We start from the raw sequence: 115,343 nt of genomic DNA on the forward strand, positions 1-115,343 counted from the left end.
CTCCGGGGCTTTTATTATTGATGCGTTGTTTATTGTGGCGTGGGTAGTGTTGAAGGATGCCTTCCAGACCAATGTGCCGTGTTATCGGCCAGGCTCGCTGCCACATCAAAAAAATCTTGTCTCAGCGGATTGATAAACCAGTCTTTTCTTCTCTGCCTGGCTTAACCAATGGATAAATTTCACGCCCGCGTATTGCAAATTAAATCACCAGTTCTATAATTGAGTGAGTGGTCAGTCATTTAATGATGGCCACAACACTCACAACAGACAGCCGCCAGGCCACGCGCCGCGCTTATCAACCGAGGATACAAAGATGACGTCTAAAACTGAAAAGTGGTTTATTACCGGAGCTTCCGGTGGCCTGGGCCTGGCGCTGACCCGTCGCGTGCTGGAGGCGGGCAATACCGTCGTGGCCGCGGTACGTAATCCTGCCGCTTTGGCCGAGCTGCAGCAGCAGTTTGCCGGGCAGCTCACCGTTGAAAAACTGGACGTGACCGACTATGCCAGCCTGCCTGCCATCGCTCAAAAGCACGGCGATAGCGACGTCATCGTCAATAACGCCGGCGGGGCGATTATCGGGGCGATGGAAGAGTTCACCGGGCAGGAAATCGAGCATCAGTTTGCCCTGAATCTGCTTTCCCCGGTGCACATCACCCGCGCATTCCTGCCTGCGTTACGTGCTAAAAAACAAGGTCGTCTGATCTATATCACCAGCATGGGCGGCCGTGTTGCCTTCCCCGGTGGGGCCTTCTACCATGCGGCAAAATATGGCCTGGAAGGGTTTGCCGAAAGCACGGCGCAGGAAGTGGCGGAGTTCAATATCAAGGTGCAAATCATTGAGCCCGGTTCGATCAAAACTAACTTCCAGGCGAACGTGCGCTGGACCGAAGAGTCCGACGCCTACAAAAATGGCACCGTGGGCCAGCTGCGCCGCTGGATTGCCGAGCATGGTGAAGAGAGCAACGCCGGTGACCCTCAGAAAATGGCCGATGCTATTTATACGCTGAGCCAGCAGGCCGAACCGCCGCTGAGAACCGTGCTGGGTGCCGATGCTTTCCAGATCCTCAAAGGCAGCTATGAGAAGAGCCTGCAGTCGCTGGAGGAGCAAAAAGCGGTGTCTGTCTCGGTGGTGATTGAAGGCAAAACCGGATTTATTCCTGAGTAATGTTTTCAGCCCCCGCCGGGTGTGAATGCGGGGGCAAAGCTCAAACCCTGGCGGCGAAATCTATTACACTGTGCGGAGATTTTATTAACCCCGGAGACGTTGGAATGGCAAGACCCCTAAGCCCGCAAAAACAGGCGGCACTTCTGGATGCAGCGGTAGAAATTGTTGCGCAGAGCGGTCTGTCGGCTACAACGGCCAGCATTGCAAAACGGGCGGGGGTGGCGGTTGGCACGCTGTTTACCTACTTCCCCACCAAAGAGCAGTTGCTAAACGAAGTCTATTTAATGCTGAAGCAGGATATGTCCGACCTGCTGGTGACCGGCTACCCAAAAGATGCCGACTTCCGCACGCAAATGGCGCACATCTGGCGAGGTTATACGGAATGGTCGCTGAAAAATCCTCAGGGCAAACAGGTGCTCAGGCTGCTGACGGTGTCGGATCTGCTGACGCCGGAAACGCTCGCCAGCACGCCAGAGGCGCTGAATCAGGCGGATAAAATGTTTGATGAGGCGATAAAGCAGTCGCTGTTTGTCACCGACAGTAAAACGTTTATCTACGCCATTATTCAAAATATTTCCGATGCCACCAGCGAGCAAATCGCCAGGCATCCGGCAGATAAAGAGACATTGTTGCAGCTTGGCTTTCGCATGATGTGGAACGCGATTGCGGCTTAACTCATCAAGTTTCCAGGAAAGAGCCATGAAAATTGTGATTGTAGGTTCCGGCGGTATGGTCGGGCAGGGCGTGCTGCTGGCAAGCCTGGCGGCAAAAGACGTCAGCGACATTATCCTGCTCGTCAGGAAGCAGCCTGAAGGTGAGCATGACTCCCGCATCCACTATGTGGTGAACGGCGATCTGATGGATTTCGATGCTGCCGACCCTCTGTTCAGCGACGTTGATGCGTGTTTCTTCTGCGCTGGGATCAGCTCCTCTGGCGTCAGTGAAGCGGTGTACAGACGTATGACCTACGACATGACGCTGCAGGTTGCAGAGCAGCTGAAATCCCAAAGCCCGCAGATGAAGTTTGTTTATGTCTCCGGCGCGGGTGCAGACAGCAGCGGAAAGAGTTCGCAGATGTGGGCTCGCGTGCGGGGAGAAGTGGAAAACAAATTGCTGGCGCTGTTCCCGGGCAACGCTGCCATTTTCCGTCCGGCGTTTATTCTGCCGACGCCGGAAGTGCAGTCCCGTACTCCTGCATACCGGGCTTTATATACCGTCATTGCCCCAGTGATGCGCCTTATCAGCGCCACCACCGGGAAGCGCTTTTTGTCGATTATCGACATCGGCAACGCGATGCTGAACATCACGCGTTTTGGCGTGAATAAAACCATCATGGCGAAGCCGGACATAGTGGCCTGCGCCGACCGCCGCAGCTAAGCCGGACTTTCGGCCGCTTTTCTGCGGCGGGTACTGAGTAACACTAGCGGGACGGCGATGATGTACACCACAATCACCGACAGCCAGATAGCGCCCGGCCACGCTTTCTGCACCACAAAGTAGAAGCTTGAAAACCCCAGCGGAGCAATGATAGACGCCAGGCTGACCGCCGAAGCCAGAATGCCCTGCAGTTGCCCCTGGCTGGCTTCATCCACCTTGCGGGTGGCTAACGCCTGCAGGGCAGGAGCCCCAACGCCGCCCAGCGCGAACAGCGGCATAATCACAAATACCTGCCAGCCCTGCTGCACAAAGGCCAGCATCGCCAGCGCAATACACGAGCTAAAGATGCCAAACAGCACCGCGCCACGCTCGCCCAGCCAGCGGGTAATCGGGCCGGGAAGCAACGCCTGCGTGAGCGTCTGGCAAATACCGTAAGCGCCCAGAGAAAGCCCAATCCACAGGCCGTTCCAGCCGAAGGTATCAGACCCCCAGAGCGCCCAGCAGGTGCCGTACACTTCGCCCGTCGCGCTGAGAATAAAAAAGACCATCGCAATTGGGATAAGCCCTTTCAGGGTGAAAATCCGGCGTAGGGGCTGCAAGGGGTTAAGCACCGCAAAACTAAATCGTTGACGTTCCGGCGTGCGGGATTCTGGCAGCATAAACAGCGCCATCAGCAGGTTACAGGTGTTCAGTACCGCCGCGGCGATAAACGGCAGCCGTACCCAGTAATCGCCGAGCAGGCCGCCCAGCACCGGGCCGATGATAAATCCGGCGCCAAACATGGCGTTAAACAGCCCGAAGCGGCGGGCGCGTTTATCCGCCGGCGTGACGTCGGTGATGTAAGCCATCGCCACCGAGACGTTGGCGCTGGTGAGTCCGGCAATGGCCCGGCCCAACAGCAACATCCACAGATGAGGCGCAAAGGCCATAATCAGGTAGTTCACGGCGGCCCCTGCAAGGGACACCAGCAACACCGGTCGACGACCATAGTTGTCGCTCAACGCGCCCAGCAGCGGGGCAAAGATAAACTGCATCAGGGCATACAGCGCGGTCATGATGCCTATCCAGTGGGCAATATCCGACGTATGCGTTACCTCTTCCAGCAGGCGCGGCAGAATGGGAAACACCAGGCCGATGCCGACGGCATCGAGGCAAATGGCGGAGAAAATAACAACCAGCGCTTTGTTCATGTTTACCTGTACTAAGTACCAATATATACTCGGTACATAATCATCCATTCATCAGGATTCTGTCAATGTCTCTCGATCGCCGTACGCTTAACCGTCTCGCCACCCGCCAAAAAATTTCTAACGTCGCAACCCGGCTGTTTCTGGAAAAGGGCTTTGAGCAGGTGACGATTGATGAGATTGCCGCGGCGGCAAAAGTGGGGCGGATGACGGTGTTTAACCACTTCCCGCGTAAAGAAGACATGTTCTTTGATCGTGAAGAAGAGGGGCTGGAGATGCTGCGTACTGCTCTGAATGAGGGCGATAAAAACGCTGGCCCGCTGGAAGCGCTGCGTCGTTTTGCCCATCAGCTTGTCGTGCAGAATAGCCCGGTGGTGGCCTTCTCCGTCGCGGGGCAGGGGTTTGTCTCGACGATTGAAAACAGCGCGGCGCTTAAGGCCCGGGCCAGAGAGATACGAGACGAGTTTACCCAGGTGCTTGCCGAAGAGCTGGCCGCTGGCGCTGGCCTTGAAAAGCATGACGCACAAACCCAGCTGGCGGCAGCGCTGGTGCTGGCGACCTGGAGTGCGGCGCTGATTCAGGCGCACCGAACCTTTGGCCAAACGCTGGACAACGCAGCCGCTGAAGCCGTGTTTCTTGAGATGATCGACAGAGGAATCGCTGGCGTTATCGCGGCGATGAGCGGCACGGTTTACGGCAAAAAATAACGCCATCAGGGCGTTGCCGGGCTGAGGGAATTTCAGTAGATTTATCGTTTTCGGAGTTAGAAAAATGTCCGTCACCGATGCTCTTATCGCCTTTACGCTTGCCGCCACGCTGCTCACGCTGACTCCCGGCCTTGATACCGCACTTATCCTGCGAACCGCTGCCGCCGAAGGTGGCAAAAAAGCCCTTCATGCCGCGCTCGGTATCGACGTGGGCTGTTTTGTCTGGGGGGCTTTGGTTGCCTTTGGGCTTGGCGCTTTGTTAGCGGTGTCTGAACTTGCCTACAGCTTGCTGAAGTGGTGCGGTGCGGCGTATTTATGCTGGCTGGGTATTCAGCTGCTTTTGCGTCCTCGCCAGAGCTTTAGCCTTGCTGCCGGGGAGCCAACGCGTGCCAATAACTGGTTTCTTCGCGGGATGCTGGGCAACGTGCTTAACCCGAAAATGGGCGTCTTTTACGTCTCCTTCCTGCCGCAGTTTATTCCCTCCGGTCACTCCCCTATCCTCTGGACTTTTCTGCTGGTTTCCATTCACGTCGTGCTCGGCACGCTATGGTCACTGACCCTGATTCTTGCCACGCGCTATGCCTCGGGCGTGCTCAAAAAACCAGGGGTCGTGATGTGGATGGATCGCGTCACCGGCTGCGTGTTTCTGCTGTTTGCCGCGAAGCTGGCAATTAGCCGACGCTAAGCCTATTTCGCCGTCAGCATGCCCGGCGTTTGCCCGGTCATGCTGCGGTAAAAGTAGATAAAGGCGCTGTCGCTTGAAAAGCCAAGCTCTCCGGCCACGGCGGTAATTGGCGCGTGGCTTGCCAGCATTTCCACGGCTTTCATTAAGCGCCACTGCTGCCGCCATTGCTGCCAGGAGAGGCCAGTTTCCCGGCGGAAAATACGGCCAATGGTGCGCTCGCTCGCACCGGTCACGGCGGCCAGTTCGTTGAGTCGTGGCGGTAGCGTGTCACCCGCCAGGTGTCGCAGGCGTTTATCCTGCGGGAAGCGTAGCGTCATCGGCTCTTCCCTTGCTGCCTGTAGCTCTGTTACGCACAAGGCGGCCATGTGCATCGGCGCGCCTTGTTCCCAATTTGTTGCCCACGGGCTGGCCGAGATCCTTTCCAGCAGTTCATTGAGCAACGGCGTGACGTTGAGCACCAGCGCGTTGGCTGGCAGCGTGGGGTAACGCTCCGTGTTAAACCAGATTGAGCGGTAGGCCACGCTACTTTTCATTTCGGCGCGGTGGCTCACGCCTCCCGGCAGCCAGGCGACTTTTCCCGGCGGCAGTAAAGAGAGCATCCGGCCTTCATCCAGCGTGAGCTTTACGCAGCCTTCCCGGGTAAACAGCAGTTGCCCCATACGGTGCCGATGCAGCCCGGAATCATGATCCCCAAGTTCAGCCTGCACGCCAATCACGCTGTTATCCAGCGTATCAGGGTTAAATTCCGCGTCCGCGCTTAGCCAGCTCATAATGTCCGATTTCCGCTATTAAATGTCCTGATGTTTATAATGGTGCATTCGCCGTTTTCCTACAATAGCGCCTCTTTTAATGGAGGACGCAGGGTGAACATACACCGTGGAATAGCGCTATTAACCGCGCTGCTGATGTTTCCGCAGATTGTGGAAACCCTTTATAGCCCGGCGCTGACCGATATCGCCCGGCATTTTTCTGTTACCGCCCAGGATGCGGGCTGGACGCTCTCGCTGTACTTTTTTGGCTTTGCCGCAGGCGTGCTGTTTTGGGGGCGAATGTGTGACCTTTTAGGCCGCAAACCGGCGCTGCTGCTTGGGCTGCTGTGCTATGCGGCAGGCGCGGCGGCGGCCCTGATGACTTCGCATTTTATGCTGCTGTTGGCGGCTCGGATGCTGGCGGCCTTTGGCGCGGCCACCGGCTCCGTGGTGACCCAGACGGTTTTACGCGACCGTTTTAGCGGCGGCGAGCTGGCGCGGATATTTTCTTTTATGGGCATTGCGCTGGCCGTGAGCCCGGCCCTGGGCCTCTGGCTGGGCGGCATTATTGTCTCCGCCGCAGGCTACGAGGGGGTATTTTACCTGCTGTTCGGGTTGGCCGTTATTCTGCTGACCTGGAGTGCGCGACAGCTTGAGGAAACGAGGCCGTCGCAGCACGCCCGACATGCTTTTGGCGCGGTTGTGCAACGTATGCTGAAAGACCCGGAAATCTGGCGGGCAACCGGGCTGGTGGCGTTGTTCAATATCAGCCTTTTCAGCTACTACAGCCTGGCGCCGTTTCTGTTCCAGTCCTTAGGCTTTGGGCCCGCCGCTTTTGGGCTGACGGGCGGCGTGCTGGCGCTGGGTTCTCTGGTGGGGGCACAGCTTAATCATATTCTGATGAAACGGAGTCTGAATGCCAAAGCGTTGCTGAATTTAGCCAGTGGCATAGGTCTGGCGGGAAGTGTTGGCGTCTGGGGATTGATGCACAGCATCTGGTTTTTGGCACCGATGTTTCTGGTTATGGTCGCGTTCTCGATGGCTATTCCGGTGGTGCTTAGCACCGCGCTTGGCGCTTATACCTATTGCCGGGGGACGGCCGGGGCGCTGTTCGGCTTCGCCTATTACCTGTTGATTGGCAGCGGGCTGATGGTATCCGGCTGGGGCCAGCAGCTTGGGATTACGCTGGTGGTTTGCGCCGTGGGGATTGTGCTTGTGGGGTGGAGGTATAGGGGGAGTTAACGCTGCCCGATTGCCTCTTAGTCGGAGATAGTCACGATTATGTAAAACCAGCTTAGATTCCGTTCACCCATCTATCTATTTCCCATGCACATTCAGAGCACGGTGAATGTGTCAGGTGGTATTACGCCATCCCCCGAACAGCCCCGGCGCCCGGCGAGCTCATCGCCGCTGAAGCGGTAAACCGACCCTCACCCCGGCCCTCTCCCAGAGGGAGAGGGGGAAAACAGCCAACGTGGAACATTTTTTATTCCCTCTCCCTGGAAGGGAGAGGGGGAAAACAGCCAACGTGGAACATTTTTTATTCCCTCTCCCTTCCAGGGAGAGGGTTAGGGTGTGGGTAGGAAGCGACGTTGTGGTTTAAATCGGCGCCGAAGAGAAAGCGAGGCCCGGTCCGGTGGCTGCATATAAGACAGACCTGGTAGTGAACGGAACCTTAGCCGATCCAACACAGACCATAACCGATTCAACACAATCCGTATTCGCTGCTACAGCAACCCACCCAGATTCACGTACTTAGTCTCCAGGTACTCTTCCAGCCCGCAGTCGGAGCCTTCGCGGCCGAGGCCGGACTCCTTCACGCCGCCGAAAGGTGCCACTTCCGTGGAGATAATCCCTTCGTTTACGCCGACCATACCGCTTTCTAACTGCCGCGTGACGCGGAAGGCGCGAGCCAGATCGCGGGTGTAGAGATAGGCCGCAAGGCCGAACGGCGTGGCGTTGGCGCGTTCGATAGCCTCCAGTTCATCGCTAAAGCGGAAGCAGGCCGCCAGCGGGCCGAAAGTTTCCTCGCGCGCCAGCAGCATGGCTTCGGTGGCATCCGCCAGCACGGTTGGCTGGAAGAACGATGCGCCGAGAGCGTGACGTTCGCCGCCGCACAGCAGGCGTGCTCCGTGCTGCAAAGCGTCCTTCACGTGGGCTTCCACTTTTTCAACCGCTTTCTGGTGAATCAGCGGCCCCTGCTGGGCTCCCGGCGTCATGCCCGGCGCAACTTTCAGCGCTTGCGCGGCGGCGGCGAGTTTCTCAACAAACTGCTCATACACGCCGTCCTGGACGTAGAAGCGGTTGACGCACACGCAGGTTTGCCCGCTGTTGCGGAACTTAGCGGCCATGGCGCCTTCCACGGCGGCATCAATGTCCGCATCGTCAAAGACGATAAAAGGTGCGTTGCCGCCCAGCTCCAGCGACAGTTTTTTCACGGTATCCGCCGCCTGGCGCATCAGCAATTTGCCGGTTGGCGTGGAGCCGGTGAAAGAGATTTTACGCACCGTCGGGCTTGCCATCAGCGTGCTGCCGATAGCCACCGTGTCGCCAGTCACGGCATTGATTACGCCCGCCGGGACACCAGCCTGTTCTGCCAGCACGATAAGCGCGAAGGCGGAGAGCGGCGTTTCGTTTGCTGGCTTAATTACGGCGGTACAGCCAGCCGCCAACGCAGGGCCGAGCTTGCGGGTCAGCATCGCCAGCGGGAAGTTCCACGGGGTGATGGCCGCCACGACGCCAACCGGCTCTTTGAAGGTGAGGATTTGGTTTCCGGCCTTCGGCGACGGGATGGTTTTGCCGTTGGCACGTTTGGCTTCTTCGGCAAACCATTCGATAAAGCTTGCGGCATAGGCCACTTCGCCTTTGGCTTCCGCCAGCACTTTGCCCTGTTCGGTCACCATCAGTTCCGCCAGTTCGGCCTGATGCTCCATGATCAGCGCGAACCAGCGCTGGAGGATCTGCGAGCGGGCTTTGGCCGTTAGCGCTCGCCACGCGGGCAGGGCGGCATGGGCTGCGGCAATCGCCGACTCGGTCTCTTTTGCTCCGGCGTTTGCCACCTGGGCAACAACTTCATCGGTTGCCGGGTTTAAAACAGCGTAGCGCTCGGCGGCATCCCGCCATTCACCGTTGCAGTACCAGCCGGTTCGAACCAGGGCGTCAAAGTTGCTCATGCGATATTCCTTGTCGTTACGTTGTCGATAAACAAGCCGCGTGCGGTACGGCCTTCTCGCGCGATGCGTTTGCCTGCGGTGTAGTCATTGATGACGTCGCACGGCGTGTAGTTGCGCTCCAGCTCGTAGCGCTCGTCTTCAGCGAGCGGGGTGCCGAGTGCGGCAATCGCGCTGTCAATTTGCTGCACGGAATCCGCGCCAACCAGCATGCAGTCCACACCGGGATGGTTCAGAACCCAGGCCTGCGCGATTTGCGCCGGAGGCAGGCCGCGCAGCTGGGCCACGTGGCTCACGGACTGGGCGACATTGCGGGAGGTGGCATCCGCATACATTTCCTGGGTGAAGAAGTCGGTCTGGTTGCGCACGGAGGTAAAGTCGCAGCTCAGCAGGCCGCGGGCGAGCGGGCTGAACACCGAAACGCCGAGCCCCTGGTCGCGGCAGAAGGGGATCATTTCCCGCTCTTCTTCGCGGTAGGCGCAGTTCAGCTGTAGCTGCATGTTGATTGGTTTTGCGTAGCCGTTGCGCTCGCAGCACCAGAGGATTTTCGCCAGTTGCCAGGTGTACATGGTGGAGACGCCGACGTAGCGCGCTTTGCCGCTGCGCACGATGTCGTTCATTGCCGCCCAGGTCTCTTCAATAGGCGTGTTCACGTCGAAGTAGTGCAGCATGTAAATATCGACGTAGTCGGTGCCGAGGCGCTTCAGGCTGCCGTCAATGCTCTCCATAATGTGCTTGCGTGAATGCCCCTGGTTATTAAAGCCGGTGCCGATCGGGTAGCCCACTTTGGTGGTGAGGACCAGGTCGTCGCGGCGGGCAATACGTTTTAACACGTTGCCGACCACTTCTTCCCCGGCACCGCTGGAGTAGAAGTCGGCGAGGTCGATAAAGTTGATGCCGGACTCCAGCGCGTGGCGGATCAGCGGCTCGCTTTGTGATTCGTCAAAAATCCACGGCTTCCACTGTTTGCTGCCCATGTTCATGGTGCCGAGGCACAGGCGAGAGACTTTCAGGCCGCTGTGGCCCAGGTTGACGTATTCCATTTCGCCTCCTCAGGCTTTTGGGGTGTAGAAAGGGTTGCCGAGCTGCGGCAGGGCGTCAGCAATCTGGCTGCGCTGCGGCAATTTGCCCATCGCTGCGCGAATGGCCTGGCGGCAGGCGTTGTAGTTATTGTGGTAAACCTCGTCGATGTCGTTACAGCCTGGGTTCACCCAGTTGGCGGTGACGATGCACCATTCGTCTTCTGCTTCCGCTGGCAGCGTGCCGTCCAGCAGCGCTTCGGTTACCGCTTTGGCGATGGCGGCCTGGGACGCGCCCCAGGTGGCATTGCCGTGCAGCTCGCCGCTGATTTCCGCTTTGTTGACGTACAGCGTCATCGGCTTGGCCGGGACGTTAGGCTTAATCACCACCATAAACGGGCAGTGGCCCTGGCTTGGTGAGGCGAGGCTGCTGGAAAACGCCTGGCCGACGACGCCGCTGCGCGGGCCAATCATGATGTTGATGTGCGAGGCGTTAACGCCGTTACCTTCAAACCCTTCTCCGATATACATTTCCACGAGACTTCTCCTGTTAAGCGTGAGCGTTATTTAGCCGGTTCAGCGGCGGCATTGCCGTGGCGCTGGGCCGGGTCGTGAGCGGCATCGACAAGGGTTAGCCCTTTGGTTTCAGGCGCCCAGGCGAGAGAGACAACGGCACCGATGACGAGCACCAGTGCCAGCATGCCGGTGGTGGCCTGCATGCCGTAATTCAGAATGGCCAGCGGCAGCAAGCCGGTGCCGATGGCAGAGCCCAGGCGGCTCATAGAGGTGGCAAAACCCACGCCCATCGAACGCACTTCCGTTGGGAAGCTTTCGGCCGGGAAGACGCCCACCAGATTGCTGACCGCCGACATCACCAGCGTGAAGGCGGCAAAAAACAGAATTAACCAGCCGGACTGGCTCACCGGGATGACGCTGAGCATCACCAGGCAGGCGGCGAGGAACACGAAGGAACCGATCAGGAAACCACGGCGTGAGCACACTACGGTCAGCAGGATCCCGGTCAGCGCGCCGACGATCAGCAGGCCGTTCAGCAGCAGGTCGGTGGTGAAGTTATTGTTCAGCCCCATCACCTGCAAAATCGACGGCAGGAAGGTGTAGATGGCGAAGTAAGGGATAACCAGGCAGACGAAAAACAGGCTGTTAAAGGCGGTGCGGCGACGGTATTTCGGGCCGAACAGCGACATAAAACGTTGCTTTGAGGCGACCGGGGCTTCATCTACCAGCAGCACGTTAGGGCCGAAGTATTTATGGACGATAGCCATCGCCTGTTCTCGTCGTCCTTTACCCATCAGCCAGCGTGGAGATTCCGGCGTGCCGATGCGCATCAGCAGAATAAGCAGGGCAGGCAGCGCCGAAGAGGAAAGCAGCCAGCGCCAGGCATCCGGGCCAAGCGCCGTTAAGAAATGCCCGGCGAAGCCTGCGGCCACGTAGCCGAAGGTCCAGATCACGCTGAATGAGCCGAGCAGCACGCCGCGATGTTTACGCGGGGAGAACTCCGCCAGCATGGTGTGGCCGACGGAGAAATCGCCGCCGAGGCCGATACCGACCATTACCCGCAAGAAGAACAACTGTTCTGGCGTGGTCGCGAAGAACTGCAGCGCCGAGGCGAGCGTGATAACGACGAAGCTGAAGCAGAAGATCTTCTGGCGACCAACGTAATCGGAGATCCAGCCGAGCACCAGGCTGCCGAGAAACAGGCCGATCAGCGCCGAACTGCCGAGCATCCCTTCCCAAAAGGGGGTCAGCCCCATTTGCGGCTTGATCTGGGCCAGCGCGAAGCCGATCACGCCCAGCACGTAGCCGTCGGTGAAGTGCGCGCCGAAGGTGAGGCCGGCGATTTTGATATGGAAACGGTTTAACGGCACGTCATCCATACGGGTGTACTGTTGTGTCAGGTGGGACATAACGCATCCTCCTGTGAGGGGATTTTTGTAGGGTATTTGTATTTTTTATGTTTCAAGTGCGTTAACAATGTGGCAGCAAAGTGCGCCGACAGGCGAGTGCGTTTTAGTCATACCCCCAGGCGAAAAACGCATGTGATCGCCCTCCTGTTTTACAGAAATAGGGGCGGCGGGGGATGGTGTTTCAGGGCAGGTTAATAACATATTATTAACATGACTGGCGCTTGCCCGTGGATAACGACAATAATGAGAAAACTCCCGTCACTCAGTATGTTAAGAGTCTTTGAAGAGACCTGCCGGACGCTTAGCTTTAGCAAGGCGGCCCAGGCGCTGTGCATCACCCAGAGCGCCGCCAGTCGGCAAATCAAACTGCTGGAAGAGTTTCTCGGCAAGCTGCTGTTTGTGCGTACCCACAGCGGGCTGGAGCTGACCCAGGACGCGATGCTGCTGTTGCCCGTGGTGCGCCAGTCGCTGGATATTCTGGAAGAAGGGGTATGCCACGTTCAGCTGCGTAACCCTTTACAGCACCTGCGCCTGCAGGTGGCGCCGACCTTTGCCACGCGCTGGCTGGCACCAAGGCTGGTGGCGCTTCGCCAGCGTAACGGCCAGCTACAAATTGCCCTTATCAGCGAAACCCGGCAGAAATACAGCGATTTTGACTGCGCTATCCGCTTTGGCACACGTAAGGAAAGCGAAGGGCGAGGGCAGTGGCTGTGCCATGAAAAACTGCTGCTGGTTGCCAGCCCGCTGCTGATGATTGACGGCGTTTTCCCGCCACTGGCCTCGCAGCCGCAGCTGCATATTCTTAACGGCGATATCCGGCTGGATAACTGGTCGCGCTGGCTCGCTGCGACGGGAGAAAACGACAGCCTGCTTTCCGGCGGGCTGGAGTTCAGCACCGAAGATCAGGTGATCAACGCCTGCGTGACCGGCGCGGGCTATGCGGTGCTGGATCGGATGATGATCCGCAACGAGCTGCGTGGGGGATTACTGGTGCCGCTGGCCGAGCTGGAGCTTGAAAGCGGCAACGGCTACTGGCTGGAGATCCCGCAGGGGAAGCTTGATCTGCCGCGGGTCGGCTATTTTTGTGACTGGGTTCAGGCGGAGGTCACCCGTTTCTGGGATGAGGAAGATCCGGTAGTGCCGGGTGCGCCTGTCATACCTGACGCGCTGGCCGTCGGGTAAGTAGAAGCCTCCTGATGGAGGCTTTTTTCTTGCCGGGATACGGGTTATAACCGGAGGAAACGACATAAGGGGATGGCGATGAAAACGATTGGGCTGCTGGGCGGCATGAGCTGGGAGTCGACGATTCCCTACTACCGGTTAATCAATGAAGGGATCAAGCAGCGTCTGGGTGGGCTGCATTCGGCCAAAATCGTGCTGCACAGCGTCGATTTTCACGAGATAGAGGCCTGCCAGTCCTCCGGTGAGTGGGACAAGGCCGGTGAGATGCTGGCCGAGGCGGCGCTTGGGCTGCAAAAGGCCGGCGCAGAAGGCATTGTGCTGTGCACCAACACCATGCATAAAGTGGCGGAACACATTGAGTCCCGCTGCGCGCTGCCGTTTCTGCATATCGCCGACGCAACCGGGCGAGTGATTGCGGCGCACGGGGTAAGCCAGGTCGCTCTGCTGGGCACGCGCTATACCATGGAGCAGGATTTTTATCGTGGCCGCCTGCAGGCGCAGTTCGGCATCCACTCTATTATTCCGGACGCATCCCAGCGCCAGCGTATTAATCAGATAATCTTTGATGAGCTTTGCCTCGGGGTGATTAACCCGGACTCGAAGCGCTACTATCAGCAGGTTATTCAGGAGCTGCAGGCGCTCGGCGCAGAAGGGGTTATTTTCGGCTGTACCGAAATTGGCCTGCTGCTCGGCCAGCAGGATTGCCCGCTGCCGGTGTTTGATACCGCCGCGATCCACGCCGCCGATGCAGTTCTCTTTATGTGCGGTGAGGAATAAGCATTTTTCTTTTTCTATCAATAAATTAAATATTACTTCTGCTTTACCCCCACGCCGTGCCGGGTCATGCCCGGCCGCTTATGTGTTATAAATTTGTTATGTAGCGCACATTATTCTAAAAAGCTGCTCCTCTGAAAACCTCACACTACAGGCGATTGCGCCCAGCAATGGCTTTTCATCATGTCTGCAACCGGAGTTATACAATGCCTGTTTCCTTACTGGCGCTGGCGATGAGTGCGTTTGCCATCGGCACGACGGAGTTCGTGATTATGGGGCTGCTGCCCGAAGTGGCGGGGGATCTTCAGGTCTCCATTCCCGTCGCCGGCTGGCTTATCAGCGGCTATGCGCTGGGGGTTGCCATCGGCGCACCAATCATGGCTTTGCTCACCGCTCGCTTGCCGCGCAAGCTGTCGTTAACTTTGCTGATGGTGATTTTCATCGTCGGTAACCTGCTGTGCGCCCTTGCGCTTAGCTACAACTTCCTGATGCTGGCGCGCGTTATTACGGCGCTGTGCCACGGGGCGTTCTTCGGGATTGGTGCCGTCGTGGCGGCAAGCCTCGTACCGGCCGGGCGCAAGGCGTCTGCGGTGGCGCTGATGTTCACCGGCTTAACGCTGGCGAACGTGCTTGGCGTGCCGATTGGCACCTGGTTCGGGCAGCTTTACGGCTGGCGCGCGACCTTCTGGGGCGTGGCCGTTATCGGGGTGATTGCCTTCCTCGCGCTGGTGGTCAGCCTGCCGTCGCAGAAGGATGAAGAAGCTACCGACCTGAAAAGCGAAATCAAGGCGCTGGCGCACGGCAAACTTTGGCTGTCCCTCAGCATGACGGTGTTCTTCTCCGCCGCGATGTTTGCGCTGTTCAGCTATGTGGCGCCGATGCTGCTGCAGGTTACCGGGATCACGCCGAGGGGCGTGAGCTGGACGCTGTTCCTGATTGGCGCGGGGCTGACGGTGGGTAACATCCTGGGCGGGCGGCTGGCGGACTGGCGCGTGTCGTTCAGCCTGATTCTTAGTTTTAGCCTGATTGCCGTCTTCTCGCTGCTGTTCCGCTGGACCAGCCACGGCGCATGGCTCGCGGAAATCACGCTGTTCCTGTGGGCGATGGCGGCGTTCGCCACCGTGCCTGCGCTGCAAATCAACGTGGTGCTGCACGGTAAAGAGGCGCCGAACCTGGTTTCCACGCTCAATATCGCCGCCTTTAACGTGGGCAATGCGCTGGGTGCCTGGGTTGGCGGGACGGTGATTGAACGTGGTTATGGCCTGACGGCGGTACCGGTGGCCGCCGCCGGATTGGCGGTTGTCGGGCTGATTATTTGCCTGATTAACTTCAGCAACGGCTCCGGTCACCAGCAGCCGGTAACAGAGCAATAAGCTAGCGGTTGAGCAGCGCGTTTAGCGGGTCACTGTACAGATGCATACTGCGCTGTAGGTGGTCGCTGAACGCGCTGACCAGCGCAGAAGTCGGGCGGTGTAGAGGCCGAATCAGGCTGACGGTAAAAGGCACCGCCACGCTGAATCTGCGCACCACCACGCCCCGCTCGTGGTAATCCAGCGCGGTTAACGGATTGACGACAGACACGCCAGCACCCGCCTGAACCATCGCGCAGACGGAGGCGGCGCTGTGGGTTTCAACCACCATCCTTCTCTTTACGTCATGTTCCTGAAACAGCGAGTCCAGCAGCTGGCGATAGCTGTCGGTGCGCGACAGGCTGATGTAATTCTCCCCGGCAAAATCCTGCGGCGTTAGCTCCGCTTTCCCGGCCAGCCTGTGCCCGGCGGGCAGCACGCAGACTTCGTTCAGGGTTAACAGCGTCTGGCGTTCTGTTCCGGCGGGCGTGCTGACGTTCTCCGTTAGCCCCAGGTCATGGCGCTGGGCGGAAAGCCACTCTTCCAGCAGCGGCGATTCCTGCGGCACGATGTTCAGGCTGAGATCCGGGTAGCGGGCAAGAAACGGCTGTATCAGGCGCGGTAAAAACGATTGTGAAAAGACCGGCAGGCAGGCAATAGACAGCTCGCCCTGGCGGAATTCACGCAGGCTTTCCGCTGCATTAATAATGCGGTCCAGCCCGTACCAGGATCGCTGAACCTCTTCAAACAGCCGTAGCCCCTGCACCGTGGGGTAAAGCCTGCCACGGCTGCGCTCGAATAGCTGCAGGCCGATGAGCTTTTCAAAGCGCGCCAGCTCCCGGCTGACCGTGGGCTGGGAGGTGCGCAGCAGCCCGGCGGCCTCTGTGAGGTTGCCGGCGGTCATCACGGCGTGAAATATTTCGATGTGGCGCAGGTTGATGGCTGGCATGTTTTTTTGTCCGCTGGCGTTGTTTTACCCTCACCCCGGCCCTCTCCCTGGAAGGGCGAGGGGGAAAACCTGGTCTGCATGAGGGGGAGGGGGATGAATTGTCCCCTCTCCCCTCTGGGGAGAGGGTTAGGGTGAGGGGATAATTTCTAAACCATATCATATTTGAATAGACTTGCTCGAAAACGATATTTTTTATCACTCACGCTCTGTGGCGTAATAGAGGGAAATGACAGTTACCCGGAGTTCACCATGCCTCGCTCGCTGCACGACACCACCACCGCGCTGAATGCGCAAAACCTGCTGACCCTGCCCGCCGAATTCGGCTGCCCGGTATGGGTTTATGACGCTGAAATTATTCGCCAGCAGATTGCTCAGCTGCGCCAGTTTGATGTGATTCGTTTCGCCCAGAAGGCGTGTTCGAATATTCACATCCTAAAGCTGATGCGTGAGCAGGGCGTGAAGGTGGATTCGGTGTCGCAGGGGGAAATCGAGCGTGCGCTGGCGGCGGGCTATAAGCCGCTGGAAAATCCGGACGATATCGTTTTTACCGCCGACGTGATTGATAACGCCACGCTGGCGCTGGTGGCAGAGCAGAAAATCCCGGTCAATATCGGGTCCGTGGATATGCTGCACCAGCTCGGTGAAGTGTCGCCGGGCCACCGAGTCTGGCTGCGCATTAACCCGGGCTTCGGCCACGGTCACAGCCAAAAAACCAACACCGGCGGCGAAAACAGCAAGCACGGTATCTGGCTGAGCGATATGCCCAAAGCGCTGGAAGCAATGCAGCGCTACGGCATCCACCTGGTCGGTATTCATATGCATATTGGCTCAGGCGTGGACTATGGCCACCTCGAGCAGGTGTGCGGCGCGATGGTGCAGCAGGTGATCGACTTCGGGCAGGATCTTGAGGCGATTTCAGCGGGCGGCGGGCTGTCTATTCCTTACCGTGAAGGCGAGGAAACGATCGACACCGATCATTACTACGGCCTGTGGAATGCCGCGCGCGAGAAAATTGCTGCTCATCTGGGGCACCCGGTGAAGCTGGAGATCGAACCCGGGCGTTTCCTGGTGGCTGAAGCCGGGGTGCTGGTTTCGCAGGTGCGCGCGGTGAAAGATATGGGATCCCGTCACTTTGTGCTGATCGACGCCGGTTTTAACGATCTTATGCGTCCTTCTATGTACGGCAGCTACCACCATATTTCCGCCCTGGCGGGAGATGGTCGCGATCTTGCCTCACTGCAACCGAGAGAAACCGTGGTGGCAGGGCCGCTGTGTGAGTCCGGGGATGTGTTTACCCAGCAGGAAGGCGGCAAGGTTGAAACGCGCCTGCTGCCGCCGGTAAAACCGGGTGACTACCTGGTGCTACACGACACCGGCGCGTACGGGGCTTCTATGTCGTCCAACTACAATAGTCGCCCGCTGCTGCCGGAAGTGCTGTTTGATAACGGCAGCGCGCGCCTGATTCGCCGCCGCCAGACTATTCAGGAGCTGCTGGCGCTCGAGCTACTTTGAGATCTTTCTTCCGGCCTCGAACCAGGGGCCGGGTGCAACGGAATCTCTCAGCACCAGGGTACCTACAAACGGCGGGATTGGCTCTAACGGCTCGCCGCTTGAGAGCTTAATGGCCCGATCGATGGCGGTAATAATCATGTTGTCGATGGGCAGATAGACGGATGACAGCGCCGGCTCCAGCCATTGCGCGCTTGGCGCGTCATCAAAACCAAACAGCGAGATATCCTGCGGAATGCGAATCCCGGCCTGGTGCAGCGCTTTGGATGCGCCCAGCGCCATATCGTCGTTGCAGGAGAACAGGGCGCTGAAGGTTACGCCGCTGGCCAGCAATTCCTGGCACAAATGGTGCCCTTCTGTCATGGTCGAATCCCCGTATTTCACCCGGTTTTCATCCCACGCAATCCCATGTTTTTGCAGCGCTTTGCGGTAGCCCATCAGGCGCGCTTTGCCGGTTGGCGTGGAGATAGGCACGGTTATGCAGGCTATCTCTCTGTGCCCCTGCTGAATCAGATATTCGGTGGCCTGAAAGGCGGCATCCTGCTGTTCGAAGAAGACGCAGCGTTCACGTGCCAGGGTGACATCGCGGTTGATCACCACCAGCGGTACCTGGATGGCGTTCATCAGCGACATTAGCGCCCGCTCGCTCATAAAACGGGTGTAGAGAACGATAGCGTCACAGTGCCTGTCCGCCAGCATTTGCACGGCGTCCAGCTCTTTTTCAGGCGTGTCGTGCCCGTCGGTGACGATCAGCTGTTTGCCGTAGAATTCCGTGCGGCGTGAAGCCTGCTGCAGAAGGCGGCCAAAGTAAAAACCATCAAAAGTGGAGACAACCAGCCCGATGCTGTTACTGCTGCGGTTGGCGAGCGAACGTGCCAGAAAATTAGGCTTATAGCCCAGCTCTTCCATGGCCTTAAACACCTGTTCGCGGGTGCTTGCTTTAACCTGTCCGGTGCCGTTTAACACGCGAGATACCGTCGCTTTGGAAACCCCTGCGCGTAACGAGACATCTAACATTGTTACCATTGTTTCCTTCCCGATCTGGACGCTGTCGCGATTTTACAGCAGTTTATCACAGGAGTTTGGCGCGCAAGCGGCGTTGCCGTTTGGCCGTGCAAATTGTCGTACCAGATCACGCTTTAGCTATTTTCGTTCGGGGACACGACCGAGTGACGACGCACCAGCGTCGGGCTGAACATGTGGGTAATTTCCGGTAGCGGCTGGTTTTCGGCCAGCGCCAGTGCGAGTTCCGCCGCCTGAGTTGCCATGGTTACAATCGGGTAGCGAACCGTGGTCAGCTTCGGGCGCACGTAGCGTGAAATCAGCACGTCATCAAAGCCAATCAGCGAAATCTCGCCTGGAACATCAATCCCGTTGTCGTTCAGCACGCCCATTGCCCCTGCGGCCATTGAGTCGTTGTAGCAGGCCACGGCGGTGAAGTTTTTGCCACGCCCCAGCAGCTCCGTCAGGGCCTGTTCGCCGCCGCTTTCATCGGGTTCGCCAAAGGTCACCAGGCGTTCGTTAATCGGAATATTGTGTTCACGTAGCGCGTCGTAGTAGCCCTGCAGGCGATCTTCTGCGTCGGAAATCTGGTGGTTTGAGCAGATATAGCCGATGCGGGTGTGGCCCTGCTGAATTAAATGACGGGTGGCAAGCCAGGCACCGTAGCGGTCATCCAGCGCAACGCAGCGCTGTTCGAACCCTGGCACGATGCGGTTGATCAGTACCATGCCGGGGATCTGCTTCATCAGGGAGATAAGCTCTTCGTCCGGGAGCTTTTTGGCGTGAACGACCAGCGCCGCGCTGCGGTGACGAATAAGCTGCTCGATGGCCTGGCGCTCTTTTTGTTCGCTGTGGTAGCCGTTGCCGATCAGCAGGAAGTTGCCGGTGCGGTAGGCGACCTGTTCAACGGCTTTCACCATGGCACCAAAAAAGGGATCGGAAACGTCGCCGACGATCAACCCAATGGTTTCAGTGGCCTGCTGAGCCAGCGCCCGGGCGTTAGCATTAGGATGATAGTTTAGCGCTTCCATGGCGCTGTTCACCGCCTGCTTTGAGGCTTCGCTGGCTTTTGGAGAGTGGTTAATAACGCGTGATACCGTGGCGACAGAGACACCAGCTAGCCGAGCTACATCCTTAATTGTCGCCATCAAATACCTTCCTGTTAGGGGTAATCGTTTACACAGCGTTTAGTGTTACGGAAAACCCTTGTGACTGCAAGGCAACAACTGACGAATGCCTCGCAAACTGGAACAAAATCAAGGCGAAAGCGTGTAACGGTTACACCTGTCTCAACGAGCTGCCTCTTTTTAGTGCATCTTGCGGATTTTTAAACGTTTCTGCCCAAATTTTTGCTTACATTTTGCAGTCGGCTGTTGCGATTTCAGCGTAGCTAAAATGAAGGCGTCGCTGCTACATTTGTTGTCCCAGAGGTATTGATAGGTGAAGTCAGCGACTAATTGCTGATCCTATGAATTACACCAACCTGCGCGGATGCGCAGGTTTTTTTTTGCCTGAATCCCGCCGCCTGTAACAAGAATCGAGAATTTAAACACCTGGTTGCACTTGGGCTCATTCCCTTGCTTTTTGCCGCTGGTTTCACCGCCAGTGGCGCGAGACAATTCAGATCCCAGAGGTATTGATTGGTGAGAATTCCTGGTACTCTGCTGAGTACAATTCTTTTGCACCAACCTGCGCAGATGCGCAGGTTTTTTTTTGCCATTTTTTGAGCCCCCTCCCGCACTTAACGCATCTGGTGTACTCTTCGACTCTACACTTAACGCTTGCCGACAGACGACAAAGAGAGTCGCTATGCTTTTTGCTTTTTTCCGCGCGCTATTCCGCATTCTGTTCCGGGTAACCCTTTCCGGCGATCCGCAGGTTCTTCATTTACAGCGGGTGCTTATTGTTCCAAACCACGTGTCGTTTCTGGATGGGATCCTCGTCGCGCTGTTTCTGCCGGTGCGCCCGGTGTTTGCGGTCTACTCTTCGATCAGCGAGCAGTGGTTTATGCGCTGGCTCAAGCCGCTGATTGACTTTGTGCCCCTTGACCCGACCAAGCCGATGTCGATTAAGCACCTTGTTCGCCTGGTGGAGCAGGGCCGTCCGGTAGTGATTTTCCCGGAAGGACGTATCAGCCTGACCGGCTCGTTGATGAAAATCTACGACGGAGCCGGGTTTGTGGCGGCAAAAGCCCAGGCAACGGTTGTCCCTTTACGTATCGACGGCGCGGAGCTGACCTTCTTTAGTCGCCTGAAAGGGTTGGTAAAACGTCGGGCTTTCCCACGTATTAGCCTGCATTTGTTGCCGCCAACCGCCATTGCAATGCCGGAAGCGCCACGGGCAAGGGATCGCCGCAAAATGGCCGGCGAGATGCTGCATCAGATAATGATGGAAGCGCGAATGGCGGTACGTCCGCGCGAGACGCTTTTTGAGGCTCTGCTGGCGGCAAAAGATCGCTATGGTTCACGCAAAAACTGCATTGAAGACATTAACTTTAAGCCAGATACCTACCGTTCACTGCTGACTAAAACTCTGTTTGTGGGCCGAATCCTCGATAAATACAGCGAGCAGGGCGAAACTATTGGTTTAATGCTGCCGAATGCGGCTATCAGCGCGGCGGTAATTTTTGGCGCTTCTTCACGCGGCCGTATTCCGGCGATGATGAACTACACGGCCGGCGTAAAAGGGCTGACCAGCGCGATTACCGCAGCGCAAATCAAAACTGTCTTCACCTCTCGCCAGTTCCTGGAGAAGGGCAAACTTTGGCACCTGCCGGAACAGCTGACGCAGGTGCGCTGGGTGTATCTGGAAGATCTGAAATCTACGGTCACCACGAAGGACAAAGTTTGGATCTTTGCCCATCTGCTTGCGCCGCGCCTGGCGCAGGTGAAACAGCAGCCGGAAGACGCGGCGATGGTGCTGTTTACCTCCGGCTCGGAGGGCAACCCGAAAGGCGTGGTGCACAGCCATAAGAGCCTGCTGGCCAACGTCGAGCAGATTCGCACCATCGCTGACTTTACCGCTGACGATCGCTTTATGTCCGCGCTGCCGCTGTTCCACTCTTTTGGGCTAACGGTGGGGTTGTTCACGCCGTTGCTGACCGGCGCGGAAGTGTTCCTCTATCCAAGCCCGCTGCACTATCGCGTGGTGCCTGAACTTATCTATGACCGTAACTGTACGGTCGTGTTTGGCACCTCGACGTTCCTCGGTAACTATGCGCGCTTTGCCAATCCTTATGATTTCTTCCGCCTGCGCTATGTGGTCGCCGGGGCAGAAAAACTGCAGGAAAGCACCAAACAGCTGTGGCAGGACAAGTTTGGCCTGCGCGTTCTGGAAGGCTACGGCGTGACCGAATGCGCGCCGGTGGTTTCTATTAACGTGCCGATGGCGGCGAAGCCGGGGACGGTGGGGCGTATTCTCCCGGCGATGGACGCTCGCCTGCTGGCGGTGCCCGGCATTGAGCAGGGCGGAAGGCTGCAGCTCAAGGGGCCAAACATCATGAACGGCTATCTGCGCGTTGAAAATCCAGGCGTGCTGGAGCGGCCAGAAGCCGAGAACAGTCTCGGCGAAATGGAGCCAGGCTGGTACGACACCGGCGATATCGTGACCTTTGATGAGCAGGGCTACTGCGTGATTCAGGGGCGTGCGAAACGCTTTGCCAAAATCGCCGGGGAGATGGTATCACTTGAGATGGTTGAGCAGATGGCGATCGGTATTTCGCCTGACAAACTGCATGCCACGGTGGTTAAGCACGATACGGCCAAAGGCGAAGCGTTGGTGATGTTTACCACCGACAGCGAGCTTAACCGCGAAAAACTTCTGCGCTATGCGCGTGAGCACGGCGTGCCCGAGCTGGCGGTGCCGCGCGATATTCGCTTCCTCAAACAGCTGCCGGTGCTGGGCAGCGGAAAACCAGATTTTGTCACCCTGAAAGCACAGGTTGATGAAGCGGAGAAGGCCCATGGCTGAACAGGCTGGCAATAGCGGTTCTTTGTGGTCCCGGGGCATGATGGCGGTGACCGCGGCGCAGTTTTTATCGGCCTTTGGCGACAATGCGCTGCTGTTTGCGACGCTCGCAGTGCTCAAGCAGCAGTTCTACCCGGACTGGAGCCAGCCGGTGCTCCAGATGGTGTTTGTGGGCGCCTACATCCTGTTTGCACCTTTTGTGGGGCAGGTGGCCGACAGCTTTGCCAAAGGGCGAGTGATGCTGCTGGCCAACAGCATGAAGCTTGTCGGCGCGGCGGTGATTGCGGTGGGGCTGAATCCTTTTGTCGGCTACACGCTCGTAGGCATTGGCGCGGCGGCCTATTCCCCGGCTAAATACGGCATTCTCGGCGAGTTAACGACCGGGGACAGGCTGGTGAAAGCCAACGGCCTGATGGAGTCCTCTACCATTGCCGCTATCCTGCTTGGGTCGGTGGCCGGTGGGGTGCTGGCGGACTGGAACCTGACGGCGGCGCTGGTGGTCTGTGCGCTGGTTTACGGCGGGGCGGTGATAGCCAACGTCTTTATCCCTAAACTTGCCGCGGCGCGTCCCGGTCAGTCCTGGCGCTTTAAGCCGATGACCCACAGCTTCTTTTTCGCCTGCCGCAGCCTGTGGCGCAGCGGGGAAACGCGATTCTCGCTGGTGGGTACCAGCCTGTTCTGGGGGGCGGGCGTGACGCTGCGCTTCCTGCTGGTGCTGTGGGTGCCGGTTGCATTGGGGATCACGGATAACGCCACGCCTACCTACCTGAATGCGATGGTTGCGGTCGGGATTGTGGTGGGGGCCGGGGCCGCAGCGAAGCTGGTGACGCTCGAAACCGTTGCCCGCTGCATGCCTGCCGGAATATTGATAGGCGTCGGAGTGCTTATTTTTGCTCTCCAGCACGCTCTGCTTCCATCCTATGCCTTACTGGTGCTGATAGGCCTGCTGGGTGGTTTCTTTGTGGTGCCGCTTAACGCGCTGCTCCAGGAACGCGGCAAGCACACCGTTGGCGCGGGCAACGCGATCGCCGTGCAGAATCTGGGCGAAAATACCGCCATGCTTTTGATGCTCGGTCTGTTCTCGCTGGCGGTGAAAACCGGGGCGTCGATTGTTGGGATTGGGATCTGGTTTGGTGCGGTGTTTGCGCTGGCGATTAGCGCGCTTTGGCTGTGGCAAATCAAGCAGAAATAGCAGTAAGGCCCTCTTTTGGAGGGCCGAACTTTCTTACGGAGCCGGATAAGTATAAATCCGATGCGCCGCTTCAATCTCCTCAATCACCTCTTCACCTAGCGTCAGATTCAGGCTTTCAAGGTTGGTCTTAAGCTGTTCCATCGTGGTGGCGCCGAGCAGCGTGCTGGCGACAAACGGCTGACGGCGAACGAAGGCCAGCGCCATCTGCGCCGGATCCAGATTATGGCGTTTCGCTATCTCGACGTAGGCCGCAACGGCTTTCTGTGACTGTTCGCTGCTGTAGCGAGTAAAACGGCTAAAGAGCGTGTTGCGGGCGCCAGCCGGTTTTGCCCCGTTCAGGTATTTGCCCGACAGTACGCCAAAGGCGAGGCAAGAATACGCGAGCAGCTCCACGCCCTCGTGCTGGCTTATTTCAGACAGGCCAACCTCAAAGCTACGGTTTAACAGGCTGTACGGGTTTTGAATCGTGACGATGCGCGGCAGATCGTGTCTCTCAGCAAGCTGCAGGTAGCGCATCACGCCCCAGGCCGTTTCGTTCGAGACGCCGATATAGCGAATCTTCCCGGCACGCTGGCACTCCGTAAGCGCTTCGAGCGTTTCCAGCAGCGTTACCGGCAGCGACGTTGTGTCGTTCCAGGTGTAGCCGAGCTTGCCGAACATGTTGGTCTGGCGCTGCGGCCAGTGAACCTGGTAAAGATCCAGATAATCGGTTTGCAGGCGCTTGAGGCTGGCGTCCAGCGCTTCACGAATGTTTTTGCGGTCGAGGATCTGGTTAGGGCGGATGCCCGCGTCGTTATTACGGGCCGGGCCGCTAACTTTAGAGGCGATAACCAGCTTTTCGCGGTTGCCGCGCGCTTTCAGCCAGCTTCCTACATAGCTTTCCGTTAAGCCCTGAGTTTCCGGGCGCGGGGGCACCGGGTACATTTCCGCGACATCAATCAGATTCACGCCCTGACTGACGGCATAGTCGAGCTGCTGGTGGGCATCGGCCTCGCTGTTTTGTTCACCAAAGGTCATGGTTCCCAGCCCCAGCGTGCTGACTTCAAGTGAACTGTGGGGGATACGGTGATAGTGCATAGCCGGCTTCCTGTTGTTCTTTTGATACGTCAGGCATCGTTACCCGACAAAAGGTCTATAAACATGGCAGAGGCCGAGGCAAAGCGAAAGAGGGGAGGCAAGAAAAGTCACCAGGCCAGCCGGTGGGCTGACCCTGAGATTAGCGCTCGATAATCTGGGAAACGTCGTTGCGGTTGATCTGCATTTCGTTACCCTGCTGGTCGCGATAACTGACCAGACCGGTGTCTTCATCAACCTTAGGTTTACCTTCGGTCAAAATCATTCGTCCATCTTTGGTTGCCATCACATAGTCACTGCTGCAGCCTGAAACGGCAAAGGCAAGACCAATGGCGGAGATTGCTACTGCCCATTTAGTCATCGTTGTGTTCCTCGTCAGGAAGGGATCCCGTTAATAAGTCTAGTAATAACCTGATGAACAGGGGAAGGAAAGCAGCAAATTCTTATTAGGGCGAGGGAAATGTAACATTCTCCGGCGTGTACTGACATAAACCTGGATTGCCTTTCCCTACCGCAGCGCTTAGAGCGTGAAGTGCCGTGCGAGCAGCGCAGCCGTAAAGTTCTTCTTCAAATAAAAGCCGCGTGGCAGCGTGAGAATAGGCGCACCATCGGCGCCGATGGCCTCGGTTAATGCCCGGCTGTTGGCGGCTTTGGGCCTCAGCTGCAGCACTTCGCCGTGGCGGGCGGTAATACGCTCGACCTGGCCCAGCACAATCAAGTCCATCAGCTCTTCCCAGTCCAGACGCAGCTGCCGCTCTTCTTCTTCTGAGGGACTCCAGAGCAGAGGAGAGCCAACGTGCCGCTCGGCGAGTGGAATTTGCCTTTCACCTTCCACCGGGATCCACAGCACGCGCTTGAGCTTGTGCCGCACGTGGCTGGTTTCCCAGACAACGCCGCTATTACCGGTTAGTGGCGCGACGCACACAAAAGTGGTTTCCAGCGGGCGGCCAAGGCTATCCACCGGGATCGTTTTAAGCTCGATGCCGAGATTAGCAAAGTCCTGCTCGGGCTTGCTGCCCGCGCTGGCGCCCAGCCACAGCTCCAGCAAAACGCCAATCCAGCCTTTGTCTCTTTTCAGGTCTTTCGGCGTCTGTAGCCCGGCGCAGGCCGACAGTTCTCCCAGGGTATAACCGGCTACCTGCTGGGCCTGCTGGAGCAGTTCGGCTTCACTCTTTGGGGGCGTAATTAGGGGACGTATCGGTTGCATAGCTCGTTGATGTTTTTTGGTTAAAAAATGAACGCACTTTGTTCACAGCGAAAGTTTAGTTTAGTCGTCTGAGGATAAGATTAACAATATTCTGATTTATAATGATTTTTTTAAGTCAGCCGTTTCGCTGTGGCGGCATGAAAAAAGCTTTTCCAAATCTGGTCACTGGCAATGAACAGGATCTTACACCATGTTATCCACAGAAAAATGGGATAACTGGGAAAAAGCTCGACTACTGGTTCCATTTACAGCCTTGACGGGGCGGTAAAAACCAATTTTTCACCGATTTGTGCCTAACTTGTTTGCACAATCTGTGGATAAAAACGACATTGTTCGATCTTTCATCAGCCGACGATCTTCGTATGTGACGATCGTCACATTATGAAAGCGATGTGTCATTTTTATAGTATTATGGTTATGATATATAAAGACTTTAATATGTGTTCGGATTGCTCCTGATTTTACTTGTCCCGAGTTGTCCCGATGTAATTCGTTAGTTCTTCACAGTTATATCCACAGAAAAAGTGAATAAAACGGCTGGTTTTGGCCGCCCCTGTTTATAACCCGGCTATCTTTTGTGAGTTATTCAAATGTTATTCCATGCAAACGCCGCCGAGAGAGTGGTTTACCGCCTGACACTTGTATGAAACAATCGATGCAATCTAAGTTTGTTTTGAGGTAGTCCGGTGATCGATGATGATGGCTACCGCCCCAACGTTGGGATCGTAATATGTAATCGGCAGGGACAGGTGATGTGGGCGCGGCGTTTTGGCCAACATTCCTGGCAATTTCCTCAGGGGGGCATTAATCCTGGCGAGTCCGCTGAACAGGCAATGTACCGGGAGCTTTTCGAAGAAGTCGGTTTGCAGAGAAAAGACGTTCGCATTCTTGCCTCGACCCGAAACTGGTTGCGTTACAAATTACCTAAACGTTTGGTGCGTTGGGACACAAAGCCGGTTTGTATCGGCCAAAAACAAAAATGGTTTCTTTTGCAGCTGCTGAGCAGCGACGGTGAGATCAATATGCAAACCAGCAGCACGCCGGAATTTGATGGCTGGCGCTGGGTCAGTTATTGGTATCCGGTTCGTCAGGTTGTTTCATTTAAGCGCGATGTTTACCGCCGCGTAATGAAAGAGTTTGCCAGCGTGGTTATGCCACTGCAGGAAGTTACGCCACCACGCAATAACTCGCCGGCCTGGCGACGTAAAAGAGGTTAAGTCACGCGAAAAATGCTCACCCGTCTGCGAGAAATAGTCGAAAAGGTCGCTAGTGCCCCGCGCCTCAATGAGGCGTTGGACATCCTGGTGACTGATATCTGCCTTGCGATGGATACCGAGGTTTGCTCGGTTTATCTCGCCGATCATGAGCGCCGCTGTTTTTACCTTATGGCGACCCGTGGGTTAAAAAAACCGCGTGGTCGCACCGTTACGCTTGCCTTTGATGAAGGTATTGTTGGCCTGGTTGGGCGGCTCGCGGAGCCGATTAACCTGGCCGATGCGCAAAAACACCCCAGCTTTAAATATGTACCCGCCGTAAAAGAGGAGCGTTTTCGTGCGTTCCTTGGGGTGCCTATTATCCAGCGCCGTCAGCTTCTGGGGGTGCTTGTTGTCCAGCAGCGTGAACACCGGCAGTACGATGAGAGCGAAGAGTCTTTCCTCGTTACGCTGGCCACGCAGATGGCCGGGATTTTGTCCCAGTCTCAGTTAGCGGCGCTGTTTGGGCAGTACCGCCAGACCCGCATCCGCGCGCTTCCGGCATCGCCTGGCGTTGCCATTGCAGAAGGCTGGATGGACACCACCGTCCCGCTGATGGAGCAGGTCTTTGAGGCATCAACCCTGGATACCGCACTTGAGCGTGAGCGTCTTACCGCCGCGCTGGAAGAGGCTTCCGGGGAGTTTCGCCGCTACAGCAAGCGTTTTGCCGCCGGGGCTCAGAAAGAGACCGCGGCTATCTTCGATCTTTACTCTCACCTGTTAACCGATGCGCGCCTTCGCCGTGAACTTTTTGCCGAGGTGGACAAAGGCTCGGTGGCCGAATGGGCGGTAAAAACGGTTGTTGAGAAGTTTGCTGAACAGTTTGCCAGCCTCTCTGACAGCTACCTGAAAGAGCGGGCGGGAGACCTCAAAACCCTGGGGCAGCGCCTGCTGTTCCACCTCGACGACACTATTCAGAGCCCGAATACCTGGCCGGAGCGCTTTGTTCTGGTTGCGGATGAGCTTTCGGCCACCACCCTTGCCGAGCTGCCGCAGAAGCGCCTTGCGGGCGTAGTCGTGCGCGACGGTGCGGCAAACTCTCATGCTGCCATCATGGTGCGTGCGCTCGGTATTCCGACCGTTATGGGGGCGGATATTCAGCCTTCGGTACTGCATCGCCGCATGCTGGTGGTGGACGGCTATCGCGGCGAATTGCTGGTGGATCCTGAGCAGGTACTGCTGCAGGAATACCAGCGCCTGGTGAGCGAAGAAAACGAACTCAGCCGCCTGGCGGAAGACGACGTAGAGCAGCCTGCTGCGCTAAAAAGCGGTGAGCGTGTGCAGGTGATGCTTAATGCGGGCCTTAGCCCCGAGCATGAAGAACAGCTTGGCAGCCGTATCGACGGCATCGGGCTGTACCGCACCGAAATCCCGTTTATGCTGCAAAGCGGTTTCCCTTCAGAAGAAGAGCAGGTCGCGCAGTATCAGGGCATGCTGCAGATGTTTAACGACAAGCCGGTGACGCTGCGTACGCTCGACGTTGGGGCCGACAAACAGCTCCCATACATGCCCATCAGCGAAGAAAATCCTTGCCTTGGCTGGCGAGGGATCCGCATCACGCTCGATCAGCCAGAGATCTTCCTGATCCAGGTTCGTGCGATGCTGCGGGCGAACGCGGCGACGGGGAATCTCAGCATTCTGCTGCCGATGATCACCAGCATTGATGAGATTGACGATGCCCGCAGGCTGATCGATCGCGCAGGCCGGGAAGTTGAAGAAGAATTAGGTTATCAACTGCCCGAGCTAAGGCTTGGGGTGATGGTTGAAGTTCCTTCGATGGTGTTCATGCTGGGTCACCTGGCCGGGCGCGTTGATTTTATTTCCGTGGGGACGAACGATCTTACCCAGTATCTGCTGGCGGTCGATCGTAATAACACGCGGGTGGCTAGCCTTTACGATAGCCTGCACCCGGCAATGCTGCGCACGCTAAACCTGATTGCCCGCGAAGCGGAACGCTATAACATCGACCTGTGCCTGTGCGGTGAGATGGCCGGCGACCCGATGTGCGTCGCGATTCTGGTAGGGATGGGCTACCGCCATCTTTCGATGAACGGCCGCTCTGTCGCACGTATTAAATACCTGCTGCGCCATATCCATCTGGAAGAAGCCGAAGTACTTGCTCAGCGCAGCCTTGAGGCACAAATGGCGACGGAAGTACGCCACCAGGTCGCGGCGTTTATGGAGCGGCGTGGCATGGGCGGCCTGATCCGCGGCGGGCGCTAATTTATTCAATATGTCCCGGCATCACCGGGACATTACCCTTACCTGACAACAAGGGATAAAACGTGGTTTTTCCCTTGTTGTGGTTTATCAGCCGAAAACCCTGAAAGGGTTTTCCCTGTTTGTTTTCTTTGATGCCTTGTGTAGTTTTAATTTCCCACGCACGTCGTGCATTGTCTTAGGTGTCCCGGCATCACCGGGACATTACACATCTTTTACAACTTCCATAATCAATCACTCAGGCCGTTTGTGCTATGATCCGCTGCTTTCGGAGCGCATCGATAGCGGTGCGTACTTGCAACCCGCCTTTAATTTTTTGGCGGGGTAACAATAGCTTGTGGTGACAGATGAATAGTGGCTATCTGCGTTTCCCTGAATTTGACCCGGTGCTTTTCTCCATCGGGCCGGTTTCCCTGCACTGGTACGGACTCATGTACCTCGTTGGGTTCGTGTTTGCCATGTGGCTTGCCGGACGCCGCGCCAGCCGTCCGGGCAGCGGTTGGACGAAAAATGAAGTAGAAAATCTGCTGTATGCAGGGTTCCTTGGCGTCTTCCTGGGCGGCCGTCTGGGCTATGTTTTCTTCTACAACCTGCCGGTCTTCCTTGCCGATCCCCTGTACCTGTTTAAAGTCTGGGACGGCGGTATGTCCTTCCACGGCGGGCTTATCGGTGTTATCTGCGTAATGATTTGGTTCGCACGCCGCACCAAACGTACCTTCTTCCAGGTTTCCGACTTTATTGCTCCGCTTATCCCGTTTGGTCTTGGCGCGGGTCGCCTCGGCAACTTTATCAACGGTGAGCTGTGGGGCCGCGTCGACCCTAACTTCCGCTTCGCCATGCTGTTCCCTGGCTCGCGCAGTGAAGACGTTGGCCTGCTGGCAACGCACCCGGAATGGCAATCGCTGTTCAATACTTACGGCGTGCTGCCGCGCCATCCGTCGCAGCTTTATGAGCTGGCGCTGGAAGGGGTTGTGCTGTTCATCATTCTGAACCTGTTTATTCGTAAGCCTCGCCCGATGGGGTCGGTATCTGGCCTGTTCCTGATCGGCTATGGCGCGTTCCGCATCATCGTGGAATTCTTCCGCCAGCCGGACGCGCAGTTCACCGGCACCTGGGTGCAGTACATCAGCATGGGGCAGATCCTGTCGATTCCGATGATTGTTGCCGGTATCGCCATGATGGTCTGGGCTTACCGCCGTCCACAGCAGCAACTTTCGTGAGGTGACATGAAACAGTATCTTGATTTGATGAAAAAAGTGCTCGAAGAGGGCACGCCGAAAGCGGACCGTACCGGTACCGGCACGTTGTCTATTTTTGGGCATCAAATGCGCTTTAACCTGCAGGAAGGTTTCCCGCTGGTTACCACCAAAAAATGTCACCTGCGTTCGATTATTCATGAGCTGCTGTGGTTCCTCAACGGGGATACCAATATCGCCTACCTGAAAGAAAATAAGGTGACGATTTGGGACGAATGGGCGGATGAAAACGGCGATCTCGGCCCGGTTTACGGCAAGCAGTGGCGCTCCTGGGCAACGCCTGACGGGCGCTATATTGACCAGCTAACCACCGTGCTGAACCAGCTGAAAAACGATCCGGATTCCCGTCGCATCATCGTTTCTGCATGGAACGTGGGCGAGCTGGATAAAATGGCGCTGGCGCCTTGCCACGCTTTCTTCCAGTTCTACGTGGCCGACGGCAAGCTCTCCTGCCAGCTTTATCAGCGCTCATGCGATATCTTCCTTGGGCTGCCGTTCAACATCGCCAGCTATGCGCTGCTGGTGCATATGATGGCGCAGCAGTGCGACCTGGAAGTCGGTGACTTCGTCTGGACCGGGGGCGACACGCACCTGTACAGCAACCATCTGGAACAGACTCGCCTGCAGCTGACTCGTGAGCCGCGCGCGCTGCCTAAGCTGGTTATCAAACGTAAGCCCGAGTCGCTGTTTGACTACCGCTTCGAAGACTTCGAGATTGAAGGCTACGATCCGCATCCGGCTATCAAAGCGCCTGTTGCCATATAGTTCACAGCCAGCGTGACAGAACCGGTGCCTGAGTGCGCCGGTTTTTTTTGCCCAGATTTCTTTTCTTCGGCACGGCTTCCGGCCGCAGTGAAAATTCCTGCAACCCTCCAGTTATCTTCCGGCATTTGCCGCATCCTCGCGTATGCCTGCTGGCTCATCTAAACGCGGCTGGTCACACTGTCGGCCATGAACATTAATCAACGTGGTTTTAGCGTTATTGAGCTAATGGTGGTGATAGCCATCGTTGCCGCACTCAGCGCCGGAGGCCTTCATGGCTGGCACCAGTGGCAGCAGAAAGTGCAGCTTTGGCAGACAGCCCAGCGGCTGAGCCACTTTCTCTCAGGCCTGAGAAATGACGCAAACTGGAACAATCAGACTCATCTTTTAGCGCTGCACCAGAGCGGGAAAAGCTGGTGTCTGGCAAGCCGCGGCGTATCTGAAAACTGTTTGTCTAACTCACGACTGGCTTTTATGCCTGAATTTGACGACATCATCGTGGAGGATATGACGGCTGGTTTAGGTTTTTACGGTGTACGCAGCACCGCCTGGCCCGGCCATATTGTTCTGAAAAGCCAGGCCGGGCGGTGGAGGGTGACGGTATCAGTCTGGGGGCGCACGCGGCTGTGTGAACTGTCCGGAGGTAAGCCATGCTGAGTGCTCAGAAAGGATTTACGCTACTGGAAATGCTTATTGCGATGGCCCTGAGCAGCGTGCTGTTGCTGGGAACTTCGCGCCTGTTTCCGGCTTTACAACTGGAGGTTTTACGGCAGTACGGCTATGTCGCTCAGCAGGAGGCGCTGTGGCAGATGGCGTTTGCGATTGGCAAGAATTTGCAGCGGGCTGGCTATTGCCGAGGCCAGTGCCAGGGCGAAGGTGTGAAGTTAACGAATCAGGGTGGCTGCGTGGTGGTGCAGTGGGATGCTAACCATAATGGTCGATGGGACACCGCGAAGGATAGTCAAAGTGAACAGAAGGGCTATCGCCTACGTAACGGCAACCTGGAAACGCAAAAAGGCGTAGAGCATTGTGAGGGGAGCGGCTGGGAAAGAATGTCTGACCCGGCGCAGTCGACCGTGCAGCACTTCTCCGTTACTCGTCAAAATCGCAAAACGGGCAGACCTTTATTTCTCATCAAGCTTGCATCGAGTTTAAAACAGGGCGGGCGTGCTGCCGAAGTGAACTACGTGGTGAGCGGGGAAAATTTATGAGCGGCAAACGTGAGAAAGGCGGTGCGTCCTTGCTGATGGTATTGATGCTGCTAGCCGTGGGCTCTTTGATCCTGAGTGGGCTATCTCAGCAACTGAGTGCCCAGCGCTTTGAGGTTGCCGCTGAAATTCAGTTTATCAAAAACCATACTGCCGCGAGGTCCGCTCTGGCGTGGGGGGAAAAGCAAAGCTGGCGGCCACAGAGAACGTGGCAGTGCCGGCTTGAGGCTCGTAATAACTGGCAGGCGTGCCTTCATCAAACCGACAAAGGCGAAGCGCTGCTTGCTGCATTCGGCTCCATTCCCGGAAATGAAGTGCCGTTCACGCTGTGGCGCTGGGGTGTACTTCAGGGAGGTGAACTGGTGGCTTCAGCCCAGGGCTGGCTCGACTTTTGCCCTTTACCGGATGATGACTTATGCAAGCTGCCCCGATAATTCCCCGGCAGGGCGGGTTCAGCCTGCCTGAAGTTCTGTGCGCCCTCGCGCTGTTTGGCGTTGTGATGACTGCGCTGCTAGGTTACCACCGCGTCTTGCAGCAGGGTTTTACAAGTCAATGGCAGCTAAGGCAGCTCTGGCGCGTGGCCCGCGAGCAGACTGAACTTGAAGCTCTGCCACCTTCTGATTCATGGAATGTACGCCAACAGCAGACATCTTCCCTGGGATGTGTCAGCATCGACGTTACTGTAACAAGCCCAGAGGGCCGAGCCGCACAGCTTTTGAGGCTGGATTGCCCACGGTCAGAACAACGTCAGGAGTAGCGATTTCATGTTGCGTGTTTACCATTCCAACCGCCTTGATGTGCTGGAAGCTATCATGGAGTTCATTGTAGAGCGCCAGCCGCTGCCGGATCCTTTTGAGCCGGAGGTCGTGCTGGTACAAAGCACCGGGATGGCGCAGTGGCTGCAAATGACTCTGGCGCAAAAGTTTGGCATCGCGGCAAACATTGAATTCCCGCTGCCGGCCAGCTTTATCTGGGACATGTTCGTGCGGGTGTTGCCGGATATCCCTAAAGAAAGTGCTTTCAACAAGCAGAGTATGAGCTGGAAGCTGATGACGCTTATCCCGAACATGCTCGACAAACCGGAATTTACCCTGCTCAGCCACTACCTGCGGGAGGATGATAGCAGCCGCAAGCTGTTCCAACTGTCTTCCCGCATTGCCGACCTCTATGACCAGTACCTCGTCTATCGTCCCGGCTGGCTAAGCCGCTGGGAAAAGGGGGAGCTTGTTGACGGCGCGGGAGAGTCTCAGCTCTGGCAGGCTCCGCTGTGGGCAGAGCTTGTACGCTACACGGCTGAGCTGGGGCAGCCCGAATGGCACCGTGCCAACCTCTACCAGCGTTTCATTAGTGCCCTTGAAAACAGCGATGTTTGCCCTTCGGGACTTCCGCCTCGCGTTTTTATTTGTGGTATTTCCGCTCTGCCGCCGGTTTACCTTCAGGCCCTGCAGGCGCTGGGTAAGCATATTGACGTCCACGTGCTGTTTACCAACCCCTGCCGTTACTACTGGGGGGACATCAAAGATCCCGCGTTTCTTGCCCGCCTGGTTAGCCGTCGTCGTCGCCTGCATCAGGCCGATCGGGAACAGACGCTGTTTAAAGATAACGACAAAGCCTCTTCGCTGTTTAATGAACTTGGCGAGCAGGATGTGGGCAATTCCCTGCTGGCTTCCTGGGGGAAATTGGGGCGCGACTACTCCTTCCTGCTTTCCGAGCTGGAACGCTTTGAAGAGGTCGATGTTTTTGTCGATTTAGAGCCAGATAATCTCCTGCACGGGCTGCAGCACGATCTGCTGGAGCTGAAAGATTCGCAGGTCCTGGGGCTGACGGTTGATGAGTACGAGCGCAGCGACGGCAAACGGCTGCTGGACCTTAAAGATCGTTCCCTGACGTTTCATGAATGTCACAGCCCGCAGCGCGAAGTGGAAGTTTTGCATGACCAACTGCTGGCGATGCTGGAAGCTGACCCTGAGCTAACGCCGCGCGATATCATCGTGATGGTGGCAGATATTGATAGCTACAGCCCGTTTATTCAGGCCGTGTTTGGCAGCGCACGTGATGAGCGCTGGCTGCCGTTTGCTATTTCTGACCGACGGGCACGTCAGGCGCACCCGGCGCTTCAGGCGTTTATTTTACTGCTCGGACTACCGGAAAGCCGCTTTGCGGCAGAGGATGTGCTGGCGCTGCTGGAAGTGCCAGCGCTGGCGGCGCGCTTCTCTATTGATGAAGAAGGGCTGCGCTACCTGCGTAAATGGGTGAATGAGTCCGGTATTCGCTGGGGCATTGACGACGACAACGTGCGTGAGTTAGAGCTGCCGGCTACCGGGCAGCATACCTGGCGTTTTGGTCTGACCCGTATGCTGCTTGGCTATGCCATGGAAAGCCAGGCCGGGGTTTGGGATTCGGTCCTGCCCTACGATGAGTCCAGCGGCCTGATTGCCGAGCTGGTAGGGCATCTTGCGGAACTGCTGATGCAGCTTAACCGTTGGCGTCTGCTGCTGACTCAGGAACGCCCTCTGGATGAATGGCTCCCGCTGTGCCGGGAAATGCTGAGCAGCTTCTTCCTGCCTGACGGTGAAACTGAAGCGGCGCTGGCGCTGATTGAGCAGCAGTGGCAGGAGATGATTGAGAAAGGAACCGAGGCCGCCTACCAGCAGCCCGTGCCCTTAACCTTGCTGCGCGATGAACTGGCTCAGCGTCTCGATCAGGAACGTATCAGCCAGCGATTCCTCGCCGGGCCGGTAAACTTCTGTACTCTGATGCCGATGCGTGCCATTCCGTTTAAGGTCGTTTGCCTGCTTGGCATGAATGACGGCGTCTACCCGCGAACGCTTGCGCCACTGGGCTTTGACCTGATGAGCCAGCATCCGCAGCGCGGCGATCGCAGCCGCCGGGACGACGATCGCTACCTGTTCCTGGAAGCGTTAATTTCCGCGCAGCAGCGGCTGTACATTAGCTATATCGGCCGTTCGATTCAGGATAACAGCCGGCGCTACCCGTCAGTGCTGGTGGAGGAGTTGCTGGACTATGTAGCCCGCAGCCATTACCTCCCCGGTGATGCCGAATGCAACGCCGATGACAGCAGCGAGCATGTTAGAAAGCACCTGGTCACGCTTCATGCCCGCACGCCTTTCGACAGCAGTAACTACTTTGCCGAAGGCGAGCAGCAGAGCTTTGCTCAGGAGTGGCTGCCAGCGGCCAGCGGCAACGGGCAGGCACATGCTCACTTTATTCAACCTCTGGCTGCTGAGCCCTGCGACGAAATATCCCTTGAGCAGCTACAGCGCTTTTGGCGGCACCCGGTGCGGGCATTTTTCCAAATGCGCCTGGGGATTAATTTCCGTCTGGAAGATACGGAATTACCGGATGAAGAGCCCTTTACCCTCGACGTGCTCGATCGTTTTCAGCTAAACCAGCACCTGCTTAATACCCTTGTCCAGCAAGAAGATCCGCACCAGCTGTTTGTGCGTTATAGGGCCGCAGGTGTTCTGCCGTACGGTGCTTTTGGTGAAATCCTTTGGGAAAATCAGCGCAATGAAATGAACACGCTGGCTGAGAAAGTGCTGGCAGAGCGACAAAAAGGGGAGAGTCGTGAAGTTGATCTTCATATCGACGGAACCAGAGTGACGGGCTGGCTGTCGGACGTACAGGCAGATGGGCTATTACGCTGGCGCCCTTCGGTGCTGAACGTAGCCCACGGTATGCAGCTGTGGATTGAGCACCTGGTCCACTGTGCCAGCGGCTATGCTGGCGAAAGCCGGATGTACGGCCGCAAAGATTCGCAGTGGCGCTTCCCTGCGATGGAAAGTGGTGAGGCGAAGGCCTGGCTGTCGCAACTGATTGCGGGCTATAAAGAAGGGCTTCGTCAGCCATTGCTGCTGCTGCATAACAGCGGTGGGGCGTGGATAAAAGCCTGTTATGACCCGCAAAATAATGCCATTTTATGGGATGAGGAAACGCAGCAGAAGGCGCGCACTAAGCTGCTGGCTGCGTGGGAAGGAAACCATATGGTTGAAGGGGAAGGCGCTGATATTTGGCTGCAACGTTTGTACCGTACCCTTGATGCCCAGTACTACGAAGCGATACTTACAGAGGCCGAGCGCTACCTGCTTCCTCTGTTCCGTTTCAACCAACCCTGAACAAGGGTTGTATAAAAATTGCACAGCCCGGTGAGTTCAATTATGATGCGATTTCTTGCTCAGGGCTGGCGAAGTATAACAACGGCGTTCGACGGATAGCTTCGAAAAGTTGTTAATGATGAGTAAGTTAGTGAAGACGAGGTTTGTGAATGCCTAAATGCAGCACCTGGTTTACCGCGCTTTTCTTGTTCGTTGCTCTTTGGGCACCTTTCAGTCAGGCAGATAACGGATGGCAACCGATTCAGGACACCATCCGTAAAAGTGAAAAAGATCCTCGTCAGTATCAGGCTATTCGTTTAGATAACGGTATGACCGTGCTGTTGGTTTCCGATCCGCAGGCGGTGAAATCGCTCTCTGCGCTGGTGGTGCCCGTCGGCTCGCTGGAAGATCCTGATGCCCATCTCGGGCTTGCTCACTTCCTCGAACACATGACGCTAATGGGCTCCAAAAAATACCCGGACCCGGATAGCCTGTCTGAGTACCTCAAAAAACACGGCGGCAGCCACAACGCCAGCACCGCGACCTACCGCACCGCGTTTTATCTGGAAGTGGAAAACGATGCGCTCGACGGGGCCGTGGACCGCCTGGCTGACGCGATTGCGGAGCCTAACCTTGCGGCACAGTATGCCGAACGTGAGCGTAATGCGGTCAATGCCGAGCTGACGATGGCCCGCGCGCGCGACGGGATGCGTATGGCGCAGGTCAGCGCCGAAACGATCAACCCCGCTCACCCTGGTTCGCGTTTCTCCGGCGGTAATCTTGAAACCCTGCGTGATAAACCCGGCAGTAAGTTGCTTGATGCGCTGGTGACGTTCAGGAATAAATACTATTCCGCAAACCTGATGAAGGCCGTTATCTACAGCAACAAGCCCTTGCCTGAGCTGGCGAAGATTGCCGCTGAAACCTATGGTCGCGTACCCAATAAAAACATCGAAAAACCGGTTATCGACGTGCCGGTGGTGACCGACGCGCAAAAAGGGATTTTTATCCACTATGTGCCGGTGATGCCGCGTAAGGTGGTTCGGGTTGAATTTCGCATTGATAACGATAGCGATAAATTCCGCAGTAAAACCGATGAACTTATCGGCTACCTGATTGGCAACCGCAGCCACGATACGCTGTCAGACTGGCTGCAAAAGCAGGGGCTTGCCGAGAGCGTGCGGGCTGATTCTGACCCGATGGTTACCGGCAATAGCGGCGTCTTTGCTATTTCCGTGTCGCTGACGGACAAAGGTCTGGCCAACCGTGATCAGGTGGTTGCGGCGGTATTCAGCTATCTCAATCAGCTGCGTGCTAAGGGGATCGACAAGCGTTATTTTGATGAGCTGGCCCACGTGCTGGATCTCGATTTCCGCTACCCGTCCATCACCCGTGATATGGACTATATCGAATGGCTGGCGGACACCATGCTGCGCGTCCCGGTTGCCCATACTCTTGATGCGGCTAACCTTGCCGACCAGTACGATCCTGATGCGATTAAAGCGCGTCTGGACATGATGACGCCGCAAAATGCCCGCGTGTGGTTTATCAGCCCGCAGGAGCCGCACAATAAAACGGCCTATTTCGTCGATGCGCCTTATGAAGTGGACAAAATTCCTGCGCAGACCTTTGCCGACTGGCAGCAGAAGGCAGATGCCATCAAGCTTGAGCTGCCTCAGCTGAACCCCTACATTCCCGACGACTTCACGCTTTATAAGCCGGAGAAGCAGTACGAGCATCCTGAGCTGCTGATACAGGAGCCGGATCTGCGCGTGGTGTATATGCCCAGCCGCTATTTTGGCAACGAGCCAAAAGCGGACGTAACCCTTGTGCTGCGTAATCCGCAGGTGATGGACAGCGCGAAGAATCAGGTGCTGTTTGCTATCAACGATTATCTGGCGGGCATCGCGCTTGATGAGCTGAGCAATCAGGCGTCGGTCGGGGGCATCAGTTTCTCTTCAAACGCCAATAGCGGATTGATGATCAACGCCAACGGCTATACCCAACGCTTGCCGCAGCTGTTTGAGGCGCTGCTGAAGGGCTACTTTAGCTATACGCCAACGCAGGAACAGCTGGATCAGGCGAAGTCCTGGTATGCGCAGATGATGGACTCGGCGGAAAAAGGCAAAGCTTTTGAGCAGGCTATTTCGCCGGTGCAGATGGTTTCGCAGGTGCCTTATTTTGAGCGTAGTACCCGCCGCGCACTGCTGCCTGAATTGACGCTGAAAGACGTGCTTGATTACCGTGCGCGGCTGAAAACCAACTCCCGGCCTGAATTTATGGTTATCGGCAACATGTCTCCAGAGCAGACCAAACGGCTGGCGGAAAACGTCAAAGCGCAGCTGGCACCGAAGGGCGGCGAATGGTGCCGCAATGATGATGTGCTGATCGATAAGCAGCATCTGGCGATGTTTGAAAAGGCCGGAAGCAGCACGGACTCAGCGCTGGCGGCGGTTTATGTACCAAAAGGCTATAACGAAGCGACCAGCACGGCCTATGGCTCAATGCTGGGGCAAATTATTCAGCCATGGTTCTATAATCAGCTGAGAACGCAGGAACAGCTAGGCTACGCGGTATTTGCTTTCCCGATGTCCATTGGCCGCCAGTGGGGGGTGGGTTTCCTGCTGCAAAGCAGCGACAAGCAGCCAGCCTATCTGTATCAGCGATTTAAGGCGTTTTATCCGGTTATCGAGAAAAAGCTGCGCGGCATGAGCGACGCCGAGTTTGCCCAAATCCAGCAGGGGATGATTGCCCAGATGCAGCAGGCACCGCAAACCCTCGCGGAAGAGGCATCGCAGCTGAGCAAAGATTTCGATCGCCGAAACATGGCGTTTGATTCCCGTGATAAAGTGATCGCCGAAATTAAGAAATTAACGCCGCAGAAGCTGGCTGATTTCTTCCACCAGGCGGTGATAGCTCCCCAGGGGATGGCGGTGCTGTCACAAATTTCCGGCAGCCATAACGGCAAAGCAGACTATGCGGCACCAAAAGGGTGGAAAACCTGGGAGGGGGCACGCAGTCTGCAGCAGACGTTACCACTAGTAAGCGAGAAATAATGACCGATGTAACCGCGCAGCCCCTTGATCCTTTAAGTTTGCCGCTGTTTGGTGAACGGTTGATAGAAGCCTCCGCGGGTACCGGTAAAACCTTTACCATCGCCGCGCTTTACCTGCGGCTGCTGCTGGGGTTGGGGGAAGAGAATGCTTTCCCTCGCCCGCTCGGCGTAGAAGAACTGCTGGTGGTGACCTTTACCGAAGCGGCCACGGAAGAACTGCGTGGCCGTATTCGGGCCAATATCCACGAATTGCGTATCGCCTGCATACGTAATCGAAGCAAAAACCCACTAATTCAGAGCCTGCTTGCCCAGATTGCGGACAAGCAGCTTGCTGCCCGTACCCTGCTGTTAGCCGAGCAGCAAATGGATGAGGCCGCTATTTTCACCATCCACGGCTTTTGCCAGCGGATGCTCAGCCTGAATGCTTTTGAGTCCGGCATGCTGTTTGAACAGCAGCTTCTCGAAGATGAGTCCGTGCTGCGCCGCCACGCCTGCGCAGACTTCTGGCGCCGTCACTGTTATCCGCTGCCAAAACCGGTGGCTCAGGCAATGAGTGAAGCGTGGTCGGGGCCGGAAGCGCTCCTGCGGGACATCAACAGCTGGCTCCAGGGCGAGCAGCCGCAGCTCAAACAGCCGCCGGCCGATGACGAAACGCTGCTGGCCCGCCATGAAAAGATAATCGCCGCTATCGACGGGGTAAAAGCCCAGTGGCGAGCTGCCGCAGGTGAGCTGGCGAGCCTGATTGGCGATTCTGGCGTGGATAAGCGCAGCTACAGCAGCAAACATTTACCGAACTGGCTGGAGATTGTGGGCCAGTGGGCACAGCTGGAAACGACCAGCTATCAGCTCCCTGACGCGCTGGCTAAGTTTGCACAAAGCACGCTGGAAGAAAAAACCAGGAAAGGTGAAGTGCCCCGGCACAGCCTGTTCAATGCAATAGACGCCCTGCTGGTCGAGCCGCTGACCCTGCGCGACCTGGTGATAGCCAGGGCGATGGCCGAAATTCGCTACATCGTACAGCAGGAAAAACGCCGCCGCGGTGAGCTGGGCTTTGACGATATGCTGAGCCGGCTCGATGAGTCTTTGCATCAGCCCGGTGGCGATGCTTTAGCTGCGGCTATCCGTGGGCGTTTTCCGGTGGCGATGATCGATGAATTCCAGGATACCGACCCGCAGCAGTACCGCATCTTCCGCCGGCTGTATATCAGGCAGCAGGACACCGCGCTGTTGCTGATTGGCGACCCGAAGCAGGCGATTTATGCTTTCCGCGGCGCTGATATTTTTACCTACATGAAAGCACGCCATGAGGTGAGCGCCCACTACTCGTTGGACACCAACTGGCGCTCGGCTCCGGCGATGATCCACGGCGTGAACACGCTGTTCCAGCAGGTCGAGAATCCGTTCTTATTCCGTCAGATCCCGTTCCTGCCCGTCAAGTCAGCGCCACGCAACGGCGGCCTGCGGTTTACCGTCCATGGTGAAAGCCAGGCTGCGGTAAAAATGTGGCTCCAGCCGGGCGAAGGTGTCGGTGTAAGTGATTACCAACAAGCGATGGCCACGCAGTGCGCCCGGCAAATTCGCGACTGGCTAACCGCCGGGCAGCGGGGCGAGGCGCTGCTTTGGCGAGGGGATGACTCCCGCCCGCTCAGGGCATCGGATATGACGATTCTGGTGCGCAGCCGTGGCGAGGCGGCTATCGTGCGCGATGCTCTTGGCGCGCTCAATATTCCTTCGGTGTACCTCTCAAACCGTGATTCGGTGTTTGCAACCGTAGAGGCACGCGAGCTGCTGTGGCTGCTGCAGGCGGTATTAACGCCTGAAATTGAAACCGCCATGCGCAGCGCCATTGCGACGGGCATGTTGGGGCTGGATGCGCTGACTATTGAGGCGCTGAACAAAGACGAGCTAGCCTGGGACAACCTGGTTGAAGAGTTTTTCGGCTACCGCGAACAGTGGCTGAAGCGCGGCGTGATGCCGATGCTAAGAGCCCTGATCGGCGCGAGAAATATTGCTGAAAACCTGCTGGCCACGCCGGGCGGAGAGCGCCGGCTGACGGATATCCTGCACATCAGCGAGCTTCTGCAGGAAGCCTCGGCAGAAATGGAAAGTGAGCATGCGCTGGTGCGCTGGCTGGCGCAGCGTATTGCCGAGCCGGACAGCAATGCCTCCAGCCAGCAGCTGCGTCTGGAAAGCGATAAACATCTGGTGCAGGTGGTGACCATCCACAAATCCAAAGGGCTGGAGTACCCGCTGGTCTGGCTGCCGTTCGTGGCCAACTATCGCCCGCAGAGCAGCGGCCTGTATCACGATCGAACCACTTTTACCTCGCTGCTGGATTTAAGCAATGATGCGGAAAGCCTTGGGCTTGCCGAAGAAGAGCGCCTGGCCGAGGATCTCCGGTTGCTGTATGTGGCGCTGACCCGCTCCGTCTGGCACTGCAGCCTGGGCGTGGCGCCGCTGTTCCGTGGTTCCCGGGCAAAAAAAGGCAACAGCGACTTGCACCTCAGCGCGCTGGGCTATTTGCTGCAAAAAGGCGAAGCGCTTGATGCCGAAGGGCTGCGTCAGGCGCTGGACGTCCTCAAGAGCGAAGCCATTGACGTTGAAACGCTGTCTCCGGGTGAGGATTCTCCGTGGCAGCCGGTCTCCAGCGCGTTGCCTGAGCTTGCCGCTCGCCAGCTTAAACGGCGAATTGCCGATAACTGGCGCGTGACCAGCTACTCCGGGCTGCAGCAGCACGGCAGCAGCCGGGTGCTGGATTTGGTGCCACGTCTTGACGTGGATGCCGTGGGGGAAGCGCCGGAGCAAAGTGAGCCGTCACTTACGCCGCATACATTCCCGCGCGGGGCTTCACCAGGCACTTTCCTGCACAGCCTGTTTGAAGAGGTTGATTTTACCCAGCCGGTAGATAGCGAGAAAACGGCACAGCAGCTGCTTGCCAACGGATTTGGCAGCGAATGGTGCCCGGTGGTTAGCCGCTGGCTGGAAGAGGTGCTCGCCGCGCCGCTCAATGACACCGGGGTTGCGCTGAATCTGCTTCCGTCGAAGGAAAAACAGGTTGAGCTGGAGTTTTATTTACCGATCGACCATGAGCTGCAGGCTCCTGCGCTGGACGCGTTGATTCGCCGTTACGATTCGCTTTCCGCCGGTTGTCCGCCTTTGGACTTCCGCCAGGTGAAGGGGATGCTGAAGGGGTTTATCGACCTGGTATTCCGCTGGGAAGGGCGTTATTACCTGCTGGACTACAAATCTAACTGGCTGGGCGAAGACAGCAGCGCCTACACCCGGCAAGCCATGGCTCAGGCGATGCAGTCCCACCGCTATGACCTGCAGTACCAGCTTTATACGCTGGCGCTGCACCGATACCTGCGCCATCGCATGGCAGGTTATGACTACCAGCAGCACTTCGGCGGGGTAATTTATCTGTTCCTGCGCGGCGTGGAGCAGGGCAAACCTGAGCAGGGTATTTTTTCTACGCGCCCGGACATCAAGCTGATTGATGCGATGGACGCGCTCTTTGCCGGGACAGCAGAGGAGATGGGCCAGTGAGCATGTCACAGTTACTCAACCAGGCGGTGACGCTGAAAGCCCTCAGGCCGCTGGACTCGCAGTTTGCCATGATGGTGGCTAACGATGCGCAGCCCGCCGTGATGCTGGCCGCCGCGCTGCTTAGCCACGAGTCAGGGGAAGGGCACGTGTGCCTGCCGCTTGATCGGATAACGCCTGCCTTTGTCTTCGCCGGCAAACATCCTGAGCTGGTGGCTCAGCTCTTCGCTGAGGCAGAGCCGGCCATGGGCTGGGAAAGCGCATTACTGGCTTCTCATTCGGTGAGTTCGAACGATGAAGCCACGCCGTTAAAACTGATCGGCAATCGTCTGTACCTCAACCGCATGTGGAGTAACGAGCAGCGGGTAGCCGCCTTTTTTGGCGAGCATAATCAGCCGGTCGCGGTAGATGAAGCTCGACTTCGGGATAGCCTCGACGCGCTGTTTGGCAGCAGCCAGCAGACGGACTGGCAAAAGGTGGCCGCGGCGGTCGCGCTGACCCGGCGTATCTCGGTTATCTCCGGCGGGCCGGGCACCGGCAAAACCACGACGGTAGCAAAACTGCTGGCCGCTTTGGTGCAGCTTACCGATGGTCAGCCACTTCGCATTCAGCTTGCGGCCCCAACGGGCAAGGCTGCAGCACGCTTAACGGAGTCATTAGGCAGCGCGCTGCGCCAGCTGCCGCTGAGCGACGAGCAGAAAAAGCGCCTGCCGGATGAGGCCTCAACGTTGCATCGCCTGTTAGGGGCGCAGCCAAACAGCCAGCGTCTGCGGCACCACGCCGGTAACCCACTGCACCTTGATGTGCTGGTGGTGGATGAGGCGTCGATGGTGGACTTGCCGATGATGTCCAGGCTTATCGATGCTCTGCCTGAGCGAGCAAGGGTCATCTTCCTCGGAGACAGAGATCAGCTGGCGTCCGTGGAGGCGGGCGCGGTTCTGGGCGATATCTGCCATTACGTGAATGACGGTTATTCGGCGCAGCGTGCGGAGCAATTACAGCGGCTCACGGGCTGTGAGGTGCCCGTCGGCGATAGCGACCGGGCAAGCGCGCTGCGTGACGGGCTTTGCCTGCTGCGTAAAAGCTACCGATTCGACAGCCAGTCCGGCATCGGTCAGCTGGCATTTGCAGTCAATGCGAGCGACAGCAGGCAGGTTAAGGCCGCGTTTGGACAGGGATTCACCGACATTTCGCTGCAGCCGCTGCTTGAACCTGAAGATTACACGGCGATGATTGCCGACGTGGTGAGCGGCTACGGAGAGTATTTAAAGCAGGTGCGGCAGAAAGCCGAGCCAGCCGAAATTCTTAGCGCTTTCGGTCGTTATCAGCTGCTGTGTGCATTGCGTGAAGGTCCCTTTGGCGTTAGCGGCCTGAATGAGCGCATTGAACAGGCGTTTGTACAGGCGCGTCTGATTCAGCGGCCCTCTCAGGCGCTTTCGCGCTGGTACGACGGGCGTCCGGTGATGATTGCCCGTAATGACAGCTCGCTTGGGCTGTTTAACGGTGATATCGGGATTGCTTTGCTGCGTGAAGAGGGGCTTCGGGTCTGGTTCCCGATGCCCGACGGCAAGGTGAAGTCAGTTCAGCCAAGCCGCCTGCCAGCACACGACACGGCTTTCGCCATGACGGTGCATAAGTCTCAGGGCTCTGAGTTTGACCATGCCGCATTAGTGCTGCCAAACCAATTTGTGCCGGTGGTGACGCGCGAGCTGGTTTACACGGCAATTACACGCGCCCGTAAGCAGCTATCGCTGTATGCCGACGAACGCGTTTTGAATAAAGCTATAGCCACGCGTACGGAGCGCCGCAGCGGGCTAATGGCGATTTTCTCCGGGGAATAAGAGTAAAGAGAAGGCACAATCAAGGCCTTCCCTTTTTTAAGTCAGGTCGGCCATCAGCACTTTAGATTTGCGCTGATAGTTGTACATCTCTTTTTTGCTCGCAGGCAGCAGCTCAACGTCCACCGGCAGGAAACCACGCTCCTGGAACCAGTGGATGCTGCGGGTGGTCAGTACGAACAGCTTGCTTAGCCCCATTTGCCGCGCCTGGTTAGCGACGCGGTTAAGTAACTCTTCACCTCGAGACGAACTACGATAGTCAGGATGAACGGCCACGCAGGCCATTTCACCGATGCTTTCTTCCGGGAACGGATAGAGCGCGGCACAGGCGATCGTCAGGTTATCGCGCTGAATAATGGTGAATTTGTCGATCTCCATTTCCAGCTGCTCGCGGGAGCGGCGAACCAAAATGCCTTGCTGCTCCAGCGGGCGAATCAGCTCAAGAATACCGCCGATGTCGTTGATGGTGGCGCGGCGGATTTGCTCGGCGCTTTCCATCACAATCTGCGTGCCGATCCCGTCGCGTGAGAACAACTCCTGTAGCAGCGCCCCGTCTTCCTGATAGCTGAGCAGGTGGCTGCGGCGTACGCCGCTGCGGCAGGCTTTCACCGCGCCACGCAGGAACCGCACGGTCCCTGAGTGGTAGTCGCCGGCGCTTTCCAGCGCTTCAATACGCTGCTGGGCCTCGTTCGGGAACAGCTCGGAAATCACGTTACCCAGATCGTCGGTCACGCCCTGAGCGGAGCAGAACCCTATCATCTTCTCTGCCTTCAACTTAACCGCAAGCTGGGTGGCCACTTCTTCAGAGGTGAGGTTAAAGCTTTCCCCCGTCACGGAAACCGCCACCGGCCCCATCAGCACGATAGCGCCGCTGTCTAACTGACGGTGGATGGCCTCTTCATCAATACGGCGTACGCGCCCGCTGTGGCAGTAGTCCACGCCATCATCCACGCCCAAAGGCTGTGCAATGATGAAGTTCCCGCTAACCACGTTGATGTGGGCACCTTGCAGCGGCGTATTACCGAGGCTCATAGAAAGCCGTGCGGTGATGTCGAGCTGCAGCAACCCGGCAGCCTGCTTAACCAGTTCGAGGGTTTTAGCGTCGGTGACGCGAGTGTGTTTATGGTAAACCGGTTCGTGATGGTGCTCAGCCAGGTTTTCATCAATCTGCGGGCGTGCTCCGTACACCACCACCAGGCGAATGCCCAGGCTGTGAAGCAGGCCGATGTCGTTGACGATGCTGGAAAAGTTTTCATGTTCAATGGCTTCGCCGCCGAGCATGATGACAAACGTTTTTCCCCGGTGGGCATTAATATAGGGAACAGAATGGCGAAATCCCTGGACCAGTTCGGTTCTACGTTCCTTTACCACGGCACACCCTCATTGCATGTTTATTCGTAATTTGTGTATTTTTATGCTTTTATGGCGCCAGGTGCAAGCGCCAATTTTCATCCAGGATAAAATTCCCTGCTCCCGGCTTTTTATGACCTTTTCCGAACGTTTACCCTTTTATAGATGACAGTAACCGCGTGTTTCGCTAAAGTTTTTGGCTCAAAAAAAATTTCATCATATTTAGTGACAACCTCTCAGGGGAGCCATGCCAGATTCCAGTTCGTTAATGAGTCGCCGCCGTTTACTTCAGGGTGCAGGAGCAATGTGGCTGTTGAGCGTCAGCAAGGTCGGTTTTGCTGCCTCAAGCCAGGTGATTGCCGTGCGCGTCTGGCCGGCCTCGTCTTATACCCGCGTGACGCTGGAGTCGAACCATCAGCTGAAATATCGCCAGTTCGCCCTCAGTAACCCGGAGCGGGTGGTGGTGGATATCGAAGGGGCGCATTTAAATTCAGTTTTAAAAGGTATCGGCAGCCAGGTTCGCGTCGACGATCCGTTTATTAAGTCCGCTCGCGTGGGCCAGTTCGATCCAAAGACCGTACGCATGGTTTTTGAATTGAAACAAAACGTAACGCCGCATTTGTTCGGGCTGGCACCGGTCGCCGAATTTAAAGAGCGCCTGGTGATGGATCTTTATCCCGCCAATATGAATAGCGAACAAGATCCGCTGTTGGCGTTACTGGAAGATTACAACAACGGCCAGCTGGATAAGAAAATGCCGGCGGAGAAAGGGCCGCAGCCGGGCAAGGCCGGTAGAGATCGCCCGATTGTCATCATGCTTGACCCCGGCCATGGCGGCGAGGATCCGGGAGCCATTGGCCCGAATAAGACCCGCGAAAAAGATATTGTGCTCAGCATTGCGCGCAGGCTGAAGGCGTTGCTCGATAAAGAGGGCAATATGAAGGCCTACATGACGCGTAACGAAGACGTGTTTATCCCGCTGAAAGTGCGCGTTGCCAAGGCGCAAAAGCAGCGTGCCGACCTGTTTGTTTCTATTCATGCGGATGCGTTCACCACCGCGGCAGCTCGCGGCTCGTCGGTCTTTGCGTTATCCACGAAAGGGGCCACGAGTACGGCGGCGAAATATCTGGCACAAACGCAGAACGCCGCGGACTTAATTGGCGGCGTGGGCAAGAGCGGGGATCGCTATCTGGACCACACGATGTTCGACATGGTGCAGTCGCTGACCATCAACGACAGCCTGAAGTTTGGCAAAGAGGTGCTTAACCGGCTGGGGCGGGTGAACAAACTGCATAAAAACAGCGTCGATCAGGCCGGGTTCGCGGTGCTTAAAGCGCCGGATATCCCGTCCATTCTGGTGGAAACCGCCTTCCTCAGTAACCCGGAGGAGGAGCGTAAGCTGCGCACGGCGAAGTTCCAGCAGGAGGTCGCGGAGTCGATCCTTGCGGGGATTAAGGCCTACTTCTCGGACAGCTCACGGCTGGCAAGACGAGGCTAAAATATCTGATAAGGGCGGGGAAAACCTGCCTTATTTTTTATCAACGGCAGAAACAAAAAAACACCCGTAAGGGTGTTCTCAATGTTGGTTGCGGGGGCCGGATTTGAACCGACGACCTTCGGGTTATGAGCCCGACGAGCTACCAGGCTGCTCCACCCCGCGTCCGTCATACTACTTTTTTAATGATTTTTCATCACTGCGCTGTTAAACCAGCGACTTTTAATTGGTTGCGGGGGCCGGATTTGAACCGACGACCTTCGGGTTATGAGCCCGACGAGCTACCAGGCTGCTCCACCCCGCGTCCGTCATACTTCTTAATGATTATTCATCATTGCGCCGTTTAATCAGCGACTTTTTAGTTGGTTGCGGGGGCCGGATTTGAACCGACGACCTTCGGGTTATGAGCCCGACGAGCTACCAGGCTGCTCCACCCCGCGTCCGTGGATGCGCACTATACTCTGCTCGCTTTTTGTTGCAACCCTTTTTTGGCAGAAATGCCTGAATTTCCCATTGGTTGTTGAATTTACCCGCACAATGGCCCTAAACAGACGTTTTTGCTGCCCAGGCCGTTCAACTCGTTTAATTCTCGCGACGCGTTTGCTATCTTCGGCGAGGCATACAGAGGCAACCAGCAGGGCTAGAGAGTAATGAAAGGACGTTGGATTAAGTATATAGCAGCGGGAGCCATGTTAACCATGCTGGCCGCCTGTTCATCAAAACCGACCGATCGCGGTCAACAATATAAAGACGGGAAATTCTCCCAGCCTTTCTCACTGGTGAATCAGCCTGATGCGGTTGGTGCGCCGATAAATGGCGGCGACTACGCTGAGCAGGTTAATCAGATTCGTTCCGCTTCTCCGCGCCTCTATAATAATGGCAGCGATATCTATAACGCGGTGCAGCAGTGGCTGCGCGCGGGCGGGGATACCCGTCAGCTAAAGCAGTTTGGCCTTGATGCCTGGCAGATGGAAGGGGCTGACAACTATGGCAACGTCCAGTTTACCGGTTACTACACGCCGGTTATCCAGGCTCGCCATACCCGCCAGGGCGAATTCCAGTACCCGATTTACCGCATGCCGCCCAAACGTGGCCGCCTGCCTTCTCGCGCGGAAATTTACAGCGGCGCGCTGAGCGACAGCTACATCCTCGCCTACAGCAACTCCCTGATGGATAACTTCATTATGGACGTGCAGGGCAGCGGCTATATCGATTTTGGCGACGGACAGCCTTTGACCTTCTTCGGCTATGCCGGGAAAAACGGCCACGCCTACCGCAGCATCGGCAAGGTGCTTATCGACCGTGGCGAAGTGAAGAAAGAAGATATGTCTATGCAGGCGATTCGCCATTGGGGGGAAACCCACAGCGAAGCACAAGTGCGCGAGCTGCTTGAGCAGAACCCTTCTTTTGTCTTCTTCAAGCCCGCAAGCTATGCGCCGGTGAAAGGCGCGAGCGCGGTACCTTTGATTGGCCGCGCCTCCGTAGCGTCTGACCGCTCTATTATCCCTGCGGGCACCACGCTGCTGACTGAAGTTCCACTGTTGGATAACAGCGGCAAATTCACCGGCCAGTACGAGCTGCGCGTGATGGTAGCGCTGGACGTTGGCGGCGCGATTAAAGGCCAGCATTTCGATATCTATCAGGGCATTGGCCCGGATGCCGGGCATCGCGCGGGTTGGTATAACCACTACGGCCGCGTCTGGGTGCTGAAGCCGGCACCGGGGGCTGGCAGCAGCGGTAACGTTTTTAGCGGTTAATGCTGCAACGTTTCCACCTTTTACTGCGGGCTGTATAATCAGCCCGTTTTTTATTTCTGAGGAATTCCCCGATGTCTGTCGTTCTCTCTGATGCCTGGCTGCAACGCTTTGGCGGCACCGCTCGTCTGTATGGCCAGGCGGCGCTACAGCTTTTTGCTGAGGCTCACGTTTGCGTGATTGGCATCGGTGGCGTGGGTTCATGGGCGGCAGAGGCGCTGGCGCGTACCGGCATTGGGGCCATCACGCTTATCGATATGGACGACGTTTGCGTGACCAACACTAACCGTCAAATCCACGCGCTAAAGAGCAGCGTTGGCCAGGCGAAAACGGAAGTTATGGCGGCGCGTATTAAAGAGATTAACCCGGAGTGCCGCGTCACGGTGGTGGATGACTTTATTACCGCCGATAACGCCGCTGAGCTTCTGAATCAAGGGTTTAGCTATGTTATTGACGCGATTGATAGCGTTCGCCCAAAAGCGGCGTTAATCGCGTATTGCCGTCGCTACAAGATCCCGCTGGTGACCACCGGCGGCGCAGGCGGGCAGATAGATCCGACGCAGATCCAGGTTAGCGATCTGGCGAAAACCATTCAGGATCCGCTTGCAGCCAAGCTGCGTGAGCGCCTGAAAAGTGACTTTGGCGTGGTGAAAAACAGCAAAGGGAAGCTGGGCGTGGACTGCGTATTTTCCACCGAAGCGCTGGTGTACCCGCAGGCTGACGGTTCAGTTTGTGCCATGAAAAGCACCGCTGAAGGCCCAAAACGCATGGACTGTGCTTCGGGGTTTGGCGCGGCAACAATGGTGACCGCCAGCTTTGGTTTTGTGGCGGTGTCCCATGTGCTGAAGAAGATGATGGCGAAGGCGGCGCGAACCGCCTCCTGATCACGCCTGGCGCGCGGCCTGTTGAACGGCCGCAGCTAGCGCCGTAAGCCCGCTGCTGCGGGAAGCGCTTAGCTGATGGCGAAGCCCCAGATCGTCAAACAGGCTGAGCGGATCTTTTTCCAGCAACTGCTGAGCGGTTTTCCCTTCTATGGCGGTCAAAAGCACCGCTAATAAACCCCGTACAATGCGCCCTTCGCTGTCACCATAAAAGTGCAGCGTGCCGTCCGGCAGGCGTTCGTGGCCCAGCCAGACGCGGTTTTCGCAGCCGCTGATTTCAATGCTCTCGGTTTTTAACGTCTCCGGCAGCGCGGGGAGTTTTTTTCCCAATAAAATCAGCTGGCGGTATTTGTCTTCCCACTGCTGCTGCGTTGCAAACGTGGCGCGCAGGGTCTCTTCGTTAAGGGTTGTGCCAAAAGGATGGTTAGCCAGCATTCAGTCCACCAAAATGTCGAGGGCGCGGTCGACCGCTGAGAGCAGCTCGTTCACGTCCTGCTGCGTGTTGTACGGCGCAAAAGAAGCGCGCAGCGTGCCGCTGACGCCTAACGCCGCCATTAAAGGCTGAGCACAGTGCTGGCCCGCCCGAAGCGCAATGCCAGATTCTGCCAGCAGCGTGACCATATCGCTGTGGTGCACGCCCGCAAAATCAAACGCCAGCAGGCTTGAGTCCTGGCAGCGGAAGCTGCGAAAACCAGGGCGCTTCGCCAGTTCGGACTCGGCGAGCGTTGCCAGGCTGCGGCTCCAGCTTTCCGCCTGTTGCAGGTCGATAGCCTCAAGCCATTCCAACACGGCGCTTAGGCCGATGACGCCCGCGACGTTTGGCGTTCCGGCTTCAAAGCGATAAGGCACCGGCTGAGTTTTAAACCCGTCGAAGGAGACATGGGTGATCATTTTGCCGCCGCCGAGCCATGGCGACATCTGTTCAAGCAGCTCCGCTTTGCCGTAGAGCGCCCCAATGCCGGTTGGGCCATACAGTTTATGGGCGGAGAAGGCGTAAAAGTCGATACCCAGTGCCTGGACATCCGGCGGGCAGTGAACGATGCCCTGCGCGCCGTCGACCATCACGACTGCCCCCGCTTCATGTGCCAGCTTGATGGCTTTTTCGAGGTCAGGGCAGCCGCCTGTCACGTTAGACATTTGTCCCAACGCCAGAATACGCGTGCGGTCGTTGAGCAACGCTGGCAGCAGGCTCAGCTCAGGCAAAGCCTGGCTATCCAGCGGCAGTTTCACCACTTTCGCACCGGTCTGTTCGGCCACCATTAACCACGGCACAAAATTGGCGTGATGCTCTGCTTCACTCACGATAATTTCATCCCCGGCCTGCAGGCGAGGGCGGGCGTAGCACTGCGCAACCAGATTAATAGCTTCAGTAGTGCCGCGAGTCCAGACCACGGATTTACCGCTTTCGGCGTTGAGCAAACGGGCCACAAGGTCGCGCGCCGCTTCATAGCGAGCCGTCAGACGCTGCGCTTCGGGAAACTGGCTGCGGTGAACGTTACCGGCGCTCAGGCTGTAAAACTGCTGGGTGGCATCGATCACTGCCTGGGGTTTAAGCGCCGTGGCCGCGCTGTCGAGATAGACGCCTGCGTCTGCCAGCGCGGGAAACTGGGCGCGAAAATGGGCGGGGTTAAATGCTGTCATGGTGATCCTCTGTTCAATGCACAGATCGTCGCGCAAAACTGACGTTGGCACAAGGTTTCCGTCTTTCTCGGAATCGTCTGTTTCTCCTGGCAGAATCGGGAAAGCAGGTTATGCTAATTATTGTTGGACTAATATTTAAGCATGTTAGTAGAAGAGATTTAAGTAGCATTAAACTCTATCCACAAGGAGAAGAATAATGAACAAAGCAACCGCTATCGTTTCTGCCTGTATGATGACCTTTGCACTTGCAGCCTGTTCCAGCCCGAACTACATCATGCATACCAATGACGGGCGCGCCATTGTCTCCGAAGGTAAACCGAAGACCGATGACGAAACCGGGATGATCAAGTACAAGGATGCTAACGGCAATATGCAGCAGATTAACCGCTCGGACGTGAAAGAGATGGTTGAACTGAAGAAGTAAAACTGCAGGCAAAAAAAAGCACCGCATTCGGCGGTGCTACATTAATCACTATGGACAGACAGGGTAAATGTACAGGAAGTGAAAAGGGGTAGCTAAGCTACCGTGGTCCGAAATGTCAGACCAATTGCAAACACAACAACACAACATCACAACCGTAAGCCAAAAGCCCTCCAGAACACGCATTCCAGACAACTTTTCGTTCCGACTCAGGAAGTGCCGCCACTATAGGTATTTGCTGGTGCATCCTCAACGGACAATTTATAATGGCTCAGATAAAAAAAACTAATAGGTAAACAAACGCTATCTGTTTGTTAACTGTTATTAACACTTAAGCCAAATAACCTCATGTCTAAGCGATTACCCCCTCTGAATGCGCTGCGCGTTTTTGACGCTGCGGCTCGTCACTTGAGTTTTACTAAAGCGGCTGAAGAACTTTTCGTTACTCAGGCTGCGGTAAGCCACCAGATCAAGTCGCTGGAGGATTTTCTTGGCCTGAAGCTGTTCCGCCGCCGCAACCGTTCGCTGCTGCTGACCGAAGAAGGTCAGAGCTATTATCAGGATATTAAAGAGATTTTTTCCCAACTGACCGAGGCCACGCGCAAGCTGCAGGCGCGCAGTGCAAAAGGCGCGCTGACGGTGAGTTTATTGCCAAGTTTTGCGATTCACTGGCTGGTTCCTCGCTTAACAAGCTTTAACTCAGCTTATCCGGGGATCGACGTGCGTATCCAGGCGGTGGACCGCCAGGAAGACAAATTGTCCGATGATGTTGACGTGGCGATATTCTATGGGCGAGGAAACTGGCCTGGGCTTAGAGTTGAAAAGCTTTATGCTGAATATTTGCTCCCTGTTTGCTCACCTATGCTGCTAACCGGTGATAAACCGATTAAAACGCCGGAAGATTTGGCAAAGCATACTTTATTGCATGACGCCTCACGCCGCGACTGGCAGACTTATACCCGCCAGCTTGGCGTGAGCCATATTAATGTCCAGCAAGGGCCCATCTTCAGCCACAGCGCAATGGTGTTGCAGGCCGCTATCCACGGCCAGGGCATTGCGCTGGCCAATAACGTGATGGCACAAACGGAAATCGAGGCCGGTCGACTGGTGTGCCCGTTTAACGATGTGCTGGTGAGTAAAAACGCCTTTTATCTGGTTTGTCATGACAGCCAGGCAGAACTGGGTAAAATAGCGGCGTTTCGACAGTGGATCCTGGCAAAGGCGGCCAGTGAGCAAGAGAAATTCCGTTTTCGCTACGAACAATAAGCAACCTTCGCGTGGCCCGGCCACGCTCTACTTTAGGGTTACACCATGACCAGCCGATTCATGCTGATATTTGCCGCCATCAGCGGTTTTGTTTTTGTTGCCCTGGGCGCTTTTGGGGCGCATGTGTTAAGCAAATCTCTGGGTGTTGCGGAGATGGGGTGGATCCAGACCGGCCTTGAGTACCAGGCGTTCCACACGCTCGCTATCTTTGGTCTTGCGGTCGCGATGCAGCGCCGCATCAGCATCTGGTTCTACTGGAGCAGCGTCTTTATGGCGTTAGGCACCGTATTATTTAGCGGCAGTTTGTACTGCCTGGCCCTGTCGCACCTGCGGCTGTGGGCGTTTGTAACACCGGTGGGCGGCGTAAGCTTCCTGGCCGGCTGGATATTGATGTTAATTGGTGCTGTGCGCCTGAAACGTAAGGGCGTAAGCCATGAATAAAGTGATTTTGTACTGCCGACAGGGATTTGAGAAAGAGTGTGCGGCAGAGATAACCGACAAAGCTGGCCAGCGCGGCGTCTACGGCTTTGCCCGAGTTAAAGAGCAGAGCGGGTACGTCATCTTTGAATGCTACCAGCCGGAAGAGGCGGATAAGCTGGCGCGGGAACTGCCGTTCAGCGACCTGATTTTTGCCCGCCAGATGTTTGTTGCCGGTGAGTTGCTAAAAGATTTGCCGCCGGAAGACCGCATAACGCCTGTCGTTGGTATGCTGCAGGGCGTGGTAGAGAAGGGCGGCGACCTGCGCGTTGAAGTGGCCGATACCAACGAAAGCAAAGAGCTGATGAAGTTCTGCCGCAAGTTTACCGTGCCGCTGCGAGCCAGCCTGCGCGAGGCTGGGGTGCTGACCAACTATGAAACGCCGAAGCGCCCGGTGGTGCATGTCTTCTTTATCGCGCCGGGCTGCTGCTACACGGGCTATTCCTACACCACCAACAACTCAGCGTTCTATATGGGCATCCCGCGCCTCAGGTTCCCGGCGGATGCACCAAGCCGTTCCACGCTGAAGCTGGAAGAGGCGTTTCACGTCTTTATTCCTGCCGATGAGTGGGACGAACGCCTGGCCAACGGCATGTATGCCGTTGATTTAGGTGCCTGCCCAGGCGGCTGGACCTATCAGCTGGTGAAGCGAAATATGTGGGTTTCTTCCGTCGATAACGGCCCGATGGCGCAAAGCCTGATGGATACCGGACAGGTAACCTGGCTGCGTGAAGACGGTTTTAAGTACCGCCCAACGCGCACCAACATCTCGTGGATGGTGTGCGACATGGTAGAAAAACCGGCGAAAGTGGCCCATCTGATGGCGACATGGCTGGTAAACGGCTGGTGCCGTGAAACCATTTTTAACCTCAAGCTGCCGATGAAAAAGCGCTACGAAGAGGTGTCGCAAAACCTGGCGCAGATCCGGGAAATACTCGAAAGCAACGGCATTAACGCTGAGATCAAAGCGCGCCAGCTTTACCACGACCGTGAAGAAGTGACGGTTCACATCCGCCGCTGGTGGGCGGCCGTGGGTGGGCGCCGCGACGAGCGCTGATGGCTTTACCCCTCGCCTGTTCACGGTGAGGGGTTTTCCCTTCTTCAGGCTGAAGGCGATGCCCCAGGCAGCCTGAGCTGCTGTAAGTTCCCATCGAGCTGTAAATCCGTCTGTAGCCTTGCCACCTGGCGGCTGATAAACGCGCTCTCCCTGTGCTGTTCAAGTTTCTTACGCCATTTTTCCGGAACCTCATCCAGCCGCTGATACAGTGCTTCCAGATTGGAAAACTGGTTAATTAGCTGCGTGGCGCTTTTTGGCCCGATGCCCGCGACACCGGGGATTTTACTGCTGCTAATGCCCGCCAGCCCCCAGAAATCGCCCAGCTGTTCCGGCTGCACGCCGTACTCCTGGGCAATAAACGGCGCATCCAGCCAGCGCTTTTGGAAGTAATCCCTAATTTGCAGGGTGGGTGCCAGAAGCTGGCAATAGCCTTTATCGGTAGAGACGATCGTTGCCCAGTGGCCGCCGGAGGCGACTTTTACCGCCAGCGTGGCCGCAAGGTCGTCCGCTTCGTTACCTTTTGAATGCCAGCACTGCACGCCCCGGCGGGTAAACGCCTCCCGCAGGGCGGGCATTTCGGCATGCAGATCGTCAGGCATCGGCGAACGGCCCGCTTTGTAGTCGGGCATAACCTGATGCCGCCAGCCTTCGCGGCGCTCTTCGTCATCAAAGACCGCCACCGCGTGGGTCGGCTGGCTGTGGCCGATGAGCTGGTCCAGGGCGTGCAGGCAGGTGTCGACACAAGGTGAGCCCTGAACCGCGTGTATGCGGCGAATAAGGTTCAATGCATCGACGATAAGTAAATGAATAGTCATAAGAAATTTACCGGTCACTCTGATGGACTTACCCTAACACTTCCCGCCATGATGAGCTATTCTCATCACAGAATTCAGGAACCTCTCTCGCAAAAACCTTGTTGGCAAAGGGTGGAAAGCCATTGCGTAGTTGTTAGCGGGCTATGTATATTTCTAACGCATATAAAAATAGAGAATATCAATATGAGTAATACTAAACACCTCGCGCAACGCATTCAGAACCTGCAACCTTCGGCCATCCGCGAACTCCTTAAGCACAGCAAAATGCCCGGCGTGATTTCGCTGGCGGGCGGTATTCCCTCCAGCGAGCTTTTTGACAAGCAAGGGCTGGAGCTGGCGACCCGTAAGGTCGTTGAAGAGAACTTTAACGATGCTTTTCAGTATGGCCTGACCGAAGGCAATACCGAGCTGCGCGACCAGTTGGTTGAGCTGTGCAAAGCGCGCGGGATTACCACGCGTAGCGACCAGTTGCTGATCACCTCTGGTTCGCAGCAGGCGCTGGATCTGCTGATCCGCGCGCTGGCGGATGAAGGCGATGTTTTCGTCGTTGAGCGCCCAACCTACCTGGCCACGCTGCAAATCCTCAGTTTGACCGCCGCGAAAGTGGAGTCTGTGGGCGGGGATGAGCACGGCATGATTGTCGACGAGCTCGAAGCGCTGCTGAAAACCACGCGCGTTAAAGGCGTTTATCTGGTGCCTACTTTTGGTAACCCAAGCGGCACGACGCTGAGCGCCGAACGCCGTGAGAAGCTGGTAAAACTGGCCGCTGAATATGATTTCGTGATTATCGAAGACGATCCGTATGGGGCCATTAGCTTTACCGACCGCCGCGAGAAAACCCTGATTCAGGTCGCGAAAGAGTTGGGGCATGAAGACCACGTGGTCTATACCTCAACGTTCTCTAAAATTCTGGCGCCGGGCCTGCGCGTGGGCTGGATTATTTTGCCTGAATGGATGAAGCAAAAGGTCGCTATCATTAAGCAGGCGACGGATTTGCACGCCAACTCGTTTACCCAGGCGCTGACGGCGGCTTACCTTACGCTGGGCCGTCTGGACCCGCAGATTGAGCTGATTCGTGAAGCCTACAAGCAGAAGTGCCTGACGCTTTCGCGCCTGCTGGAAGAGGAACTGGGCGAGCACATTACCTTCAACCAGCCGCAGGGCGGGATGTTCCTTTGGGCCTCATTCCGCTATGACTTCGACACCACGGCGTGGCTGCAAAAAACGCTGGAGAAAGGCGTGGTTTACGTGCCGGGTGAATTCTTCTTTAGCGATCATGCGGATAAACGCACGCTGCGGTTCTCTTACGCTACGGCCACCGACGAGCAGTTGGTTGAAGCCGTTAAGCGTTTAAAAGCCGCGCTTTAGTAAAAAAGGCTCCCAATCGGGAGCCTTAATTTTTTAGTCACAGGCGACAATTTTTAGCGCCAGGCCACCGCGAGATGTTTCGCGATACTTGGCGTTCATGTCTTTGCCCGTTTCATACATCGTCTCGATAACCTTATCCAGGCAGACGCGCGGTTCGCTGGTGCGGCGCATTGCCATACGTGCAGCGTTCACGGCTTTAACTGCCGCAATGGCGTTACGCTCGATGCAAGGAACCTGTACCTGACCGGCTACCGGGTCGCAGGTCAGCCCCAGATTGTGCTCCATGCCGATTTCAGCGGCGATGCAAACCTGAGTCGGACTCCCGCCCAGCAGCTCGGCGAGACCTGCTGCCGCCATTGAGCAAGCTACGCCTACTTCACCCTGGCAGCCCACTTCCGCACCGGAAATAGAGGCGTTCATTTTGTACAGGGAGCCGATAGCGCCAGCGGCGAGGAAATAGCGGGCGCAGGAGTTAGCGTTCACCTGACGGATAAACTTGTCGTAATAGGCCAGCACCGCAGGAACAATCCCGCAGGCGCCGTTCGTCGGAGCGGTAACCACGCGGCCACCGGCGGCGTTTTCTTCGTTTACCGCCAGTGCGAACATATTGATCCAGTCCACAACGGCCATTGGGTCCGAGTTGTTTTTATCGGTGGTGACCAGCATGCGGCGCAGCGCGGCAGCGCGACGTGGTACTCGCATTTTGCCCGGCAGCACGCCTTCGGTGGTGATACCACGTTCAATGCCGTTGCTCATCACTTCCCAGACCGCCGCAAAGTGAGCGTCGATCTCTTGCTGGCTGTGCAGGGCTCGTTCGTTCTGCATCATCAGGCCGGAAAGCGACAGGCCCGTTTCACGGCAGTGCTTCTGCAGGTCTGCAGCGTTTTTGTATGGGTACGGCACGCTTACCGGGTTTTCACTTTCTACGCCAAAATGCGCTTCATCGACGATAAAGCCGCCGCCGATGGAGTAGTAAGTTTGTGAATACAGAACGTTGTCACCCGCCAGCGCGGTAATACGCATGCCGTTTTCGTGCAGGGCCAGGTTGTCTGCATGGAAGTTCATGCAGCAGTCAACCGGGAACTCTACTTCACGCTGTCCGTTGGCCAGCATCAGGCGCCCGTGAGTATTCACGTCCTGGATGAAGTGAGGAATGGCGTCGATATCGACGGTGTCCGGCAGGTTACCCGCCAGGCCCATGATAATCGCGATATCGGTATGGTGACCTTTACCGGTCAGGGATAACGAGCCGTAGACGTCTACAACAACGCGGGTGACATCGCTCAAGATCCCTTGCTCAATCAGGTCATCAGAAAATTGTTTACCAGCCTTCATCGGGCCGACGGTATGCGAACTGGATGGACCGATACCGATTTTGAAAATGTCGAATACGCTGATCATAAGATTTCCCTGCGTAAGTGACTTGAGAGGAGAGAGCCGCCCGGGCGGGCGGCTTTAAAATGCTTAGCTGAACAGCGAGTAGAAGATAGCGGAGATGGCAATCAGACCCATAATCACAACGAATACGTTGCTGATGTGGCCGCTGTATTTACGCATTGCCGGGACTTTCTGAATCGCGTACATCGGCATCAGGAACAGGATCATCGCGATAACCGGGCCGCCCAGGGTTTCAATCATACCCAGGATGCTTGGGTTCAGCGTAGCCACTGCCCAGGTCGTCACCAGCATGAACAGCGCGGTGATTTTGTTCAGTTTGCCGATTTCAATGCTCTTGCCTTTGCCGCGCAGAGATTTGATAACCATACCGTTGAAGCCTTCACGTGCGCCCAGGTAGTGGCCGAGGAAGGATTTGGTGATGGCAATCATCGCAATGATTGGCGCCATCCAGGCGATAACCGGTGCGTTAAAGTGGTTAGCCAGGTAAGACAGGATAGAGATGTTCTGCGCTTTTGCAGCCGCCAGGTCAGCCGGGCTCAGGCTCAGCACGCAGCTGAAGACGAAGAACATGACGGTCAGCACCATCATGATGTGTGCACGAGCCAGAATGCTGGAGCATTTTTTCTCAGCGCCTTCGCCGTACTCTTCACGCTTCGCTACCGCGAAGGAGGAGATGATCGGGGAGTGGTTGAAGGAGAACACCATCACCGGAATAGCCAGCCACAGGGTCATCCACAGGCCGCTGCCGGTTGCCGGCGTTGCGCTGAAGGACAGGGTTTCAAAAGCCGCACCGCTCCAGTTAGGAATCAGATACAGCGCCAGAACCATCAGAGCCGCAACAAACGGGAATACCAGGATGCTCATCGCCTTCACGATCATCTGCTCGCCGAAGCGCACGATAGTCATCATGCCGACAATCAGGATCAGAGAAAGAATCGCACGCGGTGGAGAAGCCATGCCCAACTGGTGGGTAATGAAGCTGTCTACGGTATTGGTGATTGCCACGCTGTAAACCAGCAGGATTGGGTAGATAGCGAAGAAGTACAGCAGGGTAATCAGCTTACCTGCGCCAACCCCAAAGTGCTCTTCTACAACTTCGGTGATGTCTTCGCCCGGGTTTTTACCGGACAGCACGAAGCGGGTCATACCGCGGTGTGCGAAGAAGGTCATTGGGAAAGCCAGAATCGCCATGATGAACAGCGGGATCAGGCCACCAACGCCGGCGTTGATTGGCAGGAACAGGACGCCTGCACCGATTGCCGTGCCGTACAGGCCCAGCATCCACATGGTGTCGGTCTTGCGCCATGCGCCTTTTTTCTCAGCAGAGACAATACTGCCGGTTTGAGTGGTTTCCATTTACATCTCCAAAGGAATGTTTCGTGCAATGTTGAAAAATTCGCCGTTAAAACGCTATCAAGGTCTTAACGGCTGAAACTAAATTCTGGCCGCGGGCATTTTTGTAGTAGTTGTGTCCCGTAACTATCGGCGGGCGGAAAGATACAGTTATGTCATCTATGTATCAGTGATCGCGATCCCAAATGCGATAATCCACCTTTGTTACGCAACAAATCCGCATAACAGTCTGTTCATATACATCTAAGTGATATTTATAGTCGCGAAGCCTATCACTAGCCGATGATGCAATAAATTAAACCCGACCAAATAACTCGGTTTTTGCCAGAGAAAGTACCTAAAACAGCGTTTTTTAACGAGTATTTGCATCAGGGCGTGATGTTTGTGCTTTTGAGTGTGAGCGCAATCGATTAAATGGCTTCGGGAAGGGGGAAAAAGAAGGGCGACCGCTGGCCGCCCTGGAAGGTTAACGCACGATTTCGTAGCAGGGGATGTAGGCGCTGCCCGGCAGCTTCATGCGGTGCTGGGCGACAAAGCCCTGCAGAAGAACGTCCATGCGCCTCATCATCTCCGGGTCACCGTGCAGCTTGTACGGGCCGTATTTCTCGATGGCGTGAATACCGGCTTCTTTGACGTTACCCGCCACGATACCCGAGAAGGCACGGCGCAGCGATGCCGCCAGTTTTTCCGCAGGCTGATCCGGATAGAGCTGCAGGTTAGCCATGTTTTCGTGGGTGGGTTCAAACGGCATTTGCAGGTCGGGCGAAATGCGAATGGACCAGTTGAAGCCGTAGGCATCGCCGGTTTCACGGCGGTTTTCTTTCACCTGAGGCATGGCTTTTTTCATCACGCGGGCGACTTCTGTCGCGTCATCGATGATGATTTTGTAGTGACGGCGCGCCTGCTCGCCCAGGGTGCTAACGATAAATTCATCCAGCACGCGGAAATAATCGGCGCTTTCTTTCGGCCCGGTGAGGATCAGTGGCAGAACCTGATCGTGGTTATGCGGATTCATCAGAATACCGAGCAGGTACAGCAGCTCTTCTGCGGTACCAACCCCGCCAGGGAAGATAATAATGCCGTGGGCAATACGGACAAATGCCTCAAGCCGTTTTTCAATATCCGGCATGATGATCAGTTCATTGACCAGCGGGTTAGGCGGCTCAGCGGCGATGATAGAGGGTTCCGTCAGGCCGATGAAGCGGCCTTCTTTGTAACGCTGCTGGGCGTGGCCCACGGCGGCACCTTTCATCGGTGCTTCCATCGCACCCGGCCCACAGCCGGTACAAATATTCAGCTCACGCAGCCCAAGCTGGGTGCCCACACGGCGAGCATAGAGGTATTCATTTTCGTTAATGGAGTGGCCGCCCCAGCAAACCACCAAGTTTGGCGCTTCACCGACGTGCAGCGCACGGGCATTTCGTAGAATAGAAAACACCATATTGGTGATATGAATAGAGTTTTCTTTATTTAAATGTTGGAAACGGCCTGCATTGTCGATTTGGCCGTTAACAAACAGAATATCGCGCAGGACGGCAAACAGGTTAGCCTGCAGTGCACGGATGATACGGCCGTCGACAAAGGCGTCTTCCGGGGGATTAATCAGTTCGAGTTTTACGCCACGTTCACGACGCAACACGTTGATGTCAAAGCTCTGATAGCGGGACAGCAGCTCTTTGCTGCTGTCGGTTTGACTGCCGGAATTAAGAACCGCCAGCGAGCAGTTACGAAACAGTTGGTAAAGGTCGCTGCTGGCGGTGCGTTTAAGCATATCGACTTCCAGCTGCGACAACATATCCATTGAGCCAAGCGGGCTAATATGTGTAATCAAGTGAACTCCTTACGGAACGAAAAGTGCCGTTCTCACAGATTACAATAGCCCTGGCTTATTCACTTTAACAACCCGTAAACCGCATTCACTTTTGGCGCTGCGAGCTATTTCGCAATTATTGGCGAGTCAGGCGGCCAAAAGCAGGATGGAAATCGGTATTGGTTCGCCACGGGTTAATGTCCAGGCCGCCGCGGCGCGTATAGCGTGCGTAGACGCTAAGCGTTTGTGGCCGGCAGAAGCGCTGCAGGTCATTAAAGATGCGCTCCACGCACTGCTCGTGAAACTCGTTGTGATGGCGGAAGGAAACCAGATAGCGAAGCAGCTTTTCACGGTCGATTTTCGGGCCGCGATAGCGAATTTGCACGGAACCCCAGTCTGGCTGATGGGTTATCAGGCAGTTGGACTTCAGCAAGTGGCTAACCAGCGTCTCTGCTACGATCTCATCGCCCGCGGCCTGCTGGAGGTAATCCGCGTTGAAGTCGTAGCTGTCGATAGCGATGTCCTGCTCGTCGATGCACTCGCCTCCAAAGGCGGCGATTTCCTGGCCTTCGAGCTCATGCAGGCGGAAAAGCACCACGCTAACGTCACCTTCGGCGCAGGCGCTCAGGTCGCGCTTCAGGGTTTCCTGGACGGTTTCCCAGTCGGCGAAGCGCGTCTGGTTAAAGCTGTTCAGGTAGAGCTTGAAGCTTTTTGATTCCACCAGATTCACGCTATTGGCATCCAGCTGCACATGGCCCACGGCGACCTGCGGCAGGCCGTTGTTGTTTAGCCAGGACAGTTCGTAAAGCGTCCAGATGTCACCGCCGCTGAACGGCAGGCTGTCGGCGTGAAGGCCAAGCGGGTCGCGATTCAGGCTGCGCGGTACGGCCTGCAGCAGCGATGGCTGGTATTGATCCTGATAAGCGGTTGGCTTACCCAGCGTCAGGCCACTTAGAGCCTGGTGATTTTCGTAGGACATGTTTCACCGAGATAAAGGTACAATTGGCTTTTATTGTACCCCAGCCTACGCGAGTGAGAAATTAATGAACGAAGTCGCCTTTGCCCTCAAAGAGTTTACCCGCCGTTTTTGCGATCGGTGGCAGGAAGAAACGGGAGGCTGGCCCGCCAGTGAAGCGTTATACGGCATTCCGTCCCCGTGTATTGTGACGACTACGGGCGGCGATGTGCGCTGGCAGCCACAGCCGTTTACGCCCGACGCCGATTTAAGCGCCGTGGAGCGAGCGTTGGATATTTCTCTCCAGCCTGCCGTCGAGGCGTTTTACACCACGCAGTTTGCCGGAGATATGCCCGCCGTGCACGGTAACACCGCGCTAACGCTGCTGCAGACATGGAGTGAGGACGATTTCGTGCGGGTGCAGGAGAACCTGATTGGTCACCTGGTGACGCAGAAGCGCCTGAAATTGTCGCCGACGTTGTTTTTAGCTACCACGGAAGATGAAATGGAAGTCGTTTCTCTGTGCAACTTGACGGGCGAAGTCGTGATTGAGAAAATCGGCACCCCGCAGCGCATCGTGCTTTCCGCTTCTCTCCCTGATTTCCTCCATGCCCTGACACCGCAGGTGGTTTAGCTTTTTTACCCAGAGTCTTGTGAGAGATCTCTTACATGCGTTGTGAGAGATCGCTACATTTAGCGACAGATGAAAGCGACTCTCATTTGCTGATGTTCATATAAAACAATGAGTTATTTTTATTTTCGGATAGTTCCGAATGAAAGTTTTTGCCCGTGACTCCGCTGCATCCCTTGTCACAAGCGGGTAAATAGAGGATTCTATATCCATCGACAGGACGTCGACGTAATGAAGGAGATATCAGGATGATGCCGCTTCATCACGAACAGGAACCCGCCGGGATGGCGTACAGGGAAGGCTTCATAGATGAAGCATGGATCACTCAGGAAGAGTAATGGACACCTCCAGGATGGAGAAAGAGAGCCGTAACAGGAGTACGGTGGGTCAGGAAGACTCAAGGAACTAGCGTCAGGGTGATGCAGGACACCATCAGGATGACGGTCGCAGGAAGCTTTAGCGATGGATTGTCGGTCAGGAGACCAGAGGACAAAGTTGTCACGGATGAGCAGGGAGCACGAAAAGTAGCCGGATTAGCTGCGAAACGAACCGGGAGCACTGTGTAAACAGTGCTCCCTTTTTTTATGCCTTTTTCACGCGCAGAGAAGAAGTGTTATTCTGTTCCGCTCTTTTTCACTGAAGTATGAGGTTTCCATGGAGCGCCAGAAGCTGGTTCGCCGCCATTTACTCACCCTTGAGCAGATCCTGCGCGATCACGCCCTCTGGCAGGGCCTGCCTCCGGATCCGTCGGCTTTTGAGAGCACGCAGCCTTTCTGCATGGATACGCTGCAGCCTCATGAATGGCTGCAATGGGTATTGATCCCCCGTATGAATGCGCTGCTGGACAGCCAGCATCCTTTGCCAAATGCGTTTGCCGTTGCGCCTTATTACGAAATGGCGCTGGATGCTACGCATGCGGTACGCGAACCCCTTCTCGCCGTGCTGTTTGAGCTGGACGCACTGTTTGAGGCGGAACAGGACTGATGCTGGAGATTATTTACCAGGATGAGTGGCTGGTTGCGGTAAACAAACCGTCCGGCTGGCTGGTGCACCGTAGCTGGCTGGACAGGCACGAAAAAGTCGTGGTGATGCAAACCGTTCGCGACCAGATTGGCCAGCATGTTTTTACCGTGCATCGCCTTGACCGGCCAACCTCTGGCGTACTGCTGATGGGGTTATCCAGCGAGGTTGGACGCCTGCTGTCGCAGCAGTTTGAGCAGCACCAGATGCAGAAGCGTTACCATGCCGTGGTGCGTGGCTGGCTCGAGGATGAAGCGGTGCTGGATTATCCGCTGGTGGAAGAGCTGGATAAAATCGCCGATAAGTTTAGCGACCAGGATAAAGCCCCGCAGCCTGCGGTGACGCATTATCGTGGCTTAGCGACGGTCGAGATGCCGGTGGCCGTAGGACGTTATACTACCGCTCGCTACAGCCTGGTGGAGCTTGAGCCAAAGACCGGCCGTAAACACCAGCTTCGTCGGCATTTGTCGCATCTTCGCCATCCCATTATTGGTGATTCCAAACACGGTGATTTGCGCCAGAACCGAGGCGCGGCGGAACATTTTGGCTGCGAGCGTCTGATGCTGCATGCCAGCCAGCTCTCGTTAAACCATCCGGTTACCGGAGAGCCGCTGACGATCCGGGCGGGACTGGATGACACCTGGATGCAAATGCTGACAAAATTTGGCTGGCGCGGCCAGCTGCCGGATGTTGAAAATATTGAGTTTGATCCGGCGAGCAGCCAGGATAAGCCTTGTCCCTAATTCTTAAGGAGTTACCGATGGCCGAAGTGGGTATTTTTGTAGGCACAATGTACGGCAACGCGCTGTTAGTGGCGGAAGAAGCCGAAACCATTCTTAAAAAACACGGCCATCAGGCAAAGGTGTTTGAAGATCCTGAACTGGCGGACTGGCAGTATTACCGCAACCATTATGCGCTGGTGGTGACGTCCACGACCGGGCAGGGCGATCTGCCGGACAGTATTGTCCCGTTGTTCCAGGCCATTAAAGATCGGCTGGGCTTCCAGCCTGAGCTACATTACGGACTGATTGCCCTGGGTGACAGCAACTACGACCATTTCTGCGGCGGGGGTAAGCAGTTTGATGCCATGCTTCAGGAGCAGGGGGCAACGCGGATTTCTGACGTGCTGACTATTGACGCCAACGACCACCCGGAGCCTGAAGTCATTTCTGGCCCGTGGGTTGAGCAGTGGGCGACTTTGCTGAAATGAGTGCAGGCAGGGCGGAAAAGCCATGCCTGGCCGCCCTGAAAAATCTTAATTAAGCGTTTGATCGTGCTCGCGACGGTAGGCGCCGGGAGAGGTGTTGAACCTTTTTCCGAACGTACGGGTAAAGGACTGCTGCGAATCAAAACCGTAGCGTACCGAGATATCGAGGATTTTATCCTCGGTATTTTTCAGATCTTCCGCCGCCAGCTGCAGCTTGCGTTCACGAATGTAGGCACCGAGGCTCTTCCCCGCCCAGTCTGAGAACATCCGCTGTAAGTACCACTTCGAGTAGCCGGACTGCCTGGCGACTTCTTCAATACGCAGCGGGCGCTGCATGTTGCCGTCGACCCACTCAAGCAGAGATTCCATAAAATCTTTAGGCATGGACATATCACCTCCTTCTACATCTTGATCGTTCGATGATTGATAAACCTATTCCCACCAGGAGTCGAAGACCTGGTGTGATTTGCTGACTGCCAGTATTTGCCCCATTTCCGGCGTTAGCAGCTGGTAGCCGCGGCCCGCGCTTGCGGCAGCGATGCGGCGGAAGGGCTCGTCCCAGCTATGGTTCGCCAGCGCAAATCGACCCGCATGTCCCGGCACCATCGTTTTAGCGCCCAGCTCATCCGTGGCCTGCGCCGCTTCTTCCGGCATCATGTGAATGTACTTCCAGCCTTCGTCGTACTGGCCGTTTTCCATAATGGCGAGATCGATATCGTTAAACTGTTCGCCAATTTGCTTAAAGTGGGGGCCATAGCCGGTGTCGCCGCTGTAATAAACTTTCCGCTGCGGGGTGACCAACATAAAGCTGGCCCACAGCGTTTTGTTGCCGGTTAAACCGCGGCCGGAGAAATGACGAGCCGGCAGAGCGTGGATCGTTAACTCGCTATCAATAGCCACTTTTTCCTGCCAGTCGAGTTCGTGGATGAGCGTTGGATCAAAGCCCCAGGCTTCAAAGTGCGCGCCAACGCCCAGCGGGGTGACGATCTGCTTAATTTTCGGTTTCAGCGCGCGTAATGTCGGGTAGTCCAGATGATCCCAGTGATCGTGAGAGATAATCAGGGTGTCGATTTCCGGCATATCCTCCGCTCGCCACGGATAGTCTCCGGCAAAGGCCTTGTTCAGAAAGGCGAACGGCGCGGCATAGTGGCTGAATACCGGATCGATAAGAATGCGTTTGCCACCGAGCTGGATAAACCAGGACGAGTGCCCGAGCCACACCACCAGATCCTGTTGCTTATCAAGCGCGGCCAGGTCGGTTTTGACCAGCGGCAGGGGACGATCGGGTTTTACCGTATCCGGCCGGGAGAAGAAGAAATCCCACAGCGCCGCCAGGCGACCTCGCTTGTCTGTCATCATTGGCGTGTCTTGCTGATTGTGGAATTTGCCGTCGCGGTACTGGGGCGATTGCTGGATGCGTTCGAGACGGCTGCCCTGCGGCAATTTGCCAAATTCAGTCATCGGGAACAGCGCAGCGCTAGTGGCAGTAAGGCCTAATAACATAATCACGACCATGAATTTTAGGGTTAACGAACGCTTGCCAGAATGCGCGGCAGCCATAAAGGATTCTCTTGGGATTTATGCGGGTAATATTGCTATTGAGTGAGTAAACACTCATTATAGGCAGGTAAGGTCAACCGTCAACAAAATTTACGGTATGATAAAGAACATGACGTTCAGCGATCGTTTCTATCCAGCGTTCGCTGAAATCCTATCCATACAGATAACTGGCTTGTGAGGAACCGTGGCTCGTCCAAAAAGTGAAGATAAACGATTAGCATTACTCGATGCGGCTACCGATGCGATTGCGGAGCTGGGATTAGGGGCGGCAACGTCTTTAATTGCCAGAAAGGCGGGCGTGGCCGAAGGGACGTTGTTCCGTTATTTCCCGACCAAAGACGAGTTGCTGAATGCAGTTTATCTTCATCATAAGCGAGATCTCGGCAGCGAGCTGATGAAGACTTATGACCGCCACGCGCCAAGTAAAGAGCGCTCAAGAACGGTGTGGGGAAACTATATCGACTGGGGGCTGGTGAACATTAACGCTCGTAAAGCGATGCGCCAGCTGGCCGTTTCCGGCAAGATCACGTCTGAAACGCTGGAGCAGGTTTACCAGGCGTATCCTGACCTGCGGGATTTGTCGAAGGAGTGCGTGACCAACGAGGCGTTGACCGGCATTGAATCGTCCTTTGCCGATGCTATTTTCTTCGGGCTGGCGGAAACCACGATGGAATTTGCCGGGCGTGAACCTTCGCGCAGGGAAGAGTACAAATCCGCCGGGTTTGACGTGATGTGGCGCGGCATGACCAAAGGCTAAGCCGCAGCACGTTTATCTCTACAGGCAAAGAGGGCGCTGAACATTTCCCCTTTGCCTTTAATGCCGCGTTCAAATCTGGTACTTCTTCGCCTCACGCGCAACGTTATCCATTTCGTCCAGCAGCTCCAGAATTTCAGGTTCCATCTCTTCCGGCGCGGTGCCGCTGCGTAATTCGTGTTCCAGCGTCTGACAGAGTTTTTTCATGCGCGGAACGCCGCTGTAGCTGCAGCTGCCGTGGAGCTTATGGACGATATCGATAAGTCCTTCGGGTTTGTCGCCAACCAGCTGTTCTTCCAGAATATTTCTCACTTCCGGCAAAAACTCCAGCAGCATTTCAAGCATCTCGCGGGCCAGATCGGCTTTGTTCGCGGCCTGATGCAGCGCCAGGTTCCAATCCAGCGTTTTATTGATGTTAATAGCCGGAGGTGCCGGTTCTTCCTGCTGGGCAGGAAGCAAGCCGATGTTGCCCGGATGGTAGCGCATCAGCAGGCGATGCAGCTTTTCCTCTTCAATCGGCTTGGCCAGATAGTCGTTCATGCCGGCGCTCATCAGCTTCTCTTTTTGCCCTGCCAGCGCGTGCGCGGTGACGGCTATCACCGGGGTTTGCTGATGATGTGGCAGCTGGCGTATCAGTTCGCAGGCACGAATTCCGTCCATTTCCGGCATTTGAATGTCCATTAAAATAATGTCGATATTCATCTGCCTGGCGCGTTCCAGCGCCTGTGAGCCGCTTTCGCACAGCACCACCTGCTGCACTCTGTCTTCCAGCAGGGCGCCTATCAGCTTCAGGTTTGCCGGGTTGTCATCCACCGCCATGACCGCCATCGGCAGCTTATCGTCCTGCTCAATAAACGGCAGCGTCAGATTCGCTTTAGGGCAGCTTTCTAGCAGCATTGGGAACAGACGCGTGGAGGTGATAGGTTTTAACAGACAGCCCGCCACGCCCTGGCGTTTAAGCTCCTCAGCGCCAACCTGAGTGTGGCAAGGCAGCGCCAGAATCAGGCAGTCCGCCATGGTCACCGCTTTGGCGAGCTTAGGGTTCGCCAGCGTGAGCGTTTCCGTAAAGGTGACGGGAATACCGCACAGCAGGATATCAAAATGCTCGTCTGGCAGCCCGGACAGCGACGGGCTGTGGACCACTTCCAGCGGGGTGTTCTGCAACAAATTCAGCGTACTCTGCGCGGCGGTGCCGTTTGGTTCAACGTAACCCAGGCGCTTGCCCGCCAGTTTGTCCATCGCCTGCCTGTCGTTGACGGCATTCGAGTTCAGGTCGAGGCTGATGTGAAACCAGAAGGTTGAGCCACGATGAGGTTTGCTGTGGAAGGAGATATCGCCGCCCATCTCATTGACCAGTTTCTGGGTGATAACCAACCCAAGGCCCGTACCGCCGTGGCGGCGCGAGATACTTGCATCTGCCTGGCGAAAAGCCTGGAAGAGCCGCGACTGCTCCTGTTCAGGAATGCCGATTCCGGTATCGTGGATCTGCATTTCAATCTGAACTTTGTTATTCCCTTCCGCGCGTTTTTCCACCAGCAGGTCGATGTTGCCAGTTTCGGTAAACTTAATGGCGTTGCCCACCAGGTTAGTGACGACCTGCTGCAGGCGCAGAGGATCGCCTATCACGTTGTCCGGCACGTCATTTTTGATGTTGAGCGTCAGCTCAAGGCCCTTGTCATGGGCAGAATGTGCCAGCAACGTGACTACTTCATCCAGCGTATTGCGCAGCGGGAACGGAATGGACTCCAGCATCAGCTTGCCCGCTTCCAGCTTGGAGAAGTCCAGCACGTCGTTAATGATAGTGAGTAAGTTATTGGCCGAACGTTCAATCGTATAGAGATGGTCGCGCTGGGTGGGATTCAAGTCCGTTTTTAACGTCAGACGGGTGAAGCCGATAACCCCGTTAAGCGGCGTACGCAGCTCATGGGACATGTTTGCCAGAAATTCGGATTTAATACGGGCGGCTTCCTGCGCACGTTTCTTGGCAAGATCGAGCTCCACGTTCTGAATTTCCATCTGCTCGAGGGTTTCGCGCAGGTCGGATGTGGCCTGATCAACGTTGTGCTGCATCTCTTCGTGGTAGGCGGTCAGCGACATTGCCATTGAGTTAATGCCGTTTTTCAGCATATCCAGTTCGCCGAGCATAAATCCTTCCACCCGGCTATCCAGCTGCCCACGGCGGATGCGGTCAACGGTATTCACCATGTTGCGAATCGGCCCGGTCACGTCGCGCATCAGGCGGTAGGCAAACAGCATCGCGATCCCGATGCAGAACAGCATCATCAGCGTGGAAATAAAGATCTCGCGGTACTGTTGAAGCCGAACCGACTTGAGATCCAGCTCCATGGCTACATAGCCAAGCGTGCTGTTGCTCTGCTTAACGCTGGTTTCAGCAGATTCATCCGGCGAATATCTTTCGGAAATAATCGGCATCCGCAGGATCATCACGTCGCCGGCCCGGTTTACGGTGAGATCGGTCGGCAGCTTTGCCCCATCGGGCAGCTTCAGGCGAACGGCGTTATGCTGAAAATTAGAGGTAACGAACAGCTTATTGCTTTCATCGTAAATAGAGATGCCGCGCACGATGTCCGAATGGCGTCGGTGCAGCACGCTGACCAGTTGGCGAATCGACTCCCGGCTATGGAAGTTCATTCCATACTCGCTGGAAACCGCCAGCGGTTCGATAATGCTGGCGCCCGCATCCTCCAGCTGGCGCTGTAAGTCATTGTAACGGTGGACAACGAAAAAGATGCTGAGCAGCAAACCGACCAAAAGCGTCGGGGCCAGAATCAGGATCATCATGCGTGCGCGCAGGCTGTAGTTGGTCATGGGGTTCCGATATGGGACAATAAAAGCAACAGTGACATTCGAGAACATATCTACTTACATCATGGCGCAATTCTACTCTGCAAAGCGACGCGATACGAATCGTGAATTACTTACCGTGACCGTAACCGACCTTGACCCGTTCGGTCAGGGCGTTGCACGTCACAAAGGCAAGGCGCTGTTTATTCGTGGCGCGTTGCCGGGCGAACAGGTCGAGGTTCGCATTACTGAAGATAAGCGTAGCTACGCTCAGGCAGAGGTAAAGCGCCGTTTAAACGACAGCCCTGAGCGCGTAAAACCTCGCTGCCCGCATTTTGGCGTCTGCGGGGGGTGCCAGCAGCAGCACGTTAGCGTGGCGCTGCAGCAGGAGGCGAAGTCAAAAGCGCTTGGGCGCATGATGGGCGAGCGCGAACAGCCGCGCCTGGTGGACGACATTATTTCTGCTGATTCATGGGGATACCGCCGTCGCGCACGGCTGGGGTTGAATTATCAGCCCCGTACGCAAACCCTACAGATGGGCTTTCGTAAGGCGAGCGACAAGGCGCTGGTGGATATTCACCATTGCCCCGTGCTGGCGCCCCGGCTTGAAGCATTACTTGAACCTTTACGCCTGTGCTTGTCTGAATTAAGTATCGTCAACCGTCTTGGGCACGTGGAGCTGGTTCTGGCCGACGGCGGGCCGCTGATGGTGCTGCGGCATTTGGCCCCGCTCAGTCAGGGTGACCGGCAAAAACTGGAACGGTTTTCGCATTCCCATGAGGTGGCATTGTTCCTCGCCCCGGACAGCGACAGCCTGGAATCGCTGGCGGAGGACGAGCCCTGGTATCATTCAGACGGGCTACGCTTAACCTTTAGCCCACGAGATTTCATCCAGGTGAATGATGCGGTGAACCAGCAAATGGTGGCCAGAGCTATCGAGTGGTTGGAGGTGCAGCCTGAGGATCGGGTGCTAGATTTGTTCTGCGGAATGGGGAATTTTACCCTGCCGTTGGCAAAACGAGCCGCCGCGGTGGTGGGCGTTGAAGGCGTTGCTGCGCTGGTAGCGAAAGGTGAATATAATGCTCAGCGTAATTCGCTGAAAAACGTCACATTCTTCCATGAAAACCTGGAAGATGACGTGACGCGTCAGCCGTGGGCGCAGCAAGGATTTACTAAAATATTGCTCGACCCGGCGCGGGCCGGTGCGGCGGGCGTTATGCAGCACGTCATCAAGCTGGCGCCGAGCCGCGTGGTGTACGTTTCCTGTAACCCGACCACGCTGGCACGCGACAGCGAAGCGTTGCTGGCCGCCGGGTACCACATTAAACGACTGGCCATGCTCGATATGTTCCCCCACACCGGGCATCTGGAGTCTATGGCGCTCTTTGAGCGTAATTAAAAGGGTTAATCAGGCGCATTGGCCTGAGTGTTAGCCCGACAGGAGAGGATAATGGTTGCGGTAAGAAGTGCACATATCAACAAAGCTGGCGAATTTGCGCCCGAAAAATGGATTGCAAGCCTCGGGATTTCCAACCAGCAGTCGTGTGAACGCTTAGCCGAAACCTGGGCGTATTGTGAACGCCAGACCAAAGGACATCCCGACGCCGAGCTGCTGTTGTGGCGTGGCGTGGAGATGGTCGAAATCCTCTCGATGCTGAGTATGGACAACGATACGCTGCGCGCCTCGCTGCTGTTCCCGCTGGCGGACGCGGGCGTGGTCAGTGAAGAAGTGATGCTGGAAAGCGTCGGCAAACAGGTGGTTACCCTGATTCACGGCGTGCGTGACATGGACGCTATTCGCCACCTTAAAGCGACCCACAACGACTCCGTTTCTTCCGACCAGGTGGACAACGTTCGCCGGATGCTGCTGGCGATGGTGGACGACTTCCGCTGCGTGGTCATTAAGCTTGCGGAACGTATCGCCCATCTGCGCGAAGTGAAAGACGCGCCGGAAGATGAGCGCGTGCTGGCTGCGAAAGAATGTACCAATATCTATGCGCCGCTGGCGAACCGCCTGGGCATTGGCCAGCTTAAGTGGGAGCTGGAAGATTACTGCTTCCGCTACCTGCACCCGGAAGAATACAAGCGTATAGCGAAGCTGCTGCACGAGCGCCGTATCGATCGCGAGCAGTACATCGACGATTTTGTCGGCACGCTGCGCTCTTCGATGAAAGAAGAGGGCGTAAAGGCTGAAGTTTATGGCCGACCAAAACATATCTACAGCATTTGGCGCAAGATGCAGAAAAAGCATCTCGCGTTTGACGAACTGTTTGACGTGCGCGCCGTGCGCATCGTCGCCGAGCGCCTGCAGGACTGCTACGCGGCGCTGGGGATAGTCCACACTCACTTCCGCCACCTGCCGGATGAGTTTGACGACTATGTCGCAAACCCTAAACCGAATGGCTACCAGTCCATTCACACCGTGGTGCTCGGCCCGAACGGCAAAACCATAGAGATACAGATCCGCACCAGGCAGATGCATGAAGATTCCGAGCTGGGCGTGGCCGCGCACTGGAAGTACAAAGAGGGCAATGCGCGCAGCGGCAGCTCAGGTCATGAAGACCGCATTGCGTGGCTGCGCAAGCTTATCGCCTGGCAGGAAGAGATGTCCGACTCCGGCGAGATGCTCGACGAAGTCCGCAGCCAGGTCTTTGACGACCGGGTGTACGTGTTTACGCCGAAGGGGGATGTTGTTGACCTGCCGGCCGGCTCGACGCCGCTGGACTTCGCCTACCACATCCACAGCGATGTCGGGCATCGCTGCATCGGGGCGAAAATCGGCGGGCGCATCGTGCCGTTCACCTACCAGCTGCAGATGGGCGACCAGATTGAAGTCATTACCCAGAAACAGCCAAACCCGAGCCGCGACTGGCTGAACCCAAACCTGGGATACATCACGACCAGCCGCGGGCGCGCGAAGATCCATAACTGGTTCCGCAAGCAGGATCGGGACAAGAACATTCTTGCCGGTCGCCAGATCCTGGACGACGAAATTGAGCATCTGGGGATCAGCCTGAAAGAGGCTGAGAAAACGCTGCTGCCGCGCTACAACTTCAACGAAATTGAAGAGCTGCTGGCGGCCATCGGCGGGGGGGATATCCGCCTCAATCAGATGAGCAACTACCTGCAGGCGCAGTTTAATAAGCCGAGCGCAGAAGAACAGGATGCCGCCGCGCTGCGTCAGCTGACGCAAAAAACCTATGCCCCGCCGCAGTCGCGCAGCAAAGACAATGGCCGCGTCGTTGTGGAGGGCGTAGGAAATCTTATGCACCACATCGCCCGCTGCTGTCAGCCGATTCCGGGAGATGAAATCGTCGGCTTCATCACCCAGGGGCGAGGGATCTCGATTCACAGTGCGGACTGTGACCAGCTTGCAGAGCTGCAGTCTCATGCGCCGGAACGTATCGTTGATGCCGTTTGGGGGGAAAGCTACTCCAGCGGCTATTCGCTGGTGGTGCGCGTGACGGCGAACGATCGCAGCGGTCTGCTACGCGACATCACGACGATTCTGGCGAACGAAAAGGTTAACGTGCTTGGCGTTGCCAGCCGAAGCGACACGAAGCAGCAGCTGGCCACTATCGATATGACCATTGAGATCTACAACCTGCAGGTGCTTGGCCGCGTGCTGGGCAAGCTGAATCAGGTGCCGGATATTATCGACGCTCGCAGGCTGCACGGCTAATTTATTGCCCCTCACTCCTGAGAACGATTCTACTCGATCCAGTTCCCTCTCCCTTTTAGGGAGAGGGTTAGGGTGAGGGTAAAAAAACAAGGAATAACAATGACTCAAATCGACCGCCTGCTCGGGATCATGCAACGCCTGCGCGATCCTGAAAATGGCTGCCCGTGGGATCGCGAACAAACCTTTGCCACCATCGCCCCTTACACTCTCGAAGAAACTTATGAAGTGCTCGATGCCATTAACCGCGAAGATTTTGACGATCTGCGCGGTGAGCTGGGCGATCTTCTATTCCAGGTGGTTTTTTACGCACAGATGGGGCAGGAAGAAGGGCGCTTTAATTTTGAGGATATCTGTCGGGGCATCAGCGACAAGCTTGAGCGTCGCCACCCGCATATCTTTGCTGACGGAGACGCCACGACCAGCGGTGAAGTGCTGGCGAAGTGGGAGCAAATCAAAATTGAAGAGCGCGCGCAGAAGGCACAACACTCTGCACTCGACGATATCCCCGAGGCGCTGCCCGCGCTGATGCGGGCGCAAAAAATCCAGAAACGCTGCTCAAACGTCGGCTTCGACTGGAAGACGCTTGGCCCGGTGCTGGATAAAGTGCACGAAGAAATTGACGAAGTGATGTTTGAAGCCCAGCAGGCCGTGGTGGATGAGGCAAAACTGGAAGAAGAAGTGGGCGATTTATTGTTCGCTACCGTCAATCTGGCTCGTCATCTGGGCACCAAAGCCGAGGTCGCTTTACAAAAAGCGAACCGAAAATTTGAGGCCCGTTTCCGAAAAGTGGAAGCGATTGTTGCCGCTCAGGGGCTGACCATGGAGCAGGCGGGGCTGGAGATTATGGAAAAGGCCTGGCAGGAAGTGAAACGCCAGGAAACTGATATCTAAAGCGTTTTTGCTATCAAGTGCGCTTTATGGCGCTTTTTATTTAACAAGCGATTGATTTGCGTCAAAAACATTTATCACGGAAGGGCTATTTTCTTAGCCTGACTGTGGGGCCAGGAGAAAATCCACAGGACAGAATGAATGTTTGTGGCACCCATGCTGTTCGGGTATACTGCTTTCCCGTCCTGGTTATTCCATCGTCTTTAAACCTAACTTCTCAGGTTCAGCATGACAACGAACTATATTTTTGTGACCGGCGGGGTCGTATCCTCTCTGGGTAAAGGCATTGCCGCAGCCTCCCTCGCAGCTATTCTTGAAGCCCGTGGCCTCAACGTATCCATCATGAAACTCGATCCGTACATCAACGTCGATCCGGGTACCATGAGCCCTATTCAACATGGGGAAGTGTTCGTTACCGAAGACGGCGCTGAAACCGACCTGGATTTGGGTCACTACGAGCGCTTTATCCGTAACAAGATGAGCCGCCGTAACAACTTCACCACCGGCCGTATCTATTCTGACGTTCTGCGTAAAGAACGCCGTGGTGACTATCTTGGCGCGACCGTGCAGGTTATCCCGCACATCACCAATGCCATTAAAGAACGTATTCTGGAAGGCGGCGAAGGCCACGACGTGGTGCTGGTTGAAATCGGCGGTACCGTCGGTGACATCGAATCCCTGCCGTTCCTGGAAGCGATTCGCCAGATGGCGGTAGAAGTGGGCCGTGAGCACACCCTCTACATGCATCTGACGCTGGTGCCTTACATGGCCGCAGCCGGTGAAGTGAAAACTAAGCCGACTCAGCACTCCGTAAAAGAACTGCTTTCCATTGGTATCCAGCCAGACGTGCTGATTTGCCGTTCTGACCGCGTTGTACCGGCCAACGAACGTGCGAAGATTGCATTGTTCTGTAACGTTCCAGAGAAAGCGGTAATCTCTCTGAAAGACGTCGATTCTATCTATAAAATTCCAGGCCTGTTGAAATCACAGGGGCTGGACGATTATATTTGTAAACGATTCAGCTTGAACGCGCCGGAAGCCAATCTGGCAGAATGGGAACAGGTTATCTACGAAGAAGCCAACCCAACGGGCGAAATCACCATCGGTATGGTCGGTAAGTACATAGAACTGCCGGATGCCTATAAATCGGTGATTGAAGCGCTGAAACACGGCGGGCTGAAAAACCGTCTGACCGTGAACATCAAGCTGATTGATTCACAGGATGTTGAAACTCGTGGCGTTGAGCTGCTGAAAGGTCTGGATGCTATCCTGATCCCTGGCGGCTTCGGCTATCGCGGCGTTGAAGGCAAAATTGCTACCGCGAGCTATGCCCGTGAAAACAACATCCCGTACCTCGGTATTTGCCTGGGTATGCAGGTTGCCCTTATCGAGTTCGCCCGTAACGTGGCGGGCATGGATAACGCCAACTCCACTGAATTTGTGCCAGACTGTAAGTACCCTGTGGTGGCATTGATCACCGAGTGGCGCGATGAAGAAGGCAACGTTGAAGTGCGCACCGAGAAGAGCGATCTGGGCGGCACCATGCGCCTCGGCGGGCAGCAATGTCAGCTGACCGACGGTAGCCTGGTTCGTCAGATGTACGGTGAGCCGACTATCGTTGAACGCCATCGCCATCGCTATGAAGTCAACAACATGTTGTTGAAACCGATTGAAGCAGCTGGTTTACGTGTTGCAGGTCGTTCCGGTGATGACCAACTGGTGGAAATCATTGAGGTGCCAAACCATCCATGGTTTGTTGCCTGCCAGTTCCACCCGGAATTCACTTCGACTCCGCGTGACGGGCACCCACTGTTTGCAGGCTTCGTGAAAGCCGCCGGTGAGTACCAGAAACGCCAGGCGAAGTAAGTAGAGTTAGAACGGCAACGCGCGACATTCTCGCGCGTTGTTTGTCTGGAGTTTTAGTTTAACGTTGTGACTTGAGGAAAACCTACTATGTCCAAAATTGTGAAAGTGATCGGTCGTGAAATCATCGACTCCCGCGGTAACCCGACTGTTGAAGCCGAAGTTCACCTGGAAGGCGGTTTCGTTGGTCTGGCAGCTGCACCATCAGGTGCTTCTACCGGTTCCCGTGAAGCTCTGGAACTGCGCGATGGCGACAAATCTCGTTTCATGGGTAAAGGCGTACTGAAAGCTGTTGCTGCTGTTAACGGCCCGATCGCTGAAGCTGTGCTTGGCAAAGATGCTAAAGACCAGGCTAACATCGATAAGATCATGATCGATCTGGATGGCACCGAGAACAAATCCAAGTTTGGCGCTAACGCCATCCTGGCTGTTTCTCTGGCTGCTGCTAAAGCTGCTGCTGCCTCTAAAGGCCTGCCGCTTTACGCTCACATCGCTGAACTGAACGGCACCCCAGGCAAATACTCTATGCCTCTGCCTATGATGAACATCATCAACGGCGGCGAGCACGCTGACAACAACGTTGATATTCAAGAGTTCATGATTCAGCCTGTTGGCGCAAAAACTCTGAAAGAAGCGGTACGTATCGGTTCTGAAGTGTTCCATAACCTGGCTAAAGTGCTGAAGTCCAAAGGTATGAACACCGCTGTTGGTGACGAAGGTGGCTACGCGCCTAACCTGGGTTCCAACGCAGAAGCGCTGGCTGTAATCGCTGAAGCGGTTAAAGCAGCAGGTTACGAGCTGGGTAAAGACGTTACTCTGGCAATGGACTGTGCAGCGTCTGAATTCTACAAAGACGGTAAATACGTTCTGGCTGGCGAAGGCAACAAAGCGTTCACCTCCGAAGAGTTCACTCACTTCCTGGAAAACCTGACCAAAGATTACCCAATCGTTTCTATCGAAGACGGTCTGGACGAATCTGACTGGGCTGGTTTCGCATACCAGACCAAAGTTCTGGGCGACAAAATCCAGCTGGTTGGTGACGATCTGTTCGTAACCAACACCAAGATCCTGAAAGAAGGTATCGAAAAAGGCATCGTTAACTCCATCCTGATCAAATTCAACCAGATCGGTTCCCTGACCGAAACTCTGGCTGCGATCAAAATGGCGAAAGACGCTGGCTACACTGCGGTTATCTCTCACCGTTCAGGCGAAACCGAAGACGCTACCATCGCTGACCTGGCTGTTGGTACCGCTGCTGGCCAGATCAAAACCGGTTCTATGAGCCGTTCTGACCGTGTTGCTAAGTACAACCAGCTGATTCGTATCGAAGAAGCACTGGCTGCACAGGGCACCCCAGCGCCGTTCAACGGTCTGAAAGAAGTTAAAGGCCAGTAATTTCTTACTGCTGCTTTAGACTTTGAAAAACCCGCTTCGGCGGGTTTTTTTTCGTCTTAAATTTAAAACCTTTCACATCAAATGCTTAATTAACGCTTATCTGTTGCGTCCTTCGGCCTGCTGGGCCAGGCTTGTCGGGTTATTCACATCAGGTCAGGAGACCGCATATGAAAGCAGCAGTAGTAAGTCAGAACCATTCAGTCGATATCGTTGATAAACCCGTGCGTTCGCTGGAGCATGGTGAAGCGCTGTTGGCTATGGAATGCTGTGGCGTTTGCCATACGGATTTGCACGTTAAAAACGGCGACTTTGGCGATGTTACCGGCACCACGCTGGGGCATGAAGGCATTGGCATCGTGAAGGCGATTGGGCCGGGTGTCAGCTCGCTGAAAGTAGGCGATCGGGCAAGCGTGGCCTGGTTCTTCCGCGGATGCGGCCACTGTGAATACTGTAATTCTGGTAATGAAACCCTGTGCCGTAGCGTAACCAATGCGGGCTTTACCGTAGACGGCGGCATGGCGGAAGAATGCATCGTGGTGGCTGACTATGCGGTAAAAGTGCCGGATGGCCTGGCATCTGCCGAAGCCAGCAGCATTACCTGTGCCGGGGTAACAACCTATAAAGCGGTAAAAGTTTCCCATATTAAGCCGGGCCAGTGGATTGCTATCTACGGTTTAGGTGGCCTCGGCAACCTCGCGCTGCAGTACGCCAAAAACGTCTTTAACGCGAAGGTTATTGCGGTTGACGTCAACGACGCTCAGCTCGAATTCGCCAAAGAGAGCGGGGCCGATCTGGTGATCAACTCCCGTAACGAAGACGCGGCAAAAATCATTCAGGAAAAAACCGGTGGTGCCCACGCCGCGGTAGTGACTGCCGTTGCTAAAGCAGCCTTTAACTCTGCCGTTGACGCTGTTCGTGCCGGGTCTCGTATCGTGGCCGTTGGCCTGCCGCCGGAGTCCATGAGCCTGAACATTCCTCGCCTGGTACTGGACGGCATTGAGGTTGTTGGCTCGCTGGTCGGTACGCGTCAGGACCTGACCGAGGCATTCCAGTTTGCAGCGGAAGGAAAGGTAACGCCGAAGGTGACGCTACGTCCTCTGGAGGACATTAATACCATTTTCCATGAAATGGAGAGCGGCAAGATCAAAGGCCGCATGGTGATTGATTTTAAACTGAAAAAATAATGAAGCAGGCCGGGAAGATCCCGGCCTTTTTTTTACAGCGAGCGAATAACTTCACGCAGCAGTCGAACCCGAGGTTCAATGCTGTTCAGCTCCAGGTATTCAGAAGGGGAATGGAAGCCCGCGCCTATAGGGCCAAATCCGTCCAGAGAAGGTATGCCAAGGGCCGCCGTGTGATTGGCGTCTGAGCCACCGCCTACCGCCTGCCAGCGGACTTCTACGTCGACAGCCTCACCGGCTTTTTCCACCAGCTTCATCAGCTTTTCCGTTTCGGCGGAAGGCGACATCGCTGGCGTTTGTGCCTGCTGTTCGACGGTTGTTAGCACATCTGGTTCGAACTGGCGCTGGCTGAACGACTGAACGGCCTCGTTAACCCGCAGATATTCGTCGTTATCATTGAAGCGAAGATCGACAATCATCTCCGCGCGATCCGCCACTATATTCGCCCCGACGCCGCCGGAAATAACGCCGGTGTTCAGCGTGGTACCCTTAGTCGGATCGGCCAAATCGCTTATCGCCAGCACCGCGTGAGCGAGCGCTTTAACCGCCGAACGCCCTTTTTCCGGATCGTTACCCGCATGGGCGGCAACGCCTTTAAAAGCCAGGCGGTAGCGGGCCATGCCTTTTCGCGCTTTAACCAGTGAGCCGTCGGCTCTTGCGGCTTCGCACACCAGCACACAGCGGCTGCGTTTTGCGATGCCGCCGATCCATTCGTGTGAATAGGCCGAGCCAGTTTCTTCGTCCGGGTTCATGGCCACGGCGATAGCGAGCCGCTCAAGATCCGCTTTTTCCATCCCGCGCAGAGCCCAGAGAATTGCCAGAAGGCCGCTTTTCATGTCCGAAACGCCAGGTCCATAGGCGCGATCGCCTTCAATGCTGAAAGGGCGCTCTGAAACGGTTCCCGGCGGGAATACGGTATCCATATGTCCCACCAGTAAAACGTCGTACCACGTGGCATTGGGTTTATTGGTGGCAAACAGACCCGGCCCTACTTTGTTCCCCAGATCAACGCTGTCACAGTGCCAGTTTTCTGACAGATACCATTGCTGAAAGATATGGCTGACTTCTTCCACACCAGCAAGGGTGGCGGTGCCGCAGTCGATATTCACGACTCTTTTTAACTCTTGAAGATACTGTTTCAGGTCCATGAATTACTCCAGAATAAGAACGCGCATGATCAGCATGGCGCAAAATGCGTTGAGTACGGAAAGGGCTATCATCAGCGGAATGCGTTTCGCAGGGATGCCAACGACGCCGAGAATACGCCCGGCATATTGCACCTGCGAGCCCATCAAATAGATGGCCGGCGCGAGAATAGCCAGGTGTTCTCCGCTGAGAATTCCTCTTTCAAACAGGCTGATGGCGACGCCTACGCCGCCGCCCATCGACATCCAGCCGCCGATAAGTACCGCCGCGGCTTCACCGGGCAGCCCGAAGAGTTTCATTACCGGGCCAAACAGCCACGCCATACCCTGCAGCGCGCCCGTCAGCTCAAGCGCATAGATAATAATGAATGCCATCAATACATTGGGCAGCGTGCTGGTAGTGGCTATGGTCCAGCCTTTGCGCGCCCCGGCCACAAAGACATCGGTGATCATCGGTTTTGCTGTATCAGCCATGCTGCACCTCTGTTTTTGCTTTGCGCTCTGTGACGTTCAGGATCAGGCGCATCATGTTTGCCCCCACGATTTTCATAATGAATATCACGGCGACGCACATGCCAATAGAGCTTGGCACGGCCTGGCTGCCGTCAACGGCGATCAGCGTGAAGAGCACCGCCCCGGAAGAGAAAAAGTTGGTGATCATGGCTCCGGCGGAAAACTGGAACATGGTGAACACGGTTTTTTCTTTTTCGGTAATCTGACCTTCATCAGCCAGCACGCGGGTGAGTGACGCGCCAACGTCGGTACTTTGCAGGCTGCCGATTAGCGCAAGGCCAGTGGCACCGGGAACGCCCATCAAGGGCCGGAGGAGAGGCGTCAGCAGCTTTCTTGCGGCCCGCAGTGCGCCGTAGTGTTCCAGCACGTTAATCATGCCCAGCGCAAACATCACGGCAGGAATCAGGCCGAAAGCGAAGAGAAAGCCGTCCATTGCGCCATACCCGCCGTTGCCGCGGAAGGCGCTTTTGGCGACATCCAGCGATTCTCCGGCTGGATTAACGCCGCTGACAACTTTGCCGAAGGCGCCGTTTAGCGTGGTGAAGTCAAACACGCCATACCAGTTTTTCCCGCCCAACAGGCCAGAAAAAAAGACCATCGCAAATAGCAAACTAAACCAGGCGCTGAGCCCCACTCTTTGTTGTCCGGGAACAGAAGAATTATCCATTTATCATTTCCTTATGTGATTTCAGGGGAAAGCCAGATGGATGCTAGGACTTAGCAATACGTGCCGTGATGACGACGATCAACATCGGGAGCGAACAATTAATCACCGTGAGAAAGTTGAGAGCTGACACACAGTAGCCGTGGAAATGGAGGTTTTGCTTCGGGCTGAATCATAGGACGTGCATCTGACATCGCCGCGGCGCAGCCGCTTTCGCATGATCTCCATCGCCAGTTCTGCGATAATTACTTTTTGTGACTATGACCGAGATGATTATGCAGTACCCGATTAACGAGATGTTCCAGACCCTGCAAGGGGAAGGCTATTTTACCGGCGTGCCCGCCATTTTTATTCGCCTGCAGGGTTGCCCGGTAGGCTGCGCCTGGTGCGATACCAAACATACCTGGGATAAGCTTGCGGATCGCGAAGTTTCGCTGTTCAGCATCCTGGCCAAAACCAAAGAAAGCGACAAATGGGGCGCGGGAAGCGCCGAAGATCTGCTGGCGGTGATTGGCCGTCAGGGCTATACCGCGCGGCATGTGGTTATCACCGGCGGCGAGCCTTGTATTCATGACCTTACGCCGCTGACCGATCTGCTGGAGAAAAACGGGTTTAGCTGCCAGATAGAAACCAGCGGCACTCACGAAGTGCGCTGCACGGCGAATACCTGGGTGACGGTTTCCCCTAAGGTGAACATGCGCGGCGGCTACGACATTCTGTCGCAGGCGCTGGAGCGAGCGGATGAAATTAAGCATCCAGTGGGCCGCATGCGCGACGTTGAAGCGCTGGACGAACTGCTTGCCACGCTGACGGACGAGAAGAGTCGGATTATTGCCTTACAGCCGATCAGCCAAAAAGACGACGCGACGCGCCTGTGTATTGAAACCTGTATCGCGCGTAACTGGCGTCTGTCGATGCAAACGCATAAGTATCTGAATATTGCCTGATGCGTTAAGCCGGGCGTCGAAAGGGCACCCGGCTTTGAACGTGAGGTTAAGCGTTGGACCAGCTTTGAATAGCGTCTGTGTTCTCCAGGTCTCCGTGCAGTACCTGATACGATTTCTTCAAAATGGCATCAGTATGCTGCGTTAACTCCCTGAAAATCCCCTTGTTTAGCGCCTCATAGCGCTTAGCGTTGCTTTCAACAGGCATAAACACATCTTTGACCCGCACCATTTTTTCGACGGCTTCTTCATAGCTGGTATACAGCCCTAGCCCAACGGCGGTGTTGATGGCCGCGCCCAGGCTTGCACAGCCGTTGATGGCGTTACGCCTGACCGGCAGATTGAACACGTCGGCAAAGATTTGCATAAACAGATCGCTGTTGGAACCGCCGCCGGTGATTATCACGTGTTTGGCAAAGTGGTCCATCTCATGGCACATATTGTCGTAGTTGTTTTTCAGCGTCAGCGCGATGCTTTCGAGGATTGAACGGTAAATCCATGCGTAGTCCATGCTGGAATCAAACCCAATCATGATCCCACGTTTGAACGGTTCCCACGGATTGGTCAGCCAGTCCAGAACGGTCATCAGGCCGTTACAGCCCGGTGGCACCAGAGCAGCCTTTTTATTCAGTAGCCCTTCCGGCGAGAGATTTTGCGCTTTGGCATCCTGAATCAGCGACTCGCCCAGCATGTCCCGCAGCCAGCTCACCGTCCACATCCCCTTGCGGATACCGTAACCTTCATACAGCAGCGTTTCCGGAATGGATGACATGATTGGCCACCAGGCGACAGGCGCTTTTGGCAGCGCTTTGCCGTTCATCATCAGCGCGATATAGGTGCCGAGGGAAATCACCGCGGTTTCGTCATCCAGCAGCCCGGCCCCCAGCGCTTCGACCGGTTTATCGCTGGTGGTGCAAACCACCGGTAACCCTGCTGGGAATCCCGTTGCCCTGGCGGCTTTCTCCGTAAGATGGCCGATGATCGTGCCCGGCATCTGAACATCAAACAGCATGGTGCGCGGAATGTTGAATTTCTTCAGCACTTCGCCATCGTCGCTCCACGACCACGTTTTGTAATCCACCGGCCACTGGCCAAAATAGTTGGCGATATTGTCTTTGAACTCCCCGGTTAAGCGGTGCGACAAATACCCCGAGAATGATGTCACCCAGGCGACATCAGGGTTAGTGTGCTCGTAAGGCCGGGTGACGCGAGCATCCTGCCAGCTGATCAGCGGCTCAGCAGGGGTGCCATCGGATTTTAATAAGGCACGGCAGCAGCGTATGGAGCCGAGTCCAATCCCGACGATGGCGCTCATGTCGCCCGTAAAATTGCTCATCAAATCCTGCCCGGCGCGGCACAGCGAGTCCCACAGATCGTCGTCAGGGTGCTCGGCGGTATCCGCATCAGGCGTGTGCATCGGCTGGAGCTGCCCCTTGCCTTCGCAGACGATATTGCCCGCCAGATCGTACATCACGACTTTTGTACTCTGGCTGCCACCATCAATCCCAATGATGTATTTCTTCGACATTGCCTTTCTCCTTCAATTTTCCCTCATCACTCGCCTGTTGCGGCCAGCGATGCCAATTTTTCCTGTGTCACGTCGGCTGCGCGAATTTTACAAATCAGCAAAAAGGCAAACACGATAACCATGCACAGCGCGGCTAATCCCATCAGCCACATGTTGCGGTAGGCTTCCCCGGCAGGAAGGGTGTCCTGCCAGTGGCCGACAAGCGGGTAAACAAACACGTCCGGCAGGAAGCCAATGACCGAGCAGATGCCGACGGTGGTACCCATAATATAGGGCGGCGTTCTGGCTTCGCCCGGGCAGGCCCAGTAAAGCCCGCGCGAGGCGTAGCAGGTGAAGCCCAGCAGCAGAATCAGGCCAATGCCCATGGCGACGGACTGAGGATTTGAGTTTGTCGCCAGTAGCGCAACCAATGCCACGGCCCCGACAATAGAAAGCAACTGCACAACGCGAGTCGGCGACTTAATTCGGCTGTAGGTGGTAATGATGCCGCCCAGCGGGCCGCAAAAGGCGCGGAAGATTTTATTTATCACGATGCCCATATAGCTGGCGGCCACCAGCGACATGCCGTACATCTCCGTCAGGTAGTTGGTGGAGTAGCTCAGGATCGCATAGATAGTGTAGACCCCGAAGATAACCATACTGCAGTACCAGGTGGTGCTGATGCGCAATACGGACAGAATATCTTTGAGCTGGAACGCCGGTTTTTTAGCTTCCAGAGCATCCTCCGAGCGGCCGGTAAAGCCATCGCTGACGAAGAACCAACACAGCACGCCGAGCGCAATATAAACGCCGCTGTAGATCAGAATAACGGCCTTAAGGCTGTTGGCATCTTCCGGGGCAAAGCGTGAGAATACCCACATGGTGAAGACCGCCAGCGCCATGACTCCCACGCCTCTCAGGCCTTCCATCCAGCCCATGATCTTCCCCTGTTCGCTGTGATCGCCCAGCAGGGAAGCGGCTTTAATTGAGACCGACCACAGCATCAGAATCGTGGTGATGGCGAAGGCAACCTGAATAACTATCATCACCCAGAGCGGAGGGTAGAAAGCCATGACGATGCCCAGCAGGCCGGTGGCAATCATTGCCAGGGTCATCATTAAGCGGTGAGAAAATTTGTCGGCAATAATTCCGCTGGGCGCATAAAGGATAATTGCGGTTATTCCGAAAGTACTCATAATTAAGCCTATTTCGGTATTGCTAAATCCCATAAATTTTGCCATTGGGATTTGGTAAATATACCTTAAATAAGCAAGGTCAAAGCTTACGCCACCACTGATACTTATTATTGCCAGCGTTAGCCAGCGACGAAAATTTGAATCACGCATGGTGTACTCTCAGTGAGTAGGGTTGTTGAAGGCAAAAAAAAGAGAAAAGCAACCAATCCCTTGTGGGGGTTGATTACTTTTCTCATAGGCTCTAGTAATTGCGGAGATTATTATCATGGGACGCTGTTTTTTAGTGTGAGAAATATCACGCTATTGGTTTTCATGGTGAATAATTTAGCGTTAAAATCTTCGCGTTAATGAGTTGTGATGTTGATCACATAACGCAGTCTGCCGCTGTGATACTTATTTTAGCCAGTTACTAGAGACGATGAGAAAAGTAACTTCCCTTTCGGGGGGAGCTTACTTTTCTCATTTTTTTTGCGTTTAAAAAACTTAAGGAGTTCACCATGTCGCTCAGCGCACTCAACGAATTCTCACTGGACTTCTTCTCGCTGAAAGGGAAGACGGCGATTGTCACCGGCGGCAACAGCGGGCTGGGGCAGGCGTTTGCCATGGCGCTGGCGAAAGCCGGGGCGAATGTGTTTATTCCAACGGTGGTGGAAGAGAAAGGAGAAACGCGTCAACTTATTGAACAGCAAGGCGTAAAAGTGGCCTTTATGACCGTCGACATTACCGAAAAAGGCGCGCCTGCTCAGGTCATTGCCCAGTGCCTTGAAACCTTTGGCTCGGTGGATATTCTGGTCAACAACGCCGGGATTTGTAAGCTCAACAAGGTGCTGGACTTCGGCCGCGCCGACTGGGACCCGATGATCAATATCAACCTGACCGCCGCGTTTGAATTAAGCCACGAAGCGGCAAAAGTGATGATTCCGCAAAAACACGGAAAAATCATTAATATCTGTTCGTTATTTTCTTATCTTGGCGGGCAGTGGTCTCCGGCTTATTCCGCCACAAAACACGCCCTGGCCGGCTTAACGAAAGCGTATTGTGATGAGTTAGGTCAATATAATATTCAGGTGAACGGTATCGCGCCTGGTTATTATGCCACCGATATTACTACTGAAACTCGTAAAAATCCGGAAACCAATAAACGCGTACTTGATCATATTCCAGCCAACCGCTGGGGTGAAACTCAGGATCTTATGGGGGCGATGGTTTATTTATCCAGCCGCGCTTCAGATTATGTGAATGGCCATTTATTAGTGGTTGATGGTGGTTATTTGGTCAGGTAATTCTCGCAGGGTGGTTCCTGCTTTCTATTATTTTTATCCGTATTCCCTTATTTGTCAGGAAGGAGTTGTCATGTCTTTATCTCGCGAAGCAATTGTGGATCAATTAAAAGAAATCGTTGGCCCACAGCAGGTTATTACCGATGAGAAAGTATTGCAGAAAAACAGTATCGACCGGTTCAGAAAATATGCGGATATTCATGGCGTGTACACTCAGCCGCTGCCGGCCGCGGTAGTTAAATTACAGAGCGCTGAGCAAGTCTCCAGCGTGCTGGCGTTTCTGAACAGCAACCGCATCACCTGTATCCCGCGTACCGGCGCCTCTGCAACGGAAGGCGGCCTGGAAACCGTGGTGAAAAACACCGTGGTGCTGGACGGCTCAGGGCTGAACAAAATTATCGATATCGATATTGAAAACATGCAGGCGACCGCCCAATGCGGCGTTCCGCTGGAAGTGCTGGAAGATGCGCTTCGCGCAAAGGGTTACACCACCGGCCACTCTCCGCAATCCAAGCCGCTGGCACAAATGGGCGGCCTGGTCGCTACCCGCAGCATCGGCCAGTTCTCAACCCTGTACGGGGCGATTGAGGACATGGTCGTTGGCCTGGAAGCCGTGTTCCCGGATGGCAGCATTACGCGCATTAAAAACGTGCCGCGCCGCGCCGCTGGCCCGGATATCCGCCATGTGATTATCGGTAATGAAGGGGCGCTCTGCTACATCACCGAAGTGACGGTAAAAATCTTCAAATACATGCCGGAAAACAACCTGTTCTACGGCTACATCCTCGACAACATGAAAACCGGCTTCAACATCCTGCGTGAAGTGATGGCCGAAGGCTATCGTCCGTCGATTGCCCGCCTGTATGACGCCGAAGACGGCACCCAGCACTTCACCCATTTTGCCGAAGGCAAATGCGTGCTTATCTTTATGGCGGAAGGCTCTAAGCGCCTGGCGGAAGCGACAGGTACAGGTATCGAAGAGATCGTCGCTCGTTACCCGGAATGCAAGAAAGTGGACAGCAAGCTGATCGAAACCTGGTTCAACAACCTGAACTGGGGCCCGGAAAAAGTGGCCGCCGAACGCGTGCAGATCATGAAAACCGGCAACATGGGCTTTACCACCGAAGTTTCCGGCAGCTGGAGCTGCATCCATGAGATTTACCACAATGTGATCGAGCGCATTCGTAATGAGTTCCCTCATGCAGGCGACATCACTATGCTGGGCGGCCACTCCTCCCACAGCTACATCAACGGCACCAACATGTACTTCGTTTACGACTACAACGTGGTGGACTGCAAGCCGGAAGAGGAGATCGACAAGTACCACAACCCGCTGAACAAAATCATCGTGGAAGAGACGATTCGCCTCGGCGGCTCGATGGTGCACCACCACGGGATCGGCAAGCACCGCGTGCACTGGTCTAAGCTGGAGCACGGCACCGCATGGCCAATCATGCAGGGCCTGAAAGATCAGTACGATCCAAACGGCATCATGAATACCGGCACGATTTGGCCGATTGAAAAGTAACCGTACAGGTCGGCTCTCAGGAGCCGACTTTTCTACTTACGGATCGACAAAGGAATCAGTATGCACGCCGACCCGGTTCGTATGGATGACCTGCCGCTTAATCGCTTTCATTTACGCATTGCCGGGCTGACCTTCGGCGCCCACCTGACGGACGGCTACGTGCTGGGCGTGATTGGCTTTGCGCTGGTGATCCTTACGCCGCAAATGGGCCTGACGCCGCTACAGGAAGGATTGGTAGGCGGTTCGGCGCTGTTTGGGCTGTTTCTTGGCAGCCTGGTGCTGGGCTGGATCTCCGATCATATTGGCCGGCAGAAAATCTTTAACTTCAGCTTTGTGCTCATCACGCTGGCCTCTTTTTTACAGTTTTTCGTGAGCAACGTGGAACAGCTGATCCTGCTGCGGGTGCTGATCGGCATCGGGCTGGGCGGCGACTATTCTGTGGGCCATACCATGCTGGCCGAATTTGCCCCACGCAAACATCGCGGCGTGTTGCTAGGCGCGTTCAGCGTGGTCTGGACGCTGGGCTACGTGTTGGCAAGCCTGATTGGCCATTTAATGGTGGACAGCGGGGCGGATGCCTGGCGCTGGCTGCTGGCTTCCGCAGCGTTTCCCGCGCTGTTAATCACGTTCTTACGCTGGGGTACTCCGGAGTCACCCCGCTGGCTGATGCGCCAGGGGAGAGTGTCCGAGGCTCACCAGATTGTGCGTCGCTACTTTGGCGAACATGTTGTTATCAGCGATGAAATTGCGGTGCCGACCTCCCGCCATCTTCGGACGTTGTTTTCCGAGCAATACTGGCGGCGCACCGCGTTCAATAGCCTGTTCTTTGTTTGCCTGGTTATTCCGTGGTTTGCGATTTACACCTGGCTGCCGTCTATTACCGGGCTGCTGGGTATGCAGGATGGTCTGACCGCCAGCCTGCTGCTGAATATGGTGCTGGTGGTAGGGGCGATTGCGGGCCTTGTGCTGACCCACCGCTGTTCTCGTCGCGGCTTTTTGATCGGCGGCTTTTTGGTGCTGTTCTTAAGCCTCACCGCGCTGGCGCTGGTGCCGGAACAACACGGCACGATCATCCTGTTGCTGTTCTTCATTTTTACCCTGACGATTTCAGCGGTCAGCAATCTGGTGGGCGTATTGCCCGCCGAGAGTTTCCCGACCGATATTCGCTCGCTGGGCGTCGGTTTTGCGACTTCGATGAGCCGCTTCGGCTCGGCCATCAGCACCGGCCTGCTGCCGGTGGCGCTGGTCTCCTTCGGCGTGCAGAACACCATGCTATTGCTGAGCGCGGTTCTGATGCTGGGCCTGCTGGTTTCCGTTTTCTGGGCGCCGGAAACGCGAAACATGAGTCTCGTGACCGCATCCGGGAATAAAGAGCAGCCTCCGGGAGTTAACCATGAACATTCTGTTAGCCTTTAAGGCCGAGCCAGACCTCGCCATGCTGGCGGAAAAAGACTGGCTGGCCGCGAAACATCAAGGGCTGGACACTTCGATAACTCGTCCTTGCCTGGGGGAAGATGAGCAGGCCGCCGCCGAGATGCTGCTGCGCCAGCCAGAGGGTCTGAACCTCACGGGATTAAGTATTGGTAACGAACGTGCTGACAGCTTTCTGCGCCAGTTTAAGGCGCTGGGGTTCCAGCGGGCGGTGAGGCTGAAGCGGGAAGGTGAAATGACTTTTGCACCTGCCTCGGTTGCCGCTTTACTGGCGGCCTGGCAGCAGCAAAACCCTCAATCTCTGGTGCTGCTGGGGTCGCGCAGCGCCGAGGGCAACAGTGGCCAGACGGGGTTTTATCTGGCTGAACAGCTTGGCTGGCCGTGCTTCAGTCAGGTCTATGATTTTTCGGTGAATCAGACGCTACAGCAGGTTGAGCTGAAACAGCGATGTGCTACCGGAAAACGCCGCCTTACCGTGCGGCTGCCTGCGGTATTGATGATTGAAAGCCGGGGAGAATATTGCCTGAGAACGCCGGGCCTGTGGCAAAAACTGGCGGTAAAGGCCTCGGACGTTGAGGTTTTGCCTGCGGAAACGTTGGGTGCCGAGGTAGCCACGCCTGCGCCGGTCGAACTGGATAACCCTCAGCGACAGCGCGGCGGCTTAATTATTCAGGGAAACGATGCGGGTGAGAAGGCCCGTAGCCTTTACCGCGACTGGCTACGTAAAAGGATGCAGCCATGAAAATTGCCCTGATCCTGCCCGAATCCCGAAAAGCTGCCGTGCTGAACGAGTTCGGGAATTTTATTTCGTGTAGCGAGACTGAAAAAGTCCAGCTTGAAGGCTGGCTGCTGCCGGAGACTGAATACAGCGAGCCGCTGCTGGATGCGTTATGCGCGCACTATGCTCAGTCCCCTGCAAATGTTTTGCTGTTTCCTTCAGGCTGGCAGGGCGCGGAGCTGGCAACCCGGCTGGCGTGCCGCCTGAAGGGGGAAGCCTGGAGTGCCGTCAGTGGGGTAAATATTACCCAAAAAACGGTGCACAAAAATGCCTGCGGCGGCGCGCTGGTGGCTACTCTCCGGCTGCAAAATAAACCCTGGTGCCTGAGCGTTGCGTCCTCGCCGGGCGCAGGGAACTGGCAGCCAGAGATAGAATATTCGCAGATTCCCGTAGCGGAACAGAAGCCTGCCTGGCTGGTTGAATGTACGTCTATTGCTGAGGAAAGTGCGTCCGGGCTGGCTGAAGCCAGGCTTGTGCTGGCCGTGGGGCGAGGAGTAGGCAGCCAGCAGGCGATGGAACAGGTTGAAGCCTGCGCCAGCGCGCTGGGGATGGAAACCGGCGCGAGCCGGGAAGCGGTGATGCACGCCTGGTGCAGCATGGACAAGCTGTTAGGGATGTCCGGCACTCAGGTTGCCGCCGACGTTTGTATTGCCGCAGGTATTTCCGGCGCACCTGCCTTTATCAGCGGCATTGCCCACAGCCGGTTTATCGTCGCTATTAACAGCGACCCACAGGCGGCAATTTTTTGCCATGCCGACGTGGGGATTGTGGACGACCTGCTGCCGGTGTTAGCCGAGCTGCAAAACTGCGTCAGGGAAGATATTTAGCCAGCTGCCAGACGCTGGTATTGGTGGTTGAGATGGCCAGCGCGCCGGCGTTCAGGGCGTTGTTGGCATCCTCCGCGTCACACACCAGGCCGCCCGCTATCACCGGCAGGTCGATTTTCTCCGTCACCCACTTCATCACCTTCGGCATGCAGCCGGGCAGTATTTCAATGCAGTCCGGGTTTGACTGCGCGATCTGCTTATCTATGTTGTGATAAGAGATAGAGTCGACGATAAACAGCCGGTGAATGGCAAAGAACCCCTGCGCCCTGGCCGCTTTCACCATCGGTGCCTTGGTGCTGATCACGCCGTCGGCCTGGGTCACCAGCTTCAGGAAGTTAATCACAATTTCTTTATTCGACGTGCCTTCCAGTAAATCGACGTGCACCAGCGCGTATTTGTTCGCTTTTTTAATCTGCTGCACGATGCCGGTAATCGTGCAGATATTACCGTACAGCACGGAAATAACCTGGCAGTCGGACTCCAGCGCCAGCTGCAGGCTCTGGTTATCTTTTACCGCTGCAATCAGCGGATGTTGCTTGAGTAGGGACATCAGGGACACAGCTTGAACTCCATTAACCAAAGCGTAATTGGATGCCGCAGCCGGCGGGCGGGTAGCGCCAACGGCTGAGGGTTTGTTCGTCGCAAAGCAGGCGGCATGTGCCGCACTCCAGGCAGCCGGTATTATCAATCTGCAGGCTGCCGTCTTCCTTCTGGCGGTATAACCCTGCGGGGCAGGCGCGTACCAGCAGGGCAAGGCTTTCTCTGTCGGGGCTGTCTGCAGGGACAATGTGCGGTTTCTCTGCGGATTGCCAGGCGTTCTTTGCCAGTTTCTCATGCAGGTTCACAGGCTGCGTCCTCCGTGAAAAATGTCTTTAACCAGCCGTGAAATACCGGCCCTGCGGGCGTGCTTCCACAGCAGGCTGCCGAGGCGGGGCGGCGGTGAAGTTTGGGGATCAAAGATATCACGCTGCAGTTCAGCCAGCAGGTGCGGATAGTCCTGAAACAGCCCTGGCGTTTGTAAAAAATCGGGCATTTTGCGGTAGCGCTCCAGCACGCCCCACAGCGTAGTGCGCTCCAGCTGCTGGCGATAAACCTGATTAAGATCGACACTTTCATTTTCCTGCAGCGCTTGAATCAGCGTTTGTGCCGCCGCTTTTGCCGAAAGCGCAGCCAAATCCATGCCGCGCACGGTGAAGCCGGTATTGATACAGAAACGGGCGCTATCGCCCACCAGCAAATAGCCGGGGCCGGCCAGGCGTTCGGGGAGCCCGTTCAGGCCGCATTCAGGAATGAGATGTGCGCCGTATTCCACCAGCCCGGCGCGGCGCAGAAGCGGGCGTAGCGTTGGGTGCTGTTTGAAGTTTTCCAGCAGGTCAGGAAGCGCTGCGGAGGAAGCCCGGAGTGAAGATAGGGGGCAAACGATGCCGACAGAAAGCGTATCGTTATTGGTATAGAGAAAACCACCTGCGGGCTGCTCGCCGCAGACGCCACCGGTGAACAGCCAGGCCGCGCCTTCGTTACCTTCGAGGGCAAAACGGTTTTCCAGATCATCTTTCGGCAGCGCAAGCACTTCCTTAACGCCGACCGCAACGCCGTGCTCGGGCAGCTTGTTCAATAGCTTATGCTGCTCAGCCAGCAGGGTATTGGCACCTTCGGCAATAACCACGGCTCTGGCGCTCAGCACTTCTCCGTCAATCACTACGCCGCTCACCACGCCGTTTTCGACATGCAGGCCATCGACCTGGGTAGACGCAAGGCACTGGGCTCCGGCTTGTTCAGCCTGCTGGAACAGCCACGGATCGAGACGTGCGCGAAGCACGCTGTATGAAGAAGCCGTGGGCTGTTGAAAGCTGAGCGTAGTGGCGCTGTCCGGCGTCAGAGCGGAGAGTTTTTCATGGGTAATACAGCGCTCGAGCGGGGCAGAGCGAGAAAAGTCAGGAAAGAGAGCGTCAAACGCGGCGGTGTAAAGCCTGCCGCCCGACAGGTTTTTGCCTCCGGGCTGGCTTGCCCGCTCAACAAGCAGAACATTTAGCCCGGCGCGCGCGCACTCTGCCGCGCAGCAGGAGCCTGCGATCCCTGCACCTACGACGATAATATCGAAATCTGTAGTGGCCATCCCGTGCACCTTTTAGTTGCGACGGAGTAGCTTACCAAAGCGGGAAGAAAATTAGCTTGATGAGGAGCGCAGACGGGAAAAGTCCGGCGTGATTTCCGGACTTTTTTCGTTCTTATTCGCCGCGGTAAACGCAGCCGGCGGTGCAGGTTTCTTTGATCATCACCGCGCTCAAAAGCGGAACGACGGGCTTCATCTGATCCCAAATCCATTTCGCCAGTACTTCGCTGGTTGGGTTTTCCAGGCCTGGGATATCGTTCAGATAATAGTGATCGAGGCGATCGTAAGTCGGCTTAAACGCCGCCTTCAGCTCGGAAAAGTCCATGATCCAGCCGGTATAGGGATCTACCTCGCCGGTAATTTCCAGGCGCACCATAAAGGAATGGCCATGCAGGCGACCGCATTTGTGGCCTTCCGGCACGTGCGGCAGGCGGTGGGCGGCTTCGAAGGTAAAATCTTTAAACAGGGTGGTGGACATCATTCAACTCTCTGGAATTCAAAAAACCGCCGCATGATAGCGGAATGGACTATTTTTCGCATTAACTAAACGGCCCGCGGCCCGGCTACATGCTGTAAGTAACGGTGAATGAGCGAAAATCTTTTATTCATCAGTTAGTTAGTTAATCACTTTTAACACTATGATTTACCTGAAAAAACGATTAGTCGTTTTAGTTATTTATTATTTCCATCCCTTCTTTAATTGTTGATAACCTGCTGGTTAACCTTGACTCATTACAGTCTGTAAGCCCTTTTTTGCACTTTGCTACTGGAAGCTAAATACGTATGACTTCTCAGGTTCCACCGAGCGCTTTGCTGCCGCTAACGCCGGACCAGCTGGCACGCCTTCAGGCGGCGACCACTGATTTTTCGACCACTCAGTTGGCCTGGCTGTCCGGCTACTTCTGGGGAATGATTAACCAGCAGCCTGGTGCTGTCGCGGCGGCTCCGGCCCCTGCGGCAGAAGTGCCGGTTATCACGCTGATTTCCGCTTCGCAGACCGGCAACGCGCGCCGCGTGAGCGAGCAGCTGCGTGACGACCTGCTGGCGGCGAAGCTGAACGTCAACCTGGTGAACGCGGGCGACTATAAATTCAAGCAAATTGCCCAGGAAAAGCTGCTGATTGTCGTCAGTTCCACGCAAGGGGAAGGGGAGCCGCCGGAAGAAGCCGTGGCCCTGCACAAATTCCTGTTTTCGAAGAAGGCACCAAAGCTTGACGGCACCGCGTTTGCGGTCTTTGGCCTCGGCGACAGCTCCTATGAATTCTTCTGCCAGTCCGGCAAAGACTTCGACAGCAAGCTGGCGGAATTAGGCGGTGAGCGTCTGCTGGAGCGCGTCGATACCGACGTCGAGTACCAGCCTGCGGCCCAGGAATGGCGTGGCAAAATTGTCGAACTACTGAAGTCTCGCGTACCGGCGGAAACCCCGGCTCAGGCGACCGCGACCGCCACTGGCGTGAGCAACGAAATTTTCACCAGCCCTTACAGCAAAGAAGCCCCGTTAACCGCCACGCTCGCGGTTAACCAGAAGATTACCGGCCGCGACTCCGATAAAGATGTGCGCCACGTCGAAATCGATCTTGGTGACTCAGGCCTGCGCTACCGGCCGGGCGACGCGCTTGGCGTCTGGTATCAGAACGATCCGGCGCTGGTGAAAGAGCTGACGGATTTGCTGTGGCTGAAAGGCGATGAAAGCGTCACCGTTGACGGCAAAACGCTGCCGCTGAGCGAAGCCCTGCAGTGGCACTTCGAACTGACTGTGAACACCGGCAATATCGTTGAAAGCTACGCCCAGCTGACCCGCAACACGGCGCTGCTGGAGCTGGTGGGCGATAAAGCAAAATTACAGCATTACGCGCAGACCACGCCGATTGTGGATATGGCTCGCTACGCCCCGGCGGAGCTGACGGCGGAACAGCTGGTTAGCCTGCTGCGCCCGCTCACGCCGCGTCTTTACTCAATCGCCTCTTCGCAGGCGGAAGCTGAAACCGAAGTTCACATTACCGTGGGCGCGGTGCGCTATGACATCGAAGGCCGTGCCCGCAGCGGCGGGGCTTCCGGCTTCCTGGCCGATCGCCTTGAAGAAGACGGCGAAGTTCGCGTGTTCATTGAGCACAACGATAACTTCCGCTTACCGGCAAACCCGGAAACTCCGGTCATTATGATTGGCCCCGGCACCGGTATTGCCCCGTTCCGCGCCTTTATTCAGCAGCGTGATAACGACGGTGCGGGCGGTAAGAACTGGCTGTTCTTTGGCAACCCGCACTTTACCGAAGATTTCCTGTATCAGGTGGAATGGCAGCGCTACGTCAAAGACGGCCTGCTGACGAACATCGATTTAGCCTGGTCCCGCGACCAGCAGCATAAAATATACGTACAAGACAAACTGCGCGAGAAAGGCGCGGAACTGTGGCGCTGGATTCAAGAAGGTGCCCACATTTACGTCTGCGGCGACGCCAATCGTATGGCGAAAGACGTTGAACAGGCGTTACTGGAAGTGGTGGCCGTCCACGGTGGCATGGATACCGAAGCGGCAGATGAATTTTTAAGTGAGCTGCGCGTTGAGCGCCGTTATCAGCGAGATGTCTACTAATGAGCGAAAAACACCCTGGCCCTCTGGTGGTCGAAGGCAAACTGGTCGACGCCGAACGGCTGAAGCGCGATAGCGATTTCCTGCGCGGCACCATTAAAGAAGATTTGCAGGATGGCCTGACCGGCGGTTTCAACGGCGACAACTTCCTGCTGATCCGCTTTCACGGCATGTATCAGCAGGATGACCGCGATATTCGCGCCGAACGCGCGGAGCAGAAGCTGGAGCCGCGCCACGCGATGATGCTCCGCTGCCGTCTGCCGGGAGGGATAATCACCACCCAACAGTGGCAGGCTATTGATAAATTTGCCGAAGATAAGACTATCTACGGCAGCATCCGCCTGACTAACCGCCAGACGTTCCAGTTCCACGGGATCCTGAAGAAGAACGTTAAACCCGCGCATGAAATGCTGCACGAGGTTGGCCTGGACGCGCTGGCGACCGCCAATGATGTGAATCGCAACGTGCTGTGTACGTCTAACCCGGTGGAGTCTGAGCTGCACCAGGAAGCCTATGAATGGGCGAAAAAGCTTTCAGAGCACCTGCTGCCGCGCACCCGCGCCTACGCCGAGATTTGGTGGGATAAAGAAAAAGTTGCCACCACGGATGAAGAGCCGATTTTGGGGCCGACCTATCTGCCGCGTAAGTTTAAAACCACGGTGGTGATCCCGCCGCAGAACGATGTGGATCTGCACGCCAATGACATGAACTTCATTGCGATTGCAGAAAACGGCAAGCTGGTTGGCTTTAACTTGCTGGTCGGCGGTGGCCTGTCCATTGAGCACGGCAATAAAAATACCTATGCCCGCACGGCGAGCGAATTCGGCTACATTCCGTTGGAGCATACTCTGGCCGTAGCGGAAGCGGTGGTGACGACCCAGCGCGACTGGGGGAACCGTACCGACCGTAAAAATGCCAAAACCAAATATACCCTTGAGCGCGTGGGCGTGGAGGTGTTTAAGGCGGAAGTTGAGCGCCGCGCCGGCATCAAGTTTGAGCCGACCCGCGCTTACGAATTCACCGGCCGTGGCGACCGTATCGGCTGGGTGAAGGGCATCGACGACAAATGGCACCTGACGCTGTTTATCGAAAACGGCCGTATCCTGGATTACCCGGATCGCCCGCTGAAAACAGGCCTGCTGGAGATAGCCCGGATCCATAAAGGTGATTTCCGCCTGACGGCAAACCAGAACCTGATCGTCGCCGGCGTGCCGGAAAGCGAAAAGGCTAAAATAGAGAAGCTGGCTACCGGGCACGGGCTGATGAACGCGGTCACGCCGCAGCGCGAGAACTCGATGGCCTGCGTGTCTTTCCCTACCTGCCCGCTGGCGATGGCGGAAGCCGAACGCTTCCTGCCTGAGTTTGTCACCAAAGTTGAGCAGGTGATGGATAAACACAAGGTGCCGGATGAGCACATTGTGATGCGCGTCACCGGCTGCCCGAACGGCTGTGGCCGTGCGATGCTGGCCGAAATCGGCCTCGTGGGGAAAGCGCCGGGGCGCTATAACCTGCACATTGGCGGCAACCGTATCGGGACGCGTATTCCGCGTATGTACCGTGAAAATATCACGGAGCCGGAAATCCTCAGCTCGATTGACGAGCTGGTGGGGCGCTGGGCGAATGAGCGTGAGGCCGATGAAGGCTTTGGCGATTTCACCGTGCGCGCCGGGATTATTCGCCCGGTGCTCGACCCTGCCAGGGACTTGTGGGACTAGTTTTTATCCCCTCACCCTAACCCTCTCCCCAAAGGGGAGAGGGGATTAACAGACAAAGAATACTGAATCTGGCTTTTCCCTCTCCCTATCAGAGAGAGCTGGGGAGAGGGAATCATTCGGTTTCCCCCTCTCCCCGGCAGAGAGAGCAGGGGAGAGGGAATCATTCGGTTTCCCCCCTCTCCCTTCCAGGGAGAGGGCCGGGGTGAGGGTCATTTATCACTAAGTGAGGCATGTATGTCCGTACTCGATCTTAACGCTCTGAACGCCCTTCCTAAGGTCGAACGCGTCATGGCGCTCGCCGAAGTGAACGCTCAGCTGGAAAAACTTAGCGCGCAGCAGCGTGTCACCTGGGCGCTGGAAAACCTGCCCGGTGAGTTTGTCCTCTCGTCCAGCTTTGGCATTCAGGCCGCCGTATGCCTGCATCTGGTCACGCAGCAGCGCCCCGATATCCCGGTGATCCTGACCGATACCGGCTATCTGTTCCCGGAAACCTACCGGTTTATCGACGATCTGACCGACAAGCTGAAGCTGAACCTGCAGGTGTTTCGTGCGACCGAAAGCCCGGCATGGCAGGAAGCGCGCTACGGCAAACTTTGGGAGCAGGGCGTGGAAGGTATTGAGCGCTACAACGACATCAACAAAGTTGAGCCGATGAACCGCGCCCTGAAAACGCTGGAGGCAAAAACCTGGTTTGCTGGTCTGCGTCGCGAACAGTCCGGTAGCCGTGCCAATTTACCGGTGCTGGCGGTACAACGCGAAGTCTTTAAAATTTTGCCGATCATCGACTGGGATAACCGCACGGTATATCAGTACCTGACCGAGCACGGGCTTACGTATCATCCGCTGTGGGATCAGGGCTATCTTTCCGTCGGCGATACCCACACCACGCGTAAGTGGGAGCCGGGCATGGCAGAAGAAGAAACCCGGTTCTTTGGCCTGAAGCGCGAGTGCGGCTTGCACGAATGACTACTCCCTCACCTGAACGGCGAGGGAACATCATTTTTTGGCCTTCGCCAACTCTTTCACCAGCGGCAGCAAAACGCGCACCGTGTCATGGCTGCGGCGCTTAATTCTGCCCGGCAGCGCTTTATCCAGATAGTCGAGGTTGTCGATAGTCGCGTTATGCCAGCTGGTGCCGTTTGGGAACGCCTTGTTTTTACCGCGCTGCTGGTAACCGTCTTTCGCTCCCAGCGTCCAGTTGCTTGCCTCGACGGAAAGCACCGGAATACCTGCCTTATCAAAAGGCTCTGCATCGCCGCAGCAGCCGGTGCCTTTCGGGAATTTCGCATTCAATCCTGGATTGCTGGTAGCCTGAATCCCTGCGCGGTGCGCAAGAGTCAGCGCCCGGTCGCGGGTCAGTTTGCGCACGGCCGCAGGCGTTGATACTCCGCTATTGAAATAAAGCTTATCGCCCACGATCAGGCTATCAAGGTTGATAACCAGCAGCGTGTTGGCCTGCTCTTCTTTACTCATGCGCTGCAGGATGTTCTTCGCACCCAGCGAGCCAATCTCTTCTCCGCTGGTGGCAATAAAGCGGATGCCATAGCGGGTAGGTATATCTTTCAGGCGTTCGGCCAGCTCCAGCATGACGCCGAGACCGGAAGCATTATCGTCCACGCCCTGCAGCGTCAGGCCGCCGAGGTTATTGTCCACGTCTTTATCGCTCAGCGGCGTATAGGTATCCAGATGCGCCATGATAATGATTTGCTGCGGCAGCTTACCTTCGCGGGCGGCAATCACGCTGCTGGTGGTGACGTTATGCCAGTTTTGATGGCCCGCTTTCGTGGTGTAAAGGTAGCGGGTATTAAACTGACGAATATCGCTCTGGTAACCCCAACTTTTAAATTGCTGCTGAAGATAGTCTGCGGCCAGCATTTCGGCCGGGCTGCCGGTCATTCGGCCAGGAAAATAAGTGGCGATGTGGCGGGTTTGCTGGTCGGCAATATCGCCTTGCTGCGTGGTCTTCGCTACGGCGGGAAAACTAAAGCACGCGCCCAGTGCCAGGCAAATCACCGAGCGGCGCAATGCGGAAAACATAGTACGTCCTTATTCATCTTTATTAGTCGGAAGTTTTAAGCACCGTTAGTATGAAACTGTGAGCCAGGTTAAACAATTTCATTTGCTCTTAAACCCGCGAAAAAACGGCAGGTTAAGCACATTTTGTTGTTAGCTTTGCCGGGGCGTTATTCTTTTCGGGAACTAGTCATTCCAATTCGTAATTTCATAACAAATAAGCCCAAGACTTATAGTCCCCTTAGATTAAATCTCAAGCGGCTGCGATGAACGGCCGCGGCGCATCTGCTTAAGGGAAGGTTATGGACCAGAAAAGACTCACTCACTTGCGGCAACTGGAGGCTGAAAGCATCCATATTATCCGCGAGGTCGCTGCCGAATTTTCTAATCCGGTGATGATGTATTCCATTGGTAAAGACTCTTCGGTCATGCTGCATTTGGCCCGTAAAGCTTTCTACCCTGGTACGCTACCGTTCCCGCTATTGCACGTTGACACCGGCTGGAAATTCCGCGAAATGTACGAATTCCGTGACCGCACGGCGAAAGCCTACGGCTGCGATCTTATCGTGCATCGCAATCCTGAAGGCGTGGCGATGGGCATCAACCCATTTATTCACGGCAGCGCCAAACATACCGACATCATGAAAACCGAAGGCCTTAAGCAGGCGCTGAATAAATACGGTTTTGACGCGGCCTTTGGCGGCGCACGTCGTGACGAAGAGAAGTCGCGCGCGAAAGAGCGTATTTATTCCTTCCGCGATCGCTTTCACCGCTGGGATCCGAAAAACCAGCGCCCTGAGCTGTGGCACAACTACAACGGCCAGATTAACAAAGGCGAAAGCATTCGCGTGTTCCCGCTCTCTAACTGGACCGAGCTGGATATCTGGCAGTACATCTACCTGGAAAATATCGACATCGTTCCGCTGTATCTTGCGGCTCCGCGCCCGGTGCTGGAGCGTGACGGCATGCTGATGATGATTGACGACGATCGCATCGATCTGCAGCCGGGCGAAGTGATTGAACAACGTATGGTGCGCTTCCGTACCCTGGGCTGTTGGCCGCTGACCGGCGCGGTGGAATCTACCGCGCAGACGCTGCCGGAGATCATCGAAGAGATGCTGGTTTCCACCACCAGTGAACGCCAGGGACGCATGATTGACCGCGACCAGGCCGGCTCCATGGAGCTGAAAAAACGCCAGGGTTATTTCTAAGGAGCCGCCAGATGAACACCACTATTGCACAACAAATCGCTGACGAAGGCGGCGTAGAAGCCTATCTGCACGCGCAGCAGCACAAAAGCCTGCTGCGGTTTTTGACCTGCGGCAGCGTCGATGACGGCAAAAGCACGTTGATTGGCCGCCTGCTGCACGACACGCGCCAGATTTATGAGGATCAGCTCTCTTCGCTGCACACCGACAGTAAACGTCACGGCACCCAGGGCGAGAAACTCGACTTAGCGTTGCTGGTGGATGGCCTGCAGGCTGAACGTGAGCAGGGCATTACCATTGACGTGGCCTATCGCTATTTCTCCACCGAGAAGCGCAAATTTATCATCGCCGACACGCCGGGGCACGAACAGTACACCCGCAATATGGCGACCGGCGCATCAACCTGTGACCTGGCGATCCTGCTGATCGACGCCCGTAAAGGCGTGTTGGATCAAACCCGTCGTCACAGCTTTATCTCCACGCTGCTGGGGATCAAACATCTGGTGGTGGCGATCAACAAGATGGATCTGGTGGCGTTCAGCGAGCAGACCTTCGAGCAGATCAAACAGGATTACCTGACCTTCGCCCAGCAGCTGCCGGCGGACCTGGATATTCGCTTCGTGCCGCTTTCCGCGCTGGAAGGGGATAACGTGGCAAGCTCCAGCAGCCAGATGCCGTGGTACAGCGGCCCGACGCTGCTCGAAGTGCTGGAAACGGTAGAAATTACTCGCAGCGTGGAGCAGCAGCCAATGCGCTTCCCGGTGCAGTACGTTAACCGTCCCAATCTGGACTTCCGTGGCTACGCGGGGACGCTGGCTTCGGGCACCGTCAGCGTCGGCCAGCGCGTCAAAGTGCTGCCGTCCGGCGTGGAGTCGAACATCGCCCGAATCGTGACTTTTGATGGAGATTTGCAACAAGCCGGCGCGGGCGAAGCGATAACCCTGGTGCTGAAAGATGAAATTGATATCAGCCGGGGCGACCTGCTGGTTGATTCCGGTGAATCACTGGCCGCGGTACAGAGCGCTAAAGTGGATGTGGTATGGATGGCGGAGCAGCCGCTGGTGCCGGGGCAGAGCTTTGATATCAAGATCGCCGGGAAGAAAACCCGCGCGCGCGTCGACAATATTCAGTACCAGGTTGAGATTAACTCTCTGACTCAGCGCGTGGTGGAAAGCCTGCCGCTGAACGGCATTGGGCTGGTGGATTTGACCTTCGATGAGCCGCTGGTGCTCGACAAATATCAGACCAATCCGGTGACCGGCGGGCTGATTTTCATCGATCGCCTGAGCAACGTGACCGTGGGCGCAGGCATGGTGCGTGAGCCGCAGGAAGATGTTTATCAGGAACCTTCGGCATACGGTGCGTTTGAACTTGAGCTTAATGCTCTGGTGCGTCGCCACTTTCCACACTGGGGCGCGCGTGACCTGCTGGGAGGCAAGTAATGGCCGACCATGATGAAAACGTGGTCTGGCATGCTCACCCCGTTACGCGTGAGCAGCGTGAAGCTTTGCACAAGCACCGCGGGGCGGTGCTGTGGTTTACCGGCTTGTCCGGCTCCGGGAAATCAACCGTGGCCGGCGCGCTCGAACAGGAATTGCATAAACTTGGCGTAAGCACCTACTTACTCGACGGCGACAACGTGCGCCACGGGTTATGCAGTGACCTGGGCTTTAGCGATGCAGACCGTAAAGAAAACATCCGGCGGGTAGGTGAAGTTGCCGGCCTGATGGTGGACGCGGGCCTTGTCGTGCTCAGCGCGTTTATCTCGCCGCACCGTGCCGAAAGGCAAATGGTACGCGAACGCGCCGGAGAGGGGCGCTTCTACGAAGTGTTTGTGGATACGCCGCTGGCGATTTGCGAAACCCGCGATCCTAAAGGGCTGTACAAGAAGGCTCGGGCAGGGGAATTAAAGAATTTTACCGGTATTGATTCGGCGTATGAGGCGCCGCTACAGGCGGAAATACACTTAGACGGCGAACAATTAGTAACAAATTTAGTGGCCCAAATATTAGACCTGCTGCGTCGTGACGATATCATCAATTGCTGAAGACGCCCGGAAGCACAACGCTTCCGGCCATCAGGGTTATGAAATCAGTTATGCGCAACAGCACGAATATCGTTATTTCTCAGGCTGAACCCAGCCCGACGGTCGAGGAAACAACCTGGTCATTGCCCGGGGCGTTTATCGGCTTTTTGTCGTGGCTGATGGCGCTAGGCATTCCCTTTTTGGTCTACGGCCCTAACACGCTGTTTTTCTTCCTCTACACGTGGCCATTTTTCCTGGCGCTGATGCCGGTCGCGGTGGTGGTGGGGATAGCGTTGCACTCCATTTTGCGCGGCAGGCTGCTGTTTAGCTGCCTGGCTACGCTGCTCTCCGTCGCGCTGATGTTCGGCGTACTCTTTATGTGGCTAATGGGTTAGCCGTGCCTAACTGCGTCAAACCGTAACAGACTATTTTTGGGCAACGTTAAGCTAAACTTGCTGCAATCGCGCATGAATGCGCGTTATGTGGTAAATTCTGGCGCGATTTGGCGGGCAGGGTTGCTTGCCATTGTGGAGTCGACGAAAAAGTTGTGGGATGATTGTGCCGTTTTTCAGGGGGCAGGATGGGTAAACTAACGCTGCTGTTGCTGGCCTTGCTGGTCTGGCTTCAGTATTCGCTGTGGTTCGGAAAAAACGGCGTACACGATTACACGCGCGTCAGCGAAGATGTCGCTGCGCAGCAGGCAACCAATGCCAAATTAAAATCTCGCAACGATCAGCTTTTTGCCGAAATTGACGACCTCAACGGTGGCCAGGAAGCGATTGAAGAGCGCGCTCGCAACGAACTCAGCATGACCAGGCCGGGGGAGACTTTTTATCGCCTGGTGCCGGAAGCCTCCAAACGCGCAGCCAACGGTAATCCCCCTAACGCCGGGCAAAATAATCGATAACTCAGCATAAGTGAAAGGCATGGCAGACTCCTCCCAGGACGTAATTGCCGTGATACCGGCCGCCGGTATCGGCAGCCGTATGCAAACGGAATGTCCTAAGCAGTACCTACACATCGGCGACAAAACGATTCTCGAACACGCGGTGGCTAGCCTGATGGCGCACCCGCGCGTGGGCCAGACGATCGTCGCTGTCAGCCCCAACGATGCTTACTTTTCTTCTCTGCCGCTGGCCTCCGATCCTCGCGTCACCGTGGTGACGGGCGGGAAACAGCGTGCGGATTCCGTTCTGGCTGGCCTGCAGGCCGCAGGCGATGCGAAATGGGTGCTGGTTCACGACGCTGCGCGCCCCTGTCTGCACCCGGACGACCTCGAAAATCTGCTGGCGATTACCGCTACCAGCAAAGTCGGCGGCATTTTGGCCGCTCCGGTTCGCGACACCATGAAGCGAGGCGAGCCCGGTAAAGCGCTGATAGCGCATACGGTAGATCGTGAAGATCTCTGGCATGCCCTTACGCCGCAGCTGTTCCCTCTCGAACTTTTGCGCAGCTGTCTGCTGCGCGCGCTGGATGAAGGCGCCACCATCACCGATGAAGCCTCGGCCCTTGAATATTGCGGCTTTCATCCAGAACTGATTAGCGCTCGGGCTGATAATATCAAGGTGACTCGCCCTGAAGATCTGGCGCTGGCGGCTTTCTATCTTACGCGGTTAACCCAAACGGAGAATTTATAATGCGTATCGGACATGGTTTTGATGTTCATGCTTTTGGCGGTGAAGGCCCGATTATTATTGGCGGCGTTCGTGTCCCGTTCGAAAAAGGGCTGCTGGCCCATTCTGATGGCGACGTTGCCCTGCATGCCCTGACCGATGCGCTGCTGGGTGCCGCCGCGCTGGGAGATATCGGCAAGCTGTTCCCGGACACCGATCCTGCCTTCAAAGGTGCGGACAGCCGCGAACTGCTGCGCGAAGCGTGGCGTCGCATTCAGGCTAAAGGTTTTACGCTTGGGAACGTCGACGTGACGATTATCGCTCAGGCACCGAAAATGGCTCCGCACATCCCGCAGATGCGCGTGTTTATCGCCGAAGATCTCGGCTGCCATATGGATGACGTCAACGTTAAAGCGACCACCACCGAGAAGCTCGGCTTTACCGGGCGTGGGGAAGGTATTGCCTGTGAAGCCGTGGCGCTGCTGCATAAGGCCAGCAAGTAATGGATATGCAAAACCTGACCTGGCTGCACGGTAAGCCGCAGGGCAGCGGCGTTATCAAGGCCAGCCCTGAAGACTTCGTGGTGATTGAAGATTTGGGCTTTGGCCCCGACGGCGACGGTGAGCATCTGCTGCTGCGAATTCTGAAAAGCGGCTGCAATACGCGTTTTGTCGCCGATGCGCTGGCGAAATTCCTCAAAGTCCATGCTCGCGAAGTCAGCTTTGCCGGGCAGAAAGACAAACATGCCGTGACCGAGCAGTGGTTCTGCGTCCGCCTCCCGGGCAAAGAGATGCCTGATATGAGCGCCTTTGCGCTCGAAGGTTGCCAGGTGCTGGAGTTTGCCCGCCACCGCCGCAAGCTGCGTTTGGGCGCGCTGCAAGGGAACCGCTTTACCCTCGTCCTGCGCGAAGTCAGCGATCGTAGCGAACTGGAGCAGCGCCTGCAGGCCGTGGCGCAGCAGGGCGTGCCTAACTATTTCGGCAGCCAGCGTTTTGGTATTGGCGGTAACAACCTGCATCAGGCGAAGCGCTGGGCGGAGAGTAATGCGCCGCTGCGAGACAGAAATAAACGCAGTTTTTGGTTGTCGGCAGCACGCAGCGCGTTGTTTAATCAGATTGTTAGCCAGCGCCTGAAAAAACCAGACTTTAATCAAGTTGTTGATGGCGATGCGCTACAATTGGCAGGACGCGGCAGCTGGTTTGTGGCGACCCCGGAAGAACTCCCAACCCTGCAACAGCGAGTAGATGACGGCGAACTGCTGATCACGGCTTCGCTGCCGGGTGACGGCGAGTGGGGAACGCAAAACGCAGCGCTGGCTTTTGAGCAACAATGCGTGGCGGAAGAAGATGTCCTGCTGGGCTTGTTGAAGCGTGAACGCGTGGAAGCTGCGCGCCGGGCGATGCTGGTTCAGCCTAAAGCGCTGAGCTGGAACTGGTGGGATGATGTGACCGTCGAGCTGAATTTCTGGCTGCCGGCGGGAAGCTTTGCCACCAGCGTTGTCAGGGAACTCATGAACACAGCGGGTGATTATGCGAATATTGCTGAGTAACGATGACGGAGTCCAGGCCCCTGGCATTCAGGTGCTGGCGGAGGCGTTGCGTGAATTTGCCGAGGTGCAGGTGGTTGCCCCGGACAGAAACCGCAGCGGCGCATCTAACTCGCTGACGCTCGAGTCATCGCTAAGAACCTTTACCCTCGCCAACGGAGATATCTCCGTGCAGATGGGCACGCCGACGGACTGCGTCTATCTCGGCGTGAATGCTTTGATGCACCCCCGGCCAGACATTGTGGTGTCGGGCATTAACGCCGGGCCTAATCTCGGCGACGACGTTATCTATTCCGGTACCGTTGCGGCCGCGACGGAAGGGCGTCATTTAGGGCTTCCGGCACTTGCCGTTTCGCTCGATGGCCACCAGCACTATGAAACGGCGGCGGCGGTAACCTGTTCTATTCTTCGGGCGCTGGCTCGCGAGCCGCTGCGCACCGGGCGCATTCTTAACATCAACGTCCCCGACCTGCCGCTCGATCAAATCAAAGGCATTCGCGTTACCCGCTGCGGCAGCCGTCATCCGTCAGACCAGGTTATTCGCCAGCAAGATCCGCGCGGCAACACGGTGTACTGGATTGGCCCGCCGGGAGAAAAACTGGATGCGGCGCCGGACACCGACTTTGCTGCCGTCGACGAAGGCTACGTTTCGGTGACCCCGCTGCACGTCGATTTAACCGCACATAGCGCCCATGAAGTCGTTGGCCACTGGCTGGAAAAGGCCGGAGTTGAGGCGCAATGGTAAGCAGACGCGTACAAACCCTTCTCGATCAGCTTCGTGCCCAGGGCATCAAGAACGAACAGGTTCTTGAGGCTATCGCGCAGGTGCCGCGCGAGAAGTTTGTCGACGAAGCGTTTGAACACAAAGCCTGGGAAAATACCGCGTTACCTATTGGGTCTGGTCAGACTATCTCTCAGCCGTATATGGTGGCGAGGATGACGGAATTGCTGGAGCTGACGGAGCATTCAAAGGTGCTGGAGATTGGCACCGGCTCGGGTTACCAGACCGCAATTCTGGCGCATCTGGTGGGGCATGTTTGCTCCGTAGAGCGCATCAAAGGGCTGCAATGGCACGCCAGACGTCGCCTGAAGCAGCTCGATTTACACAATATTTCGACCCGTCACGGCGATGGCTGGCAGGGCTGGCAGGCGAAAGCCCCGTTTGACGCTATTATTGTGACGGCGGCCCCGCCGGAAATTCCGACTGCGCTACTGTCGCAGCTGGACGAAGGCGGCATTCTTGTTTTACCCGTGGGCGACGACCAGCAGTTTTTAAAACGCGTCCGTCGCCACGGAGACGAATTTTCAATCGACACGGTAGAAGCTGTTCGCTTTGTGCCCTTAGTGCCCGGCGAATTAGCATAACCCGGAAATATCCGGTTTTCTTGCTGTTGATTCGGCGTAACGTAGCCGAATTCAGCAAAAGCTGGCGTGGTTTACGCCGCTTTTCTACAGTGTTTTCATGAATATCTGGTTGTTATCATTTTGGGGGATAAATGAGCGCGGGAAGCCCAACTTTCACTTTACGCCGGGCGGCGGTGTTGACGCTAACCAGCCTTTGGCTGGCAGGCTGTACGAGCAATAATAACACCCAGGCACCGATCAGTTCCGTTGGCGGCAACGGCAATGCTTCAGGCTCTTCAACCGGCAGCCTGCTGGTGACTAAGCCACCGACAATGTCTACCTCTACCCCGGTTCAGCAACCGCAGATTCAACCGGTTCAGCCCGTTCAGCAGCCGCAAATCCAGCCCGTTCGTCAGCCTCAGGCCCAGCCCGTCGCCTCCGAACCTGTGCATACGGAAAATGGCCGCATCGTCTACAACCGCCAGTATGGGAATATTCCCAAAGGCAGCTATGCGGGCGGCAGCACCTACACCGTTAAGCGCGGCGACACCCTGTTCTATATTGCGTGGATTACCGGGAACGACTTCCGTGACCTGGCCCAGCGTAACAACGTAGCGGCACCGTATGGTCTCGAGGTGGGGCAAACTCTTCAGGTGGGCAACGCATCCGGGACGCCAATCACCGGTGGCAATGCGGTGACCGCGGCCGATGCCCGCGCGCAGGGCGTGACTACGCCAGTTGAACAAAACTCGACCAGGGTAGTTGCTTCTAAACCGACAATTACGTATTCTGAGGATTCAGGTGAACAGAGTGCTACCAAAATGTTACCGGGCAATAAGCCAGCTGAGACTGTCGTCACAGCACCGGTTACGGCACCTGTGGTTAGCTCTACCGAACCTACCGTCAGCAGTACGTCTAACAGCTCGCCAATCTCGACCTGGCGCTGGCCGACCGACGGTAAGATCATCGAGAACTTTGCGGCGACCGAAGGGGGCAACAAAGGTATCGATATCGCCGGCAGTAAAGGACAGGCAATTATCGCGACTGCCGCAGGGCGCGTGGTATATGCCGGTAACGCACTGCGCGGTTACGGTAATCTAATCATCATCAAACACAACGATGATTATCTGAGTGCCTACGCCCATAACGATACAATGCTGGTCCGGGAACAAGAAGAAGTTAAGGCGGGGCAAAAAATCGCTACCATGGGTAGCACCGGAACCAGTTCTACACGATTGCATTTTGAAATTCGTTACAAGGGGAAATCCGTAAACCCGCTGCGTTATTTGCCGCAGCGATAAACCGGCAAGACATTCATTGAGTGTATTGCCCAGGGATCACGGGTAGGAGCCACCTTATGAGTCAGAATACGCTGAAAGTTAACGAGTTAAACGAAGACGCGGAATATGATGAGAACGGAGTTGAGGCTTTTGACGAAAAAGCCCTTGTAGAAGAGGAACCCAGTGATAACGACCTTGCAGAAGAAGAGCTGTTGTCACAGGGTGCTACACAGCGTGTACTGGATGCGACTCAGCTTTATCTTGGAGAGATCGGTTACTCTCCATTATTAACAGCCGAAGAAGAAGTTTACTTTGCTCGCCGCGCACTGCGCGGTGATGTAGCCTCCCGCCGACGCATGATCGAAAGTAACCTGCGTCTGGTGGTCAAGATTGCCCGTCGTTACAGCAATCGCGGTCTGGCTTTGCTGGATCTGATTGAAGAGGGTAACCTGGGGCTTATTCGTGCCGTTGAGAAGTTCGATCCAGAACGTGGATTCCGTTTCTCAACGTACGCCACATGGTGGATTCGTCAGACCATCGAACGGGCAATCATGAACCAAACCCGTACGATTCGCCTGCCGATTCACATTGTGAAAGAGCTGAACGTTTACCTGCGTACCGCTCGCGAACTCTCCCATAAGCTCGACCACGAGCCGAGTGCGGAAGAGATTGCCGAGCAGCTGGATAAACCGGTTGATGACGTTAGCCGTATGCTGCGTCTCAACGAGCGCATTACCTCGGTAGACACCCCATTGGGCGGTGACTCTGAGAAAGCGCTGCTGGATATCCTCGCGGACGAGAAAGACAACGGACCGGAAGACACCACGCAAGACGATGATATGAAACAGAGCATCGTGAAGTGGTTGTTCGAACTGAACGCTAAGCAGCGTGAAGTGCTGGCTCGTCGTTTTGGTCTGCTGGGTTATGAAGCTGCAACGCTGGAAGATGTGGGTCGTGAAATCGGCCTGACTCGTGAACGCGTTCGTCAGATTCAGGTTGAAGGCCTGCGCCGTCTGCGTGAAATCCTGCAGACTCAGGGGCTGAACCTCGAAGCGCTGTTCCGCGAATAACAAAGTTTCCATCAAAAAGGCCAGTCAGCGATGACTGGCCTTTTTCTTTTGCCTTCCGCAACGGGGAGGGGAACTACACCAGGCTCTTCAGCCGGTAAATCCACTCCAGCGCCTGGCGAGGAGAGAGCGAGTCCGGGTCCAGATTTTCCAGCGCTTCAACGGCCGGAGATGTCTCTTCTGCCGCAACCAGCAGCGACATTTGCGTGCCGTCTACCTGGCTTGCTGACGCATTGCCTGAAATGCTCTCCAGCTCGCGGAGCTTCTGGCGCGCACGTTTAATCACGTCTTTTGGCACGCCCGCCAGCGCGGCGACGGCCAGGCCATAGCTCTTGCTGGCCGCACCGTCCTGCACGCTGTGCATAAAGGCGATGGTATCGCCGTGCTCCACGGCGTCCAGATGCACGTTAGCCACGCCTTCCATTTTTTCCGGCAGCGTGGTCAGCTCGAAGTAGTGGGTAGCGAATAACGTGAGTGACTTGATACGGTTTGCCAGGCTTTCGGCGCAGGCCCAGGCCAGCGACAGCCCGTCATAGGTCGATGTCCCTCGGCCTATCTCATCCATCAGCACCAGACTGTGCTCCGTGGCGTTGTGCAGAATGTTGGCGGTTTCGGTCATTTCGACCATGAAGGTTGAGCGGCCCGAAGCCAGATCATCAGCGGCGCCCACGCGCGTAAATATGCGGTCCACAGGCCCAATTTCTGCCTGCTGTGCCGGCACAAAGCTGCCGATATAGGCCAGCAGCGCAATGAGCGCGGTCTGGCGCATATAGGTACTTTTACCGCCCATATTTGGGCCGGTAATAATCAGCATTCTGCGCTGAGGAGAAAGGGTCAGTGGGTTAGCGATAAACGGCTCACTGAGCACCTGCTCCACCACCGGATGGCGACCGCCGACCAGTTTAATACCGGGTTTGTCTGTCAACGTTGGGCAGGTGTAGTTCAGGGTATAAGCACGTTCGGCCAGGTTCACCAGCACGTCCAGCTCCGCCAGCGCGGTGGCGCTTTTTTGCAGCGCTTCCAGGTGCGGTAGCAGCAAATCAAACAGCTGGTCATAAAGCTGTTTCTCCAGCGCCAGCGCCTTGCCTTTGGAGGTCAGTACCTTGTCTTCGTATTCTTTCAGCTCGGGAATAATGTAGCGCTCGGCGTTTTTCAGCGTCTGGCGGCGAACATAGTTGATCGGCACCAGGTGGCTTTGACCGCGGCTGACCTGAATGTAGTAGCCGTGCACGGCGTTAAAACCGACCTTCAGCGTATCCAGGCCCAGGCGCTCGCGCTCGCGAATCTCCAGGCGATCCAGGTAGTCAGTCGCGCCGTCGGCCAGGGCTCGCCACTCGTCCAGCTCTTCATTGTAGCCCGGTGCGATTACGCCCCCGTCACGCACCAGCACCGGCGGTGATTCGATAACCGCGTGTTCCAGTAGCTCACGCAGCTCCACAAATTCGCCCATTTGCTCGCGCAGGGTTTGCACATAGTCGGTGCTAACGTCAGACAGCGTTTCGCGCAGCGCGGGCAACTGCTGGAAGGCATAGCGCATACGTGCGAGGTCGCGCGGGCGAGCGGTGCGCAGGGCCAGGCGGGCGAGAATACGCTCAAGGTCGCCGACCTGGCGCAGCGTTGGCTGAATTTCCGCGGTACGTTCCTGCAGGGCGGCAATAGTTTGCTGACGTTTGGTAAGCACATCGACGTTGCGCACCGGCATATGAAGCCAGCGTTTGAGCATACGGCTGCCCATCGGCGTGACGGTGCAGTCCAGCACCGAGGCCAGCGTGTTCTCCACGCCGCCGGACAGGTTCTGGGTTATCTCCAGGTTACGTCGGGTGGCGGCATCCATAATGATGCTGTCCTGCTGCCGGTCCATGGTCACGGAGCGAATATGCGGCAGAGAAGTGCGCTGGGTATCTTTCACGTACTGCAACAGGCACCCGGCGGCGCAAAGCGCATGGTGGGCGTTCTCGACGCCGAAGCCGGTCAAATCACGCGTACCGAACTGCAAATTCATTTGCTGGCGTGCGGTTTCAATCTCGAATTCCCAAAGCGGGCGGCGGCGCAGGCCGCGGCGGCCATCAATCAGGCTCATCTCCGCGAAGTTTTCCGCATACAGCAGCTCTGCCGGATTGGTGCGCTGAAGCTCAGCCGCCATGGTTTCGCGGTCTTCTGGCTCAGTAAGGCGGAAGCGCCCGGAACTGATGTCCAGCGTGGCATAACCAAAGCTTTTGCTGTCCTGCCAGATAGCCGCCAGCAGGTTGTCCTGGCGCTCCTGTAGCAGCGCTTCATCGCTGATGGTGCCCGGCGTGACGATACGCACAACTTTACGCTCAACCGGCCCTTTAGAGGTAGCCGGGTCGCCAACCTGCTCGCAGATAGCGACTGACTCACCGAGATTGACCAGCTTCGCCAGGTAGTTTTCTACCGCGTGATGCGGCACACCGGCCATCGGAATAGGTTCACCGGCGGAAGCACCCCGCTTGGTCAGCGAGATATCCAGCAGCTGAGAGGCGCGCTTTGCGTCGTCATAGAACAGCTCGTAAAAGTCACCCATGCGGTAAAACAGCAGGATGTCACGGTGCTCGGATTTGAGACGCAGATACTGCTGCATCATGGGAGTGTGTGAGTCTAAATTTTCTATTGTACTCATCGGCTTGTGATGTCCATTCTATTAAATTTTAATGAGTTAGTGTTTTTTATGGTTATCATTAGGTTTCACGTTGTCTCATCGGATATCATGAAATCCTACATTTAAATGTAGGTTTAAGTGTAGCTTGCCAACCTATAGCCTGGTAAAATATGGGCACATACAGCGCAACCTACATTTATGTTCATGACTGCATAAGGTGCATGATAACGGAGTCTTTATGGCAGGAAAACAAGAGGGAAAGCCACTTTCGTTTAAAGCGGTAGAAATGATGAAGCCAGGCGATAAAGATAAGGCTGATGTAGGCGAAAATCGTGGCTTACGTGTCTCCTGTGGTGCAACTGGGGTTAAGTCTTTTTTCTACCGTTACACAAGTCCTCTGACTGGCAAGCTTGCTCAGGTTAAAATTGGTAACTTCCCGCAGACTTCTCTCGCCGCTGCACGTCTTAAACTCCACGAATTAAAGCTCCTCCGACAGGAAGGTCGGTGCCCTGCGACTGAACTCAAAAAAGATAAGCTCCAGCGTGCGATTGAAGCTGAACAAGCTAAGATCCCTGAATTGACCGTACAGGGATTAGTTGAACTGTATCTTACTGAACGTATTGAGGATCGTAAAACGAAGGACGGAAAGATCATACCCGGTGCCAGAAAGCCGAAAGGGCAGGCTGAGGTTCGTCGTACTCTCTATGGTGACGCTGTTAAAAGCTTAGGAACCCGGAATGCTGCTGAGATTACGCGCCAGGATGTCATTAATTTAATCAATGGCATTGTAGCTCGAGGTGCAACCGTACAGGCAGGGAATGTACTGAGGGAGCTTTCACTCGCATATGAATTTGCTATTGGCCTTGGGCGCTTTGATGACAGTTTTGCGAATCCAGCGTTGTTAGCAAAATCCAGTTTACGACAGACCAGAATCAAGCTCACAAATGGACGTGGAACACGAGTACTGAGTGAGGATGAGCTTGCTAAATTCCTTAACTGGCTTCCGGGCTCTGCTTATACGCCAACGATCAAAAACGTGCTACGTTTGACTCTCTGGACCGGTTGCCGTACCGGTGAAGTCTGCAATATGGCGTGGAAGGATGTTGATCTTGAAAAAGGCACTATCCATCTGCGAGAAACCAAAACAGGGGTAGAGCGCTACGTACAGTTATCTGATCAGGCAATCGACTTTCTCAAAGTACTACGCCTCACCTCCGATAAATACTTATTCCCTTCACAGGCGACAAAGAAGCCAATTCAGCAGAAGTACCTGACTGAAAACTCATGGCGTTTACGTGAAAGCGGTCAAATGCTTGATATACCTCACTGGACGCCGCACGATCTGCGTCGTACAGTACGAACGGGGTTATCTCGTTTGCAGTGTCCAAATGAGGTAGCAGAGGCCGTATTGGGGCATACACGTGGCGGCGTTGAAGGTATTTATAATTTGTATAAGTATGATGCTGAGTGCCGGAAGTGGTTGCAGGTGTGGGCGGATTATTTGGATGGGCTTATTTAAATTACTACTGAGATACCGAAATTTCTGCATAGGACGAAATGTATGAGAAATAACATTAGGTTCGATTTGTCTGATTACTTAATTCATTTTTTTAGAGATGTAGATTTAAATAGTGGTAGCTCTATTAACTTGCCCGAACATTGTGGGTTCAATAGCCAGCATCATGCTAATCTCATCGACGCAAGATATTTACTCAGATTGTCTTTACGTAATTATAAATTATTTGCTTCTTGGTCATATCGCAATGGTCAAAGAACTGTTTATGGTGACTCTCCTGCAGTGTGTTTTACTGATATGCCTATTGCGGCCTATTTGGATACTGGAATGAAAAGATTGGGAAGAAATGAGAAAATAGGGCTTTATGCTTTAATTTTTCCTAAATCTCATATGTTCAATGCCGGTTCGAGACCTGCAATTT

100 protein-coding genes and 3 tRNA genes (1 of these 103 running past the window's edge) are annotated in these 115,343 nt (G+C 55.9%); 66 read left to right on the plus strand and 37 right to left on the minus strand.

Going from position 1 to position 115,343, the window contains the following annotated elements; genetic code table 11:
• Positions 1-313: 313 nt before the first annotated feature.
• The 3 genes from ACE38U_RS12825 (at position 314) to ACE38U_RS12835 (ending at position 2,542) form a co-directional block, all read left to right on the plus strand.
• A complete protein-coding gene (locus ACE38U_RS12825; protein WP_375529867.1) occupies positions 314-1,165 on the plus strand; it encodes an SDR family NAD(P)-dependent oxidoreductase in 852 nt (283 codons plus the stop codon).
• A gap of 104 nt (positions 1,166-1,269) precedes the next feature.
• Entirely contained in the window at positions 1,270-1,839 is a 570-nt protein-coding gene (locus ACE38U_RS12830) for a TetR/AcrR family transcriptional regulator (protein ID WP_176981142.1), read from the plus strand.
• A gap of 25 nt (positions 1,840-1,864) precedes the next feature.
• Positions 1,865-2,542: a Rossmann-fold NAD(P)-binding domain-containing protein gene (locus ACE38U_RS12835; protein ID WP_176981143.1), complete on the plus strand. Its 678-nt coding sequence runs from the start codon at positions 1,865-1,867 to the stop codon at positions 2,540-2,542.
• Here ACE38U_RS12835 and ACE38U_RS12840 read toward each other — a convergent pair.
• The gene (locus ACE38U_RS12840; protein WP_375529868.1) at positions 2,539-3,732 is read right to left on the minus strand and encodes a TCR/Tet family MFS transporter; all 1,194 of its coding nucleotides are present in this window, start codon (positions 3,730-3,732) and stop codon (positions 2,539-2,541) included. The genes ACE38U_RS12835 and ACE38U_RS12840 overlap by 4 nt on opposite strands.
• A 65-nt stretch (positions 3,733-3,797) precedes the next feature.
• On the opposite strand from ACE38U_RS12840, the gene ACE38U_RS12845 reads away from it, so the two are divergent.
• Both ACE38U_RS12845 and ACE38U_RS12850 read left to right on the plus strand, forming a co-directional pair.
• Positions 3,798-4,436 (plus strand): TetR/AcrR family transcriptional regulator, encoded by a 639-nt coding sequence (locus tag ACE38U_RS12845; RefSeq protein ID WP_375529869.1) that lies wholly within the window; start codon positions 3,798-3,800, stop codon positions 4,434-4,436.
• A gap of 64 nt (positions 4,437-4,500) precedes the next feature.
• Positions 4,501-5,121 (plus strand): LysE family translocator, encoded by a 621-nt coding sequence (locus ACE38U_RS12850; RefSeq protein WP_038479230.1) that lies wholly within the window; start codon positions 4,501-4,503, stop codon positions 5,119-5,121.
• Positions 5,122-5,123: 2 nt separating this feature from the next.
• On the opposite strand, the gene ACE38U_RS12855 is transcribed toward ACE38U_RS12850, so the two are convergent.
• Positions 5,124-5,891, minus strand: a complete 768-nt coding sequence (locus ACE38U_RS12855; protein ID WP_375529870.1) for an AraC family transcriptional regulator — start codon at positions 5,889-5,891, stop codon at positions 5,124-5,126.
• Positions 5,892-6,026: 135 nt separating this feature from the next.
• Between ACE38U_RS12855 and ACE38U_RS12860 the strand changes: the two genes are divergently transcribed.
• Positions 6,027-7,112, plus strand: coding sequence for an MFS transporter (locus ACE38U_RS12860; RefSeq protein WP_375529952.1), 1,086 nt, complete (start codon positions 6,027-6,029; stop codon positions 7,110-7,112).
• Positions 7,113-7,597: 485 nt separating this feature from the next.
• On the opposite strand, the gene ACE38U_RS12865 is transcribed toward ACE38U_RS12860, so the two are convergent.
• The 4 genes from ACE38U_RS12865 to ACE38U_RS12880 are packed head-to-tail and all read right to left on the minus strand — an operon-like array spanning position 7,598 to position 11,984.
• Positions 7,598-9,043: an NAD-dependent succinate-semialdehyde dehydrogenase gene (locus ACE38U_RS12865; protein ID WP_375529871.1), complete on the minus strand. Its 1,446-nt coding sequence runs from the start codon at positions 9,041-9,043 to the stop codon at positions 7,598-7,600.
• Entirely contained in the window at positions 9,040-10,083 is a 1,044-nt protein-coding gene (locus ACE38U_RS12870; RefSeq protein ID WP_375529872.1) for an aldo/keto reductase, read from the minus strand. Before ACE38U_RS12870 ends, ACE38U_RS12865 begins: the two co-directional genes overlap by 4 nt.
• Before the next feature lie 9 nt (positions 10,084-10,092).
• On the minus strand, positions 10,093-10,596 hold the full coding sequence (fae, locus tag ACE38U_RS12875; RefSeq protein ID WP_176981149.1) for a formaldehyde-activating enzyme: 504 nt from the start codon (positions 10,594-10,596) through the stop codon (positions 10,093-10,095).
• Positions 10,597-10,622: 26 nt separating this feature from the next.
• On the minus strand, positions 10,623-11,984 hold the full coding sequence (locus tag ACE38U_RS12880; RefSeq protein WP_375529873.1) for an MFS transporter: 1,362 nt from the start codon (positions 11,982-11,984) through the stop codon (positions 10,623-10,625).
• Between the two features lie 243 nt (positions 11,985-12,227).
• Here ACE38U_RS12880 and ACE38U_RS12885 point away from each other — a divergent pair, with 243 nt between their 5' ends.
• The 3 genes from ACE38U_RS12885 to ACE38U_RS12895 all read left to right on the plus strand — a co-directional run bounded on the left by ACE38U_RS12885 (position 12,228) and on the right by ACE38U_RS12895 (position 15,313).
• The gene (locus tag ACE38U_RS12885; protein ID WP_375529874.1) at positions 12,228-13,166 is read left to right on the plus strand and encodes a LysR substrate-binding domain-containing protein; all 939 of its coding nucleotides are present in this window, start codon (positions 12,228-12,230) and stop codon (positions 13,164-13,166) included.
• Between the two features lie 78 nt (positions 13,167-13,244).
• Positions 13,245-13,943 carry an aspartate/glutamate racemase gene (locus ACE38U_RS12890; RefSeq protein ID WP_038479248.1) on the plus strand — a complete coding sequence of 233 codons (699 nt, stop codon included), beginning with the start codon at positions 13,245-13,247 and terminating at the stop codon, positions 13,941-13,943.
• 203 nt (positions 13,944-14,146) lie between these two features.
• The gene (locus ACE38U_RS12895; RefSeq protein WP_038479251.1) at positions 14,147-15,313 is read left to right on the plus strand and encodes an MFS transporter; all 1,167 of its coding nucleotides are present in this window, start codon (positions 14,147-14,149) and stop codon (positions 15,311-15,313) included.
• A gap of 1 nt (position 15,314) precedes the next feature.
• On the opposite strand, the gene ACE38U_RS12900 is transcribed toward ACE38U_RS12895, so the two are convergent.
• On the minus strand, positions 15,315-16,238 hold the full coding sequence (locus ACE38U_RS12900) for a LysR family transcriptional regulator (RefSeq protein ID WP_038479254.1): 924 nt from the start codon (positions 16,236-16,238) through the stop codon (positions 15,315-15,317).
• A 249-nt stretch (positions 16,239-16,487) separates the two neighbouring features.
• On the opposite strand from ACE38U_RS12900, the gene lysA reads away from it, so the two are divergent.
• Positions 16,488-17,750, plus strand: a complete 1,263-nt coding sequence (gene lysA / locus ACE38U_RS12905; protein WP_375529875.1) for a diaminopimelate decarboxylase — start codon at positions 16,488-16,490, stop codon at positions 17,748-17,750.
• Here lysA and ACE38U_RS12910 read toward each other — a convergent pair.
• Together ACE38U_RS12910 and galR are read right to left on the minus strand one after the other, a co-directional pair.
• A complete protein-coding gene (locus ACE38U_RS12910; protein ID WP_038479260.1) occupies positions 17,742-18,773 on the minus strand; it encodes a LacI family DNA-binding transcriptional regulator in 1,032 nt (343 codons plus the stop codon). The two genes, lysA and ACE38U_RS12910, sit on opposite strands and share 9 nt — an antisense overlap.
• A 113-nt stretch (positions 18,774-18,886) precedes the next feature.
• The gene (galR, locus tag ACE38U_RS12915) at positions 18,887-19,897 is read right to left on the minus strand and encodes an HTH-type transcriptional regulator GalR (protein ID WP_038479263.1); all 1,011 of its coding nucleotides are present in this window, start codon (positions 19,895-19,897) and stop codon (positions 18,887-18,889) included.
• A 661-nt stretch (positions 19,898-20,558) separates the two neighbouring features.
• Between galR and aas the strand changes: the two genes are divergently transcribed.
• Together aas and lplT are read left to right on the plus strand one after the other, a co-directional pair.
• Complete coding sequence (aas, locus tag ACE38U_RS12920; protein WP_375529876.1) at positions 20,559-22,718, plus strand: bifunctional acyl-ACP--phospholipid O-acyltransferase/long-chain-fatty-acid--ACP ligase; 2,160 nt, start codon at positions 20,559-20,561, stop codon at positions 22,716-22,718.
• Complete coding sequence (gene lplT / locus ACE38U_RS12925; protein ID WP_375529877.1) at positions 22,711-23,907, plus strand: lysophospholipid transporter LplT; 1,197 nt, start codon at positions 22,711-22,713, stop codon at positions 23,905-23,907. Before aas ends, lplT begins: the two co-directional genes overlap by 8 nt.
• Positions 23,908-23,940: 33 nt before the next feature.
• On the opposite strand, the gene ACE38U_RS12930 is transcribed toward lplT, so the two are convergent.
• The 3 genes from ACE38U_RS12930 to mutH all read right to left on the minus strand — a co-directional run bounded on the left by ACE38U_RS12930 (position 23,941) and on the right by mutH (position 26,188).
• A complete protein-coding gene (locus ACE38U_RS12930; RefSeq protein ID WP_038479271.1) occupies positions 23,941-24,984 on the minus strand; it encodes an NADP(H)-dependent aldo-keto reductase in 1,044 nt (347 codons plus the stop codon).
• A 139-nt stretch (positions 24,985-25,123) separates the two neighbouring features.
• Entirely contained in the window at positions 25,124-25,342 is a 219-nt protein-coding gene (locus tag ACE38U_RS12935; RefSeq protein ID WP_008458470.1) for a YgdI/YgdR family lipoprotein, read from the minus strand.
• A gap of 159 nt (positions 25,343-25,501) precedes the next feature.
• The gene (gene mutH, locus ACE38U_RS12940; protein ID WP_038479274.1) at positions 25,502-26,188 is read right to left on the minus strand and encodes a DNA mismatch repair endonuclease MutH; all 687 of its coding nucleotides are present in this window, start codon (positions 26,186-26,188) and stop codon (positions 25,502-25,504) included.
• Positions 26,189-26,874: 686 nt separating this feature from the next.
• Between mutH and rppH the strand changes: the two genes are divergently transcribed.
• The 12 genes from rppH (at position 26,875) to recD (ending at position 45,441) form a co-directional block, all read left to right on the plus strand.
• Complete coding sequence (gene rppH, locus ACE38U_RS12945) at positions 26,875-27,405, plus strand: RNA pyrophosphohydrolase (RefSeq protein ID WP_008458467.1); 531 nt, start codon at positions 26,875-26,877, stop codon at positions 27,403-27,405.
• A 12-nt stretch (positions 27,406-27,417) separates the two neighbouring features.
• A complete protein-coding gene (gene ptsP / locus ACE38U_RS12950) occupies positions 27,418-29,664 on the plus strand; it encodes a phosphoenolpyruvate--protein phosphotransferase (RefSeq protein ID WP_375529878.1) in 2,247 nt (748 codons plus the stop codon).
• A 344-nt stretch (positions 29,665-30,008) separates the two neighbouring features.
• Positions 30,009-30,881, plus strand: a complete 873-nt coding sequence (gene lgt / locus ACE38U_RS12955; RefSeq protein WP_038479282.1) for a prolipoprotein diacylglyceryl transferase — start codon at positions 30,009-30,011, stop codon at positions 30,879-30,881.
• Between the two features lie 6 nt (positions 30,882-30,887).
• Positions 30,888-31,682 carry a thymidylate synthase gene (gene thyA, locus ACE38U_RS12960; protein WP_008458459.1) on the plus strand — a complete coding sequence of 265 codons (795 nt, stop codon included), beginning with the start codon at positions 30,888-30,890 and terminating at the stop codon, positions 31,680-31,682.
• Between the two features lie 186 nt (positions 31,683-31,868).
• Positions 31,869-32,336 (plus strand): prepilin peptidase-dependent protein, encoded by a 468-nt coding sequence (locus tag ACE38U_RS12965; RefSeq protein ID WP_375529879.1) that lies wholly within the window; start codon positions 31,869-31,871, stop codon positions 32,334-32,336.
• The gene (locus tag ACE38U_RS12970) at positions 32,330-32,890 is read left to right on the plus strand and encodes a prepilin peptidase-dependent protein (protein ID WP_375529880.1); all 561 of its coding nucleotides are present in this window, start codon (positions 32,330-32,332) and stop codon (positions 32,888-32,890) included. Before ACE38U_RS12965 ends, ACE38U_RS12970 begins: the two co-directional genes overlap by 7 nt.
• Positions 32,887-33,321, plus strand: a complete 435-nt coding sequence (locus tag ACE38U_RS12975; protein WP_038479291.1) for a DUF2509 family protein — start codon at positions 32,887-32,889, stop codon at positions 33,319-33,321. Before ACE38U_RS12970 ends, ACE38U_RS12975 begins: the two co-directional genes overlap by 4 nt.
• Positions 33,303-33,644 carry a prepilin-type N-terminal cleavage/methylation domain-containing protein gene (locus tag ACE38U_RS12980; protein ID WP_038479294.1) on the plus strand — a complete coding sequence of 114 codons (342 nt, stop codon included), beginning with the start codon at positions 33,303-33,305 and terminating at the stop codon, positions 33,642-33,644. Before ACE38U_RS12975 ends, ACE38U_RS12980 begins: the two co-directional genes overlap by 19 nt.
• A 7-nt stretch (positions 33,645-33,651) precedes the next feature.
• Entirely contained in the window at positions 33,652-37,023 is a 3,372-nt protein-coding gene (gene recC, locus ACE38U_RS12985; protein ID WP_375529881.1) for an exodeoxyribonuclease V subunit gamma, read from the plus strand.
• Between the two features lie 149 nt (positions 37,024-37,172).
• Complete coding sequence (gene ptrA, locus ACE38U_RS12990) at positions 37,173-40,058, plus strand: pitrilysin (RefSeq protein WP_375529882.1); 2,886 nt, start codon at positions 37,173-37,175, stop codon at positions 40,056-40,058.
• On the plus strand, positions 40,058-43,603 hold the full coding sequence (gene recB / locus ACE38U_RS12995; RefSeq protein ID WP_375529883.1) for an exodeoxyribonuclease V subunit beta: 3,546 nt from the start codon (positions 40,058-40,060) through the stop codon (positions 43,601-43,603). Before ptrA ends, recB begins: the two co-directional genes overlap by 1 nt.
• A complete protein-coding gene (recD, locus tag ACE38U_RS13000; protein ID WP_375529884.1) occupies positions 43,600-45,441 on the plus strand; it encodes an exodeoxyribonuclease V subunit alpha in 1,842 nt (613 codons plus the stop codon). Before recB ends, recD begins: the two co-directional genes overlap by 4 nt.
• A 36-nt stretch (positions 45,442-45,477) precedes the next feature.
• On the opposite strand, the gene argA is transcribed toward recD, so the two are convergent.
• On the minus strand, positions 45,478-46,809 hold the full coding sequence (gene argA / locus ACE38U_RS13005) for an amino-acid N-acetyltransferase (protein ID WP_061274842.1): 1,332 nt from the start codon (positions 46,807-46,809) through the stop codon (positions 45,478-45,480).
• Positions 46,810-47,035: 226 nt separating this feature from the next.
• Between argA and amiC the strand changes: the two genes are divergently transcribed.
• A complete protein-coding gene (gene amiC, locus ACE38U_RS13010) occupies positions 47,036-48,286 on the plus strand; it encodes an N-acetylmuramoyl-L-alanine amidase AmiC (protein WP_038479312.1) in 1,251 nt (416 codons plus the stop codon).
• Positions 48,287-48,371: 85 nt separating this feature from the next.
• Here amiC and ACE38U_RS13015 read toward each other — a convergent pair.
• From ACE38U_RS13015 to ACE38U_RS13025, 3 genes are all read right to left on the minus strand, one after another.
• Positions 48,372-48,448 (minus strand) — tRNA-Met (locus ACE38U_RS13015).
• A 62-nt stretch (positions 48,449-48,510) separates the two neighbouring features.
• Positions 48,511-48,587: transfer RNA gene (locus ACE38U_RS13020), tRNA-Met, on the minus strand.
• 59 nt (positions 48,588-48,646) lie between these two features.
• Positions 48,647-48,723: transfer RNA gene (locus tag ACE38U_RS13025), tRNA-Met, on the minus strand.
• Between the two features lie 210 nt (positions 48,724-48,933).
• Here ACE38U_RS13025 and mltA point away from each other — a divergent pair.
• Positions 48,934-50,040 carry a murein transglycosylase A gene (gene mltA / locus ACE38U_RS13030; protein ID WP_038479315.1) on the plus strand — a complete coding sequence of 369 codons (1,107 nt, stop codon included), beginning with the start codon at positions 48,934-48,936 and terminating at the stop codon, positions 50,038-50,040.
• Between the two features lie 71 nt (positions 50,041-50,111).
• Complete coding sequence (gene tcdA / locus ACE38U_RS13035; RefSeq protein ID WP_176981165.1) at positions 50,112-50,921, plus strand: tRNA cyclic N6-threonylcarbamoyladenosine(37) synthase TcdA; 810 nt, start codon at positions 50,112-50,114, stop codon at positions 50,919-50,921.
• Here tcdA and csdE read toward each other — a convergent pair whose 3' ends face one another.
• Both csdE and csdA read right to left on the minus strand, forming a co-directional pair.
• Positions 50,922-51,353, minus strand: coding sequence for a cysteine desulfurase sulfur acceptor subunit CsdE (gene csdE / locus ACE38U_RS13040; protein ID WP_375529885.1), 432 nt, complete (start codon positions 51,351-51,353; stop codon positions 50,922-50,924).
• Positions 51,354-52,559: a cysteine desulfurase CsdA gene (csdA, locus tag ACE38U_RS13045; RefSeq protein WP_375529886.1), complete on the minus strand. Its 1,206-nt coding sequence runs from the start codon at positions 52,557-52,559 to the stop codon at positions 51,354-51,356.
• A 196-nt stretch (positions 52,560-52,755) separates the two neighbouring features.
• Here csdA and ACE38U_RS13050 point away from each other — a divergent pair, with 196 nt between their 5' ends.
• The 4 genes from ACE38U_RS13050 (at position 52,756) to rlmM (ending at position 55,780) form a co-directional block, all read left to right on the plus strand.
• Entirely contained in the window at positions 52,756-52,983 is a 228-nt protein-coding gene (locus ACE38U_RS13050) for a YgdI/YgdR family lipoprotein (protein ID WP_038479329.1), read from the plus strand.
• A gap of 345 nt (positions 52,984-53,328) precedes the next feature.
• Complete coding sequence (gene gcvA, locus ACE38U_RS13055) at positions 53,329-54,246, plus strand: glycine cleavage system transcriptional regulator GcvA (protein ID WP_016538028.1); 918 nt, start codon at positions 53,329-53,331, stop codon at positions 54,244-54,246.
• 45 nt (positions 54,247-54,291) lie between these two features.
• A complete protein-coding gene (locus tag ACE38U_RS13060; protein ID WP_008458426.1) occupies positions 54,292-54,687 on the plus strand; it encodes a DUF423 domain-containing protein in 396 nt (131 codons plus the stop codon).
• Complete coding sequence (gene rlmM / locus ACE38U_RS13065; protein WP_038479335.1) at positions 54,680-55,780, plus strand: 23S rRNA (cytidine(2498)-2'-O)-methyltransferase RlmM; 1,101 nt, start codon at positions 54,680-54,682, stop codon at positions 55,778-55,780. The genes ACE38U_RS13060 and rlmM overlap by 8 nt, the downstream gene beginning before the upstream one ends.
• Positions 55,781-55,824: 44 nt before the next feature.
• On the opposite strand, the gene xni is transcribed toward rlmM, so the two are convergent.
• The gene (gene xni / locus ACE38U_RS13070) at positions 55,825-56,595 is read right to left on the minus strand and encodes a flap endonuclease Xni (RefSeq protein WP_038479338.1); all 771 of its coding nucleotides are present in this window, start codon (positions 56,593-56,595) and stop codon (positions 55,825-55,827) included.
• 183 nt (positions 56,596-56,778) lie between these two features.
• Here xni and ACE38U_RS13075 point away from each other — a divergent pair, with 183 nt between their 5' ends.
• Positions 56,779-57,963: an aminotransferase-like domain-containing protein gene (locus tag ACE38U_RS13075; RefSeq protein WP_038479341.1), complete on the plus strand. Its 1,185-nt coding sequence runs from the start codon at positions 56,779-56,781 to the stop codon at positions 57,961-57,963.
• A gap of 33 nt (positions 57,964-57,996) precedes the next feature.
• Here ACE38U_RS13075 and ACE38U_RS13080 read toward each other — a convergent pair whose 3' ends face one another.
• The 4 genes from ACE38U_RS13080 to queF all read right to left on the minus strand — a co-directional run bounded on the left by ACE38U_RS13080 (position 57,997) and on the right by queF (position 63,503).
• Positions 57,997-59,364, minus strand: coding sequence for an L-serine ammonia-lyase (locus ACE38U_RS13080; RefSeq protein ID WP_176981169.1), 1,368 nt, complete (start codon positions 59,362-59,364; stop codon positions 57,997-57,999).
• A gap of 63 nt (positions 59,365-59,427) precedes the next feature.
• A complete protein-coding gene (locus ACE38U_RS13085; RefSeq protein WP_038479347.1) occupies positions 59,428-60,717 on the minus strand; it encodes an HAAAP family serine/threonine permease in 1,290 nt (429 codons plus the stop codon).
• Between the two features lie 463 nt (positions 60,718-61,180).
• A complete protein-coding gene (gene ppnN, locus ACE38U_RS13090) occupies positions 61,181-62,545 on the minus strand; it encodes a nucleotide 5'-monophosphate nucleosidase PpnN (RefSeq protein ID WP_038479350.1) in 1,365 nt (454 codons plus the stop codon).
• Positions 62,546-62,660: 115 nt separating this feature from the next.
• Positions 62,661-63,503, minus strand: coding sequence for an NADPH-dependent 7-cyano-7-deazaguanine reductase QueF (gene queF, locus ACE38U_RS13095; protein WP_375529887.1), 843 nt, complete (start codon positions 63,501-63,503; stop codon positions 62,661-62,663).
• Between the two features lie 64 nt (positions 63,504-63,567).
• On the opposite strand from queF, the gene syd reads away from it, so the two are divergent.
• From syd to ACE38U_RS13115, 4 genes are all read left to right on the plus strand, one after another.
• Positions 63,568-64,113, plus strand: a complete 546-nt coding sequence (gene syd / locus ACE38U_RS13100) for a SecY-interacting protein (protein ID WP_375529888.1) — start codon at positions 63,568-63,570, stop codon at positions 64,111-64,113.
• 651 nt (positions 64,114-64,764) lie between these two features.
• Positions 64,765-65,094 carry a YqcC family protein gene (locus ACE38U_RS13105; RefSeq protein ID WP_038479359.1) on the plus strand — a complete coding sequence of 110 codons (330 nt, stop codon included), beginning with the start codon at positions 64,765-64,767 and terminating at the stop codon, positions 65,092-65,094.
• On the plus strand, positions 65,094-65,873 hold the full coding sequence (gene truC, locus ACE38U_RS13110; RefSeq protein WP_375529889.1) for a tRNA pseudouridine(65) synthase TruC: 780 nt from the start codon (positions 65,094-65,096) through the stop codon (positions 65,871-65,873). Before ACE38U_RS13105 ends, truC begins: the two co-directional genes overlap by 1 nt.
• A 17-nt stretch (positions 65,874-65,890) precedes the next feature.
• Complete coding sequence (locus tag ACE38U_RS13115; RefSeq protein WP_375529953.1) at positions 65,891-66,340, plus strand: flavodoxin; 450 nt, start codon at positions 65,891-65,893, stop codon at positions 66,338-66,340.
• A gap of 45 nt (positions 66,341-66,385) precedes the next feature.
• On the opposite strand, the gene ACE38U_RS13120 is transcribed toward ACE38U_RS13115, so the two are convergent.
• Together ACE38U_RS13120 and ACE38U_RS13125 are read right to left on the minus strand one after the other, a co-directional pair.
• The gene (locus ACE38U_RS13120) at positions 66,386-66,727 is read right to left on the minus strand and encodes a helix-turn-helix domain-containing protein (protein WP_038479370.1); all 342 of its coding nucleotides are present in this window, start codon (positions 66,725-66,727) and stop codon (positions 66,386-66,388) included.
• Positions 66,728-66,769: 42 nt separating this feature from the next.
• Positions 66,770-67,897, minus strand: coding sequence for an MBL fold metallo-hydrolase (locus ACE38U_RS13125; protein ID WP_052049010.1), 1,128 nt, complete (start codon positions 67,895-67,897; stop codon positions 66,770-66,772).
• A 184-nt stretch (positions 67,898-68,081) separates the two neighbouring features.
• Between ACE38U_RS13125 and ACE38U_RS13130 the strand changes: the two genes are divergently transcribed.
• Complete coding sequence (locus ACE38U_RS13130; protein ID WP_038479373.1) at positions 68,082-68,654, plus strand: TetR/AcrR family transcriptional regulator; 573 nt, start codon at positions 68,082-68,084, stop codon at positions 68,652-68,654.
• A gap of 69 nt (positions 68,655-68,723) precedes the next feature.
• Here the strand turns inward: ACE38U_RS13130 and barA are convergent, their stop codons facing one another.
• Positions 68,724-71,480, minus strand: a complete 2,757-nt coding sequence (barA, locus tag ACE38U_RS13135; RefSeq protein WP_038479376.1) for a two-component sensor histidine kinase BarA — start codon at positions 71,478-71,480, stop codon at positions 68,724-68,726.
• A 61-nt stretch (positions 71,481-71,541) separates the two neighbouring features.
• Between barA and rlmD the strand changes: the two genes are divergently transcribed.
• The 6 genes from rlmD (at position 71,542) to adhP (ending at position 80,468) form a co-directional block, all read left to right on the plus strand.
• Positions 71,542-72,855, plus strand: coding sequence for a 23S rRNA (uracil(1939)-C(5))-methyltransferase RlmD (gene rlmD / locus ACE38U_RS13140; RefSeq protein WP_176981202.1), 1,314 nt, complete (start codon positions 71,542-71,544; stop codon positions 72,853-72,855).
• Between the two features lie 51 nt (positions 72,856-72,906).
• The gene (gene relA / locus ACE38U_RS13145) at positions 72,907-75,138 is read left to right on the plus strand and encodes a GTP diphosphokinase (protein WP_038479382.1); all 2,232 of its coding nucleotides are present in this window, start codon (positions 72,907-72,909) and stop codon (positions 75,136-75,138) included.
• 99 nt (positions 75,139-75,237) lie between these two features.
• Positions 75,238-76,029: a nucleoside triphosphate pyrophosphohydrolase gene (gene mazG / locus ACE38U_RS13150; RefSeq protein WP_038479385.1), complete on the plus strand. Its 792-nt coding sequence runs from the start codon at positions 75,238-75,240 to the stop codon at positions 76,027-76,029.
• A 225-nt stretch (positions 76,030-76,254) separates the two neighbouring features.
• Positions 76,255-77,892 (plus strand): glutamine hydrolyzing CTP synthase, encoded by a 1,638-nt coding sequence (gene pyrG, locus ACE38U_RS13155; RefSeq protein ID WP_375529890.1) that lies wholly within the window; start codon positions 76,255-76,257, stop codon positions 77,890-77,892.
• Between the two features lie 87 nt (positions 77,893-77,979).
• Positions 77,980-79,284 carry a phosphopyruvate hydratase gene (gene eno / locus ACE38U_RS13160; protein ID WP_016538007.1) on the plus strand — a complete coding sequence of 435 codons (1,305 nt, stop codon included), beginning with the start codon at positions 77,980-77,982 and terminating at the stop codon, positions 79,282-79,284.
• A 167-nt stretch (positions 79,285-79,451) separates the two neighbouring features.
• Positions 79,452-80,468: an alcohol dehydrogenase AdhP gene (adhP, locus tag ACE38U_RS13165; protein WP_038479390.1), complete on the plus strand. Its 1,017-nt coding sequence runs from the start codon at positions 79,452-79,454 to the stop codon at positions 80,466-80,468.
• Positions 80,469-80,500: 32 nt separating this feature from the next.
• Here adhP and ACE38U_RS13170 read toward each other — a convergent pair whose 3' ends face one another.
• Genes ACE38U_RS13170 through ACE38U_RS13180 form a run of 3 tightly spaced genes read right to left on the minus strand, consistent with a single transcriptional unit; the run spans position 80,501 to position 82,790 of the window.
• Positions 80,501-81,613: a M20 family metallopeptidase gene (locus tag ACE38U_RS13170; protein WP_375529891.1), complete on the minus strand. Its 1,113-nt coding sequence runs from the start codon at positions 81,611-81,613 to the stop codon at positions 80,501-80,503.
• Between the two features lie 3 nt (positions 81,614-81,616).
• Positions 81,617-82,084, minus strand: coding sequence for a YjiG family protein (locus tag ACE38U_RS13175; RefSeq protein WP_038479397.1), 468 nt, complete (start codon positions 82,082-82,084; stop codon positions 81,617-81,619).
• Positions 82,077-82,790, minus strand: a complete 714-nt coding sequence (locus ACE38U_RS13180; protein WP_176981173.1) for a nucleoside recognition domain-containing protein — start codon at positions 82,788-82,790, stop codon at positions 82,077-82,079. The genes ACE38U_RS13175 and ACE38U_RS13180 overlap by 8 nt, the downstream gene beginning before the upstream one ends.
• Positions 82,791-83,062: 272 nt before the next feature.
• Here ACE38U_RS13180 and queE point away from each other — a divergent pair, with 272 nt between their 5' ends.
• Complete coding sequence (queE, locus tag ACE38U_RS13185) at positions 83,063-83,734, plus strand: 7-carboxy-7-deazaguanine synthase QueE (protein WP_038483216.1); 672 nt, start codon at positions 83,063-83,065, stop codon at positions 83,732-83,734.
• Positions 83,735-83,780: 46 nt separating this feature from the next.
• Here queE and ACE38U_RS13190 read toward each other — a convergent pair whose 3' ends face one another.
• Both ACE38U_RS13190 and ACE38U_RS13195 read right to left on the minus strand, forming a co-directional pair.
• Entirely contained in the window at positions 83,781-85,259 is a 1,479-nt protein-coding gene (locus tag ACE38U_RS13190) for an FGGY-family carbohydrate kinase (protein ID WP_375529892.1), read from the minus strand.
• Between the two features lie 26 nt (positions 85,260-85,285).
• Positions 85,286-86,584 carry an MFS transporter gene (locus ACE38U_RS13195; protein WP_375529893.1) on the minus strand — a complete coding sequence of 433 codons (1,299 nt, stop codon included), beginning with the start codon at positions 86,582-86,584 and terminating at the stop codon, positions 85,286-85,288.
• Between the two features lie 347 nt (positions 86,585-86,931).
• Between ACE38U_RS13195 and ACE38U_RS13200 the strand changes: the two genes are divergently transcribed.
• From ACE38U_RS13200 to ACE38U_RS13220, 5 genes are all read left to right on the plus strand, one after another.
• Positions 86,932-87,717: an SDR family oxidoreductase gene (locus ACE38U_RS13200; RefSeq protein ID WP_008458368.1), complete on the plus strand. Its 786-nt coding sequence runs from the start codon at positions 86,932-86,934 to the stop codon at positions 87,715-87,717.
• 70 nt (positions 87,718-87,787) lie between these two features.
• Positions 87,788-89,242 carry an FAD-binding oxidoreductase gene (locus ACE38U_RS13205; protein ID WP_375529894.1) on the plus strand — a complete coding sequence of 485 codons (1,455 nt, stop codon included), beginning with the start codon at positions 87,788-87,790 and terminating at the stop codon, positions 89,240-89,242.
• A gap of 60 nt (positions 89,243-89,302) precedes the next feature.
• Positions 89,303-90,658, plus strand: a complete 1,356-nt coding sequence (locus tag ACE38U_RS13210) for an MFS transporter (protein WP_375529895.1) — start codon at positions 89,303-89,305, stop codon at positions 90,656-90,658.
• Entirely contained in the window at positions 90,636-91,415 is a 780-nt protein-coding gene (locus ACE38U_RS13215; RefSeq protein ID WP_375529896.1) for an electron transfer flavoprotein subunit beta/FixA family protein, read from the plus strand. The genes ACE38U_RS13210 and ACE38U_RS13215 overlap by 23 nt, the downstream gene beginning before the upstream one ends.
• Positions 91,412-92,278 carry an electron transfer flavoprotein subunit alpha/FixB family protein gene (locus tag ACE38U_RS13220; RefSeq protein ID WP_375529897.1) on the plus strand — a complete coding sequence of 289 codons (867 nt, stop codon included), beginning with the start codon at positions 91,412-91,414 and terminating at the stop codon, positions 92,276-92,278. The genes ACE38U_RS13215 and ACE38U_RS13220 overlap by 4 nt, the downstream gene beginning before the upstream one ends.
• On the opposite strand, the gene ACE38U_RS13225 is transcribed toward ACE38U_RS13220, so the two are convergent.
• From ACE38U_RS13225 to queD, 4 genes are all read right to left on the minus strand, one after another.
• Positions 92,262-92,837 (minus strand): glycerol-3-phosphate responsive antiterminator, encoded by a 576-nt coding sequence (locus ACE38U_RS13225; RefSeq protein WP_375529898.1) that lies wholly within the window; start codon positions 92,835-92,837, stop codon positions 92,262-92,264. The two genes, ACE38U_RS13220 and ACE38U_RS13225, sit on opposite strands and share 17 nt — an antisense overlap.
• A gap of 13 nt (positions 92,838-92,850) precedes the next feature.
• Positions 92,851-93,123, minus strand: coding sequence for a ferredoxin family protein (locus tag ACE38U_RS13230; protein ID WP_176981179.1), 273 nt, complete (start codon positions 93,121-93,123; stop codon positions 92,851-92,853).
• Complete coding sequence (locus tag ACE38U_RS13235) at positions 93,120-94,394, minus strand: FAD-dependent oxidoreductase (protein WP_375529899.1); 1,275 nt, start codon at positions 94,392-94,394, stop codon at positions 93,120-93,122. The genes ACE38U_RS13230 and ACE38U_RS13235 overlap by 4 nt, the downstream gene beginning before the upstream one ends.
• Before the next feature lie 112 nt (positions 94,395-94,506).
• On the minus strand, positions 94,507-94,872 hold the full coding sequence (gene queD / locus ACE38U_RS13240; RefSeq protein ID WP_162473299.1) for a 6-carboxytetrahydropterin synthase QueD: 366 nt from the start codon (positions 94,870-94,872) through the stop codon (positions 94,507-94,509).
• 302 nt (positions 94,873-95,174) lie between these two features.
• On the opposite strand from queD, the gene cysJ reads away from it, so the two are divergent.
• The 3 genes from cysJ (at position 95,175) to cysH (ending at position 99,658) form a co-directional block, all read left to right on the plus strand.
• Positions 95,175-96,980 (plus strand): NADPH-dependent assimilatory sulfite reductase flavoprotein subunit, encoded by a 1,806-nt coding sequence (cysJ, locus tag ACE38U_RS13245; protein WP_375529900.1) that lies wholly within the window; start codon positions 95,175-95,177, stop codon positions 96,978-96,980.
• Positions 96,980-98,692 (plus strand): assimilatory sulfite reductase (NADPH) hemoprotein subunit, encoded by a 1,713-nt coding sequence (gene cysI, locus ACE38U_RS13250; protein ID WP_038479436.1) that lies wholly within the window; start codon positions 96,980-96,982, stop codon positions 98,690-98,692. Before cysJ ends, cysI begins: the two co-directional genes overlap by 1 nt.
• Positions 98,693-98,926: 234 nt before the next feature.
• Entirely contained in the window at positions 98,927-99,658 is a 732-nt protein-coding gene (cysH, locus tag ACE38U_RS13255) for a phosphoadenosine phosphosulfate reductase (RefSeq protein ID WP_375529901.1), read from the plus strand.
• 30 nt (positions 99,659-99,688) lie between these two features.
• Here cysH and ACE38U_RS13260 read toward each other — a convergent pair whose 3' ends face one another.
• Positions 99,689-100,729, minus strand: coding sequence for an aminopeptidase (locus tag ACE38U_RS13260; RefSeq protein ID WP_375529902.1), 1,041 nt, complete (start codon positions 100,727-100,729; stop codon positions 99,689-99,691).
• Between the two features lie 278 nt (positions 100,730-101,007).
• On the opposite strand from ACE38U_RS13260, the gene cysD reads away from it, so the two are divergent.
• From cysD to rpoS, 12 genes are all read left to right on the plus strand, one after another.
• On the plus strand, positions 101,008-101,916 hold the full coding sequence (cysD, locus tag ACE38U_RS13265) for a sulfate adenylyltransferase subunit CysD (protein ID WP_375529903.1): 909 nt from the start codon (positions 101,008-101,010) through the stop codon (positions 101,914-101,916).
• Positions 101,917-101,927: 11 nt separating this feature from the next.
• Positions 101,928-103,355, plus strand: coding sequence for a sulfate adenylyltransferase subunit CysN (gene cysN / locus ACE38U_RS13270; RefSeq protein WP_176981184.1), 1,428 nt, complete (start codon positions 101,928-101,930; stop codon positions 103,353-103,355).
• Entirely contained in the window at positions 103,355-103,960 is a 606-nt protein-coding gene (gene cysC, locus ACE38U_RS13275; protein WP_038479448.1) for an adenylyl-sulfate kinase, read from the plus strand. Before cysN ends, cysC begins: the two co-directional genes overlap by 1 nt.
• A 50-nt stretch (positions 103,961-104,010) precedes the next feature.
• Entirely contained in the window at positions 104,011-104,334 is a 324-nt protein-coding gene (locus tag ACE38U_RS13280) for a DUF3561 family protein (RefSeq protein WP_038483219.1), read from the plus strand.
• A gap of 185 nt (positions 104,335-104,519) precedes the next feature.
• The gene (gene ftsB / locus ACE38U_RS13285) at positions 104,520-104,846 is read left to right on the plus strand and encodes a cell division protein FtsB (RefSeq protein WP_038479451.1); all 327 of its coding nucleotides are present in this window, start codon (positions 104,520-104,522) and stop codon (positions 104,844-104,846) included.
• 19 nt (positions 104,847-104,865) lie between these two features.
• Positions 104,866-105,576 carry a 2-C-methyl-D-erythritol 4-phosphate cytidylyltransferase gene (gene ispD / locus ACE38U_RS13290; protein ID WP_375529904.1) on the plus strand — a complete coding sequence of 237 codons (711 nt, stop codon included), beginning with the start codon at positions 104,866-104,868 and terminating at the stop codon, positions 105,574-105,576.
• Positions 105,576-106,055 (plus strand): 2-C-methyl-D-erythritol 2,4-cyclodiphosphate synthase, encoded by a 480-nt coding sequence (gene ispF, locus ACE38U_RS13295; RefSeq protein ID WP_038479457.1) that lies wholly within the window; start codon positions 105,576-105,578, stop codon positions 106,053-106,055. Before ispD ends, ispF begins: the two co-directional genes overlap by 1 nt.
• Positions 106,055-107,101, plus strand: a complete 1,047-nt coding sequence (truD, locus tag ACE38U_RS13300; RefSeq protein WP_038479460.1) for a tRNA pseudouridine(13) synthase TruD — start codon at positions 106,055-106,057, stop codon at positions 107,099-107,101. The genes ispF and truD overlap by 1 nt, the downstream gene beginning before the upstream one ends.
• Positions 107,082-107,843 carry a 5'/3'-nucleotidase SurE gene (surE, locus tag ACE38U_RS13305; protein ID WP_176981186.1) on the plus strand — a complete coding sequence of 254 codons (762 nt, stop codon included), beginning with the start codon at positions 107,082-107,084 and terminating at the stop codon, positions 107,841-107,843. Before truD ends, surE begins: the two co-directional genes overlap by 20 nt.
• Entirely contained in the window at positions 107,837-108,463 is a 627-nt protein-coding gene (locus ACE38U_RS13310; protein WP_038479466.1) for a protein-L-isoaspartate(D-aspartate) O-methyltransferase, read from the plus strand. Before surE ends, ACE38U_RS13310 begins: the two co-directional genes overlap by 7 nt.
• 131 nt (positions 108,464-108,594) lie before the next feature.
• Positions 108,595-109,743 (plus strand): murein hydrolase activator NlpD, encoded by a 1,149-nt coding sequence (gene nlpD, locus ACE38U_RS13315; protein ID WP_038479469.1) that lies wholly within the window; start codon positions 108,595-108,597, stop codon positions 109,741-109,743.
• A 56-nt stretch (positions 109,744-109,799) separates the two neighbouring features.
• A complete protein-coding gene (gene rpoS, locus ACE38U_RS13320) occupies positions 109,800-110,792 on the plus strand; it encodes an RNA polymerase sigma factor RpoS (protein ID WP_038479472.1) in 993 nt (330 codons plus the stop codon).
• Positions 110,793-110,865: 73 nt separating this feature from the next.
• Here the strand turns inward: rpoS and mutS are convergent, their stop codons facing one another.
• On the minus strand, positions 110,866-113,427 hold the full coding sequence (gene mutS, locus ACE38U_RS13325) for a DNA mismatch repair protein MutS (protein ID WP_375529905.1): 2,562 nt from the start codon (positions 113,425-113,427) through the stop codon (positions 110,866-110,868).
• Between the two features lie 217 nt (positions 113,428-113,644).
• On the opposite strand from mutS, the gene ACE38U_RS13330 reads away from it, so the two are divergent.
• Together ACE38U_RS13330 and ACE38U_RS13335 are read left to right on the plus strand one after the other, a co-directional pair.
• Complete coding sequence (locus ACE38U_RS13330; RefSeq protein ID WP_375529906.1) at positions 113,645-114,925, plus strand: tyrosine-type recombinase/integrase; 1,281 nt, start codon at positions 113,645-113,647, stop codon at positions 114,923-114,925.
• A gap of 42 nt (positions 114,926-114,967) precedes the next feature.
• A protein-coding gene (locus ACE38U_RS13335) for a DUF4427 domain-containing protein (protein WP_375529907.1) crosses the window boundary here: on the plus strand, positions 114,968-115,343 show its 5' end (the start). It continues 890 nt past the right edge of the window; only the first 376 of its 1,266 coding nucleotides appear in the window; its start codon is at positions 114,968-114,970; its stop codon lies beyond the right edge, outside the window.

The organism is Cedecea selenatireducens (genome assembly GCF_042138895.1).
Lineage (GTDB): Bacteria > Pseudomonadota > Gammaproteobacteria > Enterobacterales > Enterobacteriaceae > Cedecea > Cedecea selenatireducens.

Coding starts and splice junctions, on each gene's coding strand:
- ACE38U_RS13085 (WP_038479347.1), bottom strand. CDS start 60,717: ATGGAAACCACTCAAACCGGCAGTATTGTCTCTGCTGAGAAAAAAGGC.
- ACE38U_RS12890 (WP_038479248.1), top strand. CDS start 13,245: ATGAAAACGATTGGGCTGCTGGGCGGCATGAGCTGGGAGTCGACGATT.
- cysC (WP_038479448.1), top strand. CDS start 103,355: ATGGCCGACCATGATGAAAACGTGGTCTGGCATGCTCACCCCGTTACG.
- cysI (WP_038479436.1), top strand. CDS start 96,980: ATGAGCGAAAAACACCCTGGCCCTCTGGTGGTCGAAGGCAAACTGGTC.
- ACE38U_RS12910 (WP_038479260.1), bottom strand. CDS start 18,773: ATGGTAACAATGTTAGATGTCTCGTTACGCGCAGGGGTTTCCAAAGCG.
- recC (WP_375529881.1), top strand. CDS start 33,652: ATGTTGCGTGTTTACCATTCCAACCGCCTTGATGTGCTGGAAGCTATC.
- amiC (WP_038479312.1), top strand. CDS start 47,036: ATGCCAGATTCCAGTTCGTTAATGAGTCGCCGCCGTTTACTTCAGGGT.
- truC (WP_375529889.1), top strand. CDS start 65,094: ATGCTGGAGATTATTTACCAGGATGAGTGGCTGGTTGCGGTAAACAAA.
- lplT (WP_375529877.1), top strand. CDS start 22,711: ATGGCTGAACAGGCTGGCAATAGCGGTTCTTTGTGGTCCCGGGGCATG.
- ACE38U_RS12830 (WP_176981142.1), top strand. CDS start 1,270: ATGGCAAGACCCCTAAGCCCGCAAAAACAGGCGGCACTTCTGGATGCA.
- lysA (WP_375529875.1), top strand. CDS start 16,488: ATGCCTCGCTCGCTGCACGACACCACCACCGCGCTGAATGCGCAAAAC.
- recB (WP_375529883.1), top strand. CDS start 40,058: ATGACCGATGTAACCGCGCAGCCCCTTGATCCTTTAAGTTTGCCGCTG.
- queE (WP_038483216.1), top strand. CDS start 83,063: ATGCAGTACCCGATTAACGAGATGTTCCAGACCCTGCAAGGGGAAGGC.
- ACE38U_RS12850 (WP_038479230.1), top strand. CDS start 4,501: ATGTCCGTCACCGATGCTCTTATCGCCTTTACGCTTGCCGCCACGCTG.
- ACE38U_RS12880 (WP_375529873.1), bottom strand. CDS start 11,984: ATGTCCCACCTGACACAACAGTACACCCGTATGGATGACGTGCCGTTA.
- ACE38U_RS13310 (WP_038479466.1), top strand. CDS start 107,837: ATGGTAAGCAGACGCGTACAAACCCTTCTCGATCAGCTTCGTGCCCAG.
- ACE38U_RS12865 (WP_375529871.1), bottom strand. CDS start 9,043: ATGAGCAACTTTGACGCCCTGGTTCGAACCGGCTGGTACTGCAACGGT.
- ACE38U_RS13330 (WP_375529906.1), top strand. CDS start 113,645: ATGGCAGGAAAACAAGAGGGAAAGCCACTTTCGTTTAAAGCGGTAGAA.
- ACE38U_RS12930 (WP_038479271.1), bottom strand. CDS start 24,984: ATGCACTATCACCGTATCCCCCACAGTTCACTTGAAGTCAGCACGCTG.
- ACE38U_RS13220 (WP_375529897.1), top strand. CDS start 91,412: ATGAAAATTGCCCTGATCCTGCCCGAATCCCGAAAAGCTGCCGTGCTG.
- mazG (WP_038479385.1), top strand. CDS start 75,238: ATGACTCAAATCGACCGCCTGCTCGGGATCATGCAACGCCTGCGCGAT.
- csdE (WP_375529885.1), bottom strand. CDS start 51,353: ATGCTGGCTAACCATCCTTTTGGCACAACCCTTAACGAAGAGACCCTG.
- cysJ (WP_375529900.1), top strand. CDS start 95,175: ATGACTTCTCAGGTTCCACCGAGCGCTTTGCTGCCGCTAACGCCGGAC.
- ACE38U_RS12860 (WP_375529952.1), top strand. CDS start 6,027: ATGTTTCCGCAGATTGTGGAAACCCTTTATAGCCCGGCGCTGACCGAT.
- ACE38U_RS13235 (WP_375529899.1), bottom strand. CDS start 94,394: ATGGCCACTACAGATTTCGATATTATCGTCGTAGGTGCAGGGATCGCA.
- ispD (WP_375529904.1), top strand. CDS start 104,866: ATGGCAGACTCCTCCCAGGACGTAATTGCCGTGATACCGGCCGCCGGT.
- cysH (WP_375529901.1), top strand. CDS start 98,927: ATGTCCGTACTCGATCTTAACGCTCTGAACGCCCTTCCTAAGGTCGAA.
- cysD (WP_375529903.1), top strand. CDS start 101,008: ATGGACCAGAAAAGACTCACTCACTTGCGGCAACTGGAGGCTGAAAGC.
- ACE38U_RS13200 (WP_008458368.1), top strand. CDS start 86,932: ATGTCGCTCAGCGCACTCAACGAATTCTCACTGGACTTCTTCTCGCTG.
- gcvA (WP_016538028.1), top strand. CDS start 53,329: ATGTCTAAGCGATTACCCCCTCTGAATGCGCTGCGCGTTTTTGACGCT.
- ACE38U_RS13115 (WP_375529953.1), top strand. CDS start 65,891: ATGGCCGAAGTGGGTATTTTTGTAGGCACAATGTACGGCAACGCGCTG.
- csdA (WP_375529886.1), bottom strand. CDS start 52,559: ATGACAGCATTTAACCCCGCCCATTTTCGCGCCCAGTTTCCCGCGCTG.
- mutH (WP_038479274.1), bottom strand. CDS start 26,188: ATGCAACCGATACGTCCCCTAATTACGCCCCCAAAGAGTGAAGCCGAA.
- ACE38U_RS13050 (WP_038479329.1), top strand. CDS start 52,756: ATGAACAAAGCAACCGCTATCGTTTCTGCCTGTATGATGACCTTTGCA.
- ACE38U_RS13195 (WP_375529893.1), bottom strand. CDS start 86,584: ATGCGTGATTCAAATTTTCGTCGCTGGCTAACGCTGGCAATAATAAGT.
- thyA (WP_008458459.1), top strand. CDS start 30,888: ATGAAACAGTATCTTGATTTGATGAAAAAAGTGCTCGAAGAGGGCACG.
- ACE38U_RS13170 (WP_375529891.1), bottom strand. CDS start 81,613: ATGGACCTGAAACAGTATCTTCAAGAGTTAAAAAGAGTCGTGAATATC.
- ACE38U_RS13060 (WP_008458426.1), top strand. CDS start 54,292: ATGACCAGCCGATTCATGCTGATATTTGCCGCCATCAGCGGTTTTGTT.
- galR (WP_038479263.1), bottom strand. CDS start 19,897: ATGGCGACAATTAAGGATGTAGCTCGGCTAGCTGGTGTCTCTGTCGCC.
- ACE38U_RS12870 (WP_375529872.1), bottom strand. CDS start 10,083: ATGGAATACGTCAACCTGGGCCACAGCGGCCTGAAAGTCTCTCGCCTG.
- ACE38U_RS13120 (WP_038479370.1), bottom strand. CDS start 66,727: ATGTCCATGCCTAAAGATTTTATGGAATCTCTGCTTGAGTGGGTCGAC.
- queF (WP_375529887.1), bottom strand. CDS start 63,503: ATGTCCTACGAAAATCACCAGGCTCTAAGTGGCCTGACGCTGGGTAAG.
- tcdA (WP_176981165.1), top strand. CDS start 50,112: ATGTCTGTCGTTCTCTCTGATGCCTGGCTGCAACGCTTTGGCGGCACC.
- rlmD (WP_176981202.1), top strand. CDS start 71,542: ATGGCGCAATTCTACTCTGCAAAGCGACGCGATACGAATCGTGAATTA.
- ftsB (WP_038479451.1), top strand. CDS start 104,520: ATGGGTAAACTAACGCTGCTGTTGCTGGCCTTGCTGGTCTGGCTTCAG.
- ACE38U_RS13075 (WP_038479341.1), top strand. CDS start 56,779: ATGAGTAATACTAAACACCTCGCGCAACGCATTCAGAACCTGCAACCT.
- ACE38U_RS12965 (WP_375529879.1), top strand. CDS start 31,869: ATGAACATTAATCAACGTGGTTTTAGCGTTATTGAGCTAATGGTGGTG.
- ACE38U_RS13215 (WP_375529896.1), top strand. CDS start 90,636: ATGAACATTCTGTTAGCCTTTAAGGCCGAGCCAGACCTCGCCATGCTG.
- ACE38U_RS13175 (WP_038479397.1), bottom strand. CDS start 82,084: ATGGCTGATACAGCAAAACCGATGATCACCGATGTCTTTGTGGCCGGG.
- ACE38U_RS13205 (WP_375529894.1), top strand. CDS start 87,788: ATGTCTTTATCTCGCGAAGCAATTGTGGATCAATTAAAAGAAATCGTT.
- eno (WP_016538007.1), top strand. CDS start 77,980: ATGTCCAAAATTGTGAAAGTGATCGGTCGTGAAATCATCGACTCCCGC.
- ACE38U_RS13125 (WP_052049010.1), bottom strand. CDS start 67,897: ATGGCTGCCGCGCATTCTGGCAAGCGTTCGTTAACCCTAAAATTCATG.
- ACE38U_RS12855 (WP_375529870.1), bottom strand. CDS start 5,891: ATGAGCTGGCTAAGCGCGGACGCGGAATTTAACCCTGATACGCTGGAT.
- truD (WP_038479460.1), top strand. CDS start 106,055: ATGGATATGCAAAACCTGACCTGGCTGCACGGTAAGCCGCAGGGCAGC.
- ptsP (WP_375529878.1), top strand. CDS start 27,418: ATGCTCACCCGTCTGCGAGAAATAGTCGAAAAGGTCGCTAGTGCCCCG.
- ACE38U_RS12970 (WP_375529880.1), top strand. CDS start 32,330: ATGCTGAGTGCTCAGAAAGGATTTACGCTACTGGAAATGCTTATTGCG.
- mltA (WP_038479315.1), top strand. CDS start 48,934: ATGAAAGGACGTTGGATTAAGTATATAGCAGCGGGAGCCATGTTAACC.
- ACE38U_RS12935 (WP_008458470.1), bottom strand. CDS start 25,342: ATGACTAAATGGGCAGTAGCAATCTCCGCCATTGGTCTTGCCTTTGCC.
- ACE38U_RS12885 (WP_375529874.1), top strand. CDS start 12,228: ATGAGAAAACTCCCGTCACTCAGTATGTTAAGAGTCTTTGAAGAGACC.
- surE (WP_176981186.1), top strand. CDS start 107,082: ATGCGAATATTGCTGAGTAACGATGACGGAGTCCAGGCCCCTGGCATT.
- adhP (WP_038479390.1), top strand. CDS start 79,452: ATGAAAGCAGCAGTAGTAAGTCAGAACCATTCAGTCGATATCGTTGAT.
- ACE38U_RS12845 (WP_375529869.1), top strand. CDS start 3,798: ATGTCTCTCGATCGCCGTACGCTTAACCGTCTCGCCACCCGCCAAAAA.
- ACE38U_RS12835 (WP_176981143.1), top strand. CDS start 1,865: ATGAAAATTGTGATTGTAGGTTCCGGCGGTATGGTCGGGCAGGGCGTG.
- ACE38U_RS12980 (WP_038479294.1), top strand. CDS start 33,303: ATGCAAGCTGCCCCGATAATTCCCCGGCAGGGCGGGTTCAGCCTGCCT.
- ACE38U_RS12975 (WP_038479291.1), top strand. CDS start 32,887: ATGAGCGGCAAACGTGAGAAAGGCGGTGCGTCCTTGCTGATGGTATTG.
- ACE38U_RS12895 (WP_038479251.1), top strand. CDS start 14,147: ATGCCTGTTTCCTTACTGGCGCTGGCGATGAGTGCGTTTGCCATCGGC.
- lgt (WP_038479282.1), top strand. CDS start 30,009: ATGAATAGTGGCTATCTGCGTTTCCCTGAATTTGACCCGGTGCTTTTC.
- ACE38U_RS13260 (WP_375529902.1), bottom strand. CDS start 100,729: ATGTTTTCCGCATTGCGCCGCTCGGTGATTTGCCTGGCACTGGGCGCG.
- ACE38U_RS12825 (WP_375529867.1), top strand. CDS start 314: ATGACGTCTAAAACTGAAAAGTGGTTTATTACCGGAGCTTCCGGTGGC.
- ACE38U_RS13190 (WP_375529892.1), bottom strand. CDS start 85,259: ATGTCGAAGAAATACATCATTGGGATTGATGGTGGCAGCCAGAGTACA.
- aas (WP_375529876.1), top strand. CDS start 20,559: ATGCTTTTTGCTTTTTTCCGCGCGCTATTCCGCATTCTGTTCCGGGTA.
- rpoS (WP_038479472.1), top strand. CDS start 109,800: ATGAGTCAGAATACGCTGAAAGTTAACGAGTTAAACGAAGACGCGGAA.
- ACE38U_RS12840 (WP_375529868.1), bottom strand. CDS start 3,732: ATGAACAAAGCGCTGGTTGTTATTTTCTCCGCCATTTGCCTCGATGCC.
- rlmM (WP_038479335.1), top strand. CDS start 54,680: ATGAATAAAGTGATTTTGTACTGCCGACAGGGATTTGAGAAAGAGTGT.
- ACE38U_RS13180 (WP_176981173.1), bottom strand. CDS start 82,790: ATGGATAATTCTTCTGTTCCCGGACAACAAAGAGTGGGGCTCAGCGCC.
- queD (WP_162473299.1), bottom strand. CDS start 94,872: ATGATGTCCACCACCCTGTTTAAAGATTTTACCTTCGAAGCCGCCCAC.
- ptrA (WP_375529882.1), top strand. CDS start 37,173: ATGCCTAAATGCAGCACCTGGTTTACCGCGCTTTTCTTGTTCGTTGCT.
- pyrG (WP_375529890.1), top strand. CDS start 76,255: ATGACAACGAACTATATTTTTGTGACCGGCGGGGTCGTATCCTCTCTG.
- ACE38U_RS13080 (WP_176981169.1), bottom strand. CDS start 59,364: ATGATCAGCGTATTCGACATTTTCAAAATCGGTATCGGTCCATCCAGT.
- ACE38U_RS12900 (WP_038479254.1), bottom strand. CDS start 16,238: ATGCCAGCCATCAACCTGCGCCACATCGAAATATTTCACGCCGTGATG.
- syd (WP_375529888.1), top strand. CDS start 63,568: ATGAACGAAGTCGCCTTTGCCCTCAAAGAGTTTACCCGCCGTTTTTGC.
- relA (WP_038479382.1), top strand. CDS start 72,907: ATGGTTGCGGTAAGAAGTGCACATATCAACAAAGCTGGCGAATTTGCG.
- ACE38U_RS13105 (WP_038479359.1), top strand. CDS start 64,765: ATGGAGCGCCAGAAGCTGGTTCGCCGCCATTTACTCACCCTTGAGCAG.
- xni (WP_038479338.1), bottom strand. CDS start 56,595: ATGACTATTCATTTACTTATCGTCGATGCATTGAACCTTATTCGCCGC.
- ispF (WP_038479457.1), top strand. CDS start 105,576: ATGCGTATCGGACATGGTTTTGATGTTCATGCTTTTGGCGGTGAAGGC.
- barA (WP_038479376.1), bottom strand. CDS start 71,480: ATGACCAACTACAGCCTGCGCGCACGCATGATGATCCTGATTCTGGCC.
- ACE38U_RS13210 (WP_375529895.1), top strand. CDS start 89,303: ATGCACGCCGACCCGGTTCGTATGGATGACCTGCCGCTTAATCGCTTT.
- mutS (WP_375529905.1), bottom strand. CDS start 113,427: ATGAGTACAATAGAAAATTTAGACTCACACACTCCCATGATGCAGCAG.
- nlpD (WP_038479469.1), top strand. CDS start 108,595: ATGAGCGCGGGAAGCCCAACTTTCACTTTACGCCGGGCGGCGGTGTTG.
- cysN (WP_176981184.1), top strand. CDS start 101,928: ATGAACACCACTATTGCACAACAAATCGCTGACGAAGGCGGCGTAGAA.
- ACE38U_RS13280 (WP_038483219.1), top strand. CDS start 104,011: ATGCGCAACAGCACGAATATCGTTATTTCTCAGGCTGAACCCAGCCCG.